General features: G+C 71.9%; 72 protein-coding genes, 1 tRNA gene and 2 pseudogenes. 50 read left to right on the top strand and 25 right to left on the bottom strand.

The genetic code is table 11. From position 1 onward, the window contains the following. The first annotated feature begins 178 nt into the window (after nt 1–178). On the top strand, nt 179–532 hold the full coding sequence (locus ACFVS9_RS27945) for a hypothetical protein (protein ID WP_383116712.1): 354 nt from the start codon (nt 179–181) through the stop codon (nt 530–532). Nucleotides 533–576: 44 nt separating this feature from the next. Here the strand turns inward: ACFVS9_RS27945 and ACFVS9_RS27940 are convergent, their stop codons facing one another. Next, the gene (locus tag ACFVS9_RS27940) at nt 577–858 is read right to left on the bottom strand and encodes a hypothetical protein (RefSeq protein WP_389936562.1); all 282 of its coding nucleotides are present in this window, start codon (nt 856–858) and stop codon (nt 577–579) included. Continuing rightward, entirely contained in the window at nt 855–1,109 is a 255-nt protein-coding gene (locus ACFVS9_RS27935) for a hypothetical protein (protein ID WP_389936559.1), read from the bottom strand. The genes ACFVS9_RS27940 and ACFVS9_RS27935 overlap by 4 nt, the downstream gene beginning before the upstream one ends. A gap of 175 nt (nt 1,110–1,284) precedes the next feature. On the opposite strand from ACFVS9_RS27935, the gene ACFVS9_RS27930 reads away from it, so the two are divergent. Beyond that, nucleotides 1,285–2,127 carry a helix-turn-helix domain-containing protein gene (locus tag ACFVS9_RS27930; RefSeq protein WP_389936557.1) on the top strand — a complete coding sequence of 281 codons (843 nt, stop codon included), beginning with the start codon at nt 1,285–1,287 and terminating at the stop codon, nt 2,125–2,127. Then, complete coding sequence (locus ACFVS9_RS27925) at nt 2,109–2,318, top strand: DUF397 domain-containing protein (protein ID WP_389936554.1); 210 nt, start codon at nt 2,109–2,111, stop codon at nt 2,316–2,318. Before ACFVS9_RS27930 ends, ACFVS9_RS27925 begins: the two co-directional genes overlap by 19 nt. Nucleotides 2,319–2,395: 77 nt before the next feature. Here the strand turns inward: ACFVS9_RS27925 and fdhD are convergent, their stop codons facing one another. After that, nucleotides 2,396–3,244, bottom strand: coding sequence for a formate dehydrogenase accessory sulfurtransferase FdhD (fdhD, locus tag ACFVS9_RS27920; protein WP_383116717.1), 849 nt, complete (start codon nt 3,242–3,244; stop codon nt 2,396–2,398). Between the two features lie 5 nt (nt 3,245–3,249). Beyond that, nucleotides 3,250–3,342: pseudogene (locus ACFVS9_RS27915) on the bottom strand (Fe-S-binding domain-containing protein); the annotation flags it as partial. Nucleotides 3,343–3,659: 317 nt separating this feature from the next. Here ACFVS9_RS27915 and ACFVS9_RS27910 point away from each other — a divergent pair. The 17 genes from ACFVS9_RS27910 to ACFVS9_RS27830 all read left to right on the top strand — a co-directional run bounded on the left by ACFVS9_RS27910 (nt 3,660) and on the right by ACFVS9_RS27830 (nt 25,857). Further along, the gene (locus ACFVS9_RS27910) at nt 3,660–4,610 is read left to right on the top strand and encodes a beta-ketoacyl-ACP synthase III (protein WP_383116719.1); all 951 of its coding nucleotides are present in this window, start codon (nt 3,660–3,662) and stop codon (nt 4,608–4,610) included. 74 nt (nt 4,611–4,684) lie between these two features. Beyond that, a complete protein-coding gene (locus ACFVS9_RS27905; protein ID WP_383116720.1) occupies nt 4,685–5,362 on the top strand; it encodes a GntR family transcriptional regulator in 678 nt (225 codons plus the stop codon). Between the two features lie 447 nt (nt 5,363–5,809). Next, nucleotides 5,810–6,991 (top strand): ROK family protein, encoded by a 1,182-nt coding sequence (locus tag ACFVS9_RS27900; RefSeq protein ID WP_383116721.1) that lies wholly within the window; start codon nt 5,810–5,812, stop codon nt 6,989–6,991. A 225-nt stretch (nt 6,992–7,216) separates the two neighbouring features. Continuing rightward, on the top strand, nt 7,217–8,740 hold the full coding sequence (locus ACFVS9_RS27895) for a sugar ABC transporter ATP-binding protein (protein WP_389936549.1): 1,524 nt from the start codon (nt 7,217–7,219) through the stop codon (nt 8,738–8,740). Further along, complete coding sequence (locus tag ACFVS9_RS27890; RefSeq protein ID WP_389936547.1) at nt 8,737–9,789, top strand: ABC transporter permease; 1,053 nt, start codon at nt 8,737–8,739, stop codon at nt 9,787–9,789. Before ACFVS9_RS27895 ends, ACFVS9_RS27890 begins: the two co-directional genes overlap by 4 nt. Before the next feature lie 91 nt (nt 9,790–9,880). Further along, nucleotides 9,881–10,918: a substrate-binding domain-containing protein gene (locus tag ACFVS9_RS27885; RefSeq protein WP_383116724.1), complete on the top strand. Its 1,038-nt coding sequence runs from the start codon at nt 9,881–9,883 to the stop codon at nt 10,916–10,918. A 47-nt stretch (nt 10,919–10,965) separates the two neighbouring features. Then, a complete protein-coding gene (locus ACFVS9_RS27880) occupies nt 10,966–12,186 on the top strand; it encodes a Gfo/Idh/MocA family protein (RefSeq protein WP_383116725.1) in 1,221 nt (406 codons plus the stop codon). Between the two features lie 12 nt (nt 12,187–12,198). After that, nucleotides 12,199–13,203: a sugar phosphate isomerase/epimerase family protein gene (locus ACFVS9_RS27875; RefSeq protein WP_383116726.1), complete on the top strand. Its 1,005-nt coding sequence runs from the start codon at nt 12,199–12,201 to the stop codon at nt 13,201–13,203. Between the two features lie 430 nt (nt 13,204–13,633). Continuing rightward, the gene (locus tag ACFVS9_RS27870; RefSeq protein WP_389936542.1) at nt 13,634–17,341 is read left to right on the top strand and encodes a ThuA domain-containing protein; all 3,708 of its coding nucleotides are present in this window, start codon (nt 13,634–13,636) and stop codon (nt 17,339–17,341) included. 95 nt (nt 17,342–17,436) lie between these two features. Continuing rightward, nucleotides 17,437–18,555 (top strand): inositol-3-phosphate synthase, encoded by a 1,119-nt coding sequence (locus ACFVS9_RS27865; RefSeq protein WP_383116728.1) that lies wholly within the window; start codon nt 17,437–17,439, stop codon nt 18,553–18,555. Beyond that, the gene (locus ACFVS9_RS27860) at nt 18,552–19,853 is read left to right on the top strand and encodes a UbiA family prenyltransferase (protein ID WP_389936539.1); all 1,302 of its coding nucleotides are present in this window, start codon (nt 18,552–18,554) and stop codon (nt 19,851–19,853) included. The genes ACFVS9_RS27865 and ACFVS9_RS27860 overlap by 4 nt, the downstream gene beginning before the upstream one ends. After that, nucleotides 19,850–20,713, top strand: coding sequence for a sugar phosphate isomerase/epimerase family protein (locus tag ACFVS9_RS27855; RefSeq protein ID WP_389936537.1), 864 nt, complete (start codon nt 19,850–19,852; stop codon nt 20,711–20,713). Before ACFVS9_RS27860 ends, ACFVS9_RS27855 begins: the two co-directional genes overlap by 4 nt. Continuing rightward, a complete protein-coding gene (locus ACFVS9_RS27850; RefSeq protein WP_389936534.1) occupies nt 20,707–21,330 on the top strand; it encodes an EboA domain-containing protein in 624 nt (207 codons plus the stop codon). The genes ACFVS9_RS27855 and ACFVS9_RS27850 overlap by 7 nt, the downstream gene beginning before the upstream one ends. Continuing rightward, entirely contained in the window at nt 21,330–22,178 is an 849-nt protein-coding gene (locus ACFVS9_RS27845) for a TatD family hydrolase (RefSeq protein WP_389936530.1), read from the top strand. The genes ACFVS9_RS27850 and ACFVS9_RS27845 overlap by 1 nt, the downstream gene beginning before the upstream one ends. Nucleotides 22,179–22,181: 3 nt before the next feature. Beyond that, nucleotides 22,182–23,357 (top strand): metabolite traffic protein EboE, encoded by a 1,176-nt coding sequence (gene eboE, locus ACFVS9_RS27840; protein ID WP_383116733.1) that lies wholly within the window; start codon nt 22,182–22,184, stop codon nt 23,355–23,357. After that, on the top strand, nt 23,354–24,745 hold the full coding sequence (locus ACFVS9_RS27835; protein WP_389936527.1) for an alkaline phosphatase family protein: 1,392 nt from the start codon (nt 23,354–23,356) through the stop codon (nt 24,743–24,745). Before eboE ends, ACFVS9_RS27835 begins: the two co-directional genes overlap by 4 nt. A gap of 41 nt (nt 24,746–24,786) precedes the next feature. Continuing rightward, the gene (locus tag ACFVS9_RS27830; RefSeq protein WP_389936524.1) at nt 24,787–25,857 is read left to right on the top strand and encodes a sugar phosphate isomerase/epimerase family protein; all 1,071 of its coding nucleotides are present in this window, start codon (nt 24,787–24,789) and stop codon (nt 25,855–25,857) included. Between the two features lie 65 nt (nt 25,858–25,922). Here ACFVS9_RS27830 and ACFVS9_RS27825 read toward each other — a convergent pair whose 3' ends face one another. From ACFVS9_RS27825 to ACFVS9_RS27805, 5 genes are all read right to left on the bottom strand, one after another. Then, on the bottom strand, nt 25,923–27,275 hold the full coding sequence (locus tag ACFVS9_RS27825) for an OFA family MFS transporter (protein WP_389936521.1): 1,353 nt from the start codon (nt 27,273–27,275) through the stop codon (nt 25,923–25,925). Between the two features lie 121 nt (nt 27,276–27,396). Next, a complete protein-coding gene (locus tag ACFVS9_RS27820; RefSeq protein ID WP_383116737.1) occupies nt 27,397–29,553 on the bottom strand; it encodes an acetate--CoA ligase family protein in 2,157 nt (718 codons plus the stop codon). A gap of 2 nt (nt 29,554–29,555) precedes the next feature. Next, entirely contained in the window at nt 29,556–30,794 is a 1,239-nt protein-coding gene (gene frc / locus ACFVS9_RS27815; protein WP_389936518.1) for a formyl-CoA transferase, read from the bottom strand. A gap of 13 nt (nt 30,795–30,807) precedes the next feature. Further along, a complete protein-coding gene (locus ACFVS9_RS27810) occupies nt 30,808–32,499 on the bottom strand; it encodes a thiamine pyrophosphate-binding protein (protein ID WP_389936515.1) in 1,692 nt (563 codons plus the stop codon). A gap of 471 nt (nt 32,500–32,970) precedes the next feature. Beyond that, the gene (locus tag ACFVS9_RS27805; protein WP_389936512.1) at nt 32,971–34,308 is read right to left on the bottom strand and encodes a DUF2254 domain-containing protein; all 1,338 of its coding nucleotides are present in this window, start codon (nt 34,306–34,308) and stop codon (nt 32,971–32,973) included. A 187-nt stretch (nt 34,309–34,495) separates the two neighbouring features. Here ACFVS9_RS27805 and ACFVS9_RS27800 point away from each other — a divergent pair. The 7 genes from ACFVS9_RS27800 (at nt 34,496) to ACFVS9_RS27770 (ending at nt 41,404) form a co-directional block, all read left to right on the top strand. Then, nucleotides 34,496–34,583: transfer RNA gene (locus tag ACFVS9_RS27800), tRNA-Leu, on the top strand. 197 nt (nt 34,584–34,780) lie between these two features. Continuing rightward, nucleotides 34,781–35,797: a LacI family DNA-binding transcriptional regulator gene (locus tag ACFVS9_RS27795; protein ID WP_383116741.1), complete on the top strand. Its 1,017-nt coding sequence runs from the start codon at nt 34,781–34,783 to the stop codon at nt 35,795–35,797. Beyond that, nucleotides 35,794–37,341, top strand: a complete 1,548-nt coding sequence (locus tag ACFVS9_RS27790) for a sugar ABC transporter ATP-binding protein (RefSeq protein ID WP_389936509.1) — start codon at nt 35,794–35,796, stop codon at nt 37,339–37,341. The genes ACFVS9_RS27795 and ACFVS9_RS27790 overlap by 4 nt, the downstream gene beginning before the upstream one ends. Beyond that, nucleotides 37,331–39,295, top strand: coding sequence for a substrate-binding domain-containing protein (locus ACFVS9_RS27785; RefSeq protein ID WP_383116743.1), 1,965 nt, complete (start codon nt 37,331–37,333; stop codon nt 39,293–39,295). Before ACFVS9_RS27790 ends, ACFVS9_RS27785 begins: the two co-directional genes overlap by 11 nt. A gap of 20 nt (nt 39,296–39,315) precedes the next feature. Then, nucleotides 39,316–40,254 carry a ribokinase gene (locus tag ACFVS9_RS27780; protein ID WP_389936506.1) on the top strand — a complete coding sequence of 313 codons (939 nt, stop codon included), beginning with the start codon at nt 39,316–39,318 and terminating at the stop codon, nt 40,252–40,254. Further along, nucleotides 40,251–40,640, top strand: coding sequence for a D-ribose pyranase (gene rbsD / locus ACFVS9_RS27775; RefSeq protein WP_383116745.1), 390 nt, complete (start codon nt 40,251–40,253; stop codon nt 40,638–40,640). The genes ACFVS9_RS27780 and rbsD overlap by 4 nt, the downstream gene beginning before the upstream one ends. Nucleotides 40,641–40,969: 329 nt before the next feature. Continuing rightward, nucleotides 40,970–41,404, top strand: a complete 435-nt coding sequence (locus ACFVS9_RS27770; RefSeq protein ID WP_383115961.1) for a VOC family protein — start codon at nt 40,970–40,972, stop codon at nt 41,402–41,404. 9 nt (nt 41,405–41,413) lie between these two features. On the opposite strand, the gene ACFVS9_RS27765 is transcribed toward ACFVS9_RS27770, so the two are convergent. Continuing rightward, complete coding sequence (locus ACFVS9_RS27765) at nt 41,414–42,214, bottom strand: N-formylglutamate amidohydrolase (RefSeq protein ID WP_389936503.1); 801 nt, start codon at nt 42,212–42,214, stop codon at nt 41,414–41,416. Nucleotides 42,215–42,681: 467 nt separating this feature from the next. Next, nucleotides 42,682–43,560: a septum formation family protein gene (locus tag ACFVS9_RS27760; protein ID WP_389936500.1), complete on the bottom strand. Its 879-nt coding sequence runs from the start codon at nt 43,558–43,560 to the stop codon at nt 42,682–42,684. A 438-nt stretch (nt 43,561–43,998) separates the two neighbouring features. Between ACFVS9_RS27760 and ACFVS9_RS27755 the strand changes: the two genes are divergently transcribed. Beyond that, the gene (locus ACFVS9_RS27755) at nt 43,999–45,525 is read left to right on the top strand and encodes a hypothetical protein (protein ID WP_389936497.1); all 1,527 of its coding nucleotides are present in this window, start codon (nt 43,999–44,001) and stop codon (nt 45,523–45,525) included. 608 nt (nt 45,526–46,133) lie between these two features. On the opposite strand, the gene ACFVS9_RS27750 is transcribed toward ACFVS9_RS27755, so the two are convergent. Further along, nucleotides 46,134–46,622, bottom strand: a complete 489-nt coding sequence (locus ACFVS9_RS27750; protein ID WP_389936568.1) for a YbaK/EbsC family protein — start codon at nt 46,620–46,622, stop codon at nt 46,134–46,136. A 553-nt stretch (nt 46,623–47,175) separates the two neighbouring features. On the opposite strand from ACFVS9_RS27750, the gene ACFVS9_RS27745 reads away from it, so the two are divergent. Beyond that, nucleotides 47,176–48,192 carry an alpha/beta fold hydrolase gene (locus tag ACFVS9_RS27745; protein ID WP_383115965.1) on the top strand — a complete coding sequence of 339 codons (1,017 nt, stop codon included), beginning with the start codon at nt 47,176–47,178 and terminating at the stop codon, nt 48,190–48,192. Between the two features lie 114 nt (nt 48,193–48,306). Here the strand turns inward: ACFVS9_RS27745 and ACFVS9_RS27740 are convergent, their stop codons facing one another. Then, a complete protein-coding gene (locus tag ACFVS9_RS27740) occupies nt 48,307–49,107 on the bottom strand; it encodes an SAM-dependent methyltransferase (protein WP_383115966.1) in 801 nt (266 codons plus the stop codon). A 392-nt stretch (nt 49,108–49,499) separates the two neighbouring features. On the opposite strand from ACFVS9_RS27740, the gene ACFVS9_RS27735 reads away from it, so the two are divergent. The 3 genes from ACFVS9_RS27735 (at nt 49,500) to ACFVS9_RS27725 (ending at nt 51,798) form a co-directional block, all read left to right on the top strand. Beyond that, nucleotides 49,500–50,069: a hypothetical protein gene (locus ACFVS9_RS27735; protein ID WP_383115967.1), complete on the top strand. Its 570-nt coding sequence runs from the start codon at nt 49,500–49,502 to the stop codon at nt 50,067–50,069. Nucleotides 50,070–50,157: 88 nt separating this feature from the next. Next, on the top strand, nt 50,158–50,859 hold the full coding sequence (locus ACFVS9_RS27730; protein ID WP_383115968.1) for a hypothetical protein: 702 nt from the start codon (nt 50,158–50,160) through the stop codon (nt 50,857–50,859). A 207-nt stretch (nt 50,860–51,066) separates the two neighbouring features. Next, nucleotides 51,067–51,798: an SDR family oxidoreductase gene (locus ACFVS9_RS27725; RefSeq protein ID WP_383115969.1), complete on the top strand. Its 732-nt coding sequence runs from the start codon at nt 51,067–51,069 to the stop codon at nt 51,796–51,798. A gap of 372 nt (nt 51,799–52,170) precedes the next feature. Here ACFVS9_RS27725 and ACFVS9_RS27720 read toward each other — a convergent pair whose 3' ends face one another. Continuing rightward, nucleotides 52,171–53,556 carry an MFS transporter gene (locus ACFVS9_RS27720; RefSeq protein ID WP_389936488.1) on the bottom strand — a complete coding sequence of 462 codons (1,386 nt, stop codon included), beginning with the start codon at nt 53,554–53,556 and terminating at the stop codon, nt 52,171–52,173. 47 nt (nt 53,557–53,603) lie between these two features. Here ACFVS9_RS27720 and ACFVS9_RS27715 point away from each other — a divergent pair, with 47 nt between their 5' ends. Further along, nucleotides 53,604–54,923 (top strand): aminotransferase class I/II-fold pyridoxal phosphate-dependent enzyme, encoded by a 1,320-nt coding sequence (locus tag ACFVS9_RS27715; RefSeq protein WP_389936486.1) that lies wholly within the window; start codon nt 53,604–53,606, stop codon nt 54,921–54,923. A gap of 173 nt (nt 54,924–55,096) precedes the next feature. Here ACFVS9_RS27715 and ACFVS9_RS27710 read toward each other — a convergent pair whose 3' ends face one another. From ACFVS9_RS27710 to ACFVS9_RS27695, 4 genes are all read right to left on the bottom strand, one after another. Next, nucleotides 55,097–55,753 (bottom strand): YceI family protein, encoded by a 657-nt coding sequence (locus tag ACFVS9_RS27710; RefSeq protein ID WP_383115972.1) that lies wholly within the window; start codon nt 55,751–55,753, stop codon nt 55,097–55,099. A 302-nt stretch (nt 55,754–56,055) separates the two neighbouring features. After that, the gene (locus ACFVS9_RS27705) at nt 56,056–56,523 is read right to left on the bottom strand and encodes an ATP-binding protein (protein ID WP_383115973.1); all 468 of its coding nucleotides are present in this window, start codon (nt 56,521–56,523) and stop codon (nt 56,056–56,058) included. A gap of 170 nt (nt 56,524–56,693) precedes the next feature. Continuing rightward, nucleotides 56,694–57,104, bottom strand: coding sequence for a VOC family protein (locus ACFVS9_RS27700; RefSeq protein ID WP_383115974.1), 411 nt, complete (start codon nt 57,102–57,104; stop codon nt 56,694–56,696). Between the two features lie 92 nt (nt 57,105–57,196). After that, nucleotides 57,197–57,589: a helix-turn-helix domain-containing protein gene (locus tag ACFVS9_RS27695; RefSeq protein ID WP_383115975.1), complete on the bottom strand. Its 393-nt coding sequence runs from the start codon at nt 57,587–57,589 to the stop codon at nt 57,197–57,199. Nucleotides 57,590–57,667: 78 nt separating this feature from the next. Here ACFVS9_RS27695 and ACFVS9_RS27690 point away from each other — a divergent pair, with 78 nt between their 5' ends. The 3 genes from ACFVS9_RS27690 to ACFVS9_RS27680 all read left to right on the top strand — a co-directional run bounded on the left by ACFVS9_RS27690 (nt 57,668) and on the right by ACFVS9_RS27680 (nt 59,398). Continuing rightward, nucleotides 57,668–58,048: a hypothetical protein gene (locus ACFVS9_RS27690; RefSeq protein ID WP_389936483.1), complete on the top strand. Its 381-nt coding sequence runs from the start codon at nt 57,668–57,670 to the stop codon at nt 58,046–58,048. Between the two features lie 277 nt (nt 58,049–58,325). Further along, the gene (locus ACFVS9_RS27685; RefSeq protein WP_389936480.1) at nt 58,326–59,204 is read left to right on the top strand and encodes a helix-turn-helix domain-containing protein; all 879 of its coding nucleotides are present in this window, start codon (nt 58,326–58,328) and stop codon (nt 59,202–59,204) included. Next, nucleotides 59,201–59,398, top strand: a complete 198-nt coding sequence (locus ACFVS9_RS27680; RefSeq protein WP_389936477.1) for a DUF397 domain-containing protein — start codon at nt 59,201–59,203, stop codon at nt 59,396–59,398. The genes ACFVS9_RS27685 and ACFVS9_RS27680 overlap by 4 nt, the downstream gene beginning before the upstream one ends. Before the next feature lie 131 nt (nt 59,399–59,529). Here the strand turns inward: ACFVS9_RS27680 and ACFVS9_RS27675 are convergent, their stop codons facing one another. Continuing rightward, nucleotides 59,530–60,780 (bottom strand): hypothetical protein, encoded by a 1,251-nt coding sequence (locus ACFVS9_RS27675; RefSeq protein WP_389936474.1) that lies wholly within the window; start codon nt 60,778–60,780, stop codon nt 59,530–59,532. A gap of 930 nt (nt 60,781–61,710) precedes the next feature. Here ACFVS9_RS27675 and ACFVS9_RS27670 point away from each other — a divergent pair. From ACFVS9_RS27670 to ACFVS9_RS27615, 12 genes and pseudogenes are all read left to right on the top strand, one after another. Beyond that, nucleotides 61,711–62,898: a cytochrome P450 gene (locus tag ACFVS9_RS27670; protein WP_389936565.1), complete on the top strand. Its 1,188-nt coding sequence runs from the start codon at nt 61,711–61,713 to the stop codon at nt 62,896–62,898. Between the two features lie 229 nt (nt 62,899–63,127). Further along, entirely contained in the window at nt 63,128–64,099 is a 972-nt protein-coding gene (locus ACFVS9_RS27665; RefSeq protein ID WP_389936471.1) for an arabinan endo-1,5-alpha-L-arabinosidase, read from the top strand. Between the two features lie 289 nt (nt 64,100–64,388). Further along, nucleotides 64,389–65,183 (top strand): ATP-grasp domain-containing protein, encoded by a 795-nt coding sequence (locus tag ACFVS9_RS27660; RefSeq protein ID WP_383115982.1) that lies wholly within the window; start codon nt 64,389–64,391, stop codon nt 65,181–65,183. A gap of 257 nt (nt 65,184–65,440) precedes the next feature. Further along, nucleotides 65,441–66,409: pseudogene (locus ACFVS9_RS27655) on the top strand (pectinesterase family protein); the annotation flags it as partial. A gap of 259 nt (nt 66,410–66,668) precedes the next feature. Then, nucleotides 66,669–67,676 (top strand): LacI family DNA-binding transcriptional regulator, encoded by a 1,008-nt coding sequence (locus ACFVS9_RS27650; protein ID WP_383115983.1) that lies wholly within the window; start codon nt 66,669–66,671, stop codon nt 67,674–67,676. Nucleotides 67,677–67,821: 145 nt separating this feature from the next. Then, nucleotides 67,822–69,357, top strand: a complete 1,536-nt coding sequence (locus ACFVS9_RS27645) for a hypothetical protein (RefSeq protein WP_389936468.1) — start codon at nt 67,822–67,824, stop codon at nt 69,355–69,357. Beyond that, entirely contained in the window at nt 69,354–70,406 is a 1,053-nt protein-coding gene (locus ACFVS9_RS27640; RefSeq protein ID WP_389936465.1) for an AAA family ATPase, read from the top strand. The genes ACFVS9_RS27645 and ACFVS9_RS27640 overlap by 4 nt, the downstream gene beginning before the upstream one ends. Next, nucleotides 70,406–74,737, top strand: coding sequence for an FxSxx-COOH system tetratricopeptide repeat protein (gene fxsT / locus ACFVS9_RS27635; protein WP_389936462.1), 4,332 nt, complete (start codon nt 70,406–70,408; stop codon nt 74,735–74,737). Before ACFVS9_RS27640 ends, fxsT begins: the two co-directional genes overlap by 1 nt. 88 nt (nt 74,738–74,825) lie before the next feature. Next, on the top strand, nt 74,826–75,992 hold the full coding sequence (locus ACFVS9_RS27630) for a hypothetical protein (RefSeq protein WP_389936459.1): 1,167 nt from the start codon (nt 74,826–74,828) through the stop codon (nt 75,990–75,992). After that, nucleotides 75,989–77,083 carry a caspase family protein gene (locus ACFVS9_RS27625; RefSeq protein ID WP_389936456.1) on the top strand — a complete coding sequence of 365 codons (1,095 nt, stop codon included), beginning with the start codon at nt 75,989–75,991 and terminating at the stop codon, nt 77,081–77,083. Before ACFVS9_RS27630 ends, ACFVS9_RS27625 begins: the two co-directional genes overlap by 4 nt. A gap of 71 nt (nt 77,084–77,154) precedes the next feature. Further along, entirely contained in the window at nt 77,155–77,373 is a 219-nt protein-coding gene (locus ACFVS9_RS27620; RefSeq protein WP_389936453.1) for an aldo/keto reductase, read from the top strand. A 51-nt stretch (nt 77,374–77,424) separates the two neighbouring features. Continuing rightward, complete coding sequence (locus ACFVS9_RS27615) at nt 77,425–79,320, top strand: HEXXH motif domain-containing protein (protein ID WP_389936450.1); 1,896 nt, start codon at nt 77,425–77,427, stop codon at nt 79,318–79,320. 288 nt (nt 79,321–79,608) lie between these two features. On the opposite strand, the gene ACFVS9_RS27610 is transcribed toward ACFVS9_RS27615, so the two are convergent. The 6 genes from ACFVS9_RS27610 to ACFVS9_RS27585 all read right to left on the bottom strand — a co-directional run bounded on the left by ACFVS9_RS27610 (nt 79,609) and on the right by ACFVS9_RS27585 (nt 88,498). Then, nucleotides 79,609–80,316 (bottom strand): hypothetical protein, encoded by a 708-nt coding sequence (locus tag ACFVS9_RS27610; protein ID WP_389936447.1) that lies wholly within the window; start codon nt 80,314–80,316, stop codon nt 79,609–79,611. Nucleotides 80,317–80,349: 33 nt separating this feature from the next. Further along, entirely contained in the window at nt 80,350–82,569 is a 2,220-nt protein-coding gene (locus tag ACFVS9_RS27605; protein WP_389936445.1) for a glycoside hydrolase N-terminal domain-containing protein, read from the bottom strand. Beyond that, complete coding sequence (locus tag ACFVS9_RS27600; RefSeq protein ID WP_389936442.1) at nt 82,566–84,542, bottom strand: beta-galactosidase; 1,977 nt, start codon at nt 84,540–84,542, stop codon at nt 82,566–82,568. Before ACFVS9_RS27600 ends, ACFVS9_RS27605 begins: the two co-directional genes overlap by 4 nt. 323 nt (nt 84,543–84,865) lie before the next feature. Then, nucleotides 84,866–85,801, bottom strand: a complete 936-nt coding sequence (locus ACFVS9_RS27595) for a carbohydrate ABC transporter permease (RefSeq protein WP_383115999.1) — start codon at nt 85,799–85,801, stop codon at nt 84,866–84,868. Between the two features lie 5 nt (nt 85,802–85,806). Continuing rightward, nucleotides 85,807–86,823 carry an ABC transporter permease gene (locus ACFVS9_RS27590; RefSeq protein ID WP_389936439.1) on the bottom strand — a complete coding sequence of 339 codons (1,017 nt, stop codon included), beginning with the start codon at nt 86,821–86,823 and terminating at the stop codon, nt 85,807–85,809. Nucleotide 86,824: 1 nt separating this feature from the next. Continuing rightward, nucleotides 86,825–88,498 (bottom strand): extracellular solute-binding protein, encoded by a 1,674-nt coding sequence (locus ACFVS9_RS27585; RefSeq protein ID WP_383115995.1) that lies wholly within the window; start codon nt 88,496–88,498, stop codon nt 86,825–86,827. 412 nt (nt 88,499–88,910) lie between these two features. Between ACFVS9_RS27585 and ACFVS9_RS27580 the strand changes: the two genes are divergently transcribed. Together ACFVS9_RS27580 and yicI are read left to right on the top strand one after the other, a co-directional pair. Then, complete coding sequence (locus ACFVS9_RS27580) at nt 88,911–91,844, top strand: glycoside hydrolase family 3 C-terminal domain-containing protein (RefSeq protein WP_389936435.1); 2,934 nt, start codon at nt 88,911–88,913, stop codon at nt 91,842–91,844. Next, nucleotides 91,841–94,102, top strand: a complete 2,262-nt coding sequence (gene yicI, locus ACFVS9_RS27575) for an alpha-xylosidase (protein ID WP_389936432.1) — start codon at nt 91,841–91,843, stop codon at nt 94,100–94,102. Before ACFVS9_RS27580 ends, yicI begins: the two co-directional genes overlap by 4 nt. Nucleotides 94,103–94,154 lie beyond the last annotated feature (52 nt).

The following is a 94,154-nucleotide window of genomic DNA, read 5'->3' as shown; positions in this document are numbered from 1 at the left end:
CCCGGTATCCCGGGCACGCGGAGGCCGCCCGACCCCTCCCCGGTACGGGATCCGCGCGCGGATGACGGACGGCGACAGCCCGCCCGTCCGGGTGTTCCGTCGGTCGCGGTCCGCGTGATGCGGGAAGAAGGTCGCCTACGTTATGGAGCCGGGCGCCAGGTGGGAACGAGGTCGGGTCATGAAGGAACAGCGCTGCGAACGGTGCGATCTGGTCAGCGGGATGGGCTGCGCGTGTCCGGCCGACGGATCGGCCCCGACGGCGCGGCCCACGCCCTCACCCCGACAGGAGTGGCGGCGCTTCCCCGCCGACACGATCCTGATCTCGCCGACGCGGTACGCACACGTTCCCGGGGCGTGCGCCCACCTCGTCGAAGAGCTGGTGACCGCCCCGCGCTGGGGCTGGATCCCGGCGCCTCCGAAAGGACTCTGGGACCGGCTGGGCGACAGCTGTCCGGCCACCGCGACGGAAGGGAACACCGACCGGCAGGCGGTGCGGCGGTGCGAGGAGTGCCAGGCGACGCTGACCCGGTGACCCGCCGGGTGCAAGTGGTGAGGCGGCGGTTCGCGGATGCCGGGTCATCGTCCGGGGTCCTCGGCCCCGTCGGTGTCCGGGGAGCCCCGTATGCCGCCGAGCCCGAGGGAGGCGCGGCTGCGGGCATTGGCCTCGGCGACGCGAGCGCTCAACAACTCGGCCGCGCCGAGCGGCCGTAGGCGGGCCGGGTCCGCGTCCCACTCGCGGCCGCCGCCGAGCGGGCGGAGCTGGAGGTACGGGCCGTCGTGGCCCATCACCAGACCCACCCGGCCGCTGCCGCCGTCGTGCACGGCCGCCCCGACGGGAGGCTCGTCCTCTCCTGTCACCCGGCCGCTCCGTTCCTGATCACCGTGGCGAGAGCCTGTGCGACAGGGGCCGAGCAGACGCCGAGATGGATCAGCGCGTACCGGGCCGGCCGCGCGCCGTCCTCCGCGTCCGGCCACGGGGTACGCACGTTCATCGCCGGGAGCTGGATGCCCGCGACGCGCAGTGCCGCGGCCAGGGCGTCGCGCGCGGCGACGGCCTCCTGGTTCCTGGGCGTCCTGCGGGGGAGGGGCGGCTTCGGCGGCAGCGTCATGATGGCTTCCTTCGGTTGTTCTTTCGCGGATTCCTCCGCTTGGCCACACCCCTGCGAAATACGGTGCGTGAGGGGCTCGTTACGAGAATGGCCAGGTCGAGGCCGTGACACACCGAGGGCGGGATGTGCTTCCCCGGCGTACGAGTCACGTTCCACACGTTCCACGGAGGGCACGATGCCGACGAGGCGGGCGGTCACAGGCCGCAGCAAGGAACCACGGGCACGGTTCGCGGAGGAGCTCCGGCACCTGCGCACCGAGCGCGGGGAGAGTCTGCGCCAGCTCGGCGAACGGCTCGGCTGGGACTGGTCGCTGTTCGGCAAGATGGAGAAGGGCGAGACGGTCGGCGGCCCGGAGGTCGTGCAGGCCCTGGACCAGTACTACGGGACGCCGGGTCTGCTGCTGGCCATGTGGGAGCTCGCGATCGGCGACCAGTCGCAGTTCAAGGAGCGGTACCAGCGCTACATGGCGCTGGAGGCGGAGGCGACCAGCCTGTGGCACTTCGCGGTGAGCGTGCTGCCGGGGCTGTTGCAGACGCCGGGGTACGCGCGGGAGGTTCTGGCGGCGGGTGGCACCAAGGGCGAGGCGTTGGAGCAGCAGGTCGAGGCGCGGATGGGGCGACGAGAACTACTGGTGGGGGACGACTCGCCACCGTTCCGCACGATCGTCTCGGAGGCTGTGCTCCGGACGCCCTTGCGGGATGTGGCCGAGTGGCGACGACAGTTGGAATACCTGGGGGAGCTCGGCTCCCGGGAGAACGTGACGCTTCACGTACTTCCGTTCAGCGCGGGGCCTTATGGCTTGGACAGTACGGCGCTGATGTTCCTGCGGCTTCCAGATGGGCGTACCGTCGCGTACACGGAGAACGCCTACAGGGGCGACCTCATCGAGGCGAACCAGCCGGTGGATCGGCTCCAACGTGCCTACGATGCGGTGCGTGACCTGGCGCTATCCCCTGCCGAGTCGCGGAAGTTCGTATTGAGCCTGTTGGAGGAAGTACGGTGCGATCCCTCGACCTGAACGCGGTTACCTGGCGCAAGAGTTCCTACAGCAACTCGGACGGCGGCGAGTGCGTCGAGGTCTCCGACGACTTCGCCGCCGTCGTCCCCGTCCGTGACAGCAAGCGCCCGCACGGCCCCGCGCTCACCTTCGGGACGAACGGCTGGGCGTCGTTCGTGTCCGCGGTGAAGGACGGTGCCGTGGGCGCCTGAGCCGCGCCGCGCAGGAGAAGGTCCGGCTGGCGCGGGGTGCTCCCCGTCGGCCGGACTCCCGCCCCGTTCCCGGGGGTTCAGCCCCGGTCGGCCGTCGCCTCCAGGGCGATGCGGTGGTCACCCGCGTACACGTTCATCGACGGGCCCCGCAGGAAACCGACGAGGGTCAGCCCGCTCTCGGCCGCGAGGTCCACGGCCAGCGACGAGGGCGCCGAGACCGCCGCCAGCACCGGGATGCCCGCCATCACCGCCTTCTGCGCCAACTCGAAGGACGCGCGCCCCGAGACCAGCAATATGGACTGCGAGAGCGGCAGCCGGTCGTCGGTGAGGGCGCGTCCCACCAGCTTGTCGACCGCGTTGTGGCGGCCCACGTCCTCCCGGATGTCGAGCAGTTCGCCCTCGGTGGAGAACAGCGCCGCGGCGTGCAGGCCACCGGTCCGGTCGAACACCCGCTGCGCGTCGCGCAGCCGGTCGGGGAGGGCGGCGAGCAGGGCGGGCGTCACCCGGACCGGGGGAGTGTCGGCGACCGGGTGGCGGGTCGTGGTGCGCACCGCGTCGAGGCTCGCCTTGCCGCACAGCCCGCAGGACGACGTGGTGTAGACGTTGCGCTCCAGCGTGATGTCGGGGACCACGACGCCGGGGGCGAGCTTCACGTCCACCACGTTGTACGTGTTCACGCCGTCCGCCGTCGCCCCGGCGCAGTACACGATCGACTGCACCTCCGGGCCCTCACCGATCACGCCCTCGCTCACCAGGAAGCCCGCGGCGAGCGCGAAGTCGTCGCCCGGGGTGCGCATCGTGATGGCGAGCGGCCTGCCGTTCAGCCGGATCTCCAGGGGCTCCTCGGCGACGAGGGTGTCGGGGCGGGTCGTGACGGCCCCGTCCCGGATGCGGATGGTGCGGCGGCGCTCGGTGACCCGTCCCATAGCCGTCAATCCCGATTCTGTACGTGGTGGAAGCCGAAACGGCCCTTGATACAGAGGTTGCCACGGGCCACCGGGTCGTCGTGCGGGGAGGTGACCCCTCGACGTCGTCCCCGCGCGGGAGGCGGGCCGACCGTCGCGGCGTACGGCGCCGCCGGGTGCGGGCCCGGGTGACGGCCTCACGCCGACAGCATATTGTCTACAGTATGCCCTCAGTGGGGTCAATACTTGTGACGGCGGGCGCTTTGTCCGTCCCTGATTGCGGCGTGGCCGCCGTGTGTCCGCGAAAGTTCCCGGGAAGCTGTTCGAGACGCTCCAACCTCGGGCCCGGATTCCTGTGGGGTTAGGTGCCCTTGTACCGGTCGGTAGCAACCAAGACTTGATAGTTCCTGCCAAACGTAGCGAGGGGAACCCGTACATGACCGGCTCACGTGTCGTGGCGCTCGGCCACTACCAGCCTGCCAAGGTCCTCACCAACAGCGACCTGGCGGCCATGGTCGACACCAGTGACGAGTGGATCACCAGCCGGGTCGGCATCAGGACCCGGCACGTGGGCCGCCCCGACGAACCGGTGGACGAACTCGCGGCGCACGCGGCGGCCAAGGCGCTCGCGTCGGCCGGCCTCCAGCCCTCCGACATCGACCTGGTCCTCGTCGCCACCTCCACGGCCGTCGACCGCTCGCCGAGCATGTCCGCCCGCGTCGCCGCGCGGCTGGGCATGGGCTCGCCGGCCGTGATGGACATCAACGTGGTCTGCTCCGGGTTCACCCACGCGCTGGCCACCGCCGACCACGCCGTCCGTGCCGGAGCGGCCACCCGGGCCCTGGTCATCGGCGCCGACAAGATGGGGGACATCGTCGACTGGACGGATCGTTCCACCTGCGTCCTGATGGGGGACGGTGCGGGGGCCGCCGTCGTCACCGCCGACCCCGACGGGGGTGACAGGCCCGGCATCGGGCCCGTCCTGTGGGGCTCGGTGCCCGAGATGGGCAACGCCGTACGGATCGAGGGCACGCCCCCGCGGTTCGCGCAGGAGGGCCAGTCCGTCTACCGCTGGGCCACCACGCAACTCCCGCCCATCGCCCGCAAGGTGTGCGAACGGGCGGGCGTCACACCCGAGGACCTCGCCGCGGTGGTGCTGCACCAGGCCAACCTGAGGATCATCGAACCCGTCGCCCGGAAGATCGGCGCGGTCAACGCGGTCATCGCCCGCGACGTGGTGGATTCCGGCAACACCTCGGCCGCCTCGATCCCCATGGCGCTGTCCAAGCTGGTCGAGCGGGGTGAGGTCGAGAGCGGCGCTCCGGCCCTGCTCTTCGGCTTCGGCGGGAACCTCTCGTACGCGGGCCAGGTGATCCGCTGTCCCTGAGGCACTCCGGTGCGGCATTGCGCTCGGTAGACTGTAGACGATAGGCAATTGCCGGCGCCCGGAGGGGGAACGCGATGTTGTCCGCAGGACTGCCGCAAGGAACGGTGCCGAAGCTGGAGCGGCCCGGGCCCTTGCGCGAACGGGTCTACGAGGCACTCCTGGAGCTGATCACCACGCGCGCTCTCAGGCCCGGCCAGCACCTGGTCGAGAGCGAGCTGGCGGGACATCTGGGGGTCTCCCGGCAGCCGGTCCGCGAGGCGCTCCAGCGGCTGAACACCGAGGGCTGGGTCGATCTGCGCCCCGCGCAGGGCGCGTTCGTCCACGAACCCACCGAGGAGGAGGCGGACCAGCTGCTGTCGGTCCGCACCCTGCTGGAGGCGGAGGCCGCCCGGCTGGCCGCCGCGCACGCGGGGCGGCCGGGCATCGAGGCCCTGGAGGAGCTGTGCTCCCGGGGCGAGCGGGCCATCGCGGCGGACGACGTCGACCTGGCCGTCGCCACGAACGCCGCCTTCCACGCCAAGGTCATGGAGCTGGCCGGCAACGTCGTGCTGGCGGAGCTGGCGGCCCAGGTGGACCGCCGCGTCCGCTGGTACTACACGCCGGTGGCCCGCACGCGCGGCACCCGGTCCTGGGTCGAGCACCGAGAGCTGATCGCGGCCATCGCCTCCAGGGACGAGCAGCGGGCGACCGAGATCATGCGGGCGCACACCGAGCACACCCGCCAGACGTATCACCAGCGCGACCAGGCCTGATCCCGCACGGGTGCGTCAGGTCCGGCCGCAGGCCGGAGGAGGAGGCCGGGGCACCACGCCCCGGCCTCCTCCTCCGTGTCCGGCCCGGGTGCCCCGGCCGCGTCCGCCGCGCAGCCCCTCCGGATCCCGGCCGTTTCCCCGGGGCGCCGGCCGGCCCGTCGGGCGCACGGCGGGAGCCGTGACGCCTCACCGCACCCGGAGCTCCCGGATCAGGCCGGCCGGGCCCTGAGGAGGGCGGGCCCGCGGTGCCGGCGGCCTCCCCGGGACCACCCGCCGGACACCCGCACGGGCGGGCGGCGCCTCCCCGAGGCGCATCTTTGTCCTGAGTGTGGAGAAAGTTGGAGCGGATTCGTGCTCAACTTCTTCCCACTCCGGTGAACCGCTGCTACGTTCCCCTCGAAAGCCCGACGGACTGGCCGATGTGGCGGGGAGGGACGCGTGAGACGTATGACGGCACGACCCGCGAACACGCACCAGGCGCGACTGCTCCGGCTGTTGCGTGACGGAGGGCCCAACTCCCGCGCACAGCTGGGGGACCAGGTCGACCTCTCCCGCTCCAAGCTCGCCGTCGAGGTGGACCGGCTGCTGGAGACCGGACTCGTCGTGGCCGACGGACTCGCCGCCTCCCGCGGCGGCCGGCGCTCCCACAACATCCGGCTCGCCCCCGGACTCCGCTTCCTCGGCGTGGACATCGGTGCGACATCCGTCGATGTCGCCGTCACCAACGCGGAGTTGGAGGTCCTCGGCCACCTCAACCATCCGATGGACGTACGGGAAGGGCCCGTCGCGGTCTTCGAGCAGGTCCTGGCGATGGCGGCCAAGCTCCGCGCGTCCGGCCTCGCCGAGGGCTACGCGGGCGCGGGCATAGGCGTACCGGGGCCCGTCCGCTTCCCCGAGGGCGTCCCGGTCGCACCGCCGATCATGCCGGGCTGGGACGGCTTCCCGGTCCGTGAGGCGCTCAGCCAGGAACTGGGCTGCCCGGTCATGGTGGACAACGACGTGAACCTGATGGCGCTCGGGGAGCAGCACGCGGGCGTCGCCCGGTCCGTGGGCGACTTCCTCTGCGTCAAGATCGGCACCGGTATCGGCTGCGGCATCGTCGTCGGCGGGGAGGTCTACCGCGGTACGACGGGCAGCGCCGGAGACATAGGGCACATCCAGGTGGAACCGGACGGGCGCGCCTGTGCCTGTGGCAACCGGGGCTGCCTGGAGGCCCACTTCAGCGGCGCGGCCCTCGCCCGCGACGCGGAGGACGCCGCCCGCGCCGGCCGGTCCACGGAACTGTCGGCCCGGCTGGAGGTGACCGGGAAGCTCTCGGCCGCCGACGTGGCCGCCGCCGCTGCCGCCGGTGACCCCACCGCGCTGGACCTGATCCGCGAGGGCGGCAACCGGGTCGGCCAGGTCATCGCCGGACTCGTCAGCTTCTTCAACCCGGGCCTCGTCGTGATCGGCGGCGGGGTGACCGGGCTCGGCCACAACCTGCTGGCCAGTGTCCGCACCCAGGTCTACCGGCAGTCCCTGCCGCTGGCCACGGGCAACCTCCCCATCGTCCTCGGTGAGCTGGGGCCCGTCGCCGGAGTGACCGGCGCGGCCAGGCTCATCAGCGACCACCTGTTCTCGCCGGCCTGATGTCCGGGCCGGCGCGCCGTTCGGCACGCGTTCCGCAGTCACCTCCGTAAGCAGCCCGTCCCGGGCCCCGCCCGCAGAACCGCACAGCACGCACACAGCGCCACCATCCAGCAGTTCCGTCAGCAGTACGGCACCGCCGGCACTGCGCCCTGCCCGCTCACCGGCCCTCCCTGGCTCCCGCTCGCGCTCGGACAGGGAAGACCTCGTTCGCCGAGGGGATTCGTCATGGCACCAGAACCACCCCTGCTCACGATGTCCGGCATCACCAAGTCGTTCCCCGGAGTGCGCGCCCTGGACGGCGTGGACCTGGAGGTGCTGGCCGGCGAAGTCCACTGCCTCCTCGGCCAGAACGGCGCCGGCAAGTCCACCCTCATCAAGGTGCTGGCCGGGGCCCACCAGCCCGACGACGGCGCCATCACCTGGCGCGGCGAGGCCGTCCAGCTGTCCTCGCCGATCACCGCGATGCGGCTGGGGATCGCCACCATCTACCAGGAACTCGACCTGGTGGAAGGGCTGTCGGTCGCGGAGAACGTCTTCCTCGGGCACGAGCCGACCAGCGCGGGCTTCGTCGTGCGCACCCGTCAGGCCCGCACCGAGGCCGCCGCGTTGCTGAAGCGGCTCGGGCACCCGGAGATCGACCCGGCCCGGCTGGTCGGCGACCTGTCCGCCGCCCACCAGCAGATCGTGTCCATGGCGCGGGCCCTGTCCCACGAGGTACGGCTCATCGTGATGGACGAGCCGTCCGCCGCCCTCGACCCCGACGAGGTCGACAACCTCTTCCGCATCGTCGACGGGCTCACCGCCGACGGCGTGGCCGTCGTCTACATCTCGCACCGGCTGGAGGAGATCCGCCGCATCGGGGACCGGGTGACCGTGCTCAAGGACGGCCGGGCCGTCGCGGTGGGGCTCCCCGCCAAGTCCACACCCACGCGCGACGTCGTCGCCATGATGACCGGCCGCAACGTCGAGTACGTCTTCCCCCCGCGGTCCGACCCCGGGGACCGGGCCACCGCCGCCCCGGTCCTGACGGTCGAAGGACTGTGCCGCAAGGGGGAGTTCGAGCCGGTCGACCTGGAGCTGAGGCCCGGCGAGATCGTCGGCCTGGCCGGGCTCGTCGGCTCCGGACGCTCCGAGATCCTGGAGACCGTGTACGGCGCCCGCAAACCCACCGCGGGCCGCGTCCTCGTCGACGGGACACCCCTGCGCGCGGGCAGTGTCCGGTCCGCCGTGGCCGCCGGGATCGGCCTGGCACCCGAGGAACGCAAGGCGCAGGCGCTGCTGCTGACGGAATCCGTCACCCGCAACGTCTCGGTCTCCTCCCTCTCCCGCTTCGCCCGCGCCGGCTGGCTCGACCGGGGCGCCGAGCGGGAGGCCGCCAGGACCGCGACCCGCGAACTCTCCCTGCGGCCCGACAACCCGGACGCGGCCGTCCGCACACTCTCCGGCGGCAACCAGCAGAAGGCGGTCCTGGCCCGCTGGCTGCTGCGAGGCTGCCGGGTCCTGCTGCTCGACGAACCCACCCGCGGTGTCGACGTCGGCGCCCGCGCCGAGCTCTACGCCGTGATCCGCCGGCTGGCCGACGAAGGCCTCGCCGTTCTGCTCGTCTCCAGCGAAGTGCCCGAAGTCCTGGGCCTCGCCGACCGGGTGCTGGTGCTCCGGGAAGGCCGTGTCGTCCACACGGCCGATGCCAGGGAGCTCGACGAGCACCGTGTACTCGACCTCGTCATGGAAGGGAGCCCGACGTCATGACACAGCCCGCACCGCCGGCGCAGCACCACGGGCCCGAGAAGGGGGCCGTGACCGGCCCCGCGACCGCGCCCGTCCGGAAGAAGGGCGGCGGCCTGCGCGCACTCGGCCTGCGCGCCGACGTCCGCAACCTCTCGCTGCTCGGCGTCCTCGCCGTCCTGGTGGCCGTCGGCGGCTTCACCGAACCCGACGCGTTCCTGGACACCGGCAACCTCCAGCTCATCCTCACGCAGTCCTCGGTCATCGGGGTCGTCACCGTCGGCGTGACGTTCGTGATCATCAGCGGCGGCATCGACCTGTCCGTCGGCGCGATGGTCGCCCTCGCCTCCGTCTGGGCGACGACCCTCGCCACCCAGGGCTTCGGCTTCGCGGGCATCCTGTTCACCGCGGTGGTCGTCGGGCTCGCCGCGGGGCTCGTCAACGGGGTGCTGATCGCGTACGGCGGCATGGTCCCGTTCATCGCGACGCTCGCCATGCTCGCCTCGGCGCGCGGCCTGGCCCTCCAGATCACGGACGGCAAGACACAGATCGTCACCGTCCAGTCGGTGCTCGACCTCGGCCTGCCCGACAGCTACGTCCTGGGCATCCCGCCCCTGGTCCTGGTCTTCGCCGCGGTCACCGTGGCCGGCTGGCTGATCCTCAACCGGACGACGTTCGGACGCCGTACGGTCGCCGTCGGCGGCAACGCGGAGGCGGCACGGCTCGCCGGCATCGACGTACGCCGCCAGCGCCTCTACCTCTACCTGCTCTCCGGCCTCTGCTGCGGGATCGCCGCCTTCATGCTCGTCATCCTGTCCGGGTCGGGCCAGAACACCAACGGCAACCTGTACGAACTCGACGCCATCGCCGCCGCGATCATCGGCGGCACCCTCCTCAGCGGCGGCCGGGGAACCATCGTCGGCTCCGTGCTCGGCGTGCTGGTCTTCACCACGATCACCAACATCTTCGCGCTCAACAACCTGCAGAGCGACGTCCAGCAGATCGCCAAGGGCGCCATCATCGTCGCCGCGGTCCTCGTCCAGCGCCGCACCCTGCGCGGCGGCGAGACCTGAGCCGTCCGGCAGGAGAGCGCCGGCACCCCCCCGCACCGATCACCCACCCGCTGTTCCGTACGCGTCACACCGGATGAAGGGTTCCACAGCCATGCCAGAAACCAGCCGCAGAGGACTGCTCTTCGGCACCGCGGCCGTCTCCGCGGGAGCCTTCCTCACCGCCTGTACCAGCAACGAGCCCAAGGAGAAGGCGCCCGCGCAGAGCAACCAGCCCGCCGCCGACGACAAGCCGGGCACGCCCGTCACCATCGGCTTCGCCGGTCCCCAGGCGGACCACGGATGGCTCAACGCGATCAACGTCAACGCCAAGTCGCGGGCCGAGAAGTACCCCGAGGTGACCCTGGAGATCACCGAGGGCTCCAACGACACCGCCGCCCAGATCGGCCAGGTCAAGACCCTCATCAACAAGAAGGTCGACGTACTCGTCGTCCTGCCCGCCGACGGCAAGGCGCTCACCCAGGTCGGTCTGGAGGCCATGAGGGCCGGCATCCCGGTCGTCAACCTGGACCGCATCTTCGCCTCGCCGCAGGCCTACCGCTGCTGGGTCGGCGGCGACAACTACGGCATGGGCCTCAACGCCGGCCACTACATCGGCGAGCAGCTCAAGGACAAGGCGAACGCCAAGGTCGTCGAGCTCGCCGGGATCGACAACCTGGAGCTCACCAAGCAGCGCAGCCAGGGATTCGCCGACGCCCTCAAGAACTACTCCAACATCAAGCTGGTGGCCCGTCAGGCCGCCGACTTCACCGTGGAGTCGGGCCAGGCCAAGATGGCGCAGCTCCTCCAGGCGCAGAAGCAGTTCGACGCCCTGTGGAACCACGACGACGACCAGGGCGTGGGCGCGCTGCGGGCCATCCAGCAGGCCGGCCGCGACGAGTTCATCATGGTCGGCGGCGCCGGTGCGAAGTCCGCCATGGACGCCATCAAGGCCGACAACAGCGTCCTGAAGGCCACCGTGCTCTACCCGCCGACGATGGCCGCGTCCGCGATCGACCTGGCGCGCGCCCTCGGCCAGAGCAAGGGGATCGCCGGGCTCTCCGAGATGGAGATCCCGACCTCGCTGACCCTGTACTCGGCCGTGGTCACCAAGGAGAACATCGACCAGTACCTGCCGACGGGCTTCAGCTGATCCCGCACCACCGCAGCCACCGAACCACCGACGAGGAGGAAGTCCGCATGGCCCGTAGGGAAGAGACGGAGCAGGAGACCGAGGCACCGCCGCCCACGGCGACACTCGGTGTCGGCATGGTCGGATACGCGTTCATGGGCGCCGCCCACTCCCAGGGGTGGCGCACCGCGGGACACGTCTTCGACCTGCCGGTGAGACCCGCTCTGGCCGCGATATGCGGACGCGACCGTACGGCCGTCGAGGCCGCCGCCGCCCGGCACGGATGGGCGGCGGCGGAGACCGACTGGCGCGCCCTGATAGCCCGGGACGACGTGCAGCTGGTGGACATCTGCACGCCGGGCGACAGCCATGCGGAGATCGCCATCGCCGCCCTCGAAGCGGGCAAGCACGTGCTGTGCGAGAAACCGCTCGCCAACACGGTCGCCGAGGCGGAGGCCATGGTGGAGGCCGCGGAGCGGGCGGCGGCCCGGGGGCAGGTGGCGATGGTCGGCTTCAACTACCGCAAGGTGCCCGCCCTCACCTACGCCCGCACCATGATCGAGGAAGGCCGGCTCGGCAGGCTGCGGCACGTACGGGCCACCTACCTCCAGGACTGGCTGGTGGACCCCGAGTCGCCGCTCACCTGGCGGCTCGAACGCGAGCGCGCCGGATCCGGCGCGCTCGGCGACCTCGGCGCGCACATCGTCGACCTCGCCCAGTACCTGGCCGGGGAACCGCTGGTCGGGGTCTCGGCGGTGAGCGAGACCTTCGTACGGGAGAGGCCCGTGCTCGCCGGTGCCGCCGCCGGGCTCTCCGGCGCCGCGGACAGTGCCGCGCGGGGGGCGGTCACTGTCGACGACGCCACCCTCTTCACAGGGCGTCTGGCGTCCGGCGCGCTGGCGTCCTTCGAGGCGACCAGGATGGCGGCGGGCCGCAAGAACGCGCTGCGGCTGGAGATCAACGGAGAGCTGGGCTCGATCGCCTTCGACCTGGAACGGCTCAACGAACTCTCCTTCCACGACCAGACCGAACCCGCCACCAGCGCCGGCTTCCGCCGGATCCTCGTCACCGAACCCCAGCACCCCTACCTGGAGGCGTGGTGGCCGCCGGGGCACGGTCTGGGCTACGAGCACACCTTCGTCCACCAGGCCCGTGACGTGGTGCGCACCATCGTCGACGGGGGCGCCCCGGTGCCCTCCTTCGCCGACGGGCTCCAGGTCCAGCGGGTGCTCGCCGCCGTCGAGGAGAGCGCCGCGAAGAACTCCGTACACACCCCGGTCCCCTTCTAGGAGGTTCCGCGCATGCCCCGTCCCTTCACCCTCTTCACCGGCCAGTGGGCCGACCTGCCCCTGGAGGAGGTCTGCCGGCTCGCCCGGGACTTCGGCTACGACGGTCTCGAACTCGCCTGCTGGGGAGACCACTTCGAGGTCGACAAGGCCCTCGCGGACCCCGGCTACATCGAGGGCCGGCGCCAGCTCCTCGACACGTACGGCCTCAAGTGCTGGGCCATCTCCAACCACCTGGTCGGGCAGGCCGTCTGCGACAGTCCGATCGACGAGCGCCACCAGGGCATCCTGCCCGCCCGCATCTGGGGGGACGGGGAGCCCGAGGGCGTACGCCGACGGGCCGCCGAGGAGATCAAGAACACCGCCCGCGCCGCCGCCGCCCTCGGCGTCGACACGGTCATCGGCTTCACCGGGTCCTCGATCTGGCACCTGGTCGCGATGTTCCCGCCGGTCCCGCCGCACATGATCGAACGCGGCTACGAGGACTTCGCGGAGCGGTGGAACCCGATCCTGGACGTCTTCGACGCCGAGGGGGTGCGCTTCGCCCACGAGGTGCACCCGAGCGAGATCGCGTACGACTACTGGACCACGCACCGCGCCCTGGAGGCCGTGGGCCACCGGCCCGCGTTCGGGCTGAACTTCGACCCGAGCCACTTCGTGTGGCAGGACCTGGACCCGGTCGGTTTCCTGTACGACTTCCGGGACCGGATCTACCACGTGGACTGCAAGGAGGCCCGCAAGCGCCTCGACGGCCGCAACGGGCGTCTCGGCTCCCATCTGCCGTGGGGCGATCCGCGGCGCGGCTGGGACTTCGTCTCGGCGGGCCACGGCGACGTGCCCTGGGAGGACGTCTTCCGGATGCTGCGGTCCATCGGCTACGAAGGCCCGGTCTCCGTGGAGTGGGAGGACGCGGGCATGGACCGGCTGACGGGGGCGCCGGAAGCGCTGGCCTCGTTGAAGCGGTTCGACTTCGACCCGCCGAGCGCGTCGTTCGACGCGGCGTTCGGCGGGGGCGAGTAGGGCCTTGCCCGCAGGGGTGAGCCGCCCGGTCCGGGCGGCTCACCGCAGGCCCTGACCCATCCGGCCGGCAGACCCCGGCCGGGGCCCGACCGCCCGGCGGCGCCCGGCCCCGTGACCGGGACCAGGCACCGCCGGAGCCTCCCCGGCCTCGTCCGGGAGGGGACCGGCGTACCTTCCGGCCCGGCCCCGTCCAGGGCCCGGGGACGGTCCGCCATGCCCTGAACCGCCTTTGTCCTTCCCCCGGCAGAAGTTCGACGCAGCTCCTGCGCAAGGCCTATCCGTAGCGGACGAACACAGCTACCGTCCCCTACGTGTACACGACATGACTCGCGTCACCGGGCTCCCCACGGCCCAGATGACGAGCGCGGCAGTCCCCGCGCGACGGCAGACCTCACCCGCCCGAACAACCGGCACCCCCCGGAGGACGCACGTGCACAGAAGCAGCAGACGGCTCCGCGCCCGAAAGACGATCGCCCTCTTCACCGGCGGACTCCTCGCCGCCGCGACCCTGACCCTGGGCTCCTCGCCCGCCGCCACCGCACAGGCCCCGCGCGCCGCGGCCGCACAGGACGCCGCCGAGGACTTCCAGCAGGTCACCCTGGCCAAGGGCGCAGCCGAGACCGGCGAACCCATGTCGCTGGCGGTGCTCCCCGACCTCAGCGTGCTGCACACCTCGCGCAGCGGCGAGCTGCGGATCACCGACAGCGCCGGGAACACCCGGATCTCCGGCACCATCCCCGTCTACTCGCACGACGAGGAAGGACTCCAGGGCGTCGGGATCGACCCGGACTTCGCGGAGAACCGGGCGGTCTACCTCTACTACGCGCCCCCGCTGGACACCCCCGCCGGCGACGCCCCGGAGAACGGCACCGCGGCCGACTTCGCCAAGTTCGACGGCGTGAACCGGCTCTCCCGCTTCGTGCTCAACGAGGACGGCACCCTCGACAACGCCAGCGAGAAGAAGGTCCTCGACATCCCGGCCACCCGCGGCATGTGCTGCCACGTCGGCGGGGACATCGACTTCGACGCGCAGGGCAACCTCTACCTCTCGACGGGTGACGACACCAACCCGTTCGCCTCCGACGGGTTCTCCCCGCTCGACGACCGCCCCGACCGCAACCCGGCGTTCGACGCCCGCCGCACCGCGGGCAACACCAACGACCTGCGGGGCAAGGTCCTGCGCATCAAGGTCGCCGACGACGGCTCGTACACCGTGCCCGAGGGCAACCTGTTCGAGCCCGGCACGGACAAGACCCGCCCCGAGATCTACGCGATGGGCCTGCGCAACCCGTTCCGCTTCAGCGTCGACAAGGCCACCGGCGTCCTGTACGTCGGTGACTACGGGCCGGACGCCGGCGCCGCCGACCCGAACCGCGGCCCGGCCGGACAGGTGGAGTTCGCCCGGATCACCGAGGCCGGGAACTTCGGCTGGCCGTTCTGCACCGGCGCCAACGACCCCTTCCGCGACTACGACTTCGCGACCGGGACCTCCGGTCCGGCCTTCGACTGCGCCGCCCCGAAGAACGACTCGGCGCACAACACCGGCCTCGTGGACCTGCCGCCGTCCCAGCCCGCGTGGATCCCCTACGACGGCGGATCCGTGCCCGAGTTCGGCACCGGCTCGGAGTCCCCGATGGGCGGACCCGTCTACCGCTACGACGCGGACCTCGACTCACCGGTGAAGTTCCCCGAGGAGTACGACGGCGACTTCTTCGCCGGAGAGTTCGGACGCCAGTGGATCAAGCGCATCGAGCAGGACGCCGACGGCACCGTGCAGTCCATCAACGACATCCCGTGGACCGGCACCCAGGTCATGGACATGGCCTTCGGCCCCGACGGCGCGCTGTACGTCCTGGACTACGGCCTCTCCTGGTTCGGCGGTGACGAGCACTCGGCGCTGTACCGCATCGAGAACGCCACGGGCGGCCGCTCACCCATCGCCGAGGCATCCTCGGACAAGACCTCGGGTGTCGCCCCCCTCAAGGTGAAGTTCTCCTCCGCCGGCACCACCGACGGGGACGGCGACCCGCTGACGTACGCCTGGGACTTCGGTGACGGCGGCACCTCCAAGGCCGCCAACCCCACCTACACGTACAAGAAGAACGGCACCTACGTCGCCACCCTGACCGCCGAGGACCCGACGGGACGCACCGGCTCGGCGAGCGTGCACATCACCGTCGGCAACACCGCGCCCACCGTCGTGCTCCAGGCCCCGGCCGACGGGCAGCCGTTCGAGTTCGGCGACGCCGTGCCCTTCAAGGTGACCGTCACCGACCCGGAGGACGGCACCATCGACTGCTCCAAGGTCGAGGTCAAGTTCACCCTGGGCCACGACAGCCACGGCCACGACATCACCACCGAGCACGGCTGCGAAGGCACCATCAAGACCGCGATGGAGGGCGGCCACGACCCCAACGCCAACATCTACGGCGGGATCTCCGCGTCCTACACCGACGGTGGCGGCGGCGGCCAGGCCGCACTGACCGGCCGTGACGGCGCGAAGCTCCAGCCGCGGCTGCGCCAGGCCGAGCACTTCGACGACTCCTTCGGCATCACCACACCGGGCAAGACCAGCGCCCACGGCGGCCGGACGGTCGGCGACATCCACAACGACGACTGGATCTCCTTCACCCCGTACGTCCTCGACGGCTCCACCAAGCTCACCGCCCGTACCTCCTCGGCCGGCGCGGGAGGCTTCCTCGAAGTGCGGGCCGGATCGCCCACCGGCAAGATCCTCGGCTCCGCGCCCGTCCCGGTGACCGGCAGCTGGGACACCTTCCAGGACATCGACGTGCCGCTGCGCGGCGCACCGAAGAAGGCCACGGCACTCTTCCTGGTCTTCAAGGGCGGAGCCGGAGCGCTGTACGACATCGACGAGTTCGAGCTCTCGAACAGCCCGGTCGACCGGACCGCGAAGCGCGTCCTCGTCTTCTCCAAGACGGGCGGCTTCCGGCACGACTCGATCCCCGAGGGCATCGCCTCGCTCAAGGAGCTCGGCAAGGACACCAACATCACGGTCGACTCCACCGAGGAGGCCGGCCAGTTCACCACCAGCAACCTGGCGCGCTACGACGCCGTCGTCTTCCTCTCGACGACCGGTGACGTGCTCAACGCCGACCAGCAGAAGGCCTTCGAGAACTTCGTGGCCACCGGCGGCGGTTACATGGGCGTCCACGCGGCGGCCGACACCGAGTACGACTGGGAGTTCTACGGCGGCCTCGTCGGGGCCTACTTCGATTCCCACCCGCAGATCCAGCCCGCGACCGTCCGCGTGGAGAACCACGACCATCCGGCGACCGCCCACCTGGACGACGCCTGGGACCGCACCGACGAGTGGTACAACTACCGCACCAACCCCCGGGACAAGGCCCAGGTCCTCGCCACCCTCGACGAGACCACCTACACCGGCGGCACGATGAAGGGCGACCACCCGATCTCCTGGTGCCAGGCGTACCAGGGCGGCCGTTCCTTCTACACCGGCCTCGGCCACACCAAGGAGTCCTACGCCGAACCCGCCTTCCGCCAGCACCTGCTGGGCGGTCTGCGCTACGCCGCCGGACAGGTCAAGGCCAACTGCAAGCCGGACACCGGCTACCGGACGATCTTCAACGGGAAGACCCTCGAAGGGTGGAAGCAGGCCGGTCCGGGCACGTTCGACGTGGTGGACGGCGAGCTGCGCACCCGGGGCGGCATGGGACTCCTGACCTACCAGGCCAAGGAGCTGAAGGCCTACTCGCTGAAGCTCGACTGGAAGATGGAGGGCGACGACAACTCCGGTGTCTTCGTCGGGTTCCCCGAGTCGCAGGACCCGTGGTCCGCGGTGAACAACGGCTACGAGGTCCAGATCGACGCCACCGACGCCCCCGACCGCACGACGGGCGCCATCTACACCTTCAAGTCCGCCAACATCAAGGCCCGTGACCAGGTCCTGCGGCCGCCCGGCCAGTGGAACAGCTACGAGATCAAGGTCCAGGGCGAGCGGCTCCAGGTCTTCCTCAACGGTGTGAAGATCAACGACTTCACCAACACGGACCCGGTCCGCAGCCTCAGGAGCGGCTACATCGGTCTCCAGAACCACGGGGCCGACGACCACGTGTCCTTCCGCAACATCCAGCTGAAGGAGCTGCCCTCGACGTAGGGCGGCCACCTCCTGCGCCGGCGGCGGGCGGGGAAGCGCACCTCTTCCCCGCCCGCCGCACACCACCCCTTCTTCATCTCCCAAGGAGGCAGCCCGTGACCTCACATGCCGTTCGTACCGGAGTCTGGTTCATAGGAGCACGCGGCTCCGTCGCCACCACCGCCACCGCGGGGTGCGCGGCCGTCGCGGCGGGGCTCCATCCGCCGACCGGCATGGTCACCGAGACACCACCCTTCAACGGCACCGGGCTGGCGCCACTGACCTCCCTCGTCTTCGGCGGCCACGACACCCTCGACTGCCCCCTGCCCAAGCGGGCCGAGGCCCTGGCGGCCGGCGGAGTGCTCCCCTACGGACTGCCCTCGGCCGTGCAGGCCGAACTCGGCGCCGCGGACGCGGAGATACGGCCCGGCGGCCCGCTGCCCGGCGACACCCGCACCGACGAGGAGCTCATCACCGCCTTCGCCGCCGACATCGAGGACTTCACCGCCCGGCACGGGCTGGCCCGCACCGTCGTCATCAACGTCGCCTCGACCGAGCCCGCCCCCGGCGAGGACGACTCCCGGCTCCCCGCCAGCTCCCTCTACGCGGCGGCCGCGCTCCGCGCGGGCTGCCCGTACGTCAACTTCACGCCGTCCACCGGGCTGCGCAGCCCGGAGCTCCAGGACGCCGTCGGGTCCTGCGGCCTTCCCCACGCCGGGCGCGACGGCAAGACCGGCCAGACGCTGCTGCGCTCCGTGCTCGCGCCGATGTTCGTCCAGCGCGCGCTGCCGGTACGCGCCTGGTCGGGCACGAACCTCCTGGGCGGCGGGGACGGGGCGGCGCTGTCCGACCCGGCCGCCGCGGCCGCCAAGAACGCGGGCAAGGAACGCGTACTGGCCGACACCCTCGGAGCCGCGCCGGAGGGCGAGGTCCACATCGACGACGTACCGGCCATGGGGGACTGGAAGACCGCCTGGGACCACATCGCCTTCGACGGGTTCCTCGGCTCGCGGATGATCCTCCAGACGATCTGGCAGGGCTGCGACTCCGCCCTCGCCGCACCGCTGGTCCTGGACCTGGCCCGGCTGCTGGCCCGTGCCCACGAGGCGGGACTGACAGGCCCCCGGCCCGAACTCGGCTTCTACTTCAAGGACCCGGACGGCGGACCGGCCGGGCTCCCCGAGCAGTACGCGGCGCTGCTGGACTTCGCCGGACGCCTGCGGGCCGCCCGGTGAAGGCCCTGCGGCTGCTCGCGGCCGTGACCGGCTCCCCGCGACTGCTCGGACCCGGCCGGGGGACCACGGCCGGCGCGGTGCGGGTCCCACCAGAACGTCTGTCCGGCGCGGGCGGGACTGCGCCCGCGCCGGACAGGCCCGCCCCCCGGGAGCGACTGCGGGCCTGGGCGGAACTGCTCCGGGTGTCCGCGCTGTTCACCGTGCCGGGTGACGCGCTTGCCGGAGCGTCCGCCGCGGGCCTCCGTCCCGGCCGGGGCACCGCCCTCGCCGTCGGCGCCTCGCTGTGCCTGTACGAGGCGGGCATGGCCCTCAACGACTGGGCGGACCGCGAGGAGGACGCCGTCGACCGCCCGCACCGGCCGATCCCCTCGGGCCGTGTCGCGCCGGGGGCCGCGCTGGCGGCGGCGGGCGTCCTGACGGCGGCCGGACTCACCCTGGCCGCCCGGGCGGGCCGGCCCGCCCTCGCCGTGGCATCCGGTCTGGCGGCCACGGTCTGGGCCTACGACCTGCGGCTCAAGCACACGAAGCTGGGGCCGGCGGCGATGGCCTCGGCCCGCGCCCTGGACCTGCTGCTCGGCGCCACGGCGACGGCGACGGGATCCGCGACGCAGGCCGGGACCCCGACGGTGACGGGCTCCGCGAGGGCGGGCGGCGGCCCGGAGACCGTGGTGGCCGCCGGGCGCGGGACCGCCCCGGCCGCCCGGCCCGCGACCGGGACGCGACAGGGCGGACGGCCCGTCATCGGTACGCGACAGGGCGGACGGCCCGTCACCGGTACGCGACAGGGCGGACGGCCCGTGACCGTCACCGCCCTCGCCGGCCCGCGCAGGCAGCCGCCCACCGCACCCCCCGCTCGCGCGGCCTCCGCCGCGCTCCCCGCCGCCCTCGCGCTCGGCGCGCACACCTACGCCGTCACCGCCGTGTCCCGGCACGAGGCGCGGGGCGGCTCCACCGCCGCACCGCTCGCGGCCCTGGCCGGTGCCGCCGGACTCGGGGCGGCCGTCCTGCGCGGCGGACCGGCCCGGGGCGAGCCACCCCGCGCACACGGCACCGCCGAACGGCTCCTGCTCCCCGCGTTCGCCGCCGCCTACCTCCGCACCTGCGCCGTCCCCCTCCTGCACGCGGCCCTCAACCCGTCCCCGCCCCTCACCCAGCGTGCCGTCGGCGGCGGCATCCGGGCGATGATCCCGCTCCAGGCCGCACTCGCGGCCAGGGCCGGGGCACCCCTCGCCGGGCTCGCGGCCATGGCACTCGTCCCCCTCGCCCGCGCCCTCTCCAGGAAGGTGAGCCCCACATGACCCTCCGCCTCGGCTACGGAACCAACGGACTCACCGACCTCCGGCTCGACGACGCCCTCGGCCTCCTCGCCGACCTCGGCTACGACGGGGTCGGCCTGACCCTCGACCACATGCACCTCGACCCGCTCGCCCCGGACCTCGCGGCGCGCACCCGCCAGGTGGCCCGCAGGCTCACCGGACTGGGCCTCGGCGTCACCGTCGAGACCGGCGCCCGCTACGTCCTGGACCCCCGGCGCAAACACGGCCCCTCCCTCCTCGACCCCGACCCCGAGGCCCGCGCCGCCCGCGCGGACCTGCTCGTCACGGCCGTCGGCGTGGCCGCCGACCTCGGAGCCCACGCCGTGCACTGCTTCAGCGGCATCACCCCGCCCGACACCGCCACCGACACCGCCTGGGAACGGCTGACCGGCGCCCTCGCCCCCGTGCTGGACGCCGCCGAACGCGCGGGCGTCCCCCTCGCCGTCGAACCCGAACCCGGCCACCTCCTGGCGTCGCTCGCCGACTTCCACCACCTGCGCACCCTCCTCGGCGACCCGGGCCCCCTCGGACTCACCCTCGACATCGGCCACTGCCAGTGCCTGGAACCCGCCTCGCCCGCCGACTGCGTGAAGGAGGCCGCCCCCTGGCTGCGCCACGTCCAGATCGAGGACATGCGACGCGGCGTCCACGAACACCTGCCGTTCGGCGACGGCGAGATCGACTTCCCGCCGGTACTCGAAGCGCTCGCCGCCACCGGATACGCCGGCCTCACCGTCGTCGAACTGCCCCGGCACTCCCACGCGGGCCCCGAACTCGCCCGCGCCTCACTCGACTTCCTGCGCCGGGCCACCGGGACGACGGACGGAGCCGCACCGTGCTGACCAGCCGCGAGGAACTCGACGCCCTGCTCCGCGGTGCGGCCAGGGCCTGGCTCGACGAGGCGCTCGCCGAGGCCGCGCACGCCGCGGCCCACCCCGACGCCGACAGCGGTGACCCACCCTGGCAGCTGCGGTTCGCCTCCGCGGGAAGACACTGCGGCCTCGAACACGCCGACTCCGTACGCGCCCTGCTGCTCGTCGAGGCCCGGGCGGGGCTGCCCGCCGTGACGCGGCTCTACGAGCAGGGCACCGCCGCCGAGCGGCGCGCCGTCCTGCTCACCCTGCACCGGCTCGACGTCGGCGCCACCGCGCTCCCGCTCGTCGAGGACGCCCTGCGCACCAACGACACCCGCCTCGTCGCCGCGGCCGTCGGCCCCTACGGCGCCGCCCACCTCGACGCGCACGGCTGGCGGCACGCCGTCCTGAAGTGCCTCTTCACCGAGGTCCCCGTGGAGGCCCTCGACCGGCTCGCCGAGCGGGCCCGCGGAGACGCCGAACTCGCCCGCATGCTCGGCGACTTCGCAGCAGAACGCACAGCGGCGGGGCGTGCCGTCCCCACCGGTCTGCGGACCGTCCTCGACCTCACGGCCCCGGCGCCCGCCCCCACGGAGGAGTCCTGATGCGCATCTTCGACCCCCACATCCACATGACGTCCCGCACCACGGACGACTACCAGGCGATGTACGACGCCGGGGTCCGGGCCCTCGTCGAACCCTCCTTCTGGCTCGGCCAGCCCCGCACCTCGCCCGCCAGCTTCTTCGACTACTTCGACGCACTCCTCGGCTGGGAGCCCTTCCGCGCCGCCCAGTACGGCATCGCGCACCACTGCACGCTCGCCCTCAACCCCAAGGAGGCGAACGACCCGCGCTGCACCCCCGTCCTGGACGCCCTGCCCCGCTACCTCGTCAAGGACTCCGTCGTCGCCGTCGGCGAGATCGGCTACGACTCGATGACACCCGCCGAGGACACCGCGCTCGCGACCCAGCTCCAGCTCGCCGCCGACCACGGTCTCCCCGCACTCGTCCACACCCCGCACCGCGACAAGCTCGCCGGTCTGCGCCGCACCATCGACGTCGTCCGGGAGTCCGACCTCCCCCCGGGGTCCGTCCTGCTCGACCACCTCAACGAGACGACCGTCCAGGACGCCCTGGACAGCGGCTGCTGGGCCGGCTTCTCCATCTACCCCGACACCAAGATGGACGAGGACCGCATGATCACCGTCCTGCGGAACCACGGCACCGACAGGATCCTCGTCAACTCCGCCGCGGACTGGGGCAGGAGCGACCCGCTGAAGACCCGCAAGGTCGCCGAAACCATGCTGAAGGCCGGATTCGACGAGGACGAGGTCGACAAGGTCCTCTGGCGCAACCCCGTCGCCTTCTACGGGCAGAGCGGCAGGCTCCAGCTCGACACCGCCGCCCCCGCCCCGCTCCACGAAGGCAACTCCATCCTCCGCGGCGGGGAGTGAGCCATGCGCTTCCGCCACCCCGACGGCTCCACCGTCCACCTCGCGTACTGCACCAACGTGCACCCCGCCGAGACCCTCGAAGGGGTCCGCGCCCAGCTGCGCGACCACTGCGAGCCCGTACGCAGGCGCCTCGGCCGGGACCGCCTCGGCATCGGACTCTGGCTCGCCAGGGACGCCGCCCGCGCCCTGATCAACGACCCCGCCGCACTGCGCGCGCTGCGCGGCGAGCTCGAACACCGCGGCCTCGAAGTGGTCACCCTCAACGGCTTCCCCTACGAGGGGTTCGGCGCCCAGGAGGTGAAGTACCGCGTCTACACCCCGGACTGGACCGACCCCGAACGCCTCGCCCACACCACCGACCTGGCCCGGCTGCTCGCCGCCCTGCTCCCCGACGACGTCACCGAGGGCACCGTCTCCACCCTGCCGATCGCCTGGCGCACCCCCTACGCCGACGACCCCACGGCCGCCGGCACCGCGCGCAAGGCACTCACCACGCTCGCCCAGCGGCTCGACGCCCTCGCCGAACTGACCGGCAAGGACATCAGGATCGGCCTCGAACCCGAACCGGGCTGCACCGTCGAGACCACCGCCGACGCCATCGGCCCCCTCACGGAGGTCGGACACGACCGCATCGGCGTCTGCGTCGACACCTGCCACCTCGCCACCTCCTTCGAGGACCCGGACACCGCGCTCGACGCCCTGCGCGCCGCCGGGATCGGCATCGCCAAGGCCCAGCTCTCCGCCGCGCTGCACGCCGAGCACCCGCACCTGCCCGAGGTGCGCGAGGCACTGGCCGCCTTCGCCGAACCCCGCTTCCTGCACCAGACCCGCACCCTCACCACGGCGGGCCTGCGGGGGACCGACGACCTGGAGGAGGCGGTGTCCGGCGGTGTCCTCCCCGACGGCACGCCCTGGCGCTCCCACTTCCACGTCCCCCTGCACGCCCCGCCCGCACCCCCGCTCACCTCCACCCTCCCGGTGCTCCAGACCGTGCTGGACCGGCTCGTCGGCGGACCCGCCCCCCTGACCCGGCACCTCGAGGTCGAGACGTACACCTGGCAGGCGCTCCCCGCCGAGCTGCGCCCGCGCACCCGCACCCAGCTCGCCGACGGGATCGCCGCCGAACTCACCCTGGCCCGCGACCTCCTCGCCGACCTCGGACTGAAGGAGCTCCCATGACCGCACCGGGCACCGGCACGCGCCCCACCCCACTCCTGGTCCTCGACGTCGTCGGCCTCACCCCCCAGCTCCTCCAGCACATGCCGAACCTCCGGGCCATGGCCGGATCGAAGGCACCCCTGTCCACCGTGCTGCCCGCCGTCACCTGCGCCGCCCAGTCCACCTTCCTCACCGGCACCCACCCCGCCGAACACGGCATCGTCGCCAACGGCTGGTACTTCCGCGAGCTCGGCGACGTCCTGCTGTGGCGCCAGCACAACGGGCTCGTGGAGGGGGACAAGCTCTGGGACGCCGCCCGGCGCGCCCACCCCGGGTACACCGTCGCCAACATCTGCTGGTGGTACGCGATGGGGGCCGACACCGACTGGACCGTCACCCCCCGCCCCGTGTACTACGCCGACGGCCGCAAGGAACCGGACTGCTACACCCGCCCCCCGGCGCTGCACGACGAACTGACGGAGAAGCTCGGCACCTTCCCCCTCTTCCACTTCTGGGGGCCCGGCGCCGACCTCGTCTCCTCGCAGTGGATCATCGACGCCACCCGCCACATCCTGACCACCCGCGCCCCCGACCTGGCCCTCTGCTACCTCCCGCACCTCGACTACGACCTCCAGCGCTACGGCCCCGACGACCCCCGCTCCCACCGCGCCGCGGCCGACCTCGACCGTGCCGTCGCCCCCCTGCTCGACGAGGCCAGGGCCGCCGGGCGCACCGTCGTGGCGCTCTCCGAGTACGGCATCACCCGCGTGGACCGGCCCGTGGACATCAACCGCGCCCTGCGCCGCGCCGGCCTGCTGGAGGTCCACACCCAGGACGGCATGGAGTACCTCGACCCCATGGCCTCCCGTGCCTTCGCGGTCGCCGACCACCAGCTCGCCCACGTCTACGTGCGCGGGCCCGAGGACCTGGAAGCGGCCCGCGAAGCCCTCGCGGACCTGCCGGGCATCGCCGAACTCCTCGACGACGAGGGCAAGAAGGCCCACCACCTGGACCATCCCCGCTCCGGCGAGCTCGTCGCCGTCGCGGAGAAGGACGCCTGGTTCACGTACTACTACTGGCTCGACGACGACCGCGCACCCGACTTCGCGCAGCTCGTCGAGATCCACCGCAAACCGGGCTACGACCCCGTCGAGCTCTTCATGGACCCCCAGGACCCCTACGTCCGGGTCAAGGCCGCCTCGGCCCTCGCCCGCAAGAAGCTCGGGATGCGCTACCGCATGGCGGTCGTCCCCCTGGACCCCTCACCCATTCGCGGCAGCCACGGCCGCCTCCCCGCGAGCGACGACGAGGGTCCGCTCATCCTCTGCTCCGCCCCCCACGCGCTCACCGGCCGAGTCCAGGCCACCGAAGTGAAGTCCCTGCTCCTCCAGCTCGCCGGACTGCACTGACCATCCCCCCCGCCCGCACGTCCACAAGGAGATCCGTGATCATGAGCCGCACCCCGAAGGACCCCGAGCTCGCGCGCAGGCTCAGCCGCCGCAACGTCCTGGGCGTCGCCGCCGGAGCCACGGCCGCGACCCTCCTCAGCGGCGCGGCCGCCCAGGCGGCGGGTCCGCACAACGGCCACGCGAACGGCCACGACAAGGGACACGGCCACGACAAGGGCCGTGCCGTCCTGCCGCCCGGCCGTCTCGGCATCCAGCTCTACAGCCTCCGCGACAAGGTCTCCACCCTCGGCTTCGCCCCCGTCTTCGCCGAGCTGGAGAAGTACGGCTACGACGAGATCGAGTTCGCCGGATACACCCAGGGCTCGGCGGGCGCCATCTCCCTCGCCCAGCTCAGGAAGCTGGCCAGGAACCACGGGCTGAACCCCATAGGCAGCCACGTCGGCTACTACGACGACAACAACCCCGGCGCCTACACCTTCGCCCAGAACCTCACCAAGGTCCTCGACGAGGCGGAAGCCCTCGGCCTCAAGCACATCGGCACCGCCTCCGGCCCGTTCCGCTACGGCTCCACGGTGGACGGCTGGAAGCGGGCCGCCGAGGACTTCAACACCTACGGCGCCGCCGCCCGCAAGCGCGGCATGAAGTTCTACCAGCACAACCACGCGGAGGAGTTCTCCTTCGCGACCGACAAGCCGAAGGTCCGCCTCTACGACGTCCTGCTCGCCGAGACCGACCCCGACCTGGTCTACCTCGAGATGGACATCTACTGGGCGTTCAGCGCCCAGTTCCGCTTCGGCAGGCGGGCGGACGGTACGCCGGCCCCCTTCAACCCCATCGACTACGTACTGAAGCAGCCCGACCGCTACCCCCTCTTCCACGTGAAGGACGGCACCCGCAACGACGCCGCCCGCGACGGCTACGACATGACGGACGTCGGTGACGGGGACATCGACTACACGAACTTCCTGAGCCGGGTCACCGCGCGGACCCAGCGGGGCCGTACCTACCACCACTGGCAGACCGAGCACGACAACCCCGTCGAGTCGCTCGCCTTCGCCCGCAGGTCCAGCGAGCACCTGCACGCGCTCCGCGAGAGCCGCTGCGGGGACTGACCCGCACACGGCGGTACGGGGGCGCGTCGCGGGCCCCCGTACCGCCGTGCGCGCACGGCCCGCGGTCAGGCGCGTGGCGCGTCCGGCCGGCCCGGCGCCCTCAGGAAGAACGCGAGGACCGCCGAGCACACGCCCACACAGCCGGCGATGCCGAACGCGGCGCCGTAGCCCCAGTGCCCCACGACGACCGCGCCCATGCCGGAACCCAGCAGCCCGGAGACCAGCTTGGAGCTGTAGACCACGCCGTAGTTGGAGGCGTTGTTGTTCTCGCCGAAGAAGTCCGCCGTCATCGCCGCGAACAGCGGGAAGATGGCCCCGCCGCCGAACCCGGACACCATCGAGCAGAACAGGAAGAACGGCATCGAGCCGATGCTCCCGGAGAAGTAGACACCGAACTGCGCGGCGCCCAGCACGACACAGACGAAGATCAGGGTGGTGCGGCGTCCGTAACGGTCGGAGATCCAGCCGATCACCCCCCGGCCCGTGCCGTTCACGATGGCCTTCAGCGACATGGCGGTGGCCACGATGCCGCCGGCGAAGCCCATCTCCTTGCCGAACGGCACCTGCATCGCTATGCCGAAGATGTTGATGCCCGCCGTGCACAGCAGGCAGAACCACATCATCCACAGCACCGGCGTGCGCGCCGCCTCGCGCGGGCTGTACTGCTTGACCGCCGGAGGGTTCTTCGCCAGCGACCGTACGATGCGCGGGTCGTCCGAGACCTTCAGCGGGTCCACGTGCGACGGCCACCAGTTCTTCGGCGGGTCCTTGAAGAACCACCCGGCGGTCCCGACCGTGGCGCAGCAGACGGCGCCGACGAACACCAGCACACCCTCGTAGTCGGACAGGTCCATGTACGAGGTGAAGAGGAAGACGAACGGTACCGATCCGTAGGCGAAGCCGCCGTTGACCAGCCCCGTCTTGCCGCCCTTGCGCTCCGGGTACCACTTCCCGACCATGTTGACGCAGGTCGCGTAGACCAGGCCCGCGCTGATGCCGCTGAACATGCCGAAGCCGAAGTAGGCGACGACCACGTGCGGCGCGAACGCCAGCGACAGGTAGCCCACCAGCGTGCCGCACGCGCCGAGGAGCATGGCGCTCTTGGCCGAGAGCCTGCCGCTCTCGCGCAGCTTCCCGGCCGGGAAGGCGACGGCCGCCTGGAAGAACACCCAGACGCCCATGAGCCAGAAGATGTGCCCGCTGCTCCACAGGTGGGCCTCGTGCAGCGTCTCCTCGGCGGAGGTGAACGCGTACTCCGACGAGCTGATGCCCAGCATCCCGATCCAGGGGAAGAGCACCATCGTCCAGCGCGCCCGCCCCAGGATGTTCCGGTCGGTCTCGCCGAGCCGGTACGTGCGGCCGTTGCGATCCGTCACCTCCCTGAAGGGGACGGAGGTGGAGAGTTCTGTTGTCGTCATTGTCGATCGAACCCCTTGCGTGGAAGAAGTCTGGCCGGCGCCCCTGCCCGTTCTCGCTTCGCGCGGGCCCCGGGACGGGCGGTACACCGCGGGCCCCGGGTCCCGAGCCGCCGTCATCAGGTCATCGGCCACCGCCCAGCAGCCCCGCGGCCCTGGCCCACCTGTACTTCGCGCCGAGGACGGCGACCGGCAGTTCCGTGGTGTACGGATAGGCGACGACCCCCCGCGCGAACAGGTACGCGCAGGCCTCCTCGACCTCCGTGTCACCCGCCAGGGACGCCACCACGGGCTTCTCGATCCCGCGGGCGCGGAACTCCTCCACCACCCTGGCGGTCAGCTCGGCGAAGACCATCGGCGGCGTGACGATCGTGTGCCAGTACCCCAGCACCAGGGCGTGGATCCGCGGATCCTCCATCCCCAGCCGGATCGTCGCCTCGTACGTCGACGGCGGTTCCCCACCCGTGATGTCGATCGGGTTCCCGGCCGCCCCGAACGGCGGGATGAACGCCTTGAACGCCGTGTCCAGGTCCGGCGGGATCTCCATCAGAGACAGCCCGTTGTCGACGATCGCGTCCGACAGGAGCACCCCGGAGCCGCCCGCCCCCGTGATGATCACGACGTTGTCGCCCCGGGGGGCGGGCAGCACGGGCAGCGCACGCGCGTACTCCAGCATGTCGTTCAGCCCGGGGGCCCGGATCACTCCGGCCTGCCGCAGGATGTCGTCGTAGACGGCGTCGTCCCCGGCCAGCGCGCCCGTGTGGGAGCCCGCCGCCCTGGCGCCCGCGGCCGTGCGGCCCGCCTTCAGGACCACGACCGGCTTCTTCGGCACGGTCTCCCGTGCCGCCTCCACGAACGCCCGCCCGTCCTTGAGGTCCTCCAGGTGCATCGCGACGCACTCGGTGTTCGGATCCTCGCCGAACCAGGTCAGCAGGTCGTCCTCGTCGATGTCCGACTTGTTGCCGAGCCCCACGATCGCCGACACGCCCGTCCCCGTCGACCGCGCGAACCCCAGGATCGCCATCCCGATGCCGCCGGACTGCGAGGTGAGCGCCACCGGCCCCTTGACGTCGTACGGGGTGCAGAACGTGGCGCACAGGTCCTGCCACGTCGAGTAGTAGCCGTAGATGTTCGGGCCGAGCAGCCGTACGCCGTACCGCTCGCCGACCGCCACGATCTCGTCCTGCAAGGCCTGTTCGCCCGTCTCGGCGAAGCCGGACGGAATGAGCACGGCGTTGGGGATCCCCTTGCGGCCCACCTCCCGGAGCGCCGCGGCGACGAGCCCGGCGGGGATCGCGAAGACCGCCACGTCCACCTCACCGGGTATGTCGGTGACACTCCTGTACGCCTTGCGGCCGAGGATGTCGTCGGCCCTCGGGTTCACGGGATGTATCTCGCCGCCGAAGCCGCCGTCGATGAGGTTGCGCATCACCGAATTGCCGATCTTCCCCGGCTGGTCGGATGCCCCGATGACGGCCACCGAACGCGGCTCCATCAGCCGGCGCATCGAGACGAGGATCTCCTCGCGGCCGTAACGCCTCCGGGCGGTGGCCTCCCCGGTCGCCAGCAGGATCCGGATGTCGGCGGCGACCGCCCCTTCCGGCGACGCGATGACCGGGTTGAGGTCCACCTCGGCGATCTCCGGGAAGTCCGTGACCAGCTGGGACACCCGCCGGATCTGCTCCGCCAGCGCCCACCGGTCCACGGCCGGCGCCCCGCGCACCCCCTGGAGGATCTCCGCGGCGCCGATCGAGTCGAGCATCGAGCGCGCCTCGTCGGCGGTCACCGGTGCCAGCCGGAAGGTGATGTCCTTGAGCACCTCGACCAGCACACCGCCGAGACCGAACGCCACCACCTTCCCGAACGTCGGGTCGGTGACCGCGCCCACGATCACCTCCTGGCCGGGCGGCACGAGCTGCTGCACCTGTACGCCCTCGATCCGCGCGTCGGGCGCGTAGGCCCGCGCGTTCCTCACCACCGCGCAGAACGCGGCGCGGACCTCCTGGGCCCCCGACACCCCGACCACGACGCCGCCCGCCTCCGTCTTGTGCGGGATGTCGGGGGAGACGATCTTGAGGACGACGGACCCGCCGAGCCGGTCGGCCAGCGCGACCGCCTCGTCGACGTCCCGCGCCAGGCCCTCGCCCGGCACCGTGATCCCGTACGCGTCGGCGACGGTCTTCCCCTCCGGCGCGGTGAGCGCGCCGCGCCCCTCGCCCCGGACGCGGTCGAGCAGCGCCCTGACCTGTTCCCGCTCCTGTGCCCCGGCTGTCGTCGTCATGCTCAGATGACTCCGTCCGTCTTCAGCAGCCGCAGTTCTTCGGCGTCCAGGCCGAGTTCGCCGGAGTAGACCTCCGTGTTGTGCTCACCCAGGAGCGGGGAGGTGACGATCTCGACGGGGGAGTCGGACAGCTTCAGCGGGCTGCCGACGGTGGTGAACGTGCCGCGCTCCGGGTGCTCGACCCGGACGACCATCCCGTTGGCGGCGAGGGACTCGTCCGCCACGATCTCCTTGGTGGAGAGGATCGGCCCGCACGGGATGTCATGCGCGTTGAGCCGCTCCAGCACGTCCCACTTGGGGAGCGTCGCCGACCACTCCTCGATCAGCTGGAACATCTTGCCGAGCTTGGGCAGCCGCGACTCCGGTGTCGCCCACTCGGGGTCGTCCGCCAGCTCGGGCCGGCCGATCAGCTCCGACAGCGGCTTCCAGCCGGCGGGCTGCACGATGACGTACACGTAGTCGTTGGGCCCGCCGGGCGCGCACTTGACCGCCCACCCCGGCTGGCCGCCGCCACTGGCGTTGCCGCTGCGCGGCACCTCGTCGGCGCCGGCCGTGTCCTGCGCGTCGGGGTACTCGGGGAGCGGCCCGTGCTCCAGGCGCTGCTGGTCGCGCAGTTTGACCCGGCAGAGGTTGAGCACCGCGTGCTGCATCGCGACGTTCACCCGCTGCCCGCGCCCGGTGCTCTCGCGCTGGAAGAGGGCCGCCAGGATGCCGGCGACCGCGTGGATCCCGGTGCCCGAGTCGCCGATCTGCGCTCCGGTGGCGAGCGGCGGGCCGTCGGCGAAGCCCGTGGTGGCCATCGAGCCGCCCATGGCCTGCGCGACCACCTCGTACGCCTTGAACCCGGTGTAGGGGCCCTCGCCGAAGCCCTTGATGGAGGCGTACACGATACGGGGGTTGATCTCCTGGATCCGTTCCCAGGTGAACCCCATGCGGTCGACGGCGCCCGGACCGAAGTTCTCCACCATCACGTCGCTGCGGCGGATGAGCTCGGTGAGGATCTCCTTGCCGCGCCCGCTCTTGGTGTTGAGGGTGATGCTGCGCTTGTTGCAGTTGAGCATCGTGAAGTAGAGGGAGTCGACGCCGGGAAGATCGCGCAACTGCCTGCGGGTGATGTCCCCGCCCGGCGCCTCCAGCTTGACCACGTCGGCGCCGAGCCAGCCGAGCAGCTGGGTCGCGGAGGGACCGGACTGTACATGGGTCATGTCGAGGACGCGCACGCCCTCAAGAGCTCTGGTCATGACGACGGCTCCTCTACTTGTACATGGTCTGGTTCATCGTTCCCGGGGCGTACGCGTCCGGGTCGATCCACACGTTGATGAGCGAGGGCAGGCCCGACTCGCGGGCCCTGCGCAGCGCGGGCGCGATGTCGGCGGGATCGCGCACCTCTTCGCCGTAACCGCCCAGCATCTGGGCGAACTTGTCGTAGTGGACGTCCCCGAGCGTGTTGCCGACCCGCTGGCGCTCCTCGCCGTACTTGGCCCTCTGGCCGTAACGGATCTGGTTCATCGAGGAGTTGTTGCCGACGATGCCCACGAAGGGCAGGCCGTAGCGGACCAGGGTCTCGAAGTCCCAGCCGGTGAGGGAGAACGCGCCGTCGCCGAACAGCGCCACCACCTCCTTGTCGGGCCTGGCCTGCTTGGCGGCCAGCACGAACGGCACACCGACGCCGAGCGTGCCGAGCGGGCCCGGGTCCATCCAGTGGCCGGGGGTGCGGGGCTGGACGACCTGGCCGGAGAAGGTGACGATGTCGCCGCCGTCGCCTATGTAGACGGAGTCCTCGGTCAGGAAGTCGTTGATCTCGCTGACCAGGCGGTAGGGGTGGATGGGCGAGGCGTTCGACCTCAGCTGCGGCAGCCGCTTCTCGACCGCCGTCCGCTCGGCCGCGCGCAGTTCGTCCAGCCACGCCTTGCGCAGGGCGGACCCGTCGTCGAGCCGTCCGCTCGCGGCCTCCGTGACGGCCTTGAGGACGACGGAGGCGTCACCGACGATCCCGAGGTCCACGTCGCGGTTCCTGCCCACGGTGCGGTAGTCGAGGTCGATCTGCACGACGGTGGCGTGCGGCGAGAGCCGCTTGCCGTAGCCCATCCGGAAGTCGAAGGGGGTGCCCACGATCACGATCAGGTCGGCCTGGGAGAACGCGTAGCGCCGTGAGAGCTGGAAGTGGTGCGGGTCGCCGGGCGGCAGGGTGCCGCGGCCCGCGCCGTTCATGTACGCGGGGATGCCGAGGGTCCGGACGAGTTCGGTGGCGGAGTCCGTGGCGCGCGTCGTCCAGACCTGGCTGCCCAGCAGGATGGCGGGCTTCTCGGCGTGCACGAGCAGGTCGGCGAGCCTCTCGATGTCGGCCGGGTCGCCGGCCGACCGGGTGGACGCGCGGTACAGGCCCGGCTCGGGGACGCGCGCCCCGGCCGCGGGGACCTTCGCGTCGAGCACATCGCGCGGGATCTCCAGGAACGAGGGCCCGGGCGCCCCGTGGTAGCACTCCCGGAACGCCATCGAGACCATGTCCGCCACCCGCGCGGTGTCCGGCACGGTCGCCGCGAACTTGGTGACGGGCGTCATCATGTCGACGTGCGGCAGGTCCTGGAGCGAGCCCATCTTGTGCTGGGTGTGCGCTCCCTGACCGCCGATCAGGAGCATCGGGGACTCCGCCCGGAAGGCGTTGGCGACACCCGTCACGGCGTCCGTCGTCCCGGGCCCCGCGGTGACCACGGCACACCCCGGCCTGCCGGTGATCCGGGCGTAGCCGTCGGCCGCGTGGGCGGCCACCTGCTCGTGCCGTACGTCCACGACCTCGATGCCCTCGTCCACGCAGCCGTCGTAGATGTCGATGATGTGGCCGCCGCAGAGGGTGTAGACGCGTTCCACCCCCTCCGCCTTGAGTGCCTTGGCGACCAAGTGCCCACCGGAGACGAGGTTCTGGTTGTCCTGGCTGTCCTCGGGCATGGCGATGTCCTGTCCCTTCGTAGGGGAGCGCGGGAGCCGGTCCGCCGCTCCCGCGCACATTGCATACAGTCGACGAATACTGTATGAAACTCGTTATCCCGCATCCGGCGGGTGGTGTCCAGGGGGCGTGCGGCATTCGGCCTTCGGCGCGGCCGGTATCGGCCATGGGACCGGTCGGCGCCGTCGTCCCGGCCGGCGCGGGGGCCGGGCACCGGGCAGCCGTGACCGCCGTCGGACGGCGCGCCCCGGTCGTAGCGGCCCGGAGGCGAGCACGGGCGGCGCCTTCAGGGCCGGTCACGACAAGCCCTGTCCGCGGGGTGGGCGCGAGGTGGTGTCCGGCGGGATCGGGGCCTCCCGGCGGGGCGCGCCGGGAGGCGGCGGACGGCTCGTACGGGCCGTGACCCGCGGCAGGGGGATGAGCGGCCGCCGGGCGGTCCACCCGGCCGTCGCCTCAGGCGGTGGCCGCGCCGCTCAGGCGATGCCCTGACGGTCCGGGCGCAGCGCGAACGCCCGCCCCGCCGCCTCCGGCACCGTGCGCTCCACCGCTTCCACGAGGAGCGCGCGGTGCCTGAGCAGCGGCTTCCGGCGTTCCTCGGGGGCGAGCGACAGCAGGTCGTCGAGCCCCGCCAGCAGCCGCCGTGTGACCTGCGGGCTCGCGGCCGCACATGACCGGATCTCCTCGAACGCCAGATCCACCAGGTCCGTCCACCCCGGCACCTCCTGGACGAGGCGCACGTCGCCCCGGCGGTCCCGGTGGTGCAGCGCGGTGAGCGGCAGGACGACGGCCGCGGAGAGGAACTGCACGATCCGGTCCACGCACTGCACGGCGGTGGTCGGATCGTTCAGCGACGGTGACAGGGCCCGCAGCGCGATGTCCGACAACTGGCGCAGACCGAAGGCCGGATCCTGGTGCGGGCTCCGCTCGACCCCGACCGAGAGGGCGCGGCCCACCGTGCGCGACGACGGGGCGGCGCCGCCGTGCACGGTGAGCACCGGTGTGCCCGGCACCACGAAGTCGCCGGCCCGGGGCACCAGGCGCAGCACGGCCCCCTGCCGCCGCGCCGCCCGCACCAGCCGCGCCACCGCCACGTCCCGCAGCACCCCCGCCCGCCCCCGGTGCGGGACGTGTACCGCACCGGGCCCCGGCGGCAGCCGGTCCGCCGGCCCGTGCGGCTGTCGCGCCAGCGCCCGGAGCGACTCGCGGGTGATGTGGTCGAGGACGGGACCGACCTGCATCAGCCTCAGGGTGGACGAGACGTAGGCGACGAAGAGCAGGAGGCTCAGACCGACCAGACCCAGGGTCAGCAGGCTCTGCACCAGGGGTGCCGAGGTCACCCGCCGGGGATCGGGCTCCGCTCCGCCCTCGTACGAGGTCAGGACGAGCAGCGAGAAGGCGAAGGTCGCCAGGAACACCGTCAGGGTGAGCTTGCTGATCCTGCTCCGCACGAAGATCCGGACGACGCGCGGGGTGAGCTGCCCGCTCGCCATCTGCACGGCCACCAGCGAGATGGAGAAGACGACACCGATGAACGTCATCATGGCCGCGCTGACCGTGGTGACGATCGTCCGGGCGTCCATGGCGAAGGCGAGGAGGTCGCCGAGTTCCGCGTACGCTCCCTCGTTCTTGAGGTGCGCGACGATCCTGGTGTCCAGATCCGAGAGGACCCACCAGAGCGCGACGGCGCACACGAGCCCGGCCGTCGGCGCGAACCAGAAGGTGTCGCGCAGCCGCTCGCGCAACGCGGCCGCTACGTGGGGCGACCGGTGGACGCGTCCGCTGGCGCCGCCGGGGCCGCTCTTGCCACTCATGCCCGCGAAGGTAGCCCGCCGTGACGGTGCGTACGCGATTCGCCACGGTACGCGCACATGTCGGCCCCGGGTTCGTCCGGAAGGGCCCGCACCGCACTGACCACGGAAAACGCAGGTGAGAGCCACCCCAAACCCCTGGTATTGTTTTCTTTGTCGCCAGGGGAAACCCCGGAGCGGCAGACACCTTGTCCGGGTGGCGGAATGGCAGACGCGCTAGCTTGAGGTGCTAGTGCCCTTTATCGGGCGTGGGGGTTCAAGTCCCCCCTCGGACACCAGCAGGGACCCCAGTCGAACTGGGGTCCTTTTGCGTGTCCCGGGTGCACCCCCGGCCTTGCGTCACGATCCGGTCTCGTCCTGTCCCTGGGTACTTGTTTTCGGCCATGTAATCGATTCCAATCATCCGTGTAATCGATTCCACGGCTCGTTCCGCTGGTTTCGAGGCTCACGGAAACCACAAGGAGGTGGTCCGGAAATGGCGAGCATCAAGGATGTCGCGGCCCAGGCGGGAGTCTCTGTCGCCACGGTCTCCCGTGTCCTCAACAGCCATCCCTCCGTCAGCCCGGACGCACGCGGCCGCGTCCTCGCCGCCGTCGACGCCCTCGGCTACCGGCCCAACGCCGTGGCCCGCTCGTTGCGCACCGACCAGACACGCACGCTCGGGCTCGTCATCAGTGACGTACTCAACCCGTACTTCACCGCGCTGGCCCGCTCCGTGGAGGAGGAGGCCCGCGCCCTCGGCTACAGCGTGATCATCGGCAACGCCGACGAGCGGCCCGAACAGCAGGACCACCACGTCCGTACGCTCCTGGACCGCAGGATCGACGGACTCCTGGTCTCGCCCGCCGACGGGGAGTCCCCGCTGCTGCTGGACGTCGCCCGCACCGGAACCCCGATGGTCTTCGTCGACCGCTGGATCCCCGGCGTGGACATCCCGGTCGTGCGCGCGGACGGCCACCGGGCGATCCAGGACCTGGTCGCCCACCTCCACGCGCTGGGCCACCGCAGGCTCGCCATCATCGCGGGCCCGGCCGCCACCACCACGGGCAACGAACGCGTCGAGGCCTTCCGGGAGGCGATGCGGGCCCACGGACTCGCCCTTCCGGACGCCTACATCGGGCAGGGCGACTTCCAGGCCGACAGCGGCCGGCGCGCCACCGAGCACTTCCTGTCGCTCCCCGAACCGCCCGAGATCGTCTTCGCCGCCGACAACCTCATGGCACTCGGCGCCCTGGACGCCATCCGCGCACGCGGTCTCCGGGTCCCCGAGGACATCGGGATAGCGGCCTTCGACGACATCCCGTGGTTCGTCCACACGGGCCCGCCGATCACCGCCATCGCCCAGCCGACGGGCGACCTCGGCCGTGCCGCCGTGCGCGCACTGGTCGACATCGTCGAGGGCCGCCCCCCGCAGTCCGTCACCCTGCCCGCCCGCCTCGTCGTACGCGGCTCCTGCGGCGAGAGCACCTCCACCTCCGGGAGCAACGAGTGAGCGAATCAGCCGAGTTGCTGCGCATCGAGGGCGTACGCAAGACCTTCCCCGGCGTCGTCGCCCTGGACAGCGTCGACTTCGACCTGCGCAGCGGCGAAGTGCACGTCCTCCTCGGCGAGAACGGCGCGGGCAAGAGCACCCTCATCAAGATGCTCTCCGGCGCCTACCGCCCGGACGCCGGCCGGATCTTCGCCGCCGGACAGGAGGTCCGCATCCACGGCGCACAGGACGCCGAGAAGCTCGGGATCGCCACGATCTACCAGGAGTTCAACCTGGTCCCCGATCTGACGGTCGCCGAGAACATCTTCCTCGGCCGCCAGCCCCGCCGCTTCGGCATGATCGACCGACGGCGCATGGAGGCCGACGCCGAGGTGCTGCTGCGCCGGGTGGGCCTGAGCCTCCCGCCGAGGACCAGGGTCCGTGAACTGGGCATCGCCCGGCTTCAGATGGTCGAGATCGCGAAGGCCCTCAGTCTGGACGCCCGCGTCCTGATCATGGACGAACCGACCGCCGTCCTCACCTCCGAGGAGGTCGACAAGCTCTTCGGCATCGTGCGGCAGCTGCGCGCGGACGGCGTGGGCGTCGTCTTCATCACCCACCACCTCGACGAGATCGCCGCGCTCGGCGACCGCGTCACCGTCCTGCGTGACGGCCGGAGCATCGACCAGGTGCCCGCCTCGACCCCCGAGGCCGAACTCGTCCAGCTCATGGTGGGACGCAGCATCGACCAGCAGTACCCGCGTGAACGCCCGGAAACCGGGCCGCCGTTGCTGTCCGTGCGCGGTCTCACCCGCGACGGTGTGTTCCACGACATCAGTTTCGACGTGAAGGCCGGTGAGGTCGTCGGCCTCGCCGGACTCGTCGGGGCGGGCCGCACCGAGGTGGCCCGCGCCGTCTTCGGCGCCGACCCCTACGACACCGGCACCGTCGACGTCCTCGGCGAGCGGCTGGGCAAGCACGACGTGACCGCCGCCATGGGCGCCGGGATCGGGCTCGTCCCCGAGGACCGCAAGGGGCAGGGCCTCGTGCTCGACGCCTCCGTGCAGGAGAACCTCGGGCTCGTCACCCTCCGCTCGGCGACCCGCTCGGGAATCGTCGACGTCAAGGGGCAGCGCACCGCCGCCGCCCGCATCGCCGAGCAGCTCGGCGTACGGATGGCCGGGCTCGGCCAGCACGTGCGCACCCTGTCCGGCGGCAACCAGCAGAAGGTCGTCATCGGGAAGTGGCTCCTGGCCGACACCCGGGTGCTGATCCTCGACGAACCGACGCGCGGCATCGACGTCGGCGCCAAGGTCGAGATCTACCAGCTCATCAACGAGCTGACGGCCTCCGGCCACGCCGTCCTGATGATCTCCAGCGACCTTCCCGAGGTCCTCGGCATGAGCGACCGGGTGCTGGTCATGGCCCAGGGCCGCATCGCCGGAGAACTCCCCGCACACGAAGCCACCCAGGACGCCGTGATGGCACTCGCCGTCAGCGCCGCACCCGTCACCGAGCCCACCGGGCACACAGAGAACGCAGAGGAGAGCCCCCGTGGCCACTGACACGCATCCGGGCAAGGCGGGCACGGGCGGCGCCGCACACACCCTCCGCCGCCTCCTGCTCGACAACGGCGCCCTCAGCGCGCTGGTCGTCCTCCTGGTGGCGATGTCGCTGCTCTCCGGCGACTTCCTCACCACCCAGAACCTCCTGAACGTCGGCGTGCAGGCGGCGGTCACCGCGATCCTCGCGTTCGGTGTCACCTTCGTCATCGTCTCGGCGGGCATCGACCTCTCCGTCGGCTCGGTCGCCGCGCTGTCGGCCACCGTCCTCGCCTGGTCGGCGACATCGGCGGGCGTACCCGTCTGGCTGGCGGTCGTACTCGCCGTCGCCACCGGCCTCGCCTGCGGCTTCGTCAGCGGGGCCCTCGTCGCCTACGGCAAGCTGCCCTCGTTCATCGCGACGCTGGCCATGCTCTCGGTGGCCCGCGGCCTGTCCCTGGTCATCTCCCAGGGCCGGCCGATCCCCTTCCCCGACTCCGTCTCCGTCCTCGGTGACACGCTCGGCGGCTGGCTGCCCGTCCCGGTCCTCGTGATGATCGCCATGGGCCTGATAGCGGCGCTCATCCTCGCCCGCACCTACATCGGCCGCTCCATGTACGCCATCGGCGGCAACGAGGAGGCCGCCCGGCTCTCCGGACTCCGCGTCAAGAAGCAGAAGCTGGCCATCTACGCCCTGTCCGGCCTCTTCGCCGCCGTCGCCGGAATCGTCCTCGCCTCCCGCCTGGTCTCCGCGCAGCCGCAGGCCGCGCAGGGGTACGAACTCGACGCCATCGCCGCGGTCGTCATCGGAGGCGCCAGCCTCGCGGGCGGCGTCGGCAAGGCATCGGGCACCCTGATCGGCGCACTGATCCTCGCGGTGCTGCGCAACGGCCTCAACCTCCTCTCCGTGTCCGCCTTCTGGCAGCAGGTCGTCATCGGCGTCGTCATCGCCCTCGCCGTACTGCTCGACACCCTGCGCCGCAAGGCCGGTTCCGGAGCCGCGACCGCGGGCGGCTCGTCCGCCGCCCCAGGAGGCCCGGGGAAGGGCCGCAGGGGAGCGACGCGGATCGGCATCGCCGTCATCTGCGTGGCCGCCGTCGTCGCCGCCGTGACCTTCTTCAAGCCGGGGTCCTCCGGCACCACCACCAAGGTGGGCATGTCGCTCTCCACCCTGAACAACCCCTTCTTCGTCCAGATGAAGGAGGGCGCGCAGGAGGAGGCCAAGGCGGCCGGGGTCGACCTCACCGTCACCGACGCCCAGAACGACGCCTCCCAGCAGGCCAACCAGCTGGAGAACTTCACCAGTTCAGGAGTGGATTCCGTCATCGTCAACCCGGTGGACTCCGACGCGGTCGGCCCCGGTGTCCGAGGCGCCAACAAGGCCGGGATCCCGGTGGTCGCCGCCGACCGGGGGGTCAACAAGGCCGAGACCGCGACCCTCGTCGCTTCCGACAACGTGGCGGGCGGCAAGCTCGCCGCCCGGTCCCTCGCCGACCGGCTCGGGGGCAAGGGCAGCATCATCGTCCTCCAGGGCACCGCGGGAACCTCCGCCAGCCGTGAACGCGGCGCGGGCTTCGCCGAAGGCATCAAGGCCTACCCGGGCATCAAGGTCGTGGCGACCCAGCCGGCCGACTTCGACCGCACCAAGGGCCTGGACGTCATGACCAACCTGCTCCAGTCCCACCCCGGCATCACCGGTGTCTTCGCCGAGAACGACGAGATGGCCCTCGGCGCGGTCAAGGCGCTGGGCAGCAAGGCCGGGAAGTCCGTCTCCGTCGTCGGCTTCGACGGAACCCCCGACGGTCTGACGGCCGTCGAGGCGGGCACCCTGTACGCGTCCGTGGCCCAGCAGCCCGCCGAACTCGGGAAGATCGCCGTCCGCAACGCGGTCCGGGCGGCCGACGGCAAGAAGCTCGACAGCATGGTGAAGGTACCGGTCAAGGTCGTCACCCGGCAGAACGTCGCCGACTTCTCCTGATCACGGAAGGCACCATCCAGATGTACGGGAACGAAGACTCCGCCCCCTCCGGGACCCCGGGGCACGACCTCCTCGTCGTCGGCTCGGCCAACGCCGACCTGGTCGTGGGCGTCGAACGCCGCCCAGGGCCCGGTGAGACGGTGCTCGGCTCCGACCTCGTCGTCCACCCCGGCGGCAAGGGCGCCAACCAGGCGGTCGCCGCCGCCCGACTCGGGGCCCGTACGGCGCTGCTCGCCCGCGTGGGCGACGACGCCCACGGGCGGCTGCTGCGGGCCTCGCAGCGGGAGGCGGGCGTCGACACAGGCGGAGTCCTCGTCGGCGGGGCCCCGACCGGCGTCGCCCTCATCACCGTCGACCCCTCGGGGGACAACAGCATCGTCGTGTCGCCGGGGGCCAACGCCCGGCTGACCCCGGAGGACGTCAGGGCCGCCGGAGCCCTGGTCGCGTCGGCCCGTGTCGTCTCCGTCCAGCTGGAGATCCCGCTGGACACCGTCGCGGAGACCGCCCGCGCGCTGGGACCTGACGCCCGTCTGGTCCTCAACCCCTCCCCGCCCGCCCCGCTCCCCGGCGAGGTACTGGCCGCCTGCGACCCGCTGGTGGTCAACGAGCACGAGGCCCGCTCCATCCTCGGTGCCTCGGCGGGCGCCACCCCGGAGTCCTGGGCGCGAGGGCTCACCGCCCTCGGGCCGAGGTCGGTGGTGATCACCCTGGGCGCGGAGGGCGCCCTGGTCTCCGACACCCGCGGCGGCAGCCCCGTACGGGTGCCCAGCCCCCGCGTCGAGGCCGTGGACACCACGGGTGCCGGTGACGCGTTCACCGCAGCTCTCGCCTGGCGGCTCGGCCTGGGTGAGACCCTCCCCGACGCCGCCGCGTTCGCCGTACGGGTCGGCGCGGCAGCCGTCACCAAGGAAGGCGCCCAGGCGTCCTTCCCGACCCTGGAAGAGGTCCTGGCACTGTGAAGAAGTCCGGCATCCTGAACCGCCACCTCGCGGGGGCCCTGGCCGAACTCGGCCACGGCGACGGCGTCCTGGTGTGCGACGTCGGCATGCCCATCCCGCCGGGACCCCGGGTGGTGGACCTGGCCTTCCGGGCAGGGGTCCCGTCCTTCGCCGAGGTCCTCGACGGGCTGCTGGGCGAACTGGCCGTGGAGGGGGCGACGGCCGCCGAGGAGGTGGCGGAAGCCAACCCGGAGGCCGCCGGCCTGCTGACCGCGCGCCTCCCCGGGCTGACGTACGTGCCGCACGAGGAGCTCAAGGCGCGCACGGCGTCCGCCCGCCTGGTCGTACGGACCGGTGAGGCCCGCCCGTACGCGAACGTGCTGCTGAGGTGCGGGGTCTTCTTCTGACGCCGTCCTCCGACGCCGTAGCCCGCCCGGGCCGATCCGGGCGGGCTACGGCGGTCCCGGGCCGTTCCGTCGCCGGCCGGAGGTTCGTCGCGCGGAGGTTCGTCGCGCGGAGTCCCCTTCCGCCGGTTCCGGCGTGGCCGAACGGCCGTTCCGTTAGGCTGACATGCATGACTGCCGGGTCGGCCACGGGCCACGCATGCGAGAGGTGCCCGGCTGCTGAGTGAGTGTCTGGCGGGCCCGAGCCCCGCCGCCCTGTCGTGCTTCCCCGCCCGGCGCCCCTGAGAGGCGCCCGTTCCCAGCGGAATCCACGACACGGAGACGTATCAGACATGTCCCACCCGCAGCAGCAGGACGCACACGCGACGCAGCAGGGCGTCGCCGAAGTCCAGTTGAACCACCACGCCGTGTACGCCACCGACCGCAGCCTGTCGGCGGAGTTCATCGCCGTGGTGCTGGGCCTTGAGGTCGGAGCACCGTTCGGGCCGTTCCTGCCCGTCGATCTGGGCAACGGCGTGACGCTCGACTACTACGAGATGCGCGACGAGCCGGTGCAGTCGCAGCACTACGCCTTCCTCGTGCCCGACGCGCGGTTCGACACCATGATCGACCGGCTCCGGGCGCTCGGGGTCACCTACTACGCCGATCCCCATCACACCGAACCCGGCCGGACCAACCACCTCTTCGGGGGCCGTGGGGCCTACTTCAAGGACCCGGACGGGCACAACATGGAGATCATGACCCGGCCCTACGCCCGCCCCAGGTAGCCGGCCTCGTCACCCGCCGGTGAGCGCGTCCACCAGCGTGGCCAGTGCTGACGCGAGTGCGCCGAGCCCGGGGCCCGCCGGGCCGCCGGGCTCGCTCATGTACTGGTCGCGCCGGATCTCGATCATCAGCGCGCCGACCCGTGGATCCGCCCCGTAGTGCTTCAGGGGCACGTACGTGCCGGAGAAGGGGCTGTCCAGCCCCGTGCCGCCGAATCCGCCGAAAGCCGCCTCCGCCAGGGCCCGCAGTGCCGGGGGAGTGTGGAAGTCGTCGGTGCCCAGACAGACGGGAGGGCGCGGGCCGGATCCGTGCAGTTCGTACGGGAGCGCGGCGGACGGATAGGAGTGGACGTCGATGACGACGGCTCGCCCTGCGGCGGCGAGCCGCTCGTCGACCGCGGCGGTCATCGCCCGGGCGTAGGGGTGGAAGTAGCGGTCGAGCAGCGGTTCCGGATCCGCCCCCGGCGGCCGGAGCCGCTCCTGATGCGTGGTGCGGGTGTACACCGCGCCCATACCGGAGGCCAGCATCTCCTCCCGTTCGTCGGGGAACCGCTCGGGGTCGACGACCAGCCGGGACAGGCCGTTGACGAGGCGCCAGGGGGTCGTCGCGCTGAACCTTGCCGCGAGGGAGGCGAGTTCGGCCGTGTGCGAGTCCGTGATGTGGTCGAGCTCGGCCTCCAGCGCCGCGTCATCGAGCACGATGCCGTCGCGCACCCGTGGCGGGATGACCCGGGAGGAGTGCGGGACGTGCAGCAGCACCGGGGAAGCGGCGGCGCCGGGCAGCAACTGGAACGGGGAGGGTTCTTGGCTCAAGACCGGACCTCGTGCGGGCGCGGGGGCGCGTGTCGGGAGGGGAGCGGCCGGCTCGGGAGCGGCCACGCGAACGACGTTACCCCGTCACCTGGTTGCGCCCGCCGCGCGAGGTGGCAGGGGAGGTGACGGGCGAGGTGGCAGGCACGGCCGCGACCGCGTGGACCGGCCCCGGCCGGCCGGGCCGCCTCCCCGGACGGACCGGCCGGTGATGGCAGGCCTCTTCCCTGCCACGTCGCCCCTGCGGCCGGGCCGCCTCCCCCGATCGGCGGCCCCCCCGGCCGGGTCGCCCGCACGGGCTGGGCGACTCCCCGGGGCGGGGGGCCCGCACGGCAAGGTCGTCTCCCGGGGCAGGGGCCTCCCGGGGCAGGCCGCCCCCGGCGGGGTGTGGCAGGCAGGCCGCCGTCGACGGCTGTACTCAGCCGTGCGGGCCGTCGCCCGGTACCGGACGACGGCCCGCACGGAAGGGGTCAGCTCGCCCAGACCTCGGCGTCCTCCTTCGGGACGGTGGTGGCGAGCTTCAGCTCCTTGCGGGCGGCGACCGTCTTGTTCGGGTCGATGCCCGTGAAGGCCAGGTCGTAGGCGACGTAGAAGTCGTCCGTGTTGCCGGCCGAGGCGGCCTTCTTCCACGCGCCCGCGGTCTCCTCGAGCTGGGAGCGGAGCTTGACGGTCTCCGGCTGCTCCACGCCCTTCAGGGACGTCAGGTGGGTGTTCAGCGCCGCGGAGACCGCCGCGGCCTGCTTCTTGTAGCCCGCAAGGTCGTCCTCGACCTGCTCCGCCTCGGGCTGGTTGCTCCAGAGCGCCTCGTAGACGCCGTTCGAGCCCTTCAGGTAGGCGAGCTGATCGGCGGTCAGGGACTTGTTCTGGAGGGAACCGGAGAACGTCCCCGACTCCTTGGCGTACGTGCAGCTCACGGCCCGGTCGCCGGTCTTCCAGCTCTGGCTGGTGGGGTAGTAGTAGAACAGCTCGACGCCCTCCGGCACCGCCCAGGTGTCCGCCATGAACTTCTGGGACTCGGCAGGGCAGCGCTCGTCGGCTATCTTCGTCGCGCCGTCCTCACCGGGGTACTCCGACTCCCCGGAGATGTCGAACTCACCGACGACCTGGCCCTCGTGGGCCTCCTCGCACGGCACGATCTCGACGCTGAACTCCTCGCTCTCGGTCATCCCGCTGTTGGGGTTGTAGCAGTCGCCCGGAGCGAGGGAGAAGACCGAACGCTGACGAACGGCCTTCTTGGCACCGGCCTTGGCGCTGTCGATGGCGTCGGCGCAGCCCACCGCGCCGATCGCGAGAAGGGCGACGGCTGCGGATATGCCGCGCGCTGAACGGGACGTGACACCGAAGAACATGACGTGGACATCCTCAAACGGAAGAGCTGTGAACTGATGTGCGCATCGTATGGCATAAGTGTGACCGTGCTGTGCACGGATGATTCCCATACGATGCGCGGCCATCTGATCACAGTGATTGACCTGGAGTGGTGTGGAGTTCAGTGAAATGCGTGTGAACCCAGTCAACCATGAAAGTTCGCGCGTACGCGTTCCTGGCGCGGCGAGTTGAGCCCCTGAGGGCCGCCCGGGCGTTCCGTTGCCCGGACAGCCCGGACAGCCCGGACAGCCCGGACAGCCCTCAGGTCCCGGCGCCGGTACTCCGGCCGTGACGACGACGGGCTCGGTCCGGGCAGGAGCCCTCGGCCCGTACCTCCACGCGTGACCCCAGGCGCTCCCGCCTCGTTGACCAAGGCCGCGCGCCCTCCGTCCTGCGGCGTGGTGAGGACTGGAGCGGACATGTACGGAACCCGGCCGGTGGATCAGGCCCAGCCGGTCCCACGTCCTCGGACCAGCAGGAAGGCGCGCGGTCCGCTGCCGTGGCTGGTGGCGCTCGCCGTTGTCTTCGCCGCCGTCCAACTGGCCTTCGTCGTACCGGGTTCAGGACTGGCGTGGGACGAGACCGTCTACGTCAGCCAGGTAGGCGGCAACGCCCCGCCCGCCTTCTTCAGCGCCCCCCGCGCCCGCGGGATCTCCTACCTGGTCGCCCCCGTCGCGACACTCACCGCATCCACCACCGCGCTGCGGATCTACCTCGCCCTGGTGTCCGCCGTGGCCCTGGCCGTCGCCCTGTGGATCTGGCGGAAGGTGCTGCCCACACCCGTACTCGTGGGCGCGGGCGGGCTGTTCGCCGGCCTGTGGCCGACCCTCTACTACGGTCCGGCCGCCATGCCCAACCTGTGGTGCGCCCTGGGCGCCCTGGCGGCGGCCGGCTGGGTCATGCGAGCCCTGAGCGGTGAGGCCGCCGTCCGGACGGCGGCGGCCGGGGCGGGTGCGGCCGTGGCCCTGGTCGCCCTCATGCGCCCCGCCGACGGATTCTGGCTCGCGCTGCCCCTGACCCTCGCGACGCTCCTGGTACCGGGCCGGCGCCGCCCGGGCCTGTGCGCCGCTCCGGCCGGCGGTCTCGTGGCGGGCTGCGCCCCCTGGACCGCCGAGGCGTACGCCCACTACGGAGGCCTGGGCACCCGCCTGCACCGGGCCGGTGAGATCCAGGGCGGGCTCGGCTGGAACTTCGCCGTGGACGACCACCTGCGGTCGCTCGCGGGCAGGACCCTGTGCCGCCCCTGCGACATCGGCTGGGAGAACCCGGCCACCGCGGTGTGGTGGGTGGCGCTGCCCCTGCTCGCGGCGGGCGGGGTCGTCGCGGCCCGGCGGGCCGGCCGGGGCCTCGTGGCGCTGTCGGCGACGGCGGTGGGCGTCTCGATGGCCGTCCCCTACCTGTTCCTTGTCGAGTACGCGGCCCCCCGCTTCCTGCTCCCCGCCTACGCGCTGCTGGCCGTACCGGTGGCCGAGTACCTGGTGTCCCTCCTCGCCCGGGCACGGCACGCCCGCCGCCCCGGAGGCACCGCCGCGCTGGCGTTGGTCCTGGCGGCCCATCTGGGCGTCCAGTTCTCCGTGCTCAGCCATGTGGTGCGGACCAGCCACGCCACGAGCGCGGGGTTCGCCGCCGTCGCCGGTGCGCTGAACCGGATGGGGGTGCGCCCGCCGTGCGTGGTCAGCGGCGATGACGCGGTACCGATCGCCTACTACGCCGGCTGCGCCTCGCGGCAGACCGAAGGGCACGACGCGAGCATCACGCCGGATGCCCTGCGCGGCCTCGCGCGCCGGGTACCGACAGCCGTCCTGGTGCCCGGGAACGCCCCGCCGCCCCCGGTCACCAGCGGCGCGCGGACGGTTCCCCTGCCCTCGGGCCACGGGCCCCACCAGGCCCGCCTGCTGCCCGGACCGGCCGAGGACGGGACGGAGGCCGGTCGGCGATCCGGCTGAGGGAGAGCGCCCGCAGGGGCCGGGTCACGCACCCCGGGTCACCCGGCGCGTCCGGACGCGCCGCCCGCCACCGCGGCCGTCGAGCGGCCCCACCGGTCCCCGGAGAGCGCGGTGAGGCACGCCGTGAACAGCCCGTTCTCCTCCTTGGCGATGGACCGGTGCAGTTCGTCGCCGGCCTCCCGCAGCCGTAGACGTCCTCGGCCCCGCCCAGGTCGACACGGTCGAGGAAGGCGGCGGGCCCACGGCGCTCACGCACCAGGGCGTCGCAGTGGCGGGCGTACCCGGTCCTGGCCCGCCACGGCGAACAGGCCGCCCTCCTGGCCCCAGAGTGGGCGCCGCGTACGGGCGACCAGTTCTCCGGCACACCCCGGAGCGCCGCGGTCGGGAGCGCGGAGAGCGTCGCCCGCCGTATCCGGTGACGGACTCGTGCTCCACGGTGAACTCCTTGACCGGCGGGATCTACCGGAGGCCGCGGTCGTGGCACACGCGGCCACTGTGACCGCGCCCGTCCCTCGTCGGCGGCACGGGGCTTTTCGCTGTCCATGAGGTGGCGTGACCGCCGCGCGCAGACCCGGTCCGGCGACGGCGTGCACGCGGCCCGCCGGGCGTCACCGGGTGGCGGCCTCCGGGGCGTTCGCCACGATCGGCTGGATCCGGGCGCCGACGCGCCGGAGGTGCTCCCGGTAGTCCTGGGTGTTCAGCGCCAGGGAGCGGTCCAGCCGTGCCGCGTTGAAGAACATCTCCTCGTGTTCCAGCACTCCGGGGTCCACGACGAGTTCGAGATCGGGGTGGAAGCTGAAGGGCAGGATCGTGCCGCTCACGCTCCCGGACAGGGCCTCGGCCCTGTCCGCGGACGCGAACGACACGTAACTGCCCTCCGCCAGTGCCTTCAGGCCCGGCAGGTCGACCCGGTCGTCCCCGGGGACGACCGCCAGGAAGTACCGCTTGGTGCGCTTGCCCGTCTTGACCATGACGACAAGGCACTTGGCCCCCTGCGACACCGGGTGCCCCCGATGGCGGCTGACCTCTTCGGTGCGCCCTTCGGGGGCGTGGTCGATGACGCGGTACCGGGCGCCGCTCTCGTCGAGCAGCGACATCAGCCGTACATAGGCGGCGTCGCCGTCGGGGGCTTCCGTGGGCTCCTGCGAGACGGGCGCATACTCTTCGGGCACGTGTACCAATCCTTCGTCGGGCATCCGCTTGACCTCTCAACGTAGCCATATCCTCGTCGAGTTGCCGGGCGACGCACACGGGGTCCCGCTGCCCCGGCGACCACCGGGCCGCGTCCCCCGTCGGCTGCCGGACCCGTGTGCGGCCCCCGTCGGCTGCCGGACCTGTGCGGCCCCTCCGGTCACCGCACCGCGGCCACGGCGGAACGCGCGGCCGGCGACGGCGTGCCAGGCGCCCGCGGTCCACCAGTGGGCCCGAACAGGCCCGTGCACGCGCGGAGGGCCCGTCCCGCGCGGTCAGATGATCACAGGGCGCGTCGGCCGGTATGACCGCCGCACCCGTGTTACGAATGCCGGGGCGGCGCACGGCCACCCCGAATCCCACCCGGATGCCGACCGAAACGCCCCGGTAATCCGCTCGGCGCGGGAGCTCCCTACCCTCGCTCGGGAATCGTCGGAGCGAGCGGACGGAGGCGGTGCCGTGGGCGCACCAGCACGCGGACGACAGGCCGGCCACGGTGTGACGCTGTCCCACCGGACCATCCACGGCTACCGCCGTGCCTACCGGATGGCGGGGGAGGGGCCCGTCATCCTGCTCATCCACGGCATCGGTGACTCCTCGGCGACCTGGGCCGAGGTGATCCCCGAGCTGGCACGCCACCACACCGTGATCGCCCCGGACCTCCTCGGCCACGGGGACTCCGACAAACCCCGGGCCGACTACTCGGTGGCCGCCTACGCCAACGGCATCCGGGACCTGCTGGGTGTCCTGGGCATCGAACGCGCGACGCTCGTGGGCCATTCGCTCGGCGGCGGGGTGGCCATGCAGTTCGCCTACCAGTACCCCGAACGCACCGACCGGCTCATCCTGGTGAGCGCGGGCGGGGTGGGGCGGGAGGTCAACCCCGTCCTGCGAGCGGTGTCCCTCCCGGGCGCCGACCTGATGCTGTCCACGCTCCGGCTGCCCGGCATGCGCAGCCAGGTCGGCCTCTTCACCCGGCTGATCAAGCTGCTCGACACCGACCTCGGTCAGGACGCGGGCGAACTGCTGGACCTCGTCGACGCCCTTCCCGACTCCACGTCCCGAAGCGCGTTCATCAGCACGCTGCGGGCCGTGGTGGACTGGCGCGGCCAGGTGGTCACGATGCTGGACCGCTGCTACCTGGCCCAGGGCATGCCCACGCTCCTGCTGTGGGGCTCACGGGACAGCGTCGTCCCCGTGCGCCACGCCTACGGTGCGCACGCGGCCATGCCCGGCAGCCGCCTGGAGATCTTCGAGGGCGCCGGCCACTTCCCCTTCCACACCGACCCGGCCCGGTTCCGTGACCTGGTCGAGGACTTCATGCGCACCACGGCCCCGGCGGGCTGGAGCCAGGAACACTGGCGTGAACTCCTGCGGGCCGGGCGGCCCGGCAGTACGGACGGCGCACCGGACCCCGCGTTCGACCGTGCCGTGGAGCGCGACCTGCGGGAGGCGAGCGAGCGCAGCGCCACCTGAGGACGTACGCCGACACGCCCGTGCGCCGGGCCGAACCGCCCTACGGGCCCCGCCCCTCGTGCCCCGGTCGCGACAGGACTCGCGAACCCGACCCGGGGGCGGGGGCCCGCCGTTTCACGCCTTGCGGGCCACGGCACACCACATGGGCAGGGTGTCGTCCGGGGTGTCGGACGGCTCCGGACGCCAGCGCGTGAGGGTGACCACCCCCGGCTCCAGGATCTCCAGGCCGTCGAAGAAGCGCTCGACCTCCTTCCGGGTGCGCGGGGTGGCGGAGGCGTGGCTGGCGGCGCGCTCGTTGTAGATCCGCATGGACTCGGCCACTTCGGGGGCCGTGACGTCGGCCGCCGGGTGCGACAGGACGAGGTGGCTGCCGGGGGCGAGGCGGTCCAGGAGCCTGCGGGTGATGTCCCACGGGTCCTCGGAGTCCTTGACGTACTGCATGATCGCCACCAGCATCAGGCCGACCGGCCGGCTCAGGTCCAGGGTGCGCGAGGCCTCGTCGAGGATCGTGTCCACGTCCCGCGCGTCGGCCTGCACGTAGTCGGTCTGCCCCTCGGGTCCGCTCACCAGCAGCGCCCGGGCGTGGGTGAGCACGATCGGGTCGTTGTCGACGTACACGACCCGCGACTCGGGAGCGGCCCGCTGAGCGACCTCATGGGTGTTCTCCGCGGCGGGGATGCCCGTGCCGATGTCGAGGAACTGCCGGATACCAACCCCGGCGAGGTGACGCACGGCGCGGCCGAGGAAGGCCCGGTTGGCCCGGACCGAGGGCACGATGGTCGGGTTCGCCGCGGCGGCGAGTTCGGCCGCCTCCTGGTCCACCGGGTAGTGGTCCTTGCCGCCCAGCCAGACGTTGTACACACGAGCGGGATGGGCGCTCGTGGGGTGGGGTGTGGGCAGCGGGTATTCGTTCATCGTTCGTCACCTCGTGCGGCCGAGAAGCCAGGTCGGACTCGTGTTCGGTCACGGTACCCCTTGATCCGCCGCGTGCCGCTGATCAAGGGCGGGCGGTCGCCCGGGACCGTCAAGTCCCCTGTGGATCCACGCTCCGACGCCACGTCGGGTACGGGTGACGGGCCGTCGGCCGACGCACCGTCAGCTGGGTCTGCCGCTCCGGTCCGCGACCTCTAGGGTGGTGTCGCATCCGGCGGGACACCACGTCGCGTCAGCCGTGGACGTGGCCGCCGGTGCGGATGGCACCGAGCGCGGAGATGGCGGGGGACATGAGCGGGAACAGGACGGCAGGAATATCAGGGGCGCGGGCCTCATCGGCGGGGCCTGGGGCTACCGGGGCGCAGGTGTCCGGCGTGCGGAGAACCGTCGGTTCCCTGCTGTGGGCCGTCGGCTTTCCGGCCGCGATGATCCTGGGTGCCGGGATCGGGCAGTGGGTGACCTGGATCGGCGTCGTCCTCATGCTGGCGGCCGTCGCGGTCGCCGCGTGCCTGATCGGCGGAGTCTGGCACCGGGCCGGGGCCGCGACGCTGGCCTCGGTGGCCGGATTCCTGCTGATGCTCTTCGCGGGGCCCGCGGTGTACGAAACGTACATGGCGACGGCGGGAGAGCCCGCGGCCGCCGTGGTCACCCGTGTCACGGGCCGTGAGGACCGGAGTGCCGAGATGTCCTGCTCGGTCCGGGAGACCGGCGGCGACCGTGCGACGTACGAGGTCTCCCAGCAGGAGAACTGCTTCGGCCAGGCAGACGTGGGGGACCGGGTCGAGATCCGGAAGGACCCGCTCGGCCTGCTGGATCCCCGGCTGCCCGACGGCCCGGACCAGGAGGGCACCACCCGGATCACCGTCGCCGCCGCGGCGGGTCTCGCGCTGCTGACCGGGGCCGCCACGTTCTACGCGGGACAGCGGAGGCGGCGGGGAGCCTGACCGGCACCCCGGCGGAGGGCGCTCGCGGCCGCCCGCCGGGGGTGCCGTAGGCTCGAACGCTCACGATCTGGGGGAACGCGTGCGCGCCATGGCGACTTCGACGGCAGCGGTGATGACCGGCCTCGTCCTGGGGGCGGCGCTCACGGGCTGCGCGGGTGGAAACGGCCAGGGGAAGGAGCCCTCCGCCGGTGATCTGCTCGACGAGGCGCACCGGACGATGAACGCGCTCAGGACGGTCACCATCGCGTCGTCGACCACCTCGGCGGCGGGCAGCGGCCACTCCAGCAGGCAGACCACCGATCTCGAGGGCCGGTGTACGAACAAGATCACCTGGACGGACGGGGGCAGCCTCGAACAGATCCGGATCGGTGACACGGACTACGTACGACCGGACCGCGCGTACCTGGAACGGTGGTCGGGCCGCAGGACGGCCGGTGCCGAGGACCAGGACCGCTGGATCAAGGCCCCCGCCGGCAACGCGAAGCCCGGCGACGGACTGGTCGACTGCACCTGGCCGTTCAGTGCCTTCGGCACGGCCACCAAGGGTGACCGGACCGAGATCGGCGGCCGTCAGGCGGTCGCACTGCGCGTGACGGACGAGGCCGACACGGCCCAGGAGGCGGGCACGTACACCTTCTACGTCGCCACCGAGGGCAAGCCGCACCTCCTCCAGGTCGACTACAAGGGCACCGACTACCGCAGCACCACCGCGTTCAGCGCCTTCGACGAGCCGCTGGGCTTCCGGGCCCCGGCCGGGGACGACGTACTGGACTCCGCTCACGGCGGGTGAGGACCTGGTCCGGCCGGGCAGGTGACTGCGGCTCGGCACGCACCCGCATCGCCGCCGGGCCCGTCGTGGCAGGAGTGATCGCCTCACCCACCACGCGCGGTGGCGGGGCCGCCGGGACGTTCTCCTGACATTCCGTGGCAGCTCCTTACCTGGTCCTGCGAGGTGTGCAATGATCGATGATCGATCAAATTCTCAGGAGGGTCAGTCATGCAGCAGCCGGTCACCGTCGTCACGGGTGGCAGCCGGGGCATCGGAGCCGCGGTCTGCGAACGCCTCGCGGCCGACGGCCACGACATCGTCGTGGGGTACCGCTCCCAGGACTCGGCCGCCGAGCAGGTCGCCGCCGCCGTCCGCGCCGCCGGGCGCAGATGTCTGACCGTCCGAGTCGACACCGCGGACGAGAACGACGTCGACCGGCTGTTCGACGAGGCCGCGCGGCAACTCGGTCCCGTCACCGGCCTGGTCAACAACGCCGGGGTCAGCGGCCCCAACGGGCGGCTGGCCGACGCCGACGCCGACGGCATGCGCCAGGCCCTGGGCGTCAACGTGCTCGGCTACCTCCTGTGCGCGCGCCGCGCGGTGCGGGACATGTCACGGACCGGCGGGGGAGCCGTCGTCAACGTCTCCTCGGCCGCGGCGACCCTCGGAAGCCCCGGCCAGTACGTGCACTACGCGGCGGCGAAGGCGGCGGTCGACGCGATGACCGTGGGCCTGTCCAAGGAAGTCGCCGCGGACGGAATCCGCGTCAACTGCGTGGCCCCCGGCACGATCTGGACGGACTTCCACGCCGACCCCGAACGGCCCGCCAAGGTCGCCGCCAACGTCCCCATGGGCCGGGCCGGGCAGCCAGGGGAGATCGCCGGGGCCGTCGCCTGGCTCCTCTCCGCCGACGCCACCTACACGACCGGCGCGGTCCTGCGCGTCGCCGGGGGCATGTAGCGAGTGGTGAGCTGAGGCCAACACCACGATGCGGGGCGGGGGTCGCGAGGCCCGGCCCCCTCAGCGACGTGGTCCGACCCTCCGCGCGCTGCCCGGCCGCTCGCACCGACCCCTTCTCCGGCCTTCCGCGCGCTGCCCCGGCCGGCTCGCACCGACCCCTTCTCCGGCCCGCCCGCTGTCACCGAGCCGCCTCCACGGCCGGTGGCGGCTCACTCCGGCCGGCGAGCCCCGCAACCCGGGAACGCGGAAGCGCGTGGGCGGGGCGGACGGGCTTCGAGGCACCGCTCCACCGGCGTGGCACCGGTACGCACACGGATGCCGTCACGCACGGGGCGGCGCCGGCGATGAAGGCCCAGGGCCGGGCCGCCCGCCTCAGCCTCCCTGCGCGGGTGGCGGCGGCGACGCGGCGGTGTCCCGGCCGGCCCCGGAACTCCTGGTGACGCGGGTCGAGGGCACGTCCGCGCTCTTCGCCGTTTCCGCCGGTGCGACGGGCGGCCGGACGAGACGGTGCTGCGCCAGGCAGGCCAGTACGAGCGAGGTCCCGAGCACCAGCCAGGCCGGCGGGCCCGCGCTGACGGCGGCTCCCACGACGACAGGTCCCAGGCTGCGCTGCGCCGACTGCGCCAGGCCGTGCACGCCGAGGTAGGCCCCCTGCGCCTCCCCGGGCGCGAGGGCGACGGACAGTTCCCAGGACGAGAGCGAGTGAAGGATCTCGGCGAGCGTGAAGGCGACGGCCGCGAGGAGTACCGCGGCGGTGGCGAACCAGGGGCCGCCGCCGGCCGAGGCCGCCAGTGCCACGCCTCCCGTCAGGAAGGCGGCACCGATCGGGACGAGCAGACGGCGGGCTGCCGCCCTGGTCTCCCCGAAGCGGGAGAGGGGCACCTGGAGGGCGATCACCAGCACGCTGTTGAGGACGAGGACCAGCGGGGCCAGTCCGACCGGGGCGGAGGTGGCGTGGACGATCCAGAGCGGGAACCCCACCTGGAGGATGCTGTCGTCCAGGAACAGCCAGATCTCCGAACCGGTGAACGCGAGGTAGCGGCGGTCCCGCCACGGAGTCGGGCCCCCGGCCCGGGGGCCGGGACCGCTTCCAGGGGTGCGGGGAGCTCCGCCCCCGGCGGGGACGGCCGCTCCGGCGACCACGCGACCGGGCGCCGCCGGTTCGGCGGTGCGCAGGGTCAGGATCCCGATGACCACGTACGAGGCGACGTTGGCGAGCAGGAGGGCCTGGTAGGAGGCGGTCGTACCGACGGTCAGCGCGGCGGCCGCTCCCGCGGCGCCGACGGCCCACCCGATGTTCACCGCGGTGCGCTGGATCGCCTGGTAGCGCACGCGATGGGGTCCGGCGACCCGCGCGGCGAACAGCTTGGTCAGCACGCTCGACGCACGGTCGGGCAGGGAACCCAGCGCCGAGAACAGCACCAGCAGCGCGTAGTCGTCCGTCGTCAGCAGGCCCAGCAGGGAGGCCCCCCGCGCCAGTTGGGCGACGACCAGGAGGCGGGTCACGGGAAAACGGTCGGCCAGCCGCCCCGCGAGCGGCGGCCCGGCTATCCCGAGGACGCCGGACAGGCCCATCAGCATGCCGATCTGAGCGACCGACAGGTGCGCGACGTAGACGAAGTAGAGCGTGGCGGCGCCGCCCCACAGGCCCGTGCCCACCTTGTCGATGACGGCCACCACGAGCATGCGCCGTCCGTCGCGGCCGCCCGGTACGGCGAAGCGCCGCGTGAACGGCACGCGTTTCGGTGTCGGTTCCATCGGAATCCCCCTTGACACGCTCTTTGTATCGGTACAAACTTCCATCTGTGGCAGAACAATATGGGATCGTGGGCGGTACGGCCAGAGAGATTTCGGCGTCCGTAGAAAGCCGCGTGGCCGAGGGGACGTTGCGGCCGGGTGCTTCGCTGCCGCCCGTGCGGCGGCTCGCCGAGGGTCTCGGCGTCAGTGCCGGGACGGTCGCGGCGGCCTACAAGGAACTGCGCGGGCGCGGTGTGGTGGTGACCCTGGGGCGCGGAGGCACGGTGGTGGCGTCGGCCCCCGCCGTCACCTCGCGGCGGCCTCCCCGCGTGCCCGCCGGGCTGCGTGACCTGGCGGGCGGACACCCCGATCCGGCCTGCCTGCCGGTGCTCACCCCGCCCGCGCGCGTGGAGCCCGTGCCCGGTTCGCACCGGGCCTCCCCGAGGCTCGCCGCGCTGGAGGACGCGGCCCGCGCCTGGCTGGGCAGGGACGGGGTGCCCACCGAGGCGGTGACCTTCGCCCATGGCGCTCTGGACTGCGTCGGCAGGCTGCTGTCCACCGAACTAAGACCCGGTGACGCCGTGGCCGTCGAGGACCCGGGATTCCACCATCTCCTCGACCTGGTACCGGCGTTGGGCCTGCGCATGCTGCCCGTGGCGGTCGACGACGAGGGCATGCGCCCGGAGGCGCTGCGCCTCGCACTGCGCGCGGGGGCCCGCGCCCTCGTGTGCAGCCCGCGCGGCCAGAGCCCGCTGGGCGCCCGCTTCACTCCCGGCCGCAGGGACGAACTCCTCGCCGTACTGCGCGACTTCCCCGAGGTGCTGGTGGTGGAGGACGACCACAACGCCGACATCGCCGGCGCCGGGGCCGTCAACCTCGCATCCGGCGGGCTGCCCCGCTGGGCCCATGTGCGTACGGTGTCCAAACACCTCGGGATCGACCTGCGCTGGGCCGCCCTCGCCTGCGACCCGGCCACCCTGGCGCGGCACGACGGACGGATGCTGCTCACGTCCGGCTGGGTCAGTCACATCCTCCAGGCGACCGTCGAGGCACTGCTGACCGATCCGGCGGTGACACGGCTGGTTGCCAGGGCGGCCCGCACGTACACGACCCGGCGCGAGGCCCTGGCGGGTGCGCTGGGCGAGCACGGCATCGCGTCCCACGGCGTGAGCGGCCTCAACGTGTGGGTGCCCGTCCGGGACGAGTCCGCCGTCGTCAACGGGCTGCGGACACGCGGCTGGTGGATCGCGGCGGGGACGCGATTCCGCATCGCGTCCCCGCCCGGCGTACGCGTCACGACCGCCACCCTCACCCCCGCCGAAGCGGCAGACCTCGCACAGGACTTCGCGGACGTACTCGCGGAGTCACAGGCGGTCTACGGCGGTTAGCCACGACCCGGGGCCGAATCCGGTCGGGGCGGGGCGGGGCGCGGTGCGCGGTGAGAGGTGCGGCGGCAGGAGCGGGGGCCAGGAGTGCCGCGCCCAGGGGCACCGGGCGGCGGCGCCACCGGCAGACAGGAGCTACCGGCCTATCACCTGACGGGCACTCACCTGTCGGCCAATCAGGCGGCGGACGGCGTGCGGATGGCCGCGATGTCGAATTGCAGGCGCAGCTTCTCGCTGACCATGGCGCCGCCCTCGGCCAGGCGGGCGTTGTAGGTCAGACCCCAGTCGGAACGGTTGATGGTGGTGGTCCCGTCGAACCCGACGCGCTCGTAGCCGAACGGGTCGGTGACGTAACCGATGTAGGTGAGATCCAGGACCACGGGCCGGGTGACGCCCCGGATGGTGAGGTCGCCGGTCATGCGGTAGACGTCCTTGCCGATGAGCTGCACGGCGGTGCTCGCGAAGGTCATACGGGGATGCTTCACGGAGTCCAGGAAGTCGCGGCCGGCCAGATGCGCGTCGCGCTGCTCCACTCCCGTGTCGACGCTCGCGGTGGACAACGAGATGTCGGCCCGGGAGCGGGCCGGATTGCGTCCGTCGAAATAGAGGCGGCTCTCGTACTCTGTGAACGCGCCGCGCACCGTCGTCACCATGGCGTGCCGCACGGAGAAGCCGATCCTGCTGTGCGCGGGGTCGATCATCCACTCCCCGGTGAGCACGGCCAGGCGGGGATCGGGCAGAACTGTCGCACCGTCGGCCGTCGGGGTGGCAGTCGACTCCTCCGTGGGGGACTCCGGTCGGCGGAGCAAGGAGCTGCGGCTGAAGAGGTTCATGGAACAGTTAGTTACTCTCAGGTAAGTGGCACCCGCAAGAGTCGATCAAGGAACCCGAACATTCGAGGTCAGACCTTCACAAGGTGACGTACCGGGGGAGCGTTGGCGGTAGCCGGGCGTGAGGTGGCGCCATGCGGGCGTCCTGGAGCCTGCCCCTGTGACATGCCGACACCTCGCGGAACCCGTCGGTATCAGCGCCTCGGCCGCCCTCGCGTACCGCCCATGGCGAAGAGGCCGCCGCTCCTGTGGCGCACGCCGGGCCCGAGCCCGCAGAGGCACGCGCCGCGGGGGTGCGGCGCCGGTCAGCGGGGGATTTCCAGGAGTGCCCACACCGTCTTGCCCGGCCCGTCCGTGCGCGGGTACCAGCCCCAGCAGTCGGCGAGCGCCGCGACCAGGAGCAGACCGCGGCCGCCGTCGTGGTCGGAGGGCGGGGCTTCGACCGAGGCGGGGAGGCGTTCCCCCCGGGTGTCGGTGACCTCGACGCGGACGGCCGCGCCTTCGGCGGACAGGCGCAGCCGGAAGTCGCGTCCTGTGACGTGGCCGTGGCGCACCGCGTTGCTGCTCAGCTCGGCGACGACCAGCGTCAGCGCGTCGTGCGCCTCGCTCCCGTACGGGATGCCCCAGGCGTCGAAGCGCTCGCCGGCCAGGCGCCGGGCGAGACGGGCGCCGCGCGGGGTCGAGCTGAAGTGCATCCTGAAGTGGTGCCAGGGGAAACGGGGTTGCGCGGTGCGTCGCGGACGGACGGGCAGCGGTGGCTTCTTGCTGGTCATGCGCCCACGCTGACCCATCGTCGCCGGGCGTGACCAGGCGTGACGCGCTGTCGTGCGAGGGATGTACGTGGTGCGCGCGGGGCCTGTACGCGGCAGGGGGCAGCGAGGGCCGGGGGACCGTCACCGCAGGTGTGAGCCTGCCGGTGACGATCAGCGCCCGCCCCCGGTTCTCAGGCCTTCAGCTGGGTGAAGCGCAGGTGGTTGCCGAAGGGGTCGCGGAGGCCGCAGTCGATCCCGTACGGGCGCTCCGTGGGTTCGTCCGTGAACTCCACGCCCCGGGCCAGCAGCGTCTCGTACGTCTTGCGGCAGTCGTCCGTGGTGAGGATGAGCGCGCTGCCCAGCGCGCCCTTCGTCAGCAGTTCGCGGACCTGCTCGGCCGATTCCTCGGACATTGCCGGGGGGCCCGGCTTCTCCAGCAGGACCTGGCGTTCGGGGTGGCCGGGGACGCTGACCGTGAGCCAGCGCATGAAGCCCATGTCGACATCGGCGCTGACCTCCAGGCCGAGGGTGCCGACGTAGAAGTCGAGGGCCTCGTCCTGGTCGAGGACGAAGATCTGTGAGTGTGTGATCGCGTTGAACATGTCTTCCACGCTAGTCGGCGGGCCCGGCGAAAACTTATCCGAAACTGCTCGGTCGGCGGCCCGCGCCGAGCGTCCGGGCCACCCCGCCGGACTCACGCGCGCGGGCGCGTCCACGCCTTCGTGAAGCACGTGGGCACGTCCGTGGCCGCCGCCTCCTTGCGGTACGTCCTCGGCGACCGGCCGACGATGTCGCGGAACGTACGGCTGAAGGTGCCGGTGCTGCCGAAGCCGACCTCGTAACAGATGTCCGTGACGCTGCGGCCGGTCTCCCGCAGGAGGAACATCGCCCGCTCGACCCGGCGCCGCTGGAGGTAGCGGTGCGGCGTCTCGCCGAAAGTGGCACGGAAGGTGCGGGCGAAGTGCGCCGGGGAGACGTGGGCGATCCGGGCCAGGGCCGGCACGTCCAGCGGCTGCGCGTACGCACGGTCCATCGCGTCCCGTGCGCGCAGCATGCGGCGGTTGGTCTCTTCCACGGTGCGGCTCACGGGGCCATGTCATCACACGCGCCGCCCGGGGCGCGCTGCCCGGCGGCCCTGTCACACCCCCTCGGTACGCTCGGCACCATGAGCGTCTCCCTCTACTACTCCGCGAACCGGCCGACGCCACGGACACGGGCCGAGACGGCCGCCGTCGAGCGCATCGTCGCCGCCCACGCCTCGTCCTTCCCGTACGAGGACCAGGAGAGCCTGTACCTCTACGACGGCGACGACAGCCGGCCGGACCGGATCCTCGCCGGCTCCACCAAGATGCCGTTCGACCCCGCCCTGGTGCTGCCGGTCCTCGATCTCGTGCTGGGTTCGGTGACCGCGTTGCGCCGAGCGCTGCCGGGGGCGGAGTGGCACGTGCACCTGGACGACCTCGACGTCCCGTGGGACGAAGCCGACGGCTACGCCTTCCCCGGCATGCGCGACACGGACCTCGCGGCCGAACTCGGCGGATCCTGAGGGGCCGGCGCACCCGGACCTGCGGCCCTCGCAGCGACGGCCGCAGGGAAGAAGGGGCCGCCGTACGCAGGACGATCACTCCTTCGATGGAACGCCTCGTGAACGGTGCGCGTGCGGACGATCGGCTCGTTACGGTGCCCGAGTGGGACGAGCCGGGGCGGGCGCTGCCCGTCGGGGCGGGTGTCGTCGGTGCGAGAGCGCTCGCCGTGCCGTCCCTCGCTGGTTGGTTGTACGCGGTGGGCCGTGGCGTATAGGTACGTGGGACAGGCGGTGGGCGATGAGGCGGGACGAGTCGGGCGCGGGTGTCGGAGCGGGGGACGGTGCGGAGCTCCCGTCCGGGACCCGGCCGGAGGGCAACCCGGACAACGGGGTGGCGGTCGCGTTCGGGCGGCAGTTGAAGCTGCTCCGCGTACGGGCGGGCCTGGACCGGGTGGAGTTCGGCAGGCGGTTGGGGTACGCCGCCCAGTCCGTAGCGTCGTTCGAGCAGGGGCGGCGGATCCCTCAGCCGGAGTTCATCGACAAGGCGGACCGGGTGCTGGAAGCCGGGGGACTGCTGATGGTGTTGAAGGAGGAGGTCGCGCGGTCCCAGTACCCGGCCTTCTTCAGGGACATGGCGCGCCTGGAGGCCGAGGCGGTCGAGTTGTGCGCGTACGACAGCCATATCGTCAACGGGCTTCTCCAGACCGAGGAGTACATGCGCGCCGTCCTTGCCATGCGGCGCCCGCTCCTCGACGCCGAGACGATCGAACAGCGGGTAGCCGCGCGCCTCTCGCGACAGGAGATCTACAACCGCTGGCCCGCGCCGCTGCTCAGTTTCGTCATGGAGGAGGGGGCGCTGCGGAAGCGGCTCGGCGGTAACGCGGTCATGCGTGGGCAGCTCGAGCAGCTTCTTCGCTTCGGTGCCCTGCGTAACGTGGAACTTCAGCTGATGCCGCTCGACCGTGAGGACAACGCGGGGGTGGACGGCCCGTACACGGTCATCACACGCAAGGGCGGCGAGCAGTTCGTCTACATGGAGGCCCAGGGGCGCAGCATTCTGCTGACGGAGCGGGAGGAGACCAGGCTTGCCGCGGCACGCTATGGAATCATCCGGAGCCAGGCTCTCACTCCGCGAGAGACCCTGGGTTCTGTCGAGAAGTTGCTGGGAGAGCTATGAACACCGCAAGGACTACCGAGTCGGCACTCCTCTGGTCGAAGAGCAGCTACAGCGGTGCCGAGGGCGGGCAGTGTGTGGAGGTCGCCGAGTCCCCTGGCACGGTGCACGTGCGTGACTCCAAGCAGGCCGACGGGCCCGTGCTGACCGTCGGAGCGCGGGCGTGGTCCGGCTTCCTGGGACTGGCCGCCGGCTGAGGGAACTGCTGGCAAGGGTCCCGCCGTAGGACTGAACCGGTCCTACGGCGGGACCCTCGTCCGTCCAGGGACCGTCAGCCGGAGAGATCAGAGCCGTGCGGCTCCGCTCCCGGCCACGTGTCCTGCGGGTGTCACAGGTGTCCGGTTCCGGAGGGACCGGAGGGGTGGGTGGCGTCCGTGCAGGCTGTGAGCTCGGTCAGCAGGCGGTCGTACTCCTCGGGCCGTGTCTCGAAGTCCACCCAGGCCTCCAGTCCGGCCGACCGGCTGTCCGCCCCGCGCAGCAGGTCGACCGAGGCCTGGCCGAAGCGCTCCGCCAGTCCTGTCCGCTCCGCTTCGTCCAGCAGGGAACTCAGTCGGGTCACGGCCTGCCGGGCCCGCCTGCGCTGTCCCGGACCGGCGGCCAGCATCGCCCTGTACCCGGTGGCGGGGGCGGCGTCCTCCAGCAGTGGTTCCAGCTGGGCGCCCAGCTCCCTGCCCCTCTCCGCCGTGTCCCGTGCCTGTGGTCCGGCCGCCACCAGGACGTGGGCGGCTGCGACGAGTGCCGTGGTCCGGGCCCGGGGCCGGTTCGCGTCCAGGCGTACCGTCACCGACCTGTTCGCGGCGGCTGCGAGACCGGTCGCGGCGGCGACCGCCGTCTCCGCCGTCCGACGTTTCACGCCCGGCCACTGCGCCAGCTCCCACGCCCCGGCGTCCAGCACCTCCTGCACGGTCAGGACACCGGCAGCCTTCAGCGTGCCGGTCCGCAGCTGCTCCCCGGCCTCCTCGCGCAACCGCTCGACCGGCATGCGGCGCAGTTCCTCCTCCACCTGCTCCCTGCGCAGGGGAGCCCACGCCGCGCGTACCGCGTCCACGGCCCGGGCGTGGTCCTGGGCCACCATCGAGGCGGCCTCGCCCAGCCGCTCCGCCCGGCGGACGACCTTCGGCCGCACACCACCCAACCGGGCCGTCGCGCGGATGTTTCCGCCGATCAGGGCGGTGGCGGTCAGGAACAGCCCGATCAGCACCAGGGTGTCGGAGGCCTCGATCCACCCGTCCGTGCTGTCGTCCTCCTCCTCGTCGAGCGAGTAGAGCTCCCCCTTGTCCGCGCCCTCGGCCACCACGAATCCGCTCTCCCAGCCGAGACCGGAACCCATGTCGTACTCGGGTGCCTTCAGGAGAGGGTCCCGGTCCGGGTCGCACCGGTAGGAACCCTCCCGTTCGCCGCCCTCGAAGGGGTCCGTCCACTGGACCGTGCACCGGCCGTCCGGCGCCTCGTCGAGCACCGTCAGATCGAGCTGTCGGAGTTCGGGGAGGCCGGGTGCGGCCGCGTACAGGCCCGCCGAGCAGCCGATCAGCAGCACGCCGAGTGTCAGTACCCAGCGGAAGAAAGGTATGTGCTTCATCCCGCGTCCCCCTTGCGTCCCGTCCCGCCCGCGGTACGTCCGGTAGGCGCGTTTTGCCGTGGGTCGCGCCAGGTACTCAAGGACAGCCACCGGCAGCCGGGCGGTGCCACGGTTTCCTGTTCCCGGAAAGGTGCCGGGACCAGACACCGTACGACGGGGTGGTGCGGACCATTGCCGGTGGGTCCCCGGAAGGAGCCTCCGGCCGGGCGGTCCGCCGGCCGGACCCTCCGCAGGTCAGCGTGCCACCCGGCCCGGAACGCCACGCTCGGACGGCCGGCCGGGGCGACGCGCTCGGTGTACCGCGGTGGCTCAGGTCGGGCCCGGCGAGCCGAACGACTCGAAGGGCGCCGGGGACCGCTCGGGGAGCCCCGGACGCGGCGCTCGGTCGTGTCCGCGCGCGAGCCCGCGTCGGCCGTGTGCTCATCGATCCGCGTCGCGCTCCGCCCCGCCTCCGGAGGAAGCGGGGCGGAGAAGTCGGCCGACTCGCCCGGCCCGGTGTCCGGCGGAGGCCGCCGGGGTGGCGCGGTTCGTCGGGGCCGGCGGGGAGCCGGGACCCCAAAGATTCACCCAACTTCCCTATAATGAGCGCGCGTTGATCGTACGGCCGCAATGCGCGAAGCCGTCTCCCAGGAGTCCGTACGATGACGACCCCTTATCCGCCGCGCTCGGCGGGACCTGCCCCGCGCACGCCGCCACCGCTCGCGTACCGCTCGGCGGGACCGAGTTCCACACCGAACCGCAGGCCCTGTACCGGAGCATGCGGCACGACCGGCTGCCTGACCTCGAACTCTCGCTCCCCGCACAGGATCTGATCCGGCGTCCGCCCGCCTTCCGACGGGGGATGAACGCACTTCCCGTCCGGTTCGCCCCCGCCCGCACGACAGGAGACCCGCTGTGAACTGCCCGTACGCGACGGTGGTCGTCGACCCCATGGTCCAGGACCTCGACGGTGAGACCGAACGGCTGCGGGCTTCCGTTCCGCTCGCGCGGATCGACCTCCTCGGCGTCCCTGCCTGGACCGTCACCCGACACGCCGAGGCCCGTCAACTCCTCCTGGACACACGGCTGGTGAAGGATCTGGACGCCTGGGGGCTCTGGCGGAGCGGGGAGGTCACCCACGCCTGGCCGCTGATCGGCATGATCGACGCCGGACGCTCCATGTTCACGGTCGACGGCGAGGAGCACCGGCGGCTGCGGACGAAGACGTCCCAGGCCCTCACCCCCCGACGGCTGGAGGCGATCCGCCCGGACGTGGAGAAGTTCACGGCGGACCTGCTGGACACGCTCGCCGAACAGGACGAGGGCGCGGCCGTCGACCTCAAGGCCGCCTTCGCCCAGCCGCTCCCGATGAAGGTGGTCGGGCTGCTGATGGGAGTGGACGAAGCGCTGCACCCCATGCTGACCCGGCAGTACAAGGCCTTCTTCTCCATGCTCACCCCGCAGGAGGACCGCATGGCCCTGCTGGCGGAGCTCGACGTCTTCTACGCCGAACTGGTGCGGGAGAAGGCCGCGCACCCCACCGACGACCTCACCAGCGCGCTGATCCTCGCCGAGGAGGGTGGGGAGCCCCTCACCGAGGAGGAGGTCGTCGGCACCCTCAAGGCGATGGTGGCCGCGGGGCACGAGACCACGATCGGGCTCATCCTCAACGCCGTACGCGCACTCCTCGCCCACCCCGACCAGCTCCGCAGGGTGCTGGACGGCGAGATCCCGTGGGAGACGGTGATCGAGGAGACCCTGCGCTGGGACACGCCCACCACACACCTGCTGATGCGGTTCGCCACCGAGGACATCCGGGTGGGCGACCAGGTGATAGCCGAGGGGGAGGGCGTCGTGATCTCGTACCGGGCCATCGGCCGCGACGCCGCCCAGCACGGGGACGACGCCGACACCTTCGACATCACCCGCCCGACCCCGATCCGGCACATGACCTTCGGACACGGGCCCCACATCTGTCCCGGCGCCGCACTGTCCAGGGTCGAGGCCGGCATAGCCCTGCCCGCGCTCTTCGGACGCTTTCCCGGGCTGAGGCTCGCGATAGCCGACGACGAGATACGCAAGCTGCCGGTCATGACGCAGAACGACATGGAGGCCTTCCCGGTGCTGCTCAACAGCTGAACGCGGACCGGCCGTTGGCGTCCGTCCGGTCCGGACGCCGGTTGATCCCACGGTGGTTCCGCCCGCGCGGCGGTCGAGGCCCGTCCTGCGGCCTTCGGTGCTCATGGCGTCCGGGATGCCGGACACCGTCCGGCTGCCGGATGAAAGTGAGGGAAGTGCGGCAACCGACGGGGGCCTGGCGGCGACAGCGGGGTGCACTCCCCACCCCTCACCCCAAGGAGGTCCTCCCATGAGCCGCACCTGGCGGAGAACCCTCGCCGTACTCCCCGCAGCGTTCCTGCTCGCCCTCGTGCCGGGCAGTGCGTCGGCCTATCCCAACCCGGGGCTCGTGAACGGTGACGTCGTCGTCCACGACCCCAGCATGATCCGCAGCTCGTCCGGACAGTACCTGCTCTATTCGACCGGTGAAGGCCTCCAGCTCCGCACCTCCACCGACCGCACCGCCTTCGGCCGGTCCGGGAACGCCTTCACCACCAAGCCGGCCTGGTGGAAGAACTACTCCTCGGCGTCCGACCCCTGGGCCCCGGACATCTCGTACCGGGGCGGAAAGTACCTGATGTACTACGCCGTCTCGTCCTTCGGCTCCAACACCTCGGCCATCGGCCTGGCCGGGTCCACCACGGGCCAGGCGGGCAGCTGGAGCGACTACGGGATCGTCTACACGTCGAACGCGTCGAGCGACTACAACGCCATCGACCCCAACCTCTTCGTGGACGACGACGGCACGTGGTGGCTCTCCTTCGGGTCGTGGTGGACCGGGATCAAGATGATCCGCATCGACCCCTCGACAGGCAAGCAGTACGCCGGCGACACCGCACGCCGCTCGCTCGCCTCCCGGCCCACCGGGACCAAGGCGGTCGAGGCGCCCTCCGTCGTGAAGCGCAACGGCTACTACTACCTCTTCGCCTCCTACGACACCTGCTGCGCCGGTGCCGGTTCGACGTACAAGATCAAGGTGGGCAGGGCCACCAGCGTCACCGGGCCGTACAAGGACCGCGACGGCGTCAGCATGCTCAGCAACGGTGGCACCCCCGTCCTGGAGTCGCACGGCCGCTACATCGGACCGGGCGGCCAGTCTGTCCTGGCGGACTCCGACGGCGACCTGCTCGTCTACCACTACTACGACGGCCAGGACAACGGCACCCCGAAACTCGGCGTCAACCTGCTGAACTGGAGCAGCGGTTGGCCCGTCGCCTACTGACCTGACCTGACCTGACCTGACCTGACCTGACCTGACCTGACCTGACCTGACCTGACCTATGGGCCTGCCGGCCTTGCCGATGCCCTTCCTCCGGTGGCGGGCATCGGCCGGGGGACGTCGTGAACTCGCCGGCCCTGGGATCGAGCCCGACGCCGGGATCGAACCCGGCCCTGACCTCGGTCCGGAGACCGACGGGACGTCCACGGCCTCCTCCGCACCGCGGAGACCGTGGTCGTCCTCCCCGGCCCGCCGCGGCTCACGCGCCCTCGTGTCCGTAAGCTGCGGCGGCATGGCCGGTCTCCTCGCCCTCGCCCCGCACCGTTCCACCACGGCCACCCTGCTGGCCGGGGCCGCCCGTGAGCGCGGGATGGATGTGACGGTGCTGCCTCCCGACGGTGTCACGGCCCTCGCGGGGCCTGGGACAGCGGTGTACTACTACGGCGGTCCGCATTTCGCCGACACGGTCGCCGACCGCCTCGGGGCCGCACTCCTCGAACCGGGGGACGGCTGGCTCGACGCGTTGCCGTACGCGTTCACCGGCCGCCGTGTCCGCCGGGTACCTCTCGCCGAAGCCCGCCGCGCGGACGGCCCGCTCTTCGTGAAGCCGCCCACCGACAAGAGCTTCCCTGCCGCCGTGTACGCGAACGGCGGCGCGCTTCGCGTACCGCCGGGCCTGCCGGAGGAATCCCTGGTCCAGATCAGCGAAGTGGTCACCTGGGCGCAGGAGTTCCGGCTGCACCTGCTCGACGGGGAGATATGGACCGGCTCGCGGTACGCCACCTTCGGCAGGCTCGACGCGGCGCCCCTGACCGGCCACCCGGACGAGCCCGCCGTACGCGCGTTCGTGCGGCGGCTCGTCGACGCGTGCGCGGACACCCTGCCCAGCGGGGTGGTGCTCGACGTGGGGCTCATGCGCCGGGGCGACGGCACGGGGGAGGGGCGGTGGGCGGTGGTCGAGGCCAACATGGCCTGGTTCAGCAACGTGTACGCCGCCGATCCCGCCCGCGCCCTCGACGTCGTACTCCGCTCGGCGGGGCCGGGGACGGCCGTCCTGGCGCGGGACGCGGGGTTCCGGCGGTCGTGAGCCTTCGGGAGGGAGGCAGCCCTCGGGAGGGGGCAGCCTGCGGGCGTGGGACAGCCTTCCGGAGGGAGGCAACCTTTGGGGCGGCGGCGGCGACTACCGCATGGAATCCCACCTCTTCCCGACGAACGGATCAGCCCATGGCAGCCAGTCGGCGACGACGTACCCCTCTCCACCCCGCACCGCGTAGGGCGGTGACCGCGGGGGCGACGGCACTCGCGGCCTTCGCCTCGCTCTGGACGCTGGGATCGGCCTCCGGCGCCGAGGCGGCGACCACGCTCACCGTCGCGAAGGACGGCAGCGGGCAGTACCGGACCGTGCAGGCGGCCGTCGACGCGATCCCGGCAGGCAACACGGCGCGGACCGTCGTCTCCGTCAAGCCCGGCACCTACCGCGAACTGGTGAAGATCCCCTCCACCAAGCAGAACGTGACGCTCCAGGGCAGTGGCTCCAGCCGCAACGACACCGTGATCGTCTACAACAACGCCTCCGGAACCCAGAAGCCCGACGGCTCGGGCACCTACGGGACCGGCGGCAGCGCGACCGTCGCGGCCGAGGCCAACGGATTCCAGGCCCGTAACCTCACGATCTCCAACGACTTCGACGAGGCCGCGCACCAGAACATGAGCGGGCTCCAGGCGGTGGCCCTGCGTACCGCAGCGGACAAGGTCTTCCTCGACTCCGTGATCGTCACCGGCGACCAGGACACCCTGCTGCTCGACACGGCCTCCAAGGCGACGCTCGGCCGCGTCTACATGACCAACTCCTACGTCGTCGGCAACGTCGACTTCATCTTCGGCCGTGCCACCGCCGTGATCGACAAGTCGGTGATCACGCTCAAGAAGCGGTGGGACGGCAGCTCCGCCGGATACATCGCCGCACCGAGCACGGCCGCCGACCGCAAGGGGTTCCTGATCACCGGATCGACCGTGAACGGCGACGTCGCGGCCTCGTCCTTCTACCTCGGCCGGCCGTGGCACGCGGGCGGAGACGCCACACTGGACCCGATGGCCACCTTCCGTAACACCACGCTGAGCTCGGCGATCAGGCCGGCCCCGTGGACGGACATGAGTGGCTTCTCGTGGAAGGACGACCGCTTCGCGGAGTACAGGAACACCGGGCCCGGATCCGGTACGGCGAGCGGTGACCGCCCGCAGCTCACCGACTCCCAGGCCGCCGGCCAGGAGACCGCCGGCTGGCTGGCGGGCTGGACACCCTCGGCGTCCTGAGACACGGTGTGCGGCAGTGGACCGCTGCCGGTGCCGGTGCCGGTGCCGGTGCCGGTCCGGTGCGTTGCCGCTGCCGGTGGCGTCCGGCCGGGGCAGTCCCGGTCGAAGCGCTTCGACTCCACTCTGGACAGTCCCTGTGAGCGAGTCTAGGCTCCACGGTGTCTGTGCATGTCAGAGTGCGAAGGGGAGCACAGCAAGGCGCTGTCGAAGCGCTTCACCCGCTCTCCCTTGCGGTCGCCCACTGTAGGGGAGAAGCCGAATGGTCACGCTTGCCGAGGTCGCCCAGCACGCAGGAGTCTCCGCGAGCACGGTGAGCTACGTCCTCAGCGGCAAGCGGTCGATCTCGGCCTCCACCCGGGAACGGGTCGAACTCAGTATCCAGCAGCTGGGCTACCACCCCAACGCCGGTGCGCGCGCCCTCGCCAGCAGCAGGTCCAACATCATCGCGCTGATGGTGCCGCTGCGCACGGACATGTACGTGCCGGTGATGATGGAGATAGCCATCGCCGTCGCCACCAGCGCCCGTACGCACGGCTACGACGTCCTGCTGCTCACCGGCGAGGAGGGCCCGGCGGCCGTCCGCCGGATCGCGGGGAGCTCGCTGGCCGACGCGATGATCCTGATGGACGTCGAACTGCACGACGAACGCCTGCCGTTGCTCCGCCCCTCCGGCAGGACCGCGGTGCTCATCGGCCTGCCGGCCGACACCTCGGGGCTCACCTGCGTGGACCTCGACTTCGAGGCCACCGGGGCGCTCTGCGTGGAACACCTCGCGGGCCTCGGCCACCGCGAGGTGGCGGTGATCGGTGAAGCGGCCGCCGTCTACGAGCGGCACACCGGTTTCGCCGAACGGACCGTGGACGGCATACGGGCCAAGGCCCAGGAGGCCGGGATGCGGATCCTGCACCGCCCCTGCGAGGGCGGCTACGCGGCGATGGCCGGCACCCTGAGCCGGATCTACGACGAGCGGCCGGGAACCACCGGCTTCATCGTCCAGAACGAGGCCGCCGTCGAGCCGCTGCTCAACCTGCTCCAGCAGCAGGGGCGTGCCGTACCGGAGGACGTGTCCGTCGTCGCCATCTGCCCCGACCAGGTGGCCACACAGGCCTCGGTGCGCCTGACGTCCGTCGCCATCCCGGCGCAGGAGATGGGGCGCAGGTCGGTCGAACAGGTGGTCGCCAAGCTGGCGGGCCGCGGCACGGACGAGGTGGAACTGCTGGAACCGGTCCTGACGGTCCGCGCGAGCTCCGGACCGGCGCCGGCCTGAGTCCGGCGGGGCTCGTTCACTCCTGTGGGTGATGTGTGTTCCGGTGTGCTGCCGGAAGGCCGGGGCATCTGTGTCACAGGTGGTCAACGAGCCCTGGAACGAACCTGGTTGCCGAAGATCCGGCGTGATAACTTCACGGTCTGTCATGAAGGTGTTACCGGCTCTACGGGGGTGGTCGGTGGTGAACGTGCTGCCCGGAGCGGATGAGCCGGACGAGGCCAGGATGCGGCTCATCGGGGTGCTGGTCGAGTTCCTGTGCGTACAGGACTTCGTGACCGACCGCGATCAGTGCGCCCAGTTCATCGCCTTCGCGGCGGAACAGCTCGGGGCGGAGATCACCTACCCGCGCAAGAACCCCCGCGCCGACATGCTGTCCTTCGTCAGGGCCCTGCTGAAGTACGAAGCGGGCCTCAGTACCCTCGCCTTCACCGTGGGAGTCATCGGCGGCCCCGATCCTGCTGCCCAGCTGGCCAGACTCTCGGAGGCCGCACGGGCCGAGGCGGCGCACGCCGCCGGTTCACCCGACTTCACCGACCGGTCGGTGCGGGAGATCCACCGGCTCCTCGCGGACGTGCGCCGTGTCGACGACGGCCGTCTGCACGCCCTGCTGAACCACGAGTTGGGCGTGGACATCCCGTACGGGCAGACCCCGGCCCAGCGCTTCGACCACCTGTGCGGAGTCAACACGCAGGCGGACGGCCTCCCCCCGGCGCTCGTCCTCGTCGAGATCACGGCGTTCCTGGAACAGTCGGCGCTCCGCGACGGACTCAGGGAGTGGTCGGACGGATGGGCCCGGGAGGTCGGGCCGGATGCCGTGCAGGCATTGGGCGAACGCAGGCGTGCCATCGCCGCTCTGCCGACGGCCGACCCCGATGTGGCACGTTGCCTCATCGTGATGGTGGAGCCCGCCGACGACAGTTCGGCCGATATCTACGTACGCCACTGGGTCAACGCCGCGCCAGGCTATTGGGAGCCGGTGGCCGGCGAGGTGCGTCCCACGACCCTCGACGGGCTGGCCGGTGAGGTGGAGCGTGCCATCGGACGTGGCCAGGAGCGCTGGGCGGGCGTCCCGGTGACGGAGAGCGAACCGACGCCGCAGGTGGAATTCGTGCTGCCGTTCTCCCTGATGAACCACGACATGGCCCGGTTGGAAATGGGCACGTGGAGTGGTGACCCGCTGCCGATCAGCCTCCGCTACCACGTGCATCTGAGGTCGCTCGAACGCATGAGAGCGGCGCAGAAGGACGGATATCTCCCGCTGTGGCGGGAACGCTGGACACAGCTCAGGAATGCCGGTGTGGCCGAGTCGTACCGCTGGCACGGTGAAGAGGGAGAGCGGCTCGACCGCTGGCGTGCCAAGCTGATAGCGGACCCAGGCCTGACCGCGGTCATCCTCGATGTTCCCGCACTGCCCGGTCTCGGTCTGGAAGCACTCGTCACCGCGATTGCTCAGGGGGTGGGCCTTGCGGCCTGGGACCGCAGAACGGACAGCCCGGAGCTGTCGGGCGAGGTGCTGACCCTGCTGCTCGCGCACCCGCCCTCACAAATCCCGTCGAAGGTGAGCGCGCTGCGCATGAAGGCCGAGGGGATGAACCGCGATCACTGGTCCCTCGGGAAACATCTGGCACTTCTATGGGATGATCCCAACCGCCTGATCGACTGCGAGGAGTTGACAGCATGACCGAGCAGGTCTCGGTAGCGCAGTCCGTCACGCCCCCTTCCTGGAGGGTGTTCCACGCCACGGGGCAGCCTCCCGCCGGGGAGACGCCGGAGTTGCCCCAGCCGCCGCCCTGGCGCGTCTTCTCCGGAAGCCCTCTGCAACAACCCCCGCCCGATGACGCCCAGTCGGCGTTGCGCCGGCTCGGCACCGTACAGGAAGGGCCGCAGCTGCGGGAGGAGGAGATCAACGCGGTCAACGCCGCTCTCCTGCTGCGCCGCCCCCTTCTGGTCACCGGCCCGCCCGGGGTCGGGAAGTCCACCCTCGCCTATCTGATCGCGAGGGAGCTGGGACTCGGCCGGGTCCTCCCGTGGAGCATCGTCAGCCGCACCACGCTGCGCGGCGGTCTGTACGAGTACGACGCCATCGGCCGGGCGCAGGCCATCGCCGCCTGGCGCGCCGAGGGCGCGGCCGAGCCGGACAGCGACTCGGGGAGCGCCCCCGATCTGGGCGACTTCGTGACTCTCGGGCCGCTGGGCACGGCCCTGCTCGCGTACGAACGCCCGCGCGTGCTGCTCGTCGACGAGCTCGACAAGAGCGACATCGACCTGCCGAACGACCTGCTCCACGTGCTGGAGAACGGGAGCTACGAGATCCCGGAACTGGTGCGTGCCGGAGTGGCCGAGGTGTCCGTCTTCACCGACGACCCCGAGGGCCGGGCCGTCATCGAGGCAGGCAGGGTCGAGTGCGCGGAGTTCCCCGTCGTCGTGATCACGAGCAACGGCGAACGGGAGTTCCCGGCCGCCTTCCGACGCCGCTGTCTCCCGCTGGAGATGCGTCCGCCGAGCCGTGAGCAGCTGGTCTCCATCGTGGTCAGCCATCTGGGCCGGCGCCCCGACGGCATCGAGGACCTCGTGGACGACTTCGTGAGGCGGCTGGACGGCGGTGGTACGCAGTCCGTCGACCAGCTGCTGAACGCGGTGCAGCTCACCACGGCTCACGGGTTCCGGGCGGACGGCGACGGGCTCAAGCTTCTCGAGACGCTCCTCCGTGATCTCTCGAAAGGCCGCTGATGCGCGGCTCGCCACGGGAACGCGCCCCGGACGCGGCGCCCGCACCGAGCGACGGTGATCTTCACGAGACGGACGGGGAGGCGAGCTGGCAGGACCTCGCCGACGCCGTCTGGCTGGCGTCGGCATGGCACCGGGCCGGCCGCGGCACGGACGGAGAGGCACCACCGGACCCGGAACCCTCACCGCAGGACGGCGGCACGGACCTCCTCACCGACGCCACGGTCCCCCCTGTCGAGCAGGGGACACCGGAGATCGTGCCCACCGGAAGCGGCGGTGAGGACCTCCGGGGGGCACAGATCACCGACGTCGAGGAGAGCAGGCGAAGCGGTCCCGATTCCGTCCTCCCCCACGAGACCCGCCCCACGCACCCCGTTGAGCCGTTACGCCTGGCCAAGGCGTTGCGCGGCTTCGGTCGCCGGGTCCCCTCACGCCACGAGAGCAAGCTCGACGAGGCGCGCACCGCCGAGAACGGTGTGATCGACGGACTGTGGATCCCCTACCTCGATCCGGTGCAGGAACGCGCCTTCGACCTGATGCTGCTGGTGGACCGGGCACCCACCATGCCCGTCTGGGACAGCTCCCTGCGCCGGCTGTCCGACGAGGCGGTGCGCAGCGGGGCGTTCAGGGACGTCCGTACGGTCGACGTCCTGCTGCCCGGCGGGGAGGCGCCTGTCCTGCGCTGGCCGGGCAACCGCCGCGCCGACCCCGCCGAACTGCTGGACGGCCGCGGGGCCCGGGTGTTCCTCGTCGTCACCGACGGACTGGCGCCCGGCTGGGCCGAGGCCGGCGCCGACGACCTCCTGGGGCGGCTCGCGTCGTCAGGGCCCACGGCGCTGGTCCATCTGCTGCCCCCCTATCTGCGCCACCGGTCCTCCGTTTATCCCTTCCGGGCCCGGCTGGACGCCGCCGGATTCGGAGCCCTCAACCGCCATGTCCTGTGCCGCCCGCCCCGGGGCGTACCCGAGCACGCCCATGTCCTGCCCGGAACCGGTGACGGATCCGTGGCCGTACCGGTGCTCAGCCTGCGACCCGGTTCGTTCCGCGCCTGGGCCGACCTCGTCACCGGAGAACGGGGCGTGCGCCGGGCGCTGCCGGTCGTCCTCGCCGGGGCGATGGCCAAGGGGGTCTCCGCCCCGGGACTGCGCGCGCCCAGGCTCGACGGGCCGCGTTCGGCGGCGGACGCCGTGCGCAGGTTCTTCTCGCTGGCCAGCCCGTTCGCACAGCAACTCGCCGTCCTGCTCGCCGTCGCGCCGGTCCGCTTCGACGTCATCGAGGAGCTGCGGGGGCGCGCACTGCCCGGGACGCGCCCCGAGCACGTCTCCGAGGTGATGATGGGCGGCCTCATCGACTGGGGCCGTGACGGTGAGGGCGGGGACTTCGCCGACGGCATACGCGAAGCCCTGCTGGCCACCGGCAGCCGCACACAACTCGCCCGCGCGGTGGCCCTGCTGGCGGAGTCCCGGGCCGGCCGGACCCAGGGCGTACGCCTGCGGGCCGCCCTGCGCGACCCGGTGGGGGCGGCACTGCCCGACAGCGAAGCGGGACCGGCCTGGTTGCGCATCGAACTGGCGGTTCTCCGTGCGCTGGGAGGCCTGCCGTACCGACGCCGGGCCGCGCAGCTGAAACGCGTGATGTCGCGCGGCGCGGGAGCGTCGACGGAGGGGACAAGAGATGATAAAGAGGCACCTGATGTGAATGAGAACGGCCCCGCTTCCCCGTCGCAATCGACGGTTCCACCTGGAGGACCTGTGTCGCCGACGACACCACCCGTAGACACCGAGCCTGATGCCCGGAGGGTCGACGAGCGCACGCATGCCACGGCGCCGGAGCTTCGGTTCGTCCGTACGGGTCAGCCGAAGATCATGGGCAACGTGCCGCCGAAGAACCCGAACTTCACCGGTCGGGAGAGTCTTCTGGCCGCAGTGGAACGGCAGTTGCGGGAGGACGAGACCACAGCCGTCCTTCCGCATGCCCTCCACGGCATGGGCGGTGTCGGGAAATCACAGATCGCGGTGGAGTACGTCTACCGCCACAGCGGTGAGTTCAACGTCATCTGGTGGATCCCGTCGGAGCAGGAGAACCTGATCCTGGGCGCCCTCGGCGACCTGGCGCGCAGCCTCGGACTCGAGGTGGGGCCGCAGGCCAACGCCGCGGTGCCCGCGGTGCGCGAGGCCCTCCGCACGGGCAAGCCGTTCGACAACTGGCTGCTGGTCTTCGACAACGCCGAGGACATCGAGGCCGTCCGTTCCTACTTCCCCAACGGCGGCCCCGGGAAGATCATCGTCACCTCCCGCAACCGCGAGTGGGAACGCGTCGCCACCCCCCTCAGCGTCGATGTCTTCGACCGCGAGGAGAGCATCACGCTCCTGCAGCGCCGCGCCCGCGGCCTCAGCTCCTATGACGCGGACCGGCTCGCGAGGGCGCTCGGAGACCTGCCGCTGGCGGTGGAGCAGGCAGGCGCCTGGCACGCCGCCACCGGGATGCCGGTCGACGAGTACCTCGGCCTGCTGGACGAGCGACGGCCGGAGATCCTGGAACTCGACCCGTCCCCCGACTACCCGCTGCCGGTCGCGGCGGTCTGGGACATCTCCCTCGGACGTCTGTCGCAGGACAACCCGGCGGCACGCCAACTCCTGGAGATCTGCGCCTGCATGGCGCCGGAGCCGATTCCGCTCAGCCTCTTCAGGGGTGGACGCAACGTCCAGGTCACCCCGGAGCTGGACCCGGTCCTGCGCGACCCGCTCCTCCTCGCCCGCGCGACCAGGGACCTCAGCAAGCTGTCGTTGGTGAGGCTGGACCACAAGACCGCGACCCTGCAGATGCACCGTCTGATGCAGAACGTGATCGTGGCCCGGATGGACCCGGAGGAGCGCGCGCGGATGTCGCGGGCGGCCCACCTGCTGCTCACGACCGCCAAGCCCGGCGCACCCGCCGCACCGGACCAGTGGCCCGCGTACCAGGCGATCCTCCCGCACGTCATCGCGTCGGGAGCGGTGGAGAGTTCCGACGCATGGGTCCGCGACCTCGTCTACGACATGGTGTTCTTCCTCTACTACTGGGGTGCGCACGAGTCCGGCGCCGCTCAGGCCCGGCTGGCCTGGTCCGCCTGGCGGGCCCAGTCGGGTGACGAGGACCTGCACGTCATCAGGATCACCAAACTGCTCGGCTTCTACCTGCGCCTGCTCGGGCGCCCTGACGAGGCGGTCGTACACAACGAACGGGCTCTCACCATCTCCCGCGGGGCGCAGATCCCCGACGAGGAACTCATCGACTCCATGTGGCAGATGGCCGGAGCGCTGCGGCACCGCGGCGAGTTCATGCAGGCACGCGTGCTGGCCGAGGAGGCGTTCACGCGGGCGAGCGACCTGTTCGGGCCGGAGGATCCCACGACGCTGAGCGCGGCGCACGACTACGGTGTGGCGCTGCGGCTGAACGGCAGCTTCTCGACCGCGCGGGAGATCGACGAGGAGACCGCCCGGCAGAGGGAACTCCTGTACGGCCCGGTGAACGCGCTCACGCTCAACACGTTGAACGGGCTGGCCATCGACCTGCGTGAAGCGGGCGACTACCTCGGTGCCCGCGCGCTCCAGGAGTCCAACTACCTCCCCTACGTCACCCACTTCGGCGAGACGAACGCGGCGACGATCCGTGCGGCCCTGAACCTCGCCGTGTGCCGGCGGAGGGCCGGTGTGGTCGAGGGGGGCTCCGCCCTCGCGGAGCAGATCCTCGAGCGGTTCACCACCCGGTACGGCCTGAACAACACCGACGCCCTCGGTGCCGCGATCCACGCCATGGTGGAACGCCGCCTGAACGGCGACCTCGTAGGCTCCCGCGAACTGGGCGAGCAGACGCTCGCCGCCTACCGCAACGTGCTGGGCGACCACCACCCCTACACCCAGTTCGCCAGGGTGAACCTCGCCGCGACGTTGCGCGCACAGGGTGACACGGACCGCGCGGAGACGCTGGACGTCCTGGCGCTGGAGAGCCTGGAGCACACCCTGGGGACGCTGCACATCAGCACGCTGACCGCCGCGATGTGCCGGGCCAACGACCACTACGCACGGCTGGATTTCGCGCAGGCCATGGCGGCCGACGCGGACCTGCTCCCCAAACTCGAGGAGACCGCCGGAGCCGAGCACCCGCTGACACTCGCCTGCACCGCGAACCTGGCGCTCGACAGGCGCGGACTCGGCGAGTCGGAAGAGGCCGATCTCCTCAACCGCGCGGCCGCACAGGGGCTTTCACGTCTGCTGGGGGCCAACCATCCGTGGCACACGGCGGCCAGGCTCCACCAGCGCATCGAGTGTGACATCACACCGCTGCCGATGTGACCTCTCGAACGACCGGAACGTTCGCTCCCGCCCGCCGCCCACGAAGCGGCGGGCGGGAGCGCGGAGCACAGGCAACGGGGGCGCACGTATGACCACGGTGGTCTTCACACACGGCACAGGCGTGCGCGAGCCGCACCTCGGCACGCTGCTCGCACGGATCGCCGCAGGTCTGAGGGATACGGCTCCCGGAGTCGCCGTACTCGCCTACGACTGGGGCGGACGGTACGGGGCGAGGCTCGCCGCGGACGGTGCCAGCATCCCCGCCGGACCAGGCACGGGGACGAGCCGGAGCGCTGAGGGCCCCCACGGCCCGGACGAGACGGACGAGTGGGCCCGGCTGTACGAGGACCCCTCGGCCGAACTCGTCACGGCCGCCGCCGGGGCGGGCCCGCGCGTCACCCCGCCCGGCGCGGCCTTTCCCGACGAACGCCCGAGATCGCTCCTCCGCGCGCTCGCGGCGGAGGGCGAGCCCCGGGCCGACGCGCTCGGTCCGGGACTGCCGGAGGCGGCGGCGGAGCTGGCGCGCAGCCCCCTGCTCGGTCCCGCCGCGGAGGCCCTCGACCCGGAGGCGCTGGCGCGGGTACTGGCCCGGACGCTGACGGCCACCCTCGTGGCCGCCGGACTCGCGGCCGACAGCCCCGTGCAGAGCAGCGGTGACCTCAGGGACGCCGCTGTCACCGCTCTCGCCGCACGCCTCGGCGCAGAACCCGCGGGCACCGCCCGCGGACCCCTGCTGCGCCTGGCGGGGAGGCCGCTCGTGCGCCTCGGCTCCCGCTACGCCGTGCGCCGCCGCCGCGCGCTGACCGACGCCGCGCACCCGGCAGCGGGCGACATCCTGCGATACCTCGCCAGGGGCGAGGACATGCGCCAGGGGCTGCGGGAGTTCGTCGCGGGCGTGGAGCCGCCCGTGGTCCTGCTCGGGCACAGCCTCGGCGGCATCATCGCGCTCGACACCCTCATATCCGGCCCGCTGCCAGGAGTCGAACTCCTGACGACCGTCGGCTCACAGGGCCCCTTCCTGTACGAGACGGGCGCGCTGCCGTCACTCGCCCACCCGGATCCGCTGCCCGCCCACGTGCCGCCGTGGCTGAATCTCTACGACTGCCGCGACCTCCTCGGCTACGCGGCCGAACCGCTCTTCCCCGGCCGCGCCCAGGACGTCGCGACGGACAGCAGGCAGCCCTTCCCCGTGGCGCACAGCGCCTACTGGACCGATCCGGCCGTCTACCGCGCGATCGGGGAGCGGCTGCCGTGAACAGCGGACGGATTCTGCCGGACCGCGTCTTCGCCCTGGTCGTCGGTATCGAGCAGTACGCCGCAGGGTCAGGCTGGGACCTTCCGGGGCCCGCCCGGGACGCCCTGCGGTTCCGCGAGTGGCTGCTCGCGCGCGGAGTCCCCGGCACGCAGATCCAGCTCCATCTCGCGCCACTGCCCGGAACCGCTCCCGACGTGCCGTTCCGCCCGGCCGACCACGGCTCCCTGAGGCGCGCCTTCGTCGAGGACATCCCCGGCCGACGCGACGAGGCTCTGTGGGTGTGGTGGGGCGGCCACGGGGTGCTGGCCGAGGACGAGAGCCTCGCGCTCTACACGGCCGACGCCACCCTGACCGACCGCCGCGCCATCGACGTCGAGTCCGCGCTCACCCGGCTGAGAAGTGACGCGGTCCCGGCCCTGGGACTGCAGATGTGGATGGTGGACGCCTGCCGCACCTTCGAGGAACAGCACCACTTCCCGCAGTCGCTGTCCACCGAGCGCCTTCCCACCGGCGGCCGGGTCGCCGCGCACGAGCAGAGACTGATGTTCGCGGCCGGCCGGGGACAGCGGGCGGGGAACGACCCGCAGCGGAGGCTCGGCCTGTTCTCGGACATCGTCCTGGACGAACTCCCGGACGATCCGCTGCCGGACCCCCTGCCCCTGTTCGACGCGGTGAAGGCGAGGATGAGCGCCCTCCGGGAGGCGGGACGTACCACCCAGGTACCCGGCCTCCGTCTGGAGGCTCCGGAACGCCGCGAGCTCCTGGGGTGGGGCGAGGCGGCTCCGCCTCGGACGGCGGAGCCGCCGGCCGCCAGGATCATCAAGGCCCTGATGGCGTATCCGCTGATGAACGACCGTGACGAACGGCAGACCCTGGTCAACGAGTTACCCCCGGCCGTCGTCGCCCGGATGCCACGGCACCCCATGCCACGCACGGACGTGATCGGGATCTTCCGTACCGTCAGAGCGCAGCCGGACGGACTGTGGAAGCTGTACGCCGCAGTGACACTGATCGACGACGACCCCGACCGTGCTTGCGAACTCAAGGCATGTGTACAGGACTTCCTCTCCGACCAGGGGCCCGGGATGTGATCTGCTGGCGTGATCACACGGGTTTCGGGAAGGGGTCTCAGTCGTCATGATGGAGTAAACGGTGGCATCCTGTGCCACCGCTCGCGAAGGGGGAGCGCGCCTTGTACCAGCCGGTGCCCGCCGACGGCACACCTGATCACATCGAGTCCGATCTCATGGACCTCGCCTCCGTGGGTGTCACCGATCTGAGGCGCCTGCCCGCGCCGGACGGTGCGGCACGCCTGCTCGCCGAGCTCCGGCGCGCGCGCACCAACGCGATGGGGGGCGGTGAACCGGGGCGGGCCGAGTAGGGAGTGCACGAGCACGCGGCCGTGATGAACCCGTCCACCCCAGGGAGCGCTGTGTACGCGCCGATCCGTATGCCCGGCCCGCTGTTCGACGAGATCGCGGCAGGCGGCGGCTCGCCCGAGGCCGTGGCGTTCCTGCTCCACGGTGAACGGACGCGCCGCCTCCTGCTGCTGCGCGAACTCCTCGAACTCCTCGACGCCACCCCCGGCATCCTCGGACCGCTGGACGCGCGGGCGGCCTGGCCGGCGATGGAGGCGGCGGCGGCCCGAGCCCCCGGTCCGGTCGAGGCGCTGCTGCTGACCCCGCAGGTCGGCAGCTGGCTCGCCCACACCCTCCGGCGGCTGCACGGGACGGCCTCCGGCCCGCCCCTGTGGGCGGACGCCGGGCAGCTGGCGGCCGTGGCGGCGGCAGCGGCCGTCCACGCCGGTACCGACGCCGAGCTCCTGCTTCCCGCTCGCGGCAGGGCCGTCAGCCTGCCCGCGCTCGGCATGATCCTGCTGCCGGGGCCGGACGGCGACACCTTCCACGCGGTCCGCGCCACGGTGTCCGGCGGGGCTCTCACCGTACGCACCGGACACGGGGCCGGCCTCGTCGTGCGCCCGCTCACCGAGCCCGAGTCGGCGCACTGGCTGCCGGTGCACCGGCTGGACACCGGGCCGGGGGAGCGCGCGGTGCAGCTCGACGACCTCGACCCCTACCGCGACCTCGACGAACCGATAGCTCCGCGCCGCCTCGCCCCCGGGGAACTACGGTGCTGGCAGCGGCTGTTCGAGGACGCCGTGGCCGTCCTGCGGCGGGGCGGCAGCGCAGGACCCGGCGGACTGCGGCCCGAGGAGATCAGCCGCATCGTTCCCTGGCAGGACAAGGACGGTGACACGGAACTGCCGGTGCCCGCCGAGGGGCTCAGCGCCTCCACCGGCGACGCGTTCGCCTCGATGGTGATAGCCCGGCCACGGGACGGCCTCGCGCTCGCCGAGACCCTCGTCCACGAATTCCAGCACAGCAAACTCGGCGCCCTGCTCCACCTCTTCCCGCTCCTCCAGGACGACCGGTCCGAGCGCCACTACGCGCCGTGGCGCGCCGACCCCCGGCACCTGCCCGGTCTCCTCCACGGGGCGTACGCCTTCGTCGGCGTCACCGGATTCTGGCGGGAGCGGATCGGGGACGTCGCGGCGGACCCGGAGGGGCGGGCGCCGTTCCTCTTCGCGATGCGCCGGCTCCAGACCCGCATGGTCCTGCGCACCCTGGCGACACACGCCCGGCTCACCGGGCCCGGCCTGCGTCTCGTCACCCGGCTCTCCGCGACGGTCGACGGCTGGCTGAGGGAGCCGCTGGACCCCTCGGCCGTGGCCAGGGCCCGCGCGGCGGCGGTCAGCCACCGGGTGGAGTGGCGGCTGCGGAACCTGCGCTGCGCTGAGGACGACCGCGACGCCCTGCTCAAGGCCCTGCGTACGGGCGCCGCGCCGTCGCCCGGCGGCGAGCCGCTGATCGCGCCGGACCGGCCGCGCCGCTACTGGCAGGACGACCGCACCCGTCTCCACCAGCTGCGCGGGCTCACGGCCGGCGGAGCGACCACGGCCGACGAACTGCTGGTCGCGGGGGACCCGGAAGGCGCACGGGCCGCCTACGAGGAGCAGCTGCGCGGCATGGGCCCCCTCGGGCCGCGCGGATCGAACCCTCTGCGCCCGCGAGGTTCGGACCCTCTGCGCCCGCGAGGTTCGGACCCTCTGCGCCCGCGCGGCTCGGACCCCCTGCGCCCGCCCGGCCCTGACCCCCTCGACGCGCACGCGCTGTCCGGCTGGCTGCTGGCGCACACCGCGCTGTACCCGGCCGACCGCCGGCTGCTCGCCCGCCCCGAGCGGTTCGCGGCCCTCCTGGGGACGTCCCCGCCCGGGCACCACTGGACACGGACCGCCCGCTGGCTCGCCGGGAGCCCCGACGCGAGTTGAGCTCCCGCCCGCCACACCGGCGGGCGGGAGCAGAGAACCGGCACACGGCCGCGGACAGGAGCACCGCGGCGCCACGGGCCGGCCACCGCACGGCAACGGTCGGCCACCGCACGGGCAACGGGCCGGCCACCGCACGGGCAACGGGCCGGCCACCGCACGGCAACGGCCGGCCACCGCACAGGCAAAGGGCCGGCCACCGCACGGGCACGGTCGGCCACCGCGCGGGCAAAAGGCCGGCCACCGCACGGCAACGGGCCGGAGGTCCGCCCCGGCCCGTCCCCCCCGGGATCAGCTCGACGAGACGCTGAACCCGTTCGTCGTGAAGTTCAGACCGCCCGACGACGAGGTGATCTCGTAGCCGAACTGGACGTCACCGATGGTCTCGTTGCCCCACCAGCCCTTGGTGTCCTTGATCCACTTGAGGATCGGCAGGATGTTCACGGTGCCGGACGAGGAGTCGGAGGTCCGCAGGAACGAGAAGACCTCGTTGGAGCCGTTGCTGCCCTTGTAGACGGCCCAGGTGTGCCCGCCGAGGGTGACGTTGCCCTGCGAGGTGCCGAGCGGGCCGACGGCGCCGTTGTAGTTCACCCAGAGCATCACCTCGTAGTCGTAGTCCGTGTCCCAGATGTCGTACGACGTGTTGTACGCGCCGGACGACGGGACCGTCACGTTGTAGGTGCTGGTCAGCGACGACAGGGACGTGATCGGCTTGTTGACGATCTTCTTGGCGTTCGGGTACGACTTGATGCCGCCGGTGTTCGGGTGGTTCGCCGTCACGCCCCAGTTGGACGACGAGTTCGCCCAGATGCTCTGGGTGCCCGCCCCCGAGCCCCAGATGTTGTTGTAGAGGATGTAGCCGTCGGACGTGGTGTAGTTGCCCCACTGCTCCGACGAGGTCCAGATCGCGGCGTGGGCCGGAGCCGCCGCGAAGCCGATCAGCGCGGCCACGGCCGCCGTCGGCGCCAGGAGGAGCCTGGTCAGGGTGGATCGTGCCATGGGGTGTTCCTTCCATGTGGGGATGGAGGACTGCTACCGCGCCTCCAGGGTGAGGACGCGGTCCACGCCGGCCGTCAGCTCCAGCGGAGCCGTGGGGTACCCGGCAGAGGTCTCGGTGAGGGTGAGCCCGTCGCCCGTACGCAGATCGACGCGGGCGTCGCGGGTGGGGCGCAGCACGGCGGTCGCGCCGTCCTCCGACCACCGCAGGTCCAGGTGGGCGCCGAACCGGGTCCGTACGCCCCGGAGTTCACCGGCCGGATACTCCGCCGGGACGGCGGGCAGCAGGACCAGGCGGCCGGGTGACGACTGGACGAGCGACTCGATCACCGCGGCGGGCAGGGTGTGGGCCGCGTCCGCGTTGTAGACGTCGCGCGACGGGTAGTGCGCGCTCATCAGCGAGTCGTGGAAGAAGTCGCCGCCCAGCACCGCGCCCAGCGCCGCGGACACCCGGGACGGGTCCCGCAGCCGGGCGGCGATCAGCGCCTGGTGCAGGTGGCCGTGCGCGGAGTCGTTCTCGGATCCGCGCAGTTCGAGCGCGCGGTGCGCGGCCGAGGACAGTTCCGGGGTGTCGTAGGGGTTGATCTCGTCCAGCGGCCACACCGGGTAGAGGTGGCTGAGGTGGCGGTGGTCGTACGTCTCCCGCAGACCGGGCCACGCCCACTCGGCGAGCGCCCCGTCCTCGTTCACCGCGTAGGCCGGAAGCCGGGCGGCGAGCGACCTCCAGAGGGCGGCCGACGGGTGTGCGGGGGCGTGAGCGGCGGCCGTCGTCAGGGCGTGGCGGGCGGCGGCGATGTCCATCGTCGCGTTCACCGTGCCCCAACTCGCGTTGGCCGGGCGGTTCTCCGGGGAGTACGAGGGGACCAGCGCGAGGTTTCCGTCCGGGTCCTCGTGACCGAGGAAGTCCTCGTAGAACAGGGCCACCTGGACCAGGGCGTCGGTCAGTGTCGCGTCCGGGGCCCCCGCCGTGACCTCGGCGTGCTCCAGGAGGGGGTGCAGCAGCCAGTCCGCCCCGGCCGTCCACAGGTGCAGCGGATAGGCGCGCTGGAAGTGCCGGGTGTGGCCGGACGCCCCGTCCGTGTGGGACGGCGCGACGACGCCCCGCGCACCGAAGATCGCGCGGGCGTTGTCCTGCCAGTCGGCCAACTGGCTCTCGACCAGGGCCGCGTGCGCCCCGCTGACCTCCGGCAGGCCGGCGGCGGCAGCGGAGGAGACCTGGAGGTTGAGGTTGGCGTTCGTGGTGAAGGCTCCTGACCAGGCGGTGTCCCAGTCGCCCGTCCACAGGCCGGTCAGCCGGGGCGGCAGCATCCCCGAGGCCGACAGCAGGTGGTACCGGCCGGCCGCGAAGAGACGCTCCAGGAGAGCGGGGGACCTCGGGGTGCGCAGCAGCTCGCCGCCGGACCGCTCCCGCTCCGGTGCGGCGTCCCGCAGCGTGAGGGAGGCGCGCCCGTAGGCCTCCCGGTGCAGCGGCCGGTGGCGGTCCAGCAGCGTGGCGTAGTCCTCGCGCGGCAGGGCGGCCCACAGCCCGGCGGGGTCGGGGCGGCCCGCCCCGCGCACGACCCGGGTCGTCAGGGTGAGGCTCCGCGCCCCCTCGATCCGGATCCCCTCACCGGCCACGGACACCCGGCCGCCGTCCACCCGGGCCAGGGTGACCCCCGTGTACCCGAGTCCGCCGCCCGGGTAGCCGACCCGCAGCGCCAGCTGGGCGCCCTCCGGGGTCAGGACCGTGGAGCGGCCGACGGCCAGCTGCGCGGGGGCGCCGGGCAGCAGGTGGTCCAGCATGAGATCGCAGGTCAGCGCGAGGTCGGTGATGTGCTGCACGATCACGTCGTCGGCCCGCGACACGAAGACGGCACTCCGCCACGCCTCGTACGACGCGGTGACCTCGCCCGTCGTGAAGTCGGCCTCGCGCCGGTAGCCGGCGACCGCCTCGTGGAGGCCCCGGGTGCGGCGCACGCGGGACTGGAAGGCCGGGTGGAAGGGCTGCACCCACACCAGCGGACGCCCCGAGCCGAAGTCCTCCGCCGCCTTCGTGTCCCCGGCCAGGAGTGCGTCCTGGAGGCGGCCGAGCCGGTCGGCGAGCTCCGGCGGGCGCAGGTCCTCGCTGCCGTTGGGCCGCACCAGGGTGTGATGGTTGACGATCACCCGGTCGTCGGCCGGGTCGCCGTACACCATGGCCCCGTGACGGCCGTTGCCGCTGAGGAAGGCGTCCTCCCAGCGGGCGGCGGGGCAGGGCTCCCACGTGCCGTCGATCATGCGGAGGCTTCCCTGAGCACGGCCACGCCGTAGCGCTCCAGCTCGACGGAGCCGTCGGTCCCGGCTCCGGTGAGCAGGTCGGTGTACCGGCCCGGCAGCTCCACCCCGGCCGGGGACCTGCCGTGGTTCAGCAGGAAGAGCAGCCCGCCGCGCCGTACCGCCTCGACCCCGGCGGGCAGCCCCTCCAGCACGGGCCGCACGCCGGCGCCGGCCGCGGCCCGGCCGAGCAGGCCGCGCAGCGCGGCGGGTTCGGGCAGTGTGGAGACGTACCACGCGGTGCCCTTGCGGAGTACGGCCGGGAGGCCGTCCAGTTCGCCGCCGCGGTAGGCCGCCACGGTCTCCGCGCTGCCGTCGGGCTCCAGCTCCTCCGACCACAGGGTGCCCCGGAATCCGTCGCACTCCGCCGTCGTGTCCGCGTCCAGGGGCCACCACTCGTGCACCGTGCGGATGCCGAACAGTTCACGCAGCCGGTGGTCCATCCCGCCCGGCCTGATCCGGTCGTCCGTGTCGGTGACGCCGGTGAAGAACCCGCACACGAGGGTGCCGCCACCCCGCGCGTAGGCGACCAGGTTGTCGACCGCAGCGTCGCCGAGGAGCTGGAGCTGGGGCACGAGCACCATGCGGTAGCCGCTCAGGTCGGCCCCGGGGCGGGCGAACTCCGTGCCGATCCCGCCCTCCCACAGTGCCCGGTGCCAGGCCTGGAGCAGCTCCGTGTAGGAGACGAGGGAGGAGGGGCGGCCCTCCTGGGTGCTCGACCACCAGGCGTCCCAGTCGTGGAGCACGGCGACATCGGCGGAGACGCCGGTCCCGCTCACCTCGCCGCCGATCAGGGCCAGTTCGGCGCCGATGCGCTTGACCTCCCGGAAGGTGCGGCCGTGTTCACCCGCGTGGCCCAGCATCCCCGAGTGGAACTTCTCGGCACCCTGCCGGGACTGCCGCCACTGGAAGTAGCAGACCGCGTCGGCGCCCCTGGCCACCGCCTGGAGCGACCAGAGCCGGTTGAGGCCGGCCGGTCTGGGGTGGTTGACACTGCGCCAGTTGACCGGCCCGGCCGCCTGCTCCATCACCATCCACGGCCCGCGCGCCTGCGAGCGGGTCATGTCGGCGAGCATCGCGTTGTACTGGCCGCCCCACGGGTCGGCCGGATCCGGGTAGACGTCGACGGAGACGATGTCCTCCTGCTCCGCCCAGGCCCACGCGTCCTGGCCCGACCACAGCGGCATGAAGTTGGTCGTCACCGGGATGTGCGGGGTGTGCCGGGCGACGATGTCCCGCTCGGCGGTGTAGCACTCCATCAGGGCGTCGGAGGTGAACCGTTTGAAGTCCAGCTCCTGCGCGGGATTGCGCGTGTACTGGGCCCTGCGCGGCGGCAGGATCTCCGCCCAGGTGTCGTAGCGCTGGCTCCAGAACGCCGTGCCCCAGGCGTCGTTGAGCGCCTCCAGGGTGGTGTACCGGGCCGCCAGCCAGCGGCGGAAGTGGGCGGCGGTCTCGTCGCACCAGCAGTGCGTGCAGTACTCGTTGTTGATGTGCCACACGGTGAGCGCGGGATGGTCCGCGTAGCGGTCCGCGAGGTCCTCGGTGAGGGCGGCGGCGTAGCGCCGGTAGACCGGCGAGCTCGGGCAGAAGTGCTGCCGGGAACCGTAGTTGACGAGTGCGCCGTCCTCGGTGCGCGGCAGCGTCTCCGGGTGCAGCGCGCCCATCCACGGCGGCGGTGACGACGTGGGGGTGGCGAGGACCACGCCGATCCCGTGGGAGTCCATGAGGTCCAGCAGCCGGTCCAGCCAGCCGAACTCCCGCGCACCCGGGCGGGGTTCGATCTTCGCCCAGGAGAAGACGCCGACGGTCACGGAGTTGACCCCGGCCTCCTTCATCAGCCGGACGTCGTCGGCCCACACCTCCTCGGGCCACTGCTCGGGGTTGTAGTCGCCTCCGAAGAGGATGCGGCCACGGGTGGCGTCGTGCAGGGACGGCATGGACGTCTCGTTCCTCTACTGGGGGTCTGCGTACGGGATGCCACGGCCGCCGGTACCCGGACCGGCACCGCCGTGGACGTGGGGATCGCCGGTGGTGATCCCGCCGGTCCGTCCCCGGGCCGGGCCCGCGCCCTCCGGGCGCGGCACGGCCACGCCGTCGTACGTCACGGAGACCGGCCCGGTCCTGAAGTCCGCCGGGCGGCCCCTCCGCCGCCCGGACGGGGCCGCGCGGCCACGCCCGGGGGCGTGTACCGGCTGCGGGACGGACGGAGCGCGCATGACGGGGACCCTCCGGGGAGTGGCGGGCGGACGCGGGACGGTGCTCAGCCCTTGACGGCGCCGGTGAGCATGCCTTCCTTGAAGTGCTTCTGGACGAACGGCGACAGGAACGCGACCGGGATCAGCGCGAGCACCATGACCGCCATCTGCACGGCGAGCAGGGACAGATGGCCCGTGTTGATGACCTGGGTCAGACCGGTGGGCCGCTCCTGCTTGAGGACCAGCTGGTTCATCACGTTCTGCAACGGCAGCATGTCCGGGTCGCTGATGTAGATGGACGCGTTGAACCAGGCGCTCCAGTACCCCACCGCGTAGAACAGCGTGATCACGGCGATGACCGCGCGGGACAGCGGCATGACGATCTGCCAGAGGATGCGGAAGTCGCCCGCCCCGTCGATGCGGGCGCTCTCGACGAGTTCCTGCGCGGTGCTCATGAAGAAGGCCCGCAGCACCAGGATGTTGAACACATTCAGCGCGCTCGGGAGGATCAGCGCCAGGTAGGAGTCGGTGAGACCGAGCCCCTGAACCACCAGGTAGGTGGGGATGAGGCCGGCGCCGAAGAACATCGTGGCCAGCATGAAGATCAGCAACGGGCGGTGCAGCACGGAGCCGGTCCGGGAGAGACCGTAGGCGCACATGATCGAGACGGCCATGCTGAAGAGCGTCCCGACCACGGTCACACAGATGCTGACGACCGCCGCCCGGGTGACCTGGCCGCCGCCCAGCAGCTCCTGGTAGGCGACGAAGGTGATGCCACGGGGGATCACCACCAGACCGCCCGCCTCGGTGATGGTCTTCACCGAGGACAGGCTGGTGACGATCACGACCCACAGGGGGAAGAGGACGGCCAGGCAGATCAGGACCAGGACCACGCCCTTGGAGGCGAGGCCGCCCCTGGACGGCTCCTCCTCCCACACCGGGCGCAGGCGACCGCGGGTACCCGGCTTCACACCGGCCAAGCCGGTCAGGCCGGAGAGCAGGCTGCTCACTTCTTGTACACCCCCTGCTCACCCATGAGGTGGGCGACCTTGTTGGCCCCGAGGACCAGCAGCAGACCGAAGATTCCCTTGATGATCCCGACGGCCGCCGCGTAGCTGAACCCGCCGTTGGTGATACCGACGTTCCAGACGTAGGTGTCCAGCACCTCGGAGGCGCCCGGGCCGACCGCCGTGCGCTGGAGCAGGATCTGCTCGAAGCCGACGGTCAGCGCGTTGCCCACCTGGAGGACCAGGAGCAGGGCCACGACCGGGCGCAGGGCGGGCAGGGTGATGTGCCACATCCGGCGCCAGCGGTTGGCGCCGTCCATCGCGCTCGCCTCGTAGAGGTCCGGGCTGACGGCCGCCAGGGCGGCGAGGAAGACGATGACGCCCCAGCCGGCGTCCTTCCAGATCATCTCGAAGGTGATCAGGAACTTGAACAGACCGGGGTCGGTCATCAGGTCGAAGCCCTCGTGGCCGCGCTCGCGCAGGGTCTGCGCGATGAGCCCGGCGCCGCCGAACATCTGCTGGAACACGGTGACGACCAGGACCCAGGAGAAGAAGTGCGGCAGGTAGAGGATCGCCTGCGCCACCGCCCGGACCCGGGGCCGCACAAAGCTGTTGATGAACAGGGCCAGCAGGATCGGCACCGGGAAGAACAGCGTCAGCTGGAGGAGGAAGATCGCCAGCGTGTTGCGCAGCGCCGACCAGAACAACCGGTCGTTCACCATCTGCTGGAACCACTCGAACCCGACCCACGGGCTCTGCGCGATGGCCTCGAAGGCGTTGTCCGCGATGTACGGGTCGTAGTCCTGGAAGGCGACCACGTTGCCCGCCAGGGGGATGTACGCGAAGACCAGCAGCAGCACCATCGCCGGCAGGGTCATCAGGATCAGCGTGCGGTCCCGGCGCAGCCGGTGCCGCAGCGGCATGTCCTTGGCGGCCGGCGCGCCGCCGGCCGCCCGTGTCGTGACCGGCGGGGTCCGTGACTCCCGCGCCCGCCGGTCCTCTGTGCTCAGTGACATGTCAGGAAGCCGACTCACCGGTCTCGTCCAGCAGCTTCTTGTACCAGTCGCGGAGCGCGTCGCCGCCCTTGGCCTTCCAGTCCGAGACCTGCTGCTGCATGTCGCTGACCTTCTTGCGGCCGCGCACGATGTCCTTCTCCAGGTCCTCGAACTGCGCGTTGAGCTCGGTGTACCGGGTGGGCTCCTGGATCTGCATCCCGTGGAACAGCGGCTTCTTCAGGTGCGCGCCCTGGCGCTGCTGCCACTCGATGACACCCTTGACGACGTCCGGGTGGTCGGGGTAGGCGCGGAAGGGAGCCGAGGTGGCGATGTACTCGTAGGTCGCGAAGACCTGGTTGTTGCCCTGCTCGGTCTTGGTGAGGACGCCGTCCTTGAGCGTGTGGTGGGTGCCCTCCAGGCCGTACGCCTTCAGGCGCTGCTCCTTGGTGCCGTAGGGGGCGGCGGTGTAGTTGGCGAGGGCGAGGATGTCCTCGACCGTCTTCCTGTCCGCGTTCTTGTTGACGAAGCACCAGATGTTGGAGGGCGCGGCCTCGTAGATCACCGGGGCGCCGCCGTCGTGGGCGAAGAAGTCCATCGCCCCCATCCGGAAGTCCGGCTTGTCCAGCCGCTGGACCGCGGTCGCGGCGTACCAGTCCGAGATGTCCGCGTTGTACATGAGGACGTTGCCGGAGGAGAACGTGGTGCGCATGTCACCCGTCTCGGCCTTGGCGTCCGGGTGCACGAATCCGGCCGAGTACAGGGAGCGCGACCACTCCAGCGCCTCGAGGTACTCGTCGGTCTCGTAGCGGTTGACCAGCTTGCCGTCGACGAGCTTCCAGTAGTACGGCTTCTCCGGCAGGACCCCGAAGAAGACGAACGAGGACCACGTCATGTCGCTGCACGCCCACACCTTGCTCTTCGGCGCGTTGACCTCCTTGCAGAGGTCGAAGAACTCCTTCGTGGTGGTGGGGACCTCGTACCCCTTCTCCTCGAAGATGTCCGCGCGGTAGAAGGGGGTGATGTTGGGCGTCGACTCGGCCGGCATCGGCAGGCCGCGCAGCTTGCCGGCGAAGACCGCGCGCTGCCAGGCACCGGTGGGGATGGCGGCCAGGTTCGGGTAGTCCTTGACCTTGTCGCCCGAGAGGTACGGGCCGAGGTCGGCGAACTTGTTGGCGATGGCGCTCGGTATCTTGCCGCCCAGCTCCCAGCCGGGCACGACGACCGCGTCGGGGATGTCGCTGGAGGCGAGCACCGCGCCGAGCTTCTGGCCGTAGACGTTGCCGTCCTGGTTCTGCCACTTGACCTTGACGCCGACGGCCTCGTCCATGGCCGTCCAGTACGGGTTGCCCGCGCCCGGCGAAGTGCCCCACAGCGGCGCCATGATGCTCAGCTCGCTGCCCTTGCCCAGCTTCTTCGGGACCGACACCGCCAGCTGGTCGGCCGGGAGCGCGGTGGTGAAACCGACCGCGGAGCCGTTCTTGCTGGGGATGTCGCCGGTGACCGCCTTGGTGGGCACGTAGGAGGGAAGCGTGTCCTTCAGCTTCTTGCCCGTGGTCGTGCCCTCGTTCTTCGAGCCACCGGAACCGCCGCCGCACGCGGCGAGGAGCGGCATCCCGCCGCCCACGGCTGCCGCGACAACCACGGAGGAGGCGAGGAATCGTCTCCGGCTGGGAGCGGAGGGGGAGTTCGGCGTCATTGCGTCAACCCTTCGTGGTGCAACAGGACGGCCCGCGGCGGCGACTGCCGCTCGGCCCTGTGTCTGAGGTAGGGGCGTTACCGGCCGAGCCGGTCGGTCGTGCACCGGCTGAGCTGAAGCGGTCAACGGGCTGCCTCGTCGAAGCGCTTCGATGTTGCAGCGAGGTTAAGTGAAGGGTGTCGGCCGCACAAGAGTTCGTTTCGATATTCCTCCGACCTGTGTCCGAACCGTTTCCCGGTGGGATGCGGCTCCGATGCGTCCGGAAGAACCTCTTTGGGGCGGTAGCACCCTTGACACCTCCGGGGTTGGCCGCAGAGCATCGAAGCGCTTCGAAAGATCTTCCGCTCCCATCGAAGGATCTTTCGGCACGAGCAGACCGGAAAACCTCCCACCTCTCCAAGGGGACCCGCACGTGACGGACCATCCGCTTCCCTTCCGCGACCCGCAGCTGTCCTTCGCCCGGCGCACCGACGACCTGCTCGGACGGCTCACGCTCGACGAGCGGATCGCGATGCTGCATCAGTTCGCCCCGGCGGTGGAGCGGCTGGGGCTCGGCCCGTTCCGCACCGGACAGGAGGCCCTGCACGGTGTCGCCTGGATGGGACCCGCCACCGTCTTCCCGCAGGCCGTCGGCCTCGGCGCCACCTGGAACGACGAGCTGGTGCGCCGCGTCGGCGAAGCCGTCGGCAACGAGGTGCGGGCCAAGCGCGCCCAGGACGACCGGGTCGGGCTCAACGTCTGGGCACCGACGGTGAACCTGCTGCGCCACCCGCTGTGGGGCCGCGGCGAGGAGGGGTACTCCGAGGACCCCGCCCTGACCTCCGCCATCGCGGTCGCCTACACCCGGGGGCTGCGCGGGGACGACCCCCGCTACTGGCGCACCGCACCCGTCCTCAAGCACTGGCTCGCGCACAACAACGAGACCGACCGCGACACCGCCTCCTCCTCGGTGCGCCCCCGCGTCCTGCACGAGTACGACCTGCGGGCCTTCCGCGACGCGGTGCGGGCCGGGGCGGTGGCCGGCGTCATGCCCGCCTACAACCTGGTCAACGGCCGCCCCAACCACGTCTCGCCCCTCCTGGAGCAGCACCTGAGGAGCTGGACCGAACAGCCGCTCGTCGTCTGCTCGGACGCCGGCGCACCCTCCAACCTGGTCGACTCCGAGCACTACTTCGACACCCACGAGGAGGCCACCGCGGCCGCCCTGAAGGCGGGCGTCGACAGCTTCACCGACCACGGCACGGACTCCACGGTCATGACCGGCCGCATCCGCGGCGCACTGGCCGAGGGGCTCATCGAGGAGAGCGACATCGACACGGCGGTACGCCGCCTGCTCGCCATGCGCTTCGCCCTCGGGGAGTTCGACCCGGAGCTCGACCCGTACGCGGATGCGGACGCCCTGGACACCGAGGAACACCGCGCGCTCGCCCTGGAAGCGGCCGAGCAGGCCGTCGTCCTGCTCAAGAACGACGGCCTGCTGCCCCTGGAACCCGGGACGGACGGGACCGTCGCGGTGGTCGGTCTCCTCGCCGACGCCTGCAAGCTCGACTGGTACAGCGGCACGCTCATGCACCGCTCGACCCCGCTCGACGGGATCCGGGAACGCTACGGCGCCGGGAACGTCGTCTTCGAGGAGGGCGTCGACCGGATCCGGCTCAGGACCACCGACGGCTGGCTCCAGGTCCCCGCGGCCGACGGTGTCGCGGACGGTGGGGTCCGGGGTGCGGAAGGCGCCCTCGACCCGGCCCTCCTCGCCGGCCGTACGGACCTGCCCCCGCTGACCTGCGGCGAGCAGCCCACCGAACTGGCCCTGGTCGACTGGGGCGACGGCGTCCTGACCCTGCGCACCGACGAAGGGCTGTACCTCTCCGTCGCCGACGACGGATACGTCAGGGCGTCGGCGGACGAGCCGGGCGGCTGGGTCGTCCAGGAGACGTTCCGCCTGGAAGCGGTGGAGGGGCACGACGGCGGGCACCGCCTTCTGCACATCGGGACCGGTGGGTACGTCTCAGTCGCCGCCGACGGCGCGAAGGTTGCCGTGTCCGGCGAGAAGATCCCGCGCGAGGACGGCACGGTCTTCGAGCCCGAGACCGTCGAGCACGGCGCGGACGCCGTCGCCCGTGTCGCGGCGGCCGCCGGTACCGTGATCGTCGTCGCGGGCAACGACCCCCACATCAACGGCCGTGAGACCGAGGACCGCACCACCCTCGCCCTCCCCGCCCAGCAGGACCGGCTGTGGCGCGCCGCGCACGCCGCCAACCCGCGTACGGTCCTGGTCCTGTCCTCCGCCTACCCGTACGCGGTCGGCGAGGCGGCCGACGCCCTGCCCGCCCTGCTCTGGACGGCGCACGGCGGCCAGGCCGCGGGCACCGCGCTCGCCCGCGTGCTCGCCGGCGACACGTCCCCGGCCGGGCGCCTGCCGCAGACCTGGTACGCGAGCGACGACGACCTGCCCGGCCTCTTCGACTACGACGTCATCGGCTCCCGGCAGACCTACCTCTACTTCCGGGGCACCGCGCTCTTCCCGTTCGGACACGGTCTCGGCTACGGCGGCTTCACCTACTCCGGGCTGCGGACCGAGCTGGACGGCGAGCTGCTGCGGGTGTCCCTGACCGTCACCAACGACGGTGCGGCCGCCGCCGACGAGGTGGCGCAGGTCTACGTCCGCCGGGCCGGACCGGCCGGGCCGTCCCCCGAGGGCCTGGGACGCCCGCTGGGGGCCCTCGGCGACCCCACGGACCTGCCGCTGCGCAAGCTGGTCGCCCACCGCCGGGTGCGGCTCGCGCCCGGTGCGGGGGAACGCCTCGACTTCACCGTGCCCCGGGAGGAGCTGGGCCACTGGAGCGTGGCGCACGGCCGGTGGACCGTCGAGCCGGGTGCGTACGAGATCCTCGCGGGCGCCTCCAGCGCGGACATCCGGCTCACCGCTACGGAGGTCGTCGACGGCGAGGCGCAGGGGCCCAGGCCGGTGGCGTCGCGGGGCCTGGAGGCCGCCGACTACGACTGGCAGAAGGACACGGAGATCCTCGACCTCGGGAAGACGCGGGGCGATGTCGTCGCCCCCGTCTCACCCGACAGGGAGGGCCATCTCGTCTACCGTGACTGCGACTTCGGGGAGGGCGTGGCCGGACTGGCCTTCCTCGTCTCCGGAGCGGGAGCCATCTCGGTGGCCGCGGGCGGACACGCGCTGATCACCGGCGTCGAGGGCGACAAGGGCCCGTACGAGTACCGGACCGTCGAGACCGCGCTCGACCTCCACGGGGTGCGCGAGCTGGCCGTCGGCCTCTCCGGGAACCTGCGGCTCGCCCGCGTCGACGTCATCGCTCCCGGCAAGGAGTCCGCATGAGGTTCACCGACGGCTTCTGGCTGATGCGTGAAGGCGTACGCGCCTCCTACGCCACCGAGATCCGTGATCTGCGCGTCGAGGACGACCGGTTCACGGCGTACGCGGCGGTCAAGCGCGTCGCCACGCGCGGGGACACGCTCAACACCCCTCTGATCACGGTCGAATGCTTCTCCCCGGCCGAGGGCGTCATCGGCGTCCGTGCCACCCACCACGCGGGAAGGGCCCTGCGCGGACCGGACTTCGCCCTCCAGCCGGACGCCACCGCCCCGGGCCGGACCCGCCGGGACGGCACGGTCACCGAACTCACCAGCGGGCCGCTGACGTTGCGGATGGACAGCGAAGGGCCGTGGGGCATCACCTTCCTCGACGGTGACGGACGGCGGCTCACCCAGGTGGACCCGAAGGGAACGGCGTTCGCGACGACACCCGACGGCGCGCACCACATGATCGCCCAACTCGCCCTGGACGTGGGCGAGAACGTCTACGGCCTCGGCGAGCGGTTCACGCCGTACGTGAAGAACGGCCAGACCGTCGACATCTGGCAGGCCGACGGCGGCACCAGCAGCGAACAGGCGTACAAGAACATCCCGTTCTACCTCTCCTCGCGCGGCTACGGCGTCTTCGTCAACCACCCCGGCAAGGTCTCCTTCGAGGTGGGCACGGAGTCCGTGGGCCAGGTGCAGTTCAGCGTCGAGGACCAGTCGGTCGAGTACTACGTCGTCGCCGGTCCGACGCCCAAGGACGTCCTGTCCCGCTACACGGCCCTGACCGGCCGGCCCGCCCTCCCCCCGGCCTGGTCGTTCGGCCTCTGGCTGACCACCTCGTTCTGCACGTCCTACGACGAGGCCACCGTCACCTCCTTCGTCGACGGCATGGCCGAGCGGGGCATCCCGCTGAGCGTCTTCCACTTCGACTGCTTCTGGATGCGCGAGTACCAGTGGTCGGACTTCCTCTGGGACCCCGAGGTCTTCCCCGACCCGGAGGGGATGCTGGCCCGCCTGAAGGAACGCGGACTGCGCATCAGCATGTGGATCAACCCCTACATCGCCCAGAAGTCCGCCCTGTTCGCGGAGGGCGCCGCACACGGCTACCTGGTGCGGCGCCCCGACGGCGACATCTGGCAGTGGGACCTGTGGCAGCCGGGCATGGCACTGGTCGACTTCACCAACCCGGCCGCCCGCGACTGGTACGACGGCAAGCTGAGGCTCCTGCTCGACCAGGGCGTGGACTGCTTCAAGACCGACTTCGGCGAGCGCATCCCCACGGACGTCGTCTGGCACGACGGCTCCGACCCGGAGCGCATGCACAACTACTACGCGCAGCTCTACAACCGCACCGTCTTCGAACTCCTCGAACGGGAACGGGGCGCGGGGGAGGCCGTGCTCTTCGCCCGGTCGGCCACGGCGGGCGGCCAGCAGTACCCGGTCCACTGGGGCGGTGACTGCTTCGCCTCCTTCACCGCGATGGCGGAGTCGCTGCGCGGCGGGCTGTCGCTGAGCCTGTCCGGGTTCGGCTTCTGGAGCCACGACATCGGCGGCTTCGAGGGGACCCCCGATCCCGCCGTCTTCAAGCGCTGGCTCGCCTTCGGCCTGCTCTCCTCGCACAGCCGGCTCCACGGCAACGTCTCCTACCGCGTGCCGTGGGAGTTCGGCGAGGAGGCCGTGGACGTGGCGCGCACGTTCACCCTGCTCAAGCACCGGCTCATGCCCTACCTCTACGGAGTCGCCGCCGAGGCGCACCGTACGGGCGTCCCGATGATGCGGCCGATGCTCGCCGAGTTCCCCGGCGACCCCGCCTCCCGCACGCTGGACCGGCAGTACATGCTCGGCCCGGACCTGCTGGTCGCCCCGGTCTTCACCGAGGACGGCGAGGTCGAGTACTACGTCCCCGAGGGCACCTGGACCTCGCTGCTCACCGGCGAGCGCGTCACCGGTCCGGCCTGGCGGCACGAGACCCACGGCTTCGACAGCCTGCCCCTGCTGGTCAGGGACGGTGCCGTCCTGCCCTGGGGCGCCGACGACCAGCGCCCGGACGGCGACTGGCTGGACGGCCTCACGCTGCGGGTCTTCGGCACCGGCGCCGGGGAGAGCACGGTCACCGTGCCGGACCTGGCCGGCGCCCCGGCAGCCGTGTTCCGCGTCGTACGGGACGGGTCGGGCGCGCGTGTCACGGCGGAAGGCACCGGCCGGGCGTACCGGGTGAGCGTGGAAGCGACCGGTACGGCGGCGGAGGGCACCGGGACGGTGACCGTCGCCTGACCCGCGCGAAGGAGTCGGTGGAAGGCCGGTGGCCCGGTGCGTACCCACGCAC

The organism is Streptomyces sp. NPDC058008 (genome assembly GCF_042886395.1).
Classification (GTDB): domain Bacteria; phylum Actinomycetota; class Actinomycetes; order Streptomycetales; family Streptomycetaceae; genus Streptomyces.
The sequence above is the reverse complement of the archived record's forward strand: the minus strand, read 5'-3'. Positions and strand labels throughout refer to the sequence as shown.

Bases quoted from the DNA above. Each gene is read 5' to 3' on its own strand.
- ACFVS9_RS27945 (WP_383116712.1), top strand. From the start codon at position 179: ATGAAGGAACAGCGCTGCGAACGGTGCGATCTGGTCAGCGGGATGGGC.
- ACFVS9_RS27935 (WP_389936559.1), bottom strand. From the start codon at position 1,109: ATGACGCTGCCGCCGAAGCCGCCCCTCCCCCGCAGGACGCCCAGGAAC.
- ACFVS9_RS27930 (WP_389936557.1), top strand. From the start codon at position 1,285: ATGCCGACGAGGCGGGCGGTCACAGGCCGCAGCAAGGAACCACGGGCA.
- fdhD (WP_383116717.1), bottom strand. From the start codon at position 3,244: ATGGGACGGGTCACCGAGCGCCGCCGCACCATCCGCATCCGGGACGGG.
- ACFVS9_RS27910 (WP_383116719.1), top strand. From the start codon at position 3,660: ATGACCGGCTCACGTGTCGTGGCGCTCGGCCACTACCAGCCTGCCAAG.
- ACFVS9_RS27905 (WP_383116720.1), top strand. From the start codon at position 4,685: ATGTTGTCCGCAGGACTGCCGCAAGGAACGGTGCCGAAGCTGGAGCGG.
- ACFVS9_RS27900 (WP_383116721.1), top strand. From the start codon at position 5,810: ATGACGGCACGACCCGCGAACACGCACCAGGCGCGACTGCTCCGGCTG.
- ACFVS9_RS27895 (WP_389936549.1), top strand. From the start codon at position 7,217: ATGGCACCAGAACCACCCCTGCTCACGATGTCCGGCATCACCAAGTCG.
- ACFVS9_RS27890 (WP_389936547.1), top strand. From the start codon at position 8,737: ATGACACAGCCCGCACCGCCGGCGCAGCACCACGGGCCCGAGAAGGGG.
- ACFVS9_RS27885 (WP_383116724.1), top strand. From the start codon at position 9,881: ATGCCAGAAACCAGCCGCAGAGGACTGCTCTTCGGCACCGCGGCCGTC.
- ACFVS9_RS27880 (WP_383116725.1), top strand. From the start codon at position 10,966: ATGGCCCGTAGGGAAGAGACGGAGCAGGAGACCGAGGCACCGCCGCCC.
- ACFVS9_RS27875 (WP_383116726.1), top strand. From the start codon at position 12,199: ATGCCCCGTCCCTTCACCCTCTTCACCGGCCAGTGGGCCGACCTGCCC.
- ACFVS9_RS27855 (WP_389936537.1), top strand. From the start codon at position 19,850: ATGACCCTCCGCCTCGGCTACGGAACCAACGGACTCACCGACCTCCGG.
- ACFVS9_RS27845 (WP_389936530.1), top strand. From the start codon at position 21,330: ATGCGCATCTTCGACCCCCACATCCACATGACGTCCCGCACCACGGAC.
- eboE (WP_383116733.1), top strand. From the start codon at position 22,182: ATGCGCTTCCGCCACCCCGACGGCTCCACCGTCCACCTCGCGTACTGC.
- ACFVS9_RS27835 (WP_389936527.1), top strand. From the start codon at position 23,354: ATGACCGCACCGGGCACCGGCACGCGCCCCACCCCACTCCTGGTCCTC.
- ACFVS9_RS27830 (WP_389936524.1), top strand. From the start codon at position 24,787: ATGAGCCGCACCCCGAAGGACCCCGAGCTCGCGCGCAGGCTCAGCCGC.
- ACFVS9_RS27825 (WP_389936521.1), bottom strand. From the start codon at position 27,275: ATGACGACAACAGAACTCTCCACCTCCGTCCCCTTCAGGGAGGTGACG.
- ACFVS9_RS27820 (WP_383116737.1), bottom strand. From the start codon at position 29,553: ATGACGACGACAGCCGGGGCACAGGAGCGGGAACAGGTCAGGGCGCTG.
- frc (WP_389936518.1), bottom strand. From the start codon at position 30,794: ATGACCAGAGCTCTTGAGGGCGTGCGCGTCCTCGACATGACCCATGTA.
- ACFVS9_RS27810 (WP_389936515.1), bottom strand. From the start codon at position 32,499: ATGCCCGAGGACAGCCAGGACAACCAGAACCTCGTCTCCGGTGGGCAC.
- ACFVS9_RS27805 (WP_389936512.1), bottom strand. From the start codon at position 34,308: ATGAGTGGCAAGAGCGGCCCCGGCGGCGCCAGCGGACGCGTCCACCGG.
- ACFVS9_RS27795 (WP_383116741.1), top strand. From the start codon at position 34,781: ATGGCGAGCATCAAGGATGTCGCGGCCCAGGCGGGAGTCTCTGTCGCC.
- ACFVS9_RS27780 (WP_389936506.1), top strand. From the start codon at position 39,316: ATGTACGGGAACGAAGACTCCGCCCCCTCCGGGACCCCGGGGCACGAC.
- ACFVS9_RS27770 (WP_383115961.1), top strand. From the start codon at position 40,970: ATGTCCCACCCGCAGCAGCAGGACGCACACGCGACGCAGCAGGGCGTC.
- ACFVS9_RS27760 (WP_389936500.1), bottom strand. From the start codon at position 43,560: ATGTTCTTCGGTGTCACGTCCCGTTCAGCGCGCGGCATATCCGCAGCC.
- ACFVS9_RS27755 (WP_389936497.1), top strand. From the start codon at position 43,999: ATGTACGGAACCCGGCCGGTGGATCAGGCCCAGCCGGTCCCACGTCCT.
- ACFVS9_RS27750 (WP_389936568.1), bottom strand. From the start codon at position 46,622: ATGTCGCTGCTCGACGAGAGCGGCGCCCGGTACCGCGTCATCGACCAC.
- ACFVS9_RS27740 (WP_383115966.1), bottom strand. From the start codon at position 49,107: ATGAACGAATACCCGCTGCCCACACCCCACCCCACGAGCGCCCATCCC.
- ACFVS9_RS27730 (WP_383115968.1), top strand. From the start codon at position 50,158: ATGGCGACTTCGACGGCAGCGGTGATGACCGGCCTCGTCCTGGGGGCG.
- ACFVS9_RS27725 (WP_383115969.1), top strand. From the start codon at position 51,067: ATGCAGCAGCCGGTCACCGTCGTCACGGGTGGCAGCCGGGGCATCGGA.
- ACFVS9_RS27720 (WP_389936488.1), bottom strand. From the start codon at position 53,556: ATGGAACCGACACCGAAACGCGTGCCGTTCACGCGGCGCTTCGCCGTA.
- ACFVS9_RS27710 (WP_383115972.1), bottom strand. From the start codon at position 55,753: ATGAACCTCTTCAGCCGCAGCTCCTTGCTCCGCCGACCGGAGTCCCCC.
- ACFVS9_RS27705 (WP_383115973.1), bottom strand. From the start codon at position 56,523: ATGACCAGCAAGAAGCCACCGCTGCCCGTCCGTCCGCGACGCACCGCG.
- ACFVS9_RS27700 (WP_383115974.1), bottom strand. From the start codon at position 57,104: ATGTTCAACGCGATCACACACTCACAGATCTTCGTCCTCGACCAGGAC.
- ACFVS9_RS27690 (WP_389936483.1), top strand. From the start codon at position 57,668: ATGAGCGTCTCCCTCTACTACTCCGCGAACCGGCCGACGCCACGGACA.
- ACFVS9_RS27685 (WP_389936480.1), top strand. From the start codon at position 58,326: ATGAGGCGGGACGAGTCGGGCGCGGGTGTCGGAGCGGGGGACGGTGCG.
- ACFVS9_RS27680 (WP_389936477.1), top strand. From the start codon at position 59,201: ATGAACACCGCAAGGACTACCGAGTCGGCACTCCTCTGGTCGAAGAGC.
- ACFVS9_RS27675 (WP_389936474.1), bottom strand. From the start codon at position 60,780: ATGAAGCACATACCTTTCTTCCGCTGGGTACTGACACTCGGCGTGCTG.
- ACFVS9_RS27670 (WP_389936565.1), top strand. From the start codon at position 61,711: ATGGTCCAGGACCTCGACGGTGAGACCGAACGGCTGCGGGCTTCCGTT.
- ACFVS9_RS27665 (WP_389936471.1), top strand. From the start codon at position 63,128: ATGAGCCGCACCTGGCGGAGAACCCTCGCCGTACTCCCCGCAGCGTTC.
- ACFVS9_RS27660 (WP_383115982.1), top strand. From the start codon at position 64,389: ATGGCCGGTCTCCTCGCCCTCGCCCCGCACCGTTCCACCACGGCCACC.
- ACFVS9_RS27650 (WP_383115983.1), top strand. From the start codon at position 66,669: ATGGTCACGCTTGCCGAGGTCGCCCAGCACGCAGGAGTCTCCGCGAGC.
- ACFVS9_RS27645 (WP_389936468.1), top strand. From the start codon at position 67,822: ATGAAGGTGTTACCGGCTCTACGGGGGTGGTCGGTGGTGAACGTGCTG.
- ACFVS9_RS27640 (WP_389936465.1), top strand. From the start codon at position 69,354: ATGACCGAGCAGGTCTCGGTAGCGCAGTCCGTCACGCCCCCTTCCTGG.
- fxsT (WP_389936462.1), top strand. From the start codon at position 70,406: ATGCGCGGCTCGCCACGGGAACGCGCCCCGGACGCGGCGCCCGCACCG.
- ACFVS9_RS27630 (WP_389936459.1), top strand. From the start codon at position 74,826: ATGACCACGGTGGTCTTCACACACGGCACAGGCGTGCGCGAGCCGCAC.
- ACFVS9_RS27610 (WP_389936447.1), bottom strand. From the start codon at position 80,316: ATGGCACGATCCACCCTGACCAGGCTCCTCCTGGCGCCGACGGCGGCC.
- ACFVS9_RS27605 (WP_389936445.1), bottom strand. From the start codon at position 82,569: ATGATCGACGGCACGTGGGAGCCCTGCCCCGCCGCCCGCTGGGAGGAC.
- ACFVS9_RS27600 (WP_389936442.1), bottom strand. From the start codon at position 84,542: ATGCCGTCCCTGCACGACGCCACCCGTGGCCGCATCCTCTTCGGAGGC.
- ACFVS9_RS27590 (WP_389936439.1), bottom strand. From the start codon at position 86,823: ATGTCACTGAGCACAGAGGACCGGCGGGCGCGGGAGTCACGGACCCCG.
- ACFVS9_RS27585 (WP_383115995.1), bottom strand. From the start codon at position 88,498: ATGACGCCGAACTCCCCCTCCGCTCCCAGCCGGAGACGATTCCTCGCC.
- yicI (WP_389936432.1), top strand. From the start codon at position 91,841: ATGAGGTTCACCGACGGCTTCTGGCTGATGCGTGAAGGCGTACGCGCC.